Annotated in this window: 57 protein-coding genes; 39 read left to right on the top strand and 18 right to left on the bottom strand. The window is 72.2% G+C overall.

Going from position 1 to position 81,176, the window contains the following annotated elements; genetic code table 11:
• Positions 1-225 precede the first annotated feature (225 nt).
• The 14 genes from AB0B57_RS33550 (at position 226) to AB0B57_RS33485 (ending at position 21,326) form a co-directional block, all read left to right on the top strand.
• Positions 226-891 (top strand): GntR family transcriptional regulator, encoded by a 666-nt coding sequence (locus tag AB0B57_RS33550; RefSeq protein WP_357079282.1) that lies wholly within the window; start codon positions 226-228, stop codon positions 889-891.
• Between the two features lie 82 nt (positions 892-973).
• Positions 974-2,776 carry an allophanate hydrolase gene (gene atzF, locus AB0B57_RS33545; protein WP_357079279.1) on the top strand — a complete coding sequence of 601 codons (1,803 nt, stop codon included), beginning with the start codon at positions 974-976 and terminating at the stop codon, positions 2,774-2,776.
• Positions 2,777-2,813: 37 nt separating this feature from the next.
• Positions 2,814-3,503 (top strand): isochorismatase family cysteine hydrolase, encoded by a 690-nt coding sequence (locus AB0B57_RS33540; RefSeq protein WP_357079276.1) that lies wholly within the window; start codon positions 2,814-2,816, stop codon positions 3,501-3,503.
• A 9-nt stretch (positions 3,504-3,512) separates the two neighbouring features.
• Positions 3,513-4,205: a cysteine hydrolase gene (locus AB0B57_RS33535; protein ID WP_357079273.1), complete on the top strand. Its 693-nt coding sequence runs from the start codon at positions 3,513-3,515 to the stop codon at positions 4,203-4,205.
• Between the two features lie 12 nt (positions 4,206-4,217).
• A complete protein-coding gene (locus AB0B57_RS33530) occupies positions 4,218-5,846 on the top strand; it encodes a regulator (protein WP_357079270.1) in 1,629 nt (542 codons plus the stop codon).
• A gap of 82 nt (positions 5,847-5,928) precedes the next feature.
• Positions 5,929-6,306, top strand: coding sequence for an AtzH-like domain-containing protein (locus tag AB0B57_RS33525; protein WP_357079267.1), 378 nt, complete (start codon positions 5,929-5,931; stop codon positions 6,304-6,306).
• 20 nt (positions 6,307-6,326) lie between these two features.
• On the top strand, positions 6,327-6,752 hold the full coding sequence (locus AB0B57_RS33520; RefSeq protein WP_357079264.1) for a hypothetical protein: 426 nt from the start codon (positions 6,327-6,329) through the stop codon (positions 6,750-6,752).
• A gap of 409 nt (positions 6,753-7,161) precedes the next feature.
• Positions 7,162-10,167 carry an AAA family ATPase gene (locus AB0B57_RS33515; RefSeq protein ID WP_357079261.1) on the top strand — a complete coding sequence of 1,002 codons (3,006 nt, stop codon included), beginning with the start codon at positions 7,162-7,164 and terminating at the stop codon, positions 10,165-10,167.
• A gap of 151 nt (positions 10,168-10,318) precedes the next feature.
• Positions 10,319-11,344: a hypothetical protein gene (locus tag AB0B57_RS33510; protein ID WP_357079258.1), complete on the top strand. Its 1,026-nt coding sequence runs from the start codon at positions 10,319-10,321 to the stop codon at positions 11,342-11,344.
• A gap of 149 nt (positions 11,345-11,493) precedes the next feature.
• Positions 11,494-13,767: a TOMM precursor leader peptide-binding protein gene (locus AB0B57_RS33505; RefSeq protein ID WP_357079255.1), complete on the top strand. Its 2,274-nt coding sequence runs from the start codon at positions 11,494-11,496 to the stop codon at positions 13,765-13,767.
• Between the two features lie 52 nt (positions 13,768-13,819).
• Positions 13,820-15,283, top strand: coding sequence for a SagB family peptide dehydrogenase (locus AB0B57_RS33500; RefSeq protein ID WP_357079252.1), 1,464 nt, complete (start codon positions 13,820-13,822; stop codon positions 15,281-15,283).
• Positions 15,280-16,089, top strand: a complete 810-nt coding sequence (locus AB0B57_RS33495; protein WP_357079249.1) for a hypothetical protein — start codon at positions 15,280-15,282, stop codon at positions 16,087-16,089. Before AB0B57_RS33500 ends, AB0B57_RS33495 begins: the two co-directional genes overlap by 4 nt.
• Complete coding sequence (locus tag AB0B57_RS33490) at positions 16,086-18,269, top strand: NHLP family bacteriocin export ABC transporter peptidase/permease/ATPase subunit (protein WP_357079246.1); 2,184 nt, start codon at positions 16,086-16,088, stop codon at positions 18,267-18,269. The genes AB0B57_RS33495 and AB0B57_RS33490 overlap by 4 nt, the downstream gene beginning before the upstream one ends.
• Positions 18,270-18,293: 24 nt before the next feature.
• The gene (locus tag AB0B57_RS33485; protein WP_357079243.1) at positions 18,294-21,326 is read left to right on the top strand and encodes an ATP-binding cassette domain-containing protein; all 3,033 of its coding nucleotides are present in this window, start codon (positions 18,294-18,296) and stop codon (positions 21,324-21,326) included.
• Positions 21,327-21,329: 3 nt separating this feature from the next.
• Here AB0B57_RS33485 and AB0B57_RS33480 read toward each other — a convergent pair whose 3' ends face one another.
• Positions 21,330-22,109, bottom strand: coding sequence for a MerR family transcriptional regulator (locus AB0B57_RS33480; RefSeq protein ID WP_357079240.1), 780 nt, complete (start codon positions 22,107-22,109; stop codon positions 21,330-21,332).
• 325 nt (positions 22,110-22,434) lie between these two features.
• On the opposite strand from AB0B57_RS33480, the gene AB0B57_RS33475 reads away from it, so the two are divergent.
• From AB0B57_RS33475 to AB0B57_RS33455, 5 genes are all read left to right on the top strand, one after another.
• A complete protein-coding gene (locus AB0B57_RS33475; protein WP_357079237.1) occupies positions 22,435-22,797 on the top strand; it encodes a hypothetical protein in 363 nt (120 codons plus the stop codon).
• Between the two features lie 131 nt (positions 22,798-22,928).
• A complete protein-coding gene (locus tag AB0B57_RS33470) occupies positions 22,929-23,303 on the top strand; it encodes a class IIb bacteriocin, lactobin A/cerein 7B family (protein WP_357079234.1) in 375 nt (124 codons plus the stop codon).
• A gap of 27 nt (positions 23,304-23,330) precedes the next feature.
• Positions 23,331-24,497, top strand: coding sequence for a YcaO-like family protein (locus AB0B57_RS33465; RefSeq protein WP_357079231.1), 1,167 nt, complete (start codon positions 23,331-23,333; stop codon positions 24,495-24,497).
• The gene (locus AB0B57_RS33460) at positions 24,490-25,887 is read left to right on the top strand and encodes a TfuA-like protein (RefSeq protein ID WP_357079227.1); all 1,398 of its coding nucleotides are present in this window, start codon (positions 24,490-24,492) and stop codon (positions 25,885-25,887) included. Before AB0B57_RS33465 ends, AB0B57_RS33460 begins: the two co-directional genes overlap by 8 nt.
• A gap of 10 nt (positions 25,888-25,897) precedes the next feature.
• The gene (locus AB0B57_RS33455) at positions 25,898-28,021 is read left to right on the top strand and encodes a radical SAM protein (RefSeq protein ID WP_357079224.1); all 2,124 of its coding nucleotides are present in this window, start codon (positions 25,898-25,900) and stop codon (positions 28,019-28,021) included.
• Positions 28,022-28,134: 113 nt separating this feature from the next.
• On the opposite strand, the gene AB0B57_RS33450 is transcribed toward AB0B57_RS33455, so the two are convergent.
• Positions 28,135-29,280, bottom strand: a complete 1,146-nt coding sequence (locus AB0B57_RS33450) for a PEP/pyruvate-binding domain-containing protein (RefSeq protein WP_357079221.1) — start codon at positions 29,278-29,280, stop codon at positions 28,135-28,137.
• 100 nt (positions 29,281-29,380) lie between these two features.
• Between AB0B57_RS33450 and AB0B57_RS33445 the strand changes: the two genes are divergently transcribed.
• The gene (locus tag AB0B57_RS33445; protein ID WP_357079218.1) at positions 29,381-30,037 is read left to right on the top strand and encodes a transcriptional regulator; all 657 of its coding nucleotides are present in this window, start codon (positions 29,381-29,383) and stop codon (positions 30,035-30,037) included.
• Between the two features lie 9 nt (positions 30,038-30,046).
• On the top strand, positions 30,047-30,640 hold the full coding sequence (locus tag AB0B57_RS33440; protein ID WP_357079215.1) for a histidine phosphatase family protein: 594 nt from the start codon (positions 30,047-30,049) through the stop codon (positions 30,638-30,640).
• Positions 30,641-30,663: 23 nt separating this feature from the next.
• Here AB0B57_RS33440 and AB0B57_RS33435 read toward each other — a convergent pair whose 3' ends face one another.
• The 7 genes from AB0B57_RS33435 to AB0B57_RS33405 form a co-directional block, all read right to left on the bottom strand.
• Complete coding sequence (locus AB0B57_RS33435; RefSeq protein ID WP_357079212.1) at positions 30,664-31,275, bottom strand: DM13 domain-containing protein; 612 nt, start codon at positions 31,273-31,275, stop codon at positions 30,664-30,666.
• Positions 31,276-31,383: 108 nt separating this feature from the next.
• On the bottom strand, positions 31,384-32,226 hold the full coding sequence (locus AB0B57_RS33430) for an S-methyl-5'-thioadenosine phosphorylase (RefSeq protein WP_357079209.1): 843 nt from the start codon (positions 32,224-32,226) through the stop codon (positions 31,384-31,386).
• A gap of 34 nt (positions 32,227-32,260) precedes the next feature.
• Complete coding sequence (locus tag AB0B57_RS33425; RefSeq protein WP_357079206.1) at positions 32,261-32,674, bottom strand: hypothetical protein; 414 nt, start codon at positions 32,672-32,674, stop codon at positions 32,261-32,263.
• Positions 32,671-33,819, bottom strand: a complete 1,149-nt coding sequence (locus AB0B57_RS33420; RefSeq protein WP_357079203.1) for a molybdopterin-dependent oxidoreductase — start codon at positions 33,817-33,819, stop codon at positions 32,671-32,673. The genes AB0B57_RS33425 and AB0B57_RS33420 overlap by 4 nt, the downstream gene beginning before the upstream one ends.
• On the bottom strand, positions 33,816-34,529 hold the full coding sequence (locus AB0B57_RS33415; protein ID WP_357079200.1) for a class I SAM-dependent methyltransferase: 714 nt from the start codon (positions 34,527-34,529) through the stop codon (positions 33,816-33,818). Before AB0B57_RS33415 ends, AB0B57_RS33420 begins: the two co-directional genes overlap by 4 nt.
• On the bottom strand, positions 34,526-35,206 hold the full coding sequence (locus tag AB0B57_RS33410; RefSeq protein ID WP_357079196.1) for a DUF2064 domain-containing protein: 681 nt from the start codon (positions 35,204-35,206) through the stop codon (positions 34,526-34,528). The genes AB0B57_RS33415 and AB0B57_RS33410 overlap by 4 nt, the downstream gene beginning before the upstream one ends.
• Positions 35,203-35,880 (bottom strand): glycosyltransferase family 2 protein, encoded by a 678-nt coding sequence (locus tag AB0B57_RS33405; protein WP_357079193.1) that lies wholly within the window; start codon positions 35,878-35,880, stop codon positions 35,203-35,205. The genes AB0B57_RS33410 and AB0B57_RS33405 overlap by 4 nt, the downstream gene beginning before the upstream one ends.
• A gap of 156 nt (positions 35,881-36,036) precedes the next feature.
• Here AB0B57_RS33405 and AB0B57_RS33400 point away from each other — a divergent pair, with 156 nt between their 5' ends.
• The gene (locus AB0B57_RS33400; RefSeq protein ID WP_357079190.1) at positions 36,037-37,383 is read left to right on the top strand and encodes a hypothetical protein; all 1,347 of its coding nucleotides are present in this window, start codon (positions 36,037-36,039) and stop codon (positions 37,381-37,383) included.
• Here AB0B57_RS33400 and AB0B57_RS33395 read toward each other — a convergent pair.
• On the bottom strand, positions 37,355-38,431 hold the full coding sequence (locus tag AB0B57_RS33395) for an NAD-dependent epimerase/dehydratase family protein (protein WP_357079186.1): 1,077 nt from the start codon (positions 38,429-38,431) through the stop codon (positions 37,355-37,357). The two genes, AB0B57_RS33400 and AB0B57_RS33395, sit on opposite strands and share 29 nt — an antisense overlap.
• Before the next feature lie 149 nt (positions 38,432-38,580).
• Here AB0B57_RS33395 and AB0B57_RS33390 point away from each other — a divergent pair, with 149 nt between their 5' ends.
• The 3 genes from AB0B57_RS33390 (at position 38,581) to AB0B57_RS33380 (ending at position 41,289) form a co-directional block, all read left to right on the top strand.
• Complete coding sequence (locus tag AB0B57_RS33390) at positions 38,581-39,276, top strand: response regulator transcription factor (protein ID WP_357079182.1); 696 nt, start codon at positions 38,581-38,583, stop codon at positions 39,274-39,276.
• On the top strand, positions 39,269-40,285 hold the full coding sequence (locus AB0B57_RS33385) for an ATP-binding protein (protein WP_357079179.1): 1,017 nt from the start codon (positions 39,269-39,271) through the stop codon (positions 40,283-40,285). The genes AB0B57_RS33390 and AB0B57_RS33385 overlap by 8 nt, the downstream gene beginning before the upstream one ends.
• Positions 40,286-40,416: 131 nt before the next feature.
• Positions 40,417-41,289 carry a CPBP family intramembrane glutamic endopeptidase gene (locus AB0B57_RS33380; RefSeq protein WP_357079175.1) on the top strand — a complete coding sequence of 291 codons (873 nt, stop codon included), beginning with the start codon at positions 40,417-40,419 and terminating at the stop codon, positions 41,287-41,289.
• Between the two features lie 14 nt (positions 41,290-41,303).
• Here the strand turns inward: AB0B57_RS33380 and AB0B57_RS33375 are convergent, their stop codons facing one another.
• Complete coding sequence (locus tag AB0B57_RS33375) at positions 41,304-41,834, bottom strand: GNAT family N-acetyltransferase (protein ID WP_357079172.1); 531 nt, start codon at positions 41,832-41,834, stop codon at positions 41,304-41,306.
• Between the two features lie 313 nt (positions 41,835-42,147).
• Here AB0B57_RS33375 and AB0B57_RS33370 point away from each other — a divergent pair, with 313 nt between their 5' ends.
• The 4 genes from AB0B57_RS33370 to AB0B57_RS33355 all read left to right on the top strand — a co-directional run bounded on the left by AB0B57_RS33370 (position 42,148) and on the right by AB0B57_RS33355 (position 44,563).
• Positions 42,148-43,023: an endonuclease/exonuclease/phosphatase family protein gene (locus AB0B57_RS33370; RefSeq protein ID WP_357079168.1), complete on the top strand. Its 876-nt coding sequence runs from the start codon at positions 42,148-42,150 to the stop codon at positions 43,021-43,023.
• A gap of 94 nt (positions 43,024-43,117) precedes the next feature.
• Complete coding sequence (locus tag AB0B57_RS33365) at positions 43,118-43,513, top strand: hypothetical protein (RefSeq protein WP_357079165.1); 396 nt, start codon at positions 43,118-43,120, stop codon at positions 43,511-43,513.
• Positions 43,514-43,538: 25 nt separating this feature from the next.
• The gene (locus AB0B57_RS33360; protein ID WP_357079162.1) at positions 43,539-44,033 is read left to right on the top strand and encodes a LamG domain-containing protein; all 495 of its coding nucleotides are present in this window, start codon (positions 43,539-43,541) and stop codon (positions 44,031-44,033) included.
• 302 nt (positions 44,034-44,335) lie between these two features.
• Positions 44,336-44,563 carry a hypothetical protein gene (locus AB0B57_RS33355; protein ID WP_357079159.1) on the top strand — a complete coding sequence of 76 codons (228 nt, stop codon included), beginning with the start codon at positions 44,336-44,338 and terminating at the stop codon, positions 44,561-44,563.
• Between the two features lie 15 nt (positions 44,564-44,578).
• Here the strand turns inward: AB0B57_RS33355 and AB0B57_RS33350 are convergent, their stop codons facing one another.
• On the bottom strand, positions 44,579-45,703 hold the full coding sequence (locus tag AB0B57_RS33350) for a transporter substrate-binding domain-containing protein (RefSeq protein ID WP_357079156.1): 1,125 nt from the start codon (positions 45,701-45,703) through the stop codon (positions 44,579-44,581).
• An 876-nt stretch (positions 45,704-46,579) separates the two neighbouring features.
• Between AB0B57_RS33350 and AB0B57_RS33345 the strand changes: the two genes are divergently transcribed.
• Positions 46,580-46,792 (top strand): hypothetical protein, encoded by a 213-nt coding sequence (locus tag AB0B57_RS33345; RefSeq protein WP_357079152.1) that lies wholly within the window; start codon positions 46,580-46,582, stop codon positions 46,790-46,792.
• Positions 46,793-47,129: 337 nt separating this feature from the next.
• On the opposite strand, the gene AB0B57_RS33340 is transcribed toward AB0B57_RS33345, so the two are convergent.
• Positions 47,130-47,525, bottom strand: coding sequence for a DUF3224 domain-containing protein (locus tag AB0B57_RS33340; protein ID WP_357079149.1), 396 nt, complete (start codon positions 47,523-47,525; stop codon positions 47,130-47,132).
• Between the two features lie 324 nt (positions 47,526-47,849).
• On the opposite strand from AB0B57_RS33340, the gene AB0B57_RS33335 reads away from it, so the two are divergent.
• Complete coding sequence (locus AB0B57_RS33335) at positions 47,850-48,764, top strand: phosphotransferase (protein ID WP_357079145.1); 915 nt, start codon at positions 47,850-47,852, stop codon at positions 48,762-48,764.
• A 159-nt stretch (positions 48,765-48,923) separates the two neighbouring features.
• On the opposite strand, the gene AB0B57_RS33330 is transcribed toward AB0B57_RS33335, so the two are convergent.
• On the bottom strand, positions 48,924-49,574 hold the full coding sequence (locus tag AB0B57_RS33330) for a DUF998 domain-containing protein (RefSeq protein WP_357079142.1): 651 nt from the start codon (positions 49,572-49,574) through the stop codon (positions 48,924-48,926).
• Between the two features lie 174 nt (positions 49,575-49,748).
• Between AB0B57_RS33330 and AB0B57_RS33325 the strand changes: the two genes are divergently transcribed.
• Together AB0B57_RS33325 and AB0B57_RS33320 are read left to right on the top strand one after the other, a co-directional pair.
• Positions 49,749-50,063 carry a hypothetical protein gene (locus AB0B57_RS33325; RefSeq protein WP_357079139.1) on the top strand — a complete coding sequence of 105 codons (315 nt, stop codon included), beginning with the start codon at positions 49,749-49,751 and terminating at the stop codon, positions 50,061-50,063.
• Between the two features lie 236 nt (positions 50,064-50,299).
• Positions 50,300-50,917: a response regulator transcription factor gene (locus AB0B57_RS33320; protein WP_357079136.1), complete on the top strand. Its 618-nt coding sequence runs from the start codon at positions 50,300-50,302 to the stop codon at positions 50,915-50,917.
• A 63-nt stretch (positions 50,918-50,980) separates the two neighbouring features.
• Here the strand turns inward: AB0B57_RS33320 and AB0B57_RS33315 are convergent, their stop codons facing one another.
• Positions 50,981-51,463 carry a hypothetical protein gene (locus AB0B57_RS33315; RefSeq protein ID WP_357079132.1) on the bottom strand — a complete coding sequence of 161 codons (483 nt, stop codon included), beginning with the start codon at positions 51,461-51,463 and terminating at the stop codon, positions 50,981-50,983.
• Between the two features lie 257 nt (positions 51,464-51,720).
• Between AB0B57_RS33315 and AB0B57_RS33310 the strand changes: the two genes are divergently transcribed.
• From AB0B57_RS33310 to AB0B57_RS33300, 3 genes are read left to right on the top strand one after another with little or no spacing between them, the layout of a single operon-like run.
• The gene (locus AB0B57_RS33310) at positions 51,721-53,172 is read left to right on the top strand and encodes a family 43 glycosylhydrolase (protein ID WP_357079128.1); all 1,452 of its coding nucleotides are present in this window, start codon (positions 51,721-51,723) and stop codon (positions 53,170-53,172) included.
• A 36-nt stretch (positions 53,173-53,208) separates the two neighbouring features.
• On the top strand, positions 53,209-54,648 hold the full coding sequence (locus AB0B57_RS33305; RefSeq protein WP_357079125.1) for a glycoside hydrolase family 43 protein: 1,440 nt from the start codon (positions 53,209-53,211) through the stop codon (positions 54,646-54,648).
• Positions 54,649-54,699: 51 nt separating this feature from the next.
• On the top strand, positions 54,700-56,193 hold the full coding sequence (locus AB0B57_RS33300; protein ID WP_357079122.1) for an RICIN domain-containing protein: 1,494 nt from the start codon (positions 54,700-54,702) through the stop codon (positions 56,191-56,193).
• 123 nt (positions 56,194-56,316) lie between these two features.
• Here AB0B57_RS33300 and AB0B57_RS33295 read toward each other — a convergent pair whose 3' ends face one another.
• From AB0B57_RS33295 to AB0B57_RS33285, 3 genes are all read right to left on the bottom strand, one after another.
• Positions 56,317-58,272 (bottom strand): ABC transporter ATP-binding protein, encoded by a 1,956-nt coding sequence (locus AB0B57_RS33295; protein ID WP_357079119.1) that lies wholly within the window; start codon positions 58,270-58,272, stop codon positions 56,317-56,319.
• Positions 58,269-59,996 carry an ABC transporter ATP-binding protein gene (locus AB0B57_RS33290; RefSeq protein WP_357079116.1) on the bottom strand — a complete coding sequence of 576 codons (1,728 nt, stop codon included), beginning with the start codon at positions 59,994-59,996 and terminating at the stop codon, positions 58,269-58,271. Before AB0B57_RS33290 ends, AB0B57_RS33295 begins: the two co-directional genes overlap by 4 nt.
• Before the next feature lie 67 nt (positions 59,997-60,063).
• Positions 60,064-61,206: a glycosyltransferase family 4 protein gene (locus AB0B57_RS33285; protein WP_357079113.1), complete on the bottom strand. Its 1,143-nt coding sequence runs from the start codon at positions 61,204-61,206 to the stop codon at positions 60,064-60,066.
• Between the two features lie 622 nt (positions 61,207-61,828).
• On the opposite strand from AB0B57_RS33285, the gene AB0B57_RS33280 reads away from it, so the two are divergent.
• The 3 genes from AB0B57_RS33280 to AB0B57_RS33270 form a co-directional block, all read left to right on the top strand.
• On the top strand, positions 61,829-62,698 hold the full coding sequence (locus AB0B57_RS33280) for a helix-turn-helix domain-containing protein (RefSeq protein WP_357079110.1): 870 nt from the start codon (positions 61,829-61,831) through the stop codon (positions 62,696-62,698).
• 141 nt (positions 62,699-62,839) lie between these two features.
• Positions 62,840-68,356, top strand: a complete 5,517-nt coding sequence (locus AB0B57_RS33275; RefSeq protein WP_357079107.1) for a type I polyketide synthase — start codon at positions 62,840-62,842, stop codon at positions 68,354-68,356.
• Between the two features lie 76 nt (positions 68,357-68,432).
• Positions 68,433-81,176, top strand: a 12,744-nt coding sequence (locus AB0B57_RS33270; RefSeq protein ID WP_357079104.1) for an SDR family NAD(P)-dependent oxidoreductase, incomplete at its 3' end; no start/stop codon positions are given.

Genomic DNA, 81,176 nt, shown 5'->3' with positions numbered 1-81,176 from the left:
CGAACGTCACCACACCCGGCCTCGCCACCAGCACCTCCACCACAACCAAGATCAGTTGCACTGAAGCCTAGAAACCACCCGGCGTGTCGCGGCTACAACCTCATGATCAACGCCCGCACTGTGGCATTGCGACCTGAGGTTCCGCCGCGGGTCGCCCGCGTGGTTGGGCGGCCCGGGGCCGGAGCCGTGGTCGACGCGATGTCTGTCGGTGGCACACTCATCGGCGTGAACGACGTGGCCGCATCGTCGGTGGATGGTGAGCTGGAGAGTGTCAGTCTGGTGGACCTCGCCGTCTCTCGGCTGACCCGGGAAATCCTCAGCGGCAAGAGCGATCCGGGCGAACGCCTGGTGGAGGAGCAGTTGACCCGGCGGCTGGGGATCAGCCGGGCTCCGTTGCGGGAGGCCCTGCGGCTGCTGGCCCAGCAGGGTTTGGTCGAGCACGTGCCGCGGCGGGGGGTCCGGGTGGCCACCCTGTCGGACCGCGACGTGCGGGAGCTGTACGAGCTGCGGGACGTCCTGGAGCAGTTCTCGGTGCGCGCCGGGATCCCGGTCGGCCGGGACAGCGACCTGGCCGGGTTACGGGCGACCCTGGACCAGATGCGGGAGGCGACCCGGGCCGGCGACCGGATGGCGGTCGCCGAGTCGCACCGGGAGTTCCACGTCGCGCTGGTGGCGCTCGCCGGTAACCGGCAGCTCTCCGCCGTGTACGGGTCGATCCTGGTGAAGTTGCAGCTCTACATGGCGATCAACCTGCGCCGGGAGGCGGAGCTGGCGCAGCCGTTGGACGGGGTCCACCGGCATGAGCGGCTGTTCGAGGCGGTCGCCGGGGGAGACCCGGAGGAGGTGCTCACCGTCCTCGCCGGGCACGGCGCGCGCTCGTACCTGGGTTAAGGGGCGGGGCGGCCGGAGTGCCGTCATGTCGTCGTTACACAGCGCGCTGGTTCCCGTAACAGTTCAGTCGACAATCGACTGTATGCCAGAGCCAGTAGGGTCCATCTCGGAGCTTCGGTCGGCGTACCGCGACGGCAGCCTGACCCCGGCGGGCCAGGCCGAGCGTGTCCTGGACGGACTCGCCGGGCGGGACGGCGGGCCGGTCTGGATCAGCACCGTCCCGGCCGACCGCCTGCGCGCCCGTGCCGAGTCGCTGACCCGCCACGGTGATCCCGCGCTGCCGCTGTACGGGATCCCGTTCGCGGTCAAGGACAACATCGACGTGGCCGGCATGATCACCACCGCCGGCTGCCCCGACTTCGGGTACCGGGCCGCTGAGGACGCACCTGTGGTGCGCCGGCTGCTCGACGCCGGCGCGATGCTCGTCGGCAAGACCAACCTCGACCAGTTCGCCACCGGCCTGACCGGCGCGCGCTCGCCGTACGGCAGCTGCCCGAGCGTCTTCGGCGGCGGGCTGATCTCCGGCGGCTCCAGCTCCGGCTCGGCGGTCGCGGTCGCCGCCGGCCAGGTCAGCTTCGCCCTGGGTACGGACACCGCCGGCTCCGGCCGGGTGCCGGCGGCGCTGAACGGGATCGTCGGCCTCAAGCCCACCCGGGGTCTGCTCAGCGCGGCCGGCGTGGTCCCGGCCTGCCGCTCGCTGGACTGCGTGTCGGTCTTCGCCGCCGACGTCGCCGGTGCCGTCGAGGTGTTGCACGCGGCCCGTGGCGTCACGGCGGCCGACCCCTGGGGGCGTCCGCTGCCGACGGAGCGGGTGGTGGCCCGCATGCCGGGGACGCTACGCCTCGGGGTGCCCCGGGCAGAAGACCTCGAGTTCTTCGGCGACGCCGGGCAGGAGACCCGGTTCGTCGCGGGGGTGCAACGGCTGCGCACCTTCGTCGGCTCCACTCGGTCCGTGCCGCTCGGTGACTTCTTCGAGGCCGGCGACCTGCTGTACCAGGGGCCCTGGGTGGCCGAGCGGCTGGTCGCGCTGGACGGCTTCCTGCGGTCGCATCCCGACTCGCTCCTCGCGGTCACCCGGGCCGTGCTGGAGACCGGCCGGCGCTACGACGCGATCGACGCCTTCCGGGGCCAGCACCGCCTGCGCGAGCTGCGAGCACAGGTCGACGAGCTCTGGCAGGACATCGACGTGCTGGTCGTGCCCACCGTCGGCACCACGTTCACGCTCGACGAGATCGCCGAAAATCCGATCGGGCGCAACGCCATGCTCGGCCGTTACACCCAGTTCGCGAACCTGCTCGACCTGGCCGCCGTGACCGTGCCCAACGGGTTCACCAGCACCGGCCGCCCGGCGAGCCTGACCCTCCTCGGCCCGGCGTTCACCGACACCACACTGGCCCGACTGGCCGCCGCCCTCACCGACGGCGGCGCACCGACCCGAGTGGTCGAGGCCAGCCCACCACCGGCGCAGCGTCCGGCGGACCTGCTGATCGCCGTGGTGGGCCGACACCTGACGGGCGAGTCCCGCAACGGTGAGCTGGTCGGGCACGGTGCCGCCCTCGTCGACACCGCCCGCACCGCGCCGCTCTACCGGCTCTTCCGGATGGACACGCCCGACGGCGAGGGACTGCCCGGGCTGGTCCGGATGGCGCCGGACGGGCCGGCGGGCCATCCGATCGAGGTCGAGCTGTGGCGACTGCCCGGCTCCGCGGTCGGCGGGTTGCTGGCCGGGGTCCCGGCCCCCCTCTCGCTCGGCTGGATCCGGCTCGACGACGGGCGCGACGTGCTCGGTTTCCTCTGCGAGGCGTACGCCGCCGGCCCACCGGCCGAGGACATCAGCGCCACCGGTGGGTGGCGGGCCTACCGGCACGCCGCCGCGCGGCGCTGACGCGCCAGCACCAGCGATCACGACAGGAGGCGAGAGGATGGGCAGCATCGGGCCGGTACCGGCCAACCCCTACCCGTGGCCGTACGACGGCGCGGCGGACACCGCGCGCACCGCACTGCTCTGTATCGACTGGCAGACCGACTTCTGCGGGCCGGGCGGCTACGTCGACGCGATGGGTTACGACATCGGCCTCACCCGGGCCGGCCTGCCGGCCACCGCCCGGCTGCTGGAGCACGCCCGATCACTCGGCATGCTCGTCGTGCACACCCGGGAGGGGCACGACCCGCAACTGTCGGACCTGCCGGCGAACAAGCGGTGGCGCTCGGCGCGCATCGGCGCCGAGATCGGCACCGCCGGTCCGGCCGGCCGGATCCTGATCAGGGGCGAGCCGGGCTGGGAGATCGTGCCCGAGGTCGCCCCGGTGGCCGGCGAGGTGATCATCGACAAGCCGGGCAAGGGCGCGTTCTACGCCACCAACCTCGACCTGGTGCTGCGCACCCGGGGCATCACCCACCTGATCCTCACCGGCATCACCACCGACGTCTGCGTGCACACCACGATGCGCGAGGCGAACGACCGGGGGTACGAGTGCCTGATCCTCTCCGACTGCACCGGCGCCACCGACAAGGCCAACCACGACGCGGCACTGCACATGGTCACCATGCAGGGCGGCGTCTTCGGCTGCGTCACCACATCCGACGACGTCATCGCCGCCACGGCCCAGTGAGGTGCGCCCATGTTGACCATCCCCGCCGCACGGCCCGGCCCGTACACCTTCGACCTCTCGACCACGGCGCTGCTCGTCATCGACATGCAGCGCGACTTCCTGGAGCCCGGCGGGTTCGGCGCGAGCCTGGGCAACGACGTCGGTCAGCTGCGCCGCACCATCCCGCCGCTCGCGGCGCTGCTGGCCGACGCCCGCGCCGTCGGCCTGAGCATCGTGCACACCCGCGAGGGGCACCTGCCCGACCTGTCCGACTGCCCGCCGGCCAAACTCAGCCGCGGAGCGCCCAGCAGGCGGATCGGTGACCTCGGCCCCAAGGGCCGGATCCTCATCCGCGGCGAGTACGGCCACGACATCATCGACGAGCTGGCCCCGCTGCCCGACGAGCCGGTCATCGACAAGCCCGGCAAGGGTGCCTTCTACGCCACCGAACTGGACGGCCTGCTCGTCGAGCGGGGCGTCCGCAGTCTCCTGGTCACCGGGGTCACCACCGAGGTGTGCGTGCACACGACCGTCCGGGAGGCCAACGACCGCGGGTACGAGTGCCTCGTGCTCGCCGACTGCGTCGGGTCCTACTTCCCCGAGTTCCAGCGGGTCGGCCTCGACATGATCGCCGCCCAGGGCGGGATCTTCGGGTGGGTCGCCGACTCGGCGCAGCTCCGCGCCGTGCTGCCCACCACCACCGTGTTGCAACCCTCTTCCTGACCGGGAGCAGCCATGGTCTCGACCAAGCCCACCGTCGCCCCGCTCCCGTACTGGGTGCGCGGCGACACCAACGCGTTCTTCGGCTTCGGCGTCAACGTCCTGGTCAACGTGCTCACCCTGACCGGGCTCTGCCTCGCCGTGGTGAACCTTCCCGAGGGGGAGGTGTTCGGCACCATTCTGCCGGCGCTGGGTATCGCCCTGGTCGCCGGCAACATCTACTACACCTACCTGGCCCGTCGGCTGGCCCGCCGGGAGCACCGCACCGACGTGACGGCCCTGCCGTACGGGCCGAGCGTGCCGCACATGTTCATCGTCATCTTCGTCATCATGCTGCCGATCTACCTGCGTACCCAGGATCCCGTCCGGGCCTGGGAGGCCGGGCTGGCGTGGGCCTTCATCATCGGCGTGATCGTGCTGATCGGCGCGTTCGTCGGGCCGTACATCCGCCGGTACGCGCCCCGGGCCGCGCTGCTCGGCACCCTCGCGGGCATCTCCATCACGTTCATCTCGATGAACCCGGCCGGGCAGATGTGGCGGATGGCCTGGGTGGCCCTACCGGTCTTCGCGCTGCTGCTGATCGGTCTGCTCACCGACGTGAAACTGCCGTTCAACTTCCCGATCGGGCTCGCCGCACTGCTGCTCGGCACCGCGATCGGCTGGGCCGGCGGTGCGATGTCGGTGCCGGACGTCACGGCCGCCGCCCGGGACATCGCGATCGCCGTACCCTCGTTCAAGCTGGACCTGCTCGTCAGCGGGCTGACCGACATGGCCCCGCTGCTGGCGACGGCGATCCCGCTCGGTGTCTACAACTTCACCGAGGGCATGACCAACGTGGAGAGCGCCGCCACCGCGGGCGACAACTACAACCTGCGTAGCGTGCTGCTGGCCGACGGCGCGGGCGCGGTGATCGGGGCCGCGCTCGGCTCGCCCTTCCCGCCGGCCGTCTATGTCGGACACCCGGGTTGGAAGGCGGCCGGTGGCCGCAGCGGCTACTCGATGGCGACCGGTGTGGTGATCGCGGTGCTCTGCTTCCTCGGCATGTTCGGGCTGCTCGGCGCGATCTTCCCGACGGCGGCCATCGTGCCGATCCTGCTCTACATCGGGTTGCTGATCGGGGCGCAGGCGTTCCAGGCGACCCCCCGGGCGCACGCCGCCGCCGTGGTCGCCGCGCTGATCCCGAACATCGCGGCCTGGGCGACCGGGCAGATCGACAACGCGCTGGCGGCGGCCGGCACCACCGCCGCCGCGGTCGGCGACGACGCGCTCAACGGCGCGGGTGTGATCTACGACGGGCTGCTGGTGCTCGGTCAGGGTGCGATCCTCGCCGGCCTGGTGCTCGGCGCGGTGGTGGTCTTCATCATCGACAAACGGTTCGTCCGGGCCGCGATCTTCGCCGGCACCGGCGCGGTGCTGTCATTCGTCGGGCTGATCCACGGTGAGCGGATCGAGTGGAACGCCAACGGTCAAGTGGCACTCGGCTACCTCTTCGTCGCGGTGATCTGCGGAATCTTCGCGCTGGGTCGCCCCACACCCCGCGAGCCGGACCCGGAGGAGGCCGCACTGGACCGGGAGCACGGTTCGGCTGACGTCGGCACCGAGCGGGCCGACGGCGAGCGGCGGACGTCGGCGCTGAGCGGCTGAGCCGGCCGGCCCGGTCGGAGGTGTCACGGCCACCGACCGGGCCGGCCGGTTCCCGACCCACCGGATCGAAGGGACGTACCGCATGGAGATCGACCGGACGGACGTGGTCGCCGAGGTGACGGCGGCCTTCGCCGCCTACGAACGGGCGTTGGCCGACGGCGACGCCGAGGAGATCTGCGGATACTTCTGGGACTCCGACCAGACCGTGCGCTTCGGCCTCGCCGACCATCAGTACGGGTTGGACGAGCAGCGCAAGTGGCGGGCCGCACAGCCACCACTGCCGGCCGGTCGCCGGCTGGTCGACCCGGTGGTCACCACGTTCGGGCCGGACCTGGCGGTCGTGACGACCCGATTCGGGTACGCCGGCACCGCCGCCACCGGGCGGCAGACCCAGACCTGGGTACGCCTGCCCGTCGGTTGGCGGATCGTCACCGCCCACGTCTCCGTCTCGGCCGGCTAGGATTTCGTTACGCTTCGCCGATGGCCAGACTGCCAGCGACGTTCAGCGTTCCGGTCGTTCGTGCGGACTTCCGCGACGACGGCGGGTGGGAGCGGCTCAGAGCCGAGATCGTCAACCCCACGCCGGAGGGCTTCCTGGCCGATGTCGAGTTCGTCGAGGACCGTGAGCTGACCGGCCTCGACGACACGGCGATCGCGGCCGGCTACCCCCGCGCCTACCCGCAGGAGTACCGGCACCCGGTGGTCTTCGTCGTCGACGCCGTCACCGTCTCGCTGCCGGAGCATCCACTGCTCGTGGTCAATCTGAACGAAGGTGACGAGACGGGTCCGTTCCGGGCGCTGCCCCGGCAGGTCCAGGCGATCGAGAACAACCTGTCGATCGCGAACATGGACTTTGTCGAGTTCGCGCGGGCCGCCGATCCGGACGGTGTCTTTCGAGGCTTCTGAGCGCGGTGCCGGCACGGGGTGAGCGGCGCGGCGACGAGCGCGGCAGCCGACGCGCCACGGTCGCCGACGCCTGCGCGTCGAGCCCGGAGGTCGTCGCTGGTCTGCGGCAGCCGGTGCGCCTTCCCGCCAGTTGAGATAATCACCCAGGTTGTTTTGTATAGGCGCTGGTGACTGCGGCGATATCAGGTGAGCTGCCGTCTGGCAATCAGCCGGGTGTCCTGGCCCGAGCAGCGCAAGGGCGTTGTCCATGGTTCATGTCGACACCAAACACAAACCCAGTGGCGCGTTCCAAGTCGGCTGATGGTGTCTCGGAACGTTGGCTGCGGGGTGATTTAATGGGTTTCCGGGATATCGTTCCAGCCTTCGGGCGACCGGTCCCTTTCAACGAATTGTGGTGTGCTGCCGGGTAATGCTTGTGTGCCCATGCCGGTTGGTGGGCAAGAGCTGGTCACTTCTGCATATTCGACATTTGCCGGTGCTCCGGTATAGTGCGAGCAATCCCTTTGAGTGCGCCGGAAAGCGTCTGATCTGCGTGATGACAACTGGGCTGGAAAATGCGTCGAAAGACCCGTGCTTCGTTGGGCGGCGACCACAGTTGGCGCGTATCGAGAGAGCCCAGGCCACCGTGCTGAGCCGTGGCTGGCAAATGGTTTGCGAGGTGGTGGGGGAGCCGGGCATCGGCAAGACCCGGTTCGTCCACGAGGCCCTGGAACGCAGTGTCCCCACCGTCCCGTGGGCGATCGGGACCTGCTCGCCCGACGAGCGAGGCGTTCCCTTCCACGTGTTCCGACACGCCCTCACGGCGGGGCAGGCCCCCCGACGCGGGCTGCGTTCCGGACGGTCCACCGGGCAGACCTGGGCCGAGTCCGCCGCCGAGGTGCCACCCGCGCCGGCGCGGGCGTCGGACGCCCGACGGTTCCGGACCTACCAGTCGGCCCGCCGGCTGATCGGCCTGGCGGCCCGGGACGGTCTGGTGCTCGTCCTCGACGACCTGCACTGGGCGGACGCCTCCTCCGCCGGTCTGATCACCCACCTCCTGCGGTATCCGGTGCCGGCCCCGCTGCTGCTCGTGCTCGTCTACCGCCCCCGGCAGATGGCGACTCCGATGCCGTTCGGTCCACCGGATCCGGGCGAGGACGCCGATGCCGCGCCGACGTCACACGACCGGATCGAGCTCCGCCCGCTCGGCGTCGCCGAGGTCGCGCTGCTGCACCCCTACGTCGACCAGGTGGAACTACGCGCCCGCTACGACGTGAGCGGCGGAAACCCCGGTTACCTGGCGGCGCTGCCGGGCGATGCCACCTCCAACGGCGCCGAACCGATCCGTGCGGCACCGGGCGCCCGGCTGTCCGACGCGGCGGTGGCCGTGCTGCGACGTGAGTGGGCCGGCCTGCCCCCCGTCGAGCTGGCCTGCCTGCGCGCCGGGGCGATCGTCGATGCGCCCTTCGCCGCGGACCTGCTCGCCGAGGTCGCGCAGGTCCCGGTGGCCCTGGCGGTCGAGGCCGGCTGGCGGCTGGCCCGGCTCGACCTGATCCGCCGCGTCCCCGGCACCGGGCGGTTCGCCTTCCGGCACCCGGTGCTGCGCATGGCGGTCGCCCAGGACACCGACCCGGCGTGGCAGGTGGAGGCGTGTGCGCGGGCGCTGGGCGCGTTGGTCGAGCTGGGCGCGCCGCCCGCGGACCTGGCCCGCTACGCGGAGCGCCTGCTCGCCCTGCCGAACGGCCGCTGGGCCGACCGCTGCGTCAACGTGCTCTGCCGGGCCGCACAGGAGGTCCGACGCGAGACTCCGGACCTGGCCATCCGCTGGCTACGGCTGGCGTTGCGGGCGCTGCGGCCGACGGCCGGTCTGGCGCAGCGCCGCCAGGACGTGTCACTCGCGTTGGCCCAGATCACCGGGGAGGCGGGCGACCTGGCCGAGAGCCGGGCCCTGCTCCAGGAGATCGTGCCGCTGTTCCCCGCCGACGCCCAGGGCCGACGGGCGCAGGCGGTAGCCCTCTGGGCGCGGGTGGAACGCCTGCTCGGCAACTACGCCGAGGCGGCGGCCATCAGCCGGCGCGAGCTGGCCGACCTGCCAGCCGCAGCCGAACCCACCGGCGGCTACCGCCTCGCCACCGAGATCGGCGTCGCCGGCATCCTGGCCGGCCACCCGGTGGCCGGGCTGCCCGACGGGCTCCACGCAGATCTCGGCGGCTCCGGCGCGGATCGGGCCGGCCTGCTGGCCGTCCGCGGTCTGGCCGCCGCACACGAGGGCGCACTCGACGACGCCCGAGGCCTGCTCGATGCCGGTGCCCGGATCATCGACGCGCTGCCGGACACCGACGTGCGGGACCACCCCGACTGCCTCACCGCGCTCGGCCTGACCGAGTTGTACCTCGAACGGCAAGCCGACGCGGTGCGACACCTCGACCGAGGGGTCACGCTCGTCCGCGCCGCGCACCGCGACGACGGCCTGTGCCAGTTGCTGCTCGGTCGCAGCCAGGTGGCCTACCACGGCGGCCAACTGAACACCGCCATCGGACTGGCCACCGAGGCGGGCATCGTCGCCCGACGCATCGGCAGCCACCACCTGTTGAGCTTCGCCCTGGCGTTCGAGGCGGAGGCGACGGCGTGGCGTGGTGGCCCGCGCGACGACGACCGGGCGGTGGCGTTGGCCCGAAGTGCCGCCGGCATCGCCACCGATCTGACCACCTGGTGCGGTCGTACCGCCGCGACGGCGCTGGCCACCGCGTCGCTGCTGTCCGGTGACCCGGCGACCTGCGCCGAGTTGGTGCGCTCGGCCGGCGGCGACAGCCGGCTGAGCCGTCTGCAGACCACCCTGCGACCCCGGTGGTTCGAGCTGCTCTGTGCCGCCGCGCTCGCCGCGGGCGAGCTGACCGACGCCGAACGGCAGGCGCGGCTGGCGATGGCCGAGGCGGAGCAGGTCGGTCTCCCCGGGCAGCGGGGCTTCGCCGAGTCGGCGTACGGCGAGGTGTTGCTCGCCCGCGGCGAGGCCGCGGCGGCCCTGCCGCACCTGGAGACCGCGGCCGACCTGTTCCGTGCCGGCGGGATGGTGCTCCGGCGCAGCCTCGCGCTGGCCTCCCTGGCCCGGGCGGCAGAGGCCGCGGAGCAGACCGGCCCGGCGGCGCGGGCCCGCCGCCGGGCGCTGGAGCTGGCCGGGTGGTGCGGGACGGAACGGGTCGCCCTGCGACTGGCCCGCCCGGTCGGCCCGCGCGAGGTCGCCGCCCTGACCGACCGGGAGTGGCACATCGCCCGGCTGGCAGCCACCGGGGCCACCAGCCGACTGATCGGGCGGCAGCTGAACATCAGCCCCCGCACGGTGGAGGCGCACCTGACCCGCATCTACCGCAAGGCGGGCGTCGCCTCCCGATCGGCTCTGGTCGCCTGGGTCGCTCGGCTCGATGACACCGATCGGTGACCGCGACCCGGGCCGGATGACGTCGTTCGGTGCAACGTCGACGGGGCGGGCAGCACGAGGCCGCGCCGCCGCCGTCGTGGCCCGAGCGCCGCTCACATACTCGACTGCATCGGGCGCGACTCCCGTGCACCGGTGGTGGATGGAGGACGAGATGCTGGGCAGAAGATCCGTCAGGAGCCCGCGTACCCCCACCGCGCCGGTGCCGGCCACGCCGATCGGCGCCGCCGTGCTGGCGCTGCTCGTGCTGGCCGGCTGTGGTGGCGAGCCGGTGGACGCGGCGACCCCCGCACCCCAGGGTTCGGCCGCCTTCGGTCGGGACCGGGCCGCCCTGGTGCTCACCGCCTTCGACCAGGCCGACTCCGCCGCCTCGGTGGCCGGTGACGTCGAGGCGCTGCGGGCCCAGGAGGTCTCGCCCTCGCTGGACCTCAGCATCGCCGCGGTGCGCCGGGCCGCCTACAACCAGCGTCCACAACCGTCCTTCCAGCACATCAACCCGGCCTTCGCGGTGCCGCCCGGCGACCCGACCTGCTTCCTCGTCACGGCCACTCTCCGACTGAGCGGCTCGGAGCTGGCCCCCACCGACGTCAGCCAGTTCGTGCGCGGTGCCGACAACCAGTGGCAGCTCAGCCACAACGTGCAGGTCACCCAACCGTCGCTGGTGGTCGCCCGGAGCATCGACGGCCGCCCAGCCACGGCCGGCGGCACCGCCCTGGACGAGACCAGCCGCCGGGCCCTCGAAGCTGAGGTGTTCGCCCGCAGCATCGGGTCCACGACGGGCAACCGGGCCCTGGTCGCGTCGAGCCCGCTGCTCGACGGCCAGTTCGCCGGCGGTTGGGAGGTCTACGGGCAGCAGCTCGCCGGGGCCGGCGCGGCGGTGCGGCGGACGATGGACAAGGCGGAGTGGTCGGACTGCGCCGTCGCGGTGCCGACCGGCACGCTGACCTTCCTGACCATCCACGCCACCGACACGCTGCGCCCGGCGCCCGGCGGCCCGGCCACCGTCCAGATGGTGCCGCAGAGCCCCGACCTGATCGCCACCGGTCACCGCACCCCGATCCGGGGGAAGTCGATCCGGGTCACCCGGGTGGAGACCTTCGTGCTGCTCGTGCCGGCGCAGACCAGCGGCACGACGGTGCTGGGGCTCAACGACAGCGCGTTGACCGTCACCGCCGGCTGACCCGGCCGTCGAGCGTCCACCGTGCCGCCGACGGCAGAAACCGGTGGCATCACTCGGATCGGACGCCACCGACCGCGACGATGGCAGCAGCCGTGATCGCCGGCGGGGCCGGCGGTGCCGCGGTCCGGCCACCAGGCCCGGGAGGAACCATGTGGCGTCCGCGCTTCCGATCCGACTACGTGCCGGTGCGGCTGCCCGACGGCCCGCTCGTGGTGCTGGGGGAGACCCGCAGCCTCCTCATCGACGACCCGGTGACCGCGGACCTGGCCGGCCAGCTCGACGGCGCCGCGCCGCTGGCCGACGTGGTGGCCCGGCTGGCCACCCGCCACCCGGTCGCCGCCGTCGCCGCCGCCCTCGCCCGGCTGCGCGACCACGGCCTGCTGGTGTCCGGGCCGGCGCACACGTCGCCGGCCGAGGCCGCCGGCTGGGACGCCCGGGGTGTCCCGCCCGAGGCCGGACAGCGGTGGATGGCCGGCGGCCCGGTGACCATCGTGGACCTCGGGGCGCCCCGGGTGGCCGAGACCGCCGACGCGCTGCGCGCCCTCGGGCTCGCCGTGACGGTGGTCGGGCCGGACGCGACAGACCCCGACCCGAGCGCCCAGGTGCTGGTGCTGCCGTCGTCGATGCTCGACCCCCGGCTGGCCCTGATCAACGACCGCCACCTGGCCGCCGATCGCGCCTGGACCCTGGCCCGGCCACACGGCAACGTCGTCTTCCTCGGCCCGCACCTCGTGCCGGGCCGCACCGGCTGTTGGGCCTGCCTGCGGCAACGGTGGCAGGAGAACGAACAGGTGAACGCCTTCCTCGACGGGCAGGACCTGACGGATCCGCTACCGCAGCCCGGCCGCGCGGTCCTGCCCGGACTGGCCACCACGGCCGCCGGGCTGCTCGCCGCCGAACTCGCCGTGCTGGCCGTCCGGGGCACGTCACCCCGCCTCACCGGCCGGATGGTCGCCCTGGACACCCGGGACCTGAGCACGGAGAGCCACCAACTGGTACGCCAGCCGCAGTGCCCCGCCTGCGGCGACCCGGACCTCGTCGGTAAGGCCGAGCCCCGCATCGACCTGCCACCCAGCGGCACCCAGCCCAGTCGGGGTGGGGACTCCCGCACCCGGGAACCCGCCGAGGCGTATGCCGCGCTCGCGCACCACGTCAGCCGGTACCTGGGCGTGGTGAGCCGGCTGACACCGCTGGAGGCGACCGACAACGGCGTCACCCACACCTACTCGGCCGGGCACAACTTCGCCCAGCCCCGCCAACTCGCCGCGTTGCGCCGCAACCTGCGCGGGCAGAGCGGCGGCAAGGGCCGCACCGACCTGCAGGCCCGGATGAGCGCGGTCGGCGAGGCGGTGGAGCGCTACTGCGGCGTGTGGCGCGGCGACCGCCCCGTGCACCGGGCGACCTACCGGCAACTCGGTCCGGACCGCGCGGTCCACCTGCGGGAGTTGCTGCTGTTCTCGGAACGCCAGTACGCCGACCGGGATCGGCTCAACCGCGACCTGGGCCACCTGCACCGCGTTCCCCGCCCGCTGCCCGACGAGGTGGAGCTGGACTGGACCACCGGTTGGTCGCTGACCCGGCAGGCGCCGCGCGAGTTGCCCGCCGCGCACTGCTGGTACGGGCATCCGGAGCTGACCGGGCTGGGGGTGTGCTCGGCCGACTCGAACGGCTGCGCGGCCGGCGGCACCCGGTCCGAGGCGATCCTGCAGGGCTTCTGCGAACTCGTGGAGCGCGACAGCGTGGCCCTGTGGTGGTACCACCGTTCCCGGATGCCCGGGGTGGACCTCGCCTCGTTCGCCGACCCGTGGACCGCCGCCTGCGTCGACCACCACGCCACCGCCCTGGGCCGCGAGCTGTGGGCCCTCGACCTGACCGCCGACCTCGGCGTACCCACGTTCGCCGCGGTGTCCCGGCGGGTCGACGCGGGGCCGGAGGACGTCCTGGTCGGCTTCGGCGCGCACCTGGACGCGCGGGTCGCGCTGACCCGGGCGCTCACCGAGGTGAACCAGTTCCTGCCCGCCGTCGCCGGACCCACCTCCACCCGCAACCGGTACGGCGCCGACGATCCGGACACCGCGCGCTGGTTCACCACCGTGCGGGTGGCCGACCAGCCGTGGCTGGCCCCGGATCCCACCCGGCCGGCCAGCACCGCCGCGGACCATCCGGCGCTGACCACCGGCGATGTCGGCGACGACGTGCGCCGGTGCGTACGCCGGGCGGAGCGGGCCGGCCTGGAGGTCATCGTCGTCGACCAGTCCCGTCCGGACGTCGACCTGGCGGTGGTGAAGGTCGTCGTGCCGGGGCTGCGGCACTTCTGGCGCCGACTCGGGCCCGGCCGGCTGTGGGACGTGCCGGCCCGCCTCGGCCGGGGCCCGCTGGCCGCCGACGAGACGTCGGCCAATCCGCTGAACGTCTTCTTCTAGTGAGGGATACGCAGATGACAGGCATGGTGGATCCGGTCGGTCGGCGGTCGCCGTGAGCGGCACCGTCAGCGGTCCGCCGGTGCAGGAGTCGTACCGGCTGCGCCGGGACGCCGAACTGCGGCTCGGTGAGGACGGCTCGCTGACCCTGCGCCAGACCCGCTTCCAGCTCACCCTGGAGCAACCGGGCATGGGCCGGCGGGCGCTGCTGCTGCGGCTCGCCGCCGATTGGGTCAACGACGTCGAGGTCGGTCGGCTGATCAGCGGGCTGGAGGGGGAGAGCCGGGTACTGCCCGCGCAGTTGCTGCTGCGTCGGTTGCTCGCCCACTCCTGGCTGGAGCGCCGCCTGCAGGTCGACGACCGGCCGCTGCTCGACCTGGTGCCCACCGGCCTCGGTCGGGGCAGTCAGCCGGAGAGCCGCCCGCACACACCCGGGGTCCGCTACCGGCTCTCCCGCTTCGCCGCCCTCCAGCACGAACGGGGCATGCTGGTGGCCGCGTCACCGCTGAGCACCCTCGTTGTCGGCTGCGCCGACGCCGCCCTCGGCGCGGTGCTCGCCGCCGCCGCGCCGGGTGTCGGACCCGACGCGGTGGCCCGCACGCTCGGCGTGTCGGCGGCGGCTGCCGGCCGGGTGCTCGACGAGTTGGCCACCGCCCGGATCCTGGTCACCGACGCCGAGTTCGAGGCGGAGTGCGACGACGCGCCGCTGGCCTACTGGTCGCCGGAGGAGTTGCGGCTGCACCACCGCTCCCGGGCCGGTCGACACGCGCTGCCGGTGGGTGGCACCTACCGGATGCGCGAGCGCTTCGCGCCGCAACCGCTGCGCCGCCCGTACGACGGGGGTCGGGCTGTCGAGCTGCCGCTGCCGGACCTGGCGACGATCGCCAAGGCGGATCCCGCGTTCAGTCAGGTCGTCACGGACCGGCGCAGTGTGCGGGAACACGACGACGCCGCGCCGCTGCCCCTGGAACGGCTGGCCGAGTTCCTGCACCGGTCGCAGCACACCAGCGCCGTCGGCGAGGCCGGCGGGCAGGAGGTCGGCCAGCGGCCCTACCCGGGTGGCGGCGGGGTCTACGAGCTGGAGATCTATCCCCTGGTCGCGCGCTGCGCCGGGCTGGATCCCGGGCTTTATCACTACGACGCGGTCGGGCACCGGCTGGAGCCGGTCGCCGGCTGGGGCCCGGCCGCCGACCGGCTGCTGGCGTACGCCCGGGCGGCCGGCGCCCTGCCCCGGCCGCCGCAGACGGTCCTGGTGGTCACCGCCCGGGTGCAGCGGCTCATGTGGAAGTACGAAGGGATGAGCTACGCCATGATTCTCAAGGACGCGGGTGTGCTGACCCAGCAGATGTATCTCGTCGCCACCGCCATGGGGTTGGCGCCGTGCGCCCTCGGTGCCGGAGACTCCCAGGCCTTCGCCGAGTTGTCCGGGATCGACCCGCTTGTCGAGCCGAGCGTGGCCGACTTCCTGCTCGGCTCGCGCTGCGCCACCGGCCCGGCCGGGGCGGGGGGCCGGCCATGAAGTTCCGGCGGCAGGCCCTGCGCCAGTTGGAGGCGCCCGAGCAACTGGACCGGGCGGTCCGGCTGACCACGGTGCCGAACTGGCTGGCCACCACCGCGCTGGTCATCGTCGTGGTCGCCGCGGGTGTCTGGTCGGTGCGCACGGTGGTCCCCCGGACCGTGGAGGCGGCCGGGGTGCTGATCCACTCGAACGGGATCTCCGCCCTCGACGCGCTGGAGAGCGGTCAGGTCACCAAGGTGTGGGCGGCACCGCACCAGCGGGTGCCGAAGGGCACCCCCCTCTACAGTCTGCGCACGGCGGACGGCAGGGTGCGGGTGGAGACCGCGCCGGGTGACGCGTACGTGGTCGCCTGGCTGGTCTCCGAGGGCGAGATCGTCACCCCGGGCACGCACCTGGCCGACCTGGAACGGCTCGACACCGCCGGGGACGCGTTGCAGGCCGTCGTCTACGCCCCCGCCGTCGCCGCGCCGCTGCTGCAACCCGGCGTGTCCGTCGAGGTGGCCGCCGCGGCCGCGCCGCGCAACGTGTTCGGCACCCTGGCCGGCCAGGTGACCACGGTCGGCGCGTTCCCGGAGACCGAGGCGTCGCTGCGCGCCTTCCTGGGCACCGGGCCGGACGTCCGGCGGCTGCTCGCCCGGGGCAGCGTGGTGCGGGTGACAGTCGCCCTGGAGCCTGACCCGGTCGCACCGGGGGGCCTGCGCTGGACCAAGTCCCCGCCGCCGTTCCAGCTCAACTCGGCGAGCGAGGTCACCGCCTGGTTCACCGTGGACCGGGAACACCCGATCGACTGGTTGCTGCGCCGATGAGCGCGCCGACGACCGCCGTCAGCGGCGTGCCGGAGATCCCGCGGATCCGGCGTCGACGGGTCCGCACGCCCACCCTGATCCAGATGGAGGCGGTGGAGTGTGGTGCCGCCGCGCTGGGCATCCTGCTCGCGCACCACGGTCGGCACGTGCCCCTGGAGGAGTTGCGCCGGGTGTGCGGGGTGAGCCGGGACGGCTCCACCGCGGCCACCGTGCTCAAGGGCGCCCGCCGGTACGGGATGGTGGCCAAGGGTTTCCAGATGGACCTGGCCGACTTGGCCACCGTGGCGCTGCCGGCGGTGCTGTTCTGGCGCTTCGAGCACTTCGTGGTGCTGGAGGGGCTGGGCCGCAAGGTCTTCATCAACGATCCGGCCACCGGACCCCGCGCGGTGAGCTGGGAGGAGTTCGACGGCGCGTTCACCGGCGTCGCGCTCACCATGGAGCCCGGCCCGGAGTTCCGGCCCGGCGGCACCCGCTACCGGCTGGTGCGGGCGCTGGCCGAGCGGTGGCGCGGCCCGGGCTCGGCGATCGCGCAGATGCTGCTGCTCGGCCTCCTGATCGCCGTGGTCGGTCTGACCATCCCGGTGATGGCCAAGGTCTTCGTCGACCGGGTGCTGCTGCAGGAGGATCGGGCCGCGTTCGCCGGCCTGGTGGCGGCGGTGGCGGTGGCCACCGTGCTGACCTTCCTGGCCAGCCTGCTTCAGCAACGCCTGACCGTACGCGCGGAGACGGCGCTGGCCCTCGCCAGCGCCGCCCGGTTCTTCCGACATCTGCTGCGGCTGCCGCCGACCTTCTTCGACCAGCGGCAGGCCGCCGACCTCAGCCAGCGGGTCCGCGGCAACGAGGTGGTCGCCGAGGTGCTCACCCGCCGGACGGCCACCACGGTGGTGGACACCGGCCTGGTGCTGGCGTACGGGGCACTGCTCTGCCAGTACGACCTGCTGCTCGGACTGTGCGCGGTGGTGCTCGCCGGGCTGAACGTCAGCGTGCTCCGTTACGTCGCCTCGACCCGGTCGACAGCCGTCGCCGGCCTTCAGGCGGACCGCAGCAAGCTGGTGACCACCGTGTACACCACGGTCCAGATGATCGAGACGGTGAAGGCCGGCGGTGAGGAGGAACGCGCCGTGGCCCGGTTCGCGGCGCGCCACGCCACCGTCGCGACGCGACAGCAGCGGCTGGGGGTACCCACGGCGGTGCTCTCGGTCCTGCCGGCGCTGCTGGCCTCGGCGACCACCGCGGTGCTGCTGGGGTTGGGCAGCCGGCAGGTCGTGGCGGAGGCGATGAGCGTCGGCGTGCTGGTCGGCATGCAGAGCCTGGCCGCAGCCATGAACCGGCCGTTGGGCAATCTGACCGCGCTGGGCTCGCGGTTGCAGGACATGAGCGCCGACCTGAACCGGCTGCGGGACGTGGAGCGGTATCCGCTGCCGGTAGCCCCGGACCGACCCGCCCAGCCGATGACCCCGATGGAGGGGCACCTGCGCATCGAGGAGGTGACCTTCGGCTACAACCCGCTGGGCCGTCCACTGCTGGAGAACTTCAGCCTGGACCTGCCGCCGGGTGCCCGGGTGGCGCTCGTCGGGCGGTCGGGCAGCGGCAAGTCGACGGTGGGTCGGCTGGTCGCCGGGCTCTACCGTCCCTGGACCGGCCGGGTCACCGTGGACGGCGTCGAGCGGACGGCGGCCGACGACGGCCTGTGGGCGGCCACCGTCGCCATGGTGGACCAGGACCAACGGCTGTTCGAGGGGACGGTCCGCGACAACGTCACCATGTGGGACCTCACCGTCGCCGACGAGGACGTCGTCGGCGCGCTCACCGACGCGTGCCTCTACGACGAGGTGGCGGCGCGTCCGGGTGGCCTGGGCAGCCCGGTGCGGGAGAACGCCCGCAACTTCTCCGGCGGCCAGCGGCAGCGGTTGGAGATTGCCCGAGCGCTCGTGCGCAACCCCCGGGTGCTGGTGCTGGACGAGGCCACCAGTGCGCTGGACGCCGAGACCGAACGCCGGATCGACAGGCACCTGCGCCGGCGGGGGGCGACCTGCCTGATCGTGGCCCACCGGCTGTCCACGGTCCGCGACTGTGACCTGATCGTCGTGCTGGACGGCGGTCGGGAGGTCGAGCGGGGCACCCACGAGCAACTGGTCGCCCAGGACGGGGCGTACGCGCGCCTGGTCCGGGACCACTGACCACGACGATCCGAGGAGACGCTGATGAGTGGCGCGGTGCAGGACTTCCCGGCCGGCGGCCTGATCGGCTTCTGCGCGGACGGCGTACGCCAGGTCTGCCGCCTGGACGGCCCGGTGGCCGGCTGGCTGGTGACCGGGGGCGAGGCCGACCTGTTCGCGGTGCGTCGGGCCGGGATGAGCCCCTCGCGGCGGCACCATGTGGCCCGGCTGCCGGCCGGTGGCCTGGTGCCGACGTCCACCGCGATCGGTGCGTGGCAGTTGATCCTGGTGCCGCTGCCCGACACGGAGTTGCGCGGCCTGTCCCGGCGGCACCTGTCCCTGCTGGAGCGGCACGTCCGGCTCGGCCGCGTGCCGGACGAGGGGGCGACGCCGCGGGCCCGGACCGCCGCGACGGAGCTGGTCGCCGCGGTGGACCTGGTGCTTGTCACCATCGCCGACGCGCTGCGCCGCGGGCAGGCGCCCCGGGAGGCGTCCACCCTGCGTGGACGGGAGATCATCTCGTTGGCGCAGGGGAGTGCCCTCACCTCCACCGGCGGCGCCTGGTGGCTGCGCAGCGCCGGTGGGCAGTTGCGCCGCAACGACGGTGGCCCGGCGGAGATGTCCGGGGAGCGGGAGTTGCTGCTGGTCGCCGAGCGGGACTGGGTGGTGGCCGAGTCGCCGTGCGCGGTGGAGAGCCACGGCAGCTGGGACCTGCTGGTCAACGGGCAGCTCCGCTCGGCCGTCGACCAGCACGTGGCCCGGCTGTTGCGGATGGTGGAGACCCGGATCGAGGAGGCCGACGCGGCCCTGCTGAGCGCCGTGCGGCGTCGCCGGCAGACCGACGCGGCGGTGCTCGCCGCGGCGGCCCGCCGGTCGATTGGGGTGATTGGCGCCGGCGGTGCGGTGCCGGTTCCGGACACCGAGGCCGGCTTCGACAGGTACGGGCGGGCGGCCTCGGTGCTCCGGGTGGTCACCGAGGGGATGGGCAGCCCGATCAACGAGCCAGCCGACCGCAGTCGCGCGCCGCTGGACGACCGGGCGGCGGTGCACGCGGTGACCCGGGCGTCCAGCCTGTTCCTGCGCGAGGTGCGGCTGCCGGAGCGCTGGTGGCGGCGGGACCTGGGGCCGCTGGTGGGGTGGCGGGGCGGTGCCGATCCGGAGCACGCGGTCGCGGTGCCGCTGGTGTTCCGCCGTGGCCGGTACCACCACGTCGACCCGGACACCCGCGCCCACGCTGCGATCGACGCGACGGTGGCCGCGACGTTCGCCGCCGAGGCGACCGAGGTGCAGGCGCCGCTACCGCCGACCGCGCGGATGCGCCACCTGCTGCGGGCCGGGCTGGTCGGTGCGTCCCGCGACGTGCGGGGTCTGCTGTTCGCCGCCACCTGCGTGGCACTGCTGGGCCTGGGTGTGCCGCTGGCCACCGGCGAGGTGCTCGGCCAGTTGGCCCGGCAGGGCGAGGTGAACGGCCTGATCGGCTTCGTCGCGCTGATGCTCAGCGCGGCGGTGGTCGCGGGGCTGGTCGGCGTGGTGCAAAATCTGCGTCTGCTGCGCCTGGACGGCCGGTTGCAGTCCGGCGCGCAGTTGGCGATCTGGGACCGGCTCATGCGGCTGCCGGCCCGGTTCTTCACCGGTCGCAGCAGCGGTGAGATCGCCAACTCGATGTTGGGGATCTCGTTCGTCGGTGAGGCACTGAGCGCGTTGCTGCCGCAGTTGGTCTCGGCGGCCGCGACCGTCGCGGTGACCCTCGGCATGCTCCTGGTCGTCGAGCCCGTGCTCGGGCTGTGGGGGGCGGGGATCGTCGCGGTCACCATGCTGACCTTCGGCGCGTTCGCCGTCCTGATCGTCCGTCAGCAACGGTCCGCGCTGCCCGCCGAGCACCGGGCGGCGGCGATGACCAACCAGTTGCTCGGTGGCATCGTGAAGATCAAACTGGCCGCCGCCGAGACCCGGGCGCACGCGCGCTGGTCGGAGGTGGCCGCGACGGCCCGCGCGTCGCTGCAACGGGTCCGGCAGAGCCAGGCGGGCCTGGTCGCCTTCGGCACGGTGCTGCCGATCGCGGGTCAGCTCGTCCTGTTCGCCGTGCTGATGGGGCCGCTCGCCGGTCGGGTCGCGCCGGCCGACTTCTTCATCCTCAACGTCGGCTTCGCGATGCTGCTCGGCGCGCTGCTGGTGCTGGTGTCGGCCGGGGTGGAGGTGATCGCGGCGGTGCCCCGGCTGGGCAGCCTGCGGGAGATCCTGCGCGCCGAACCCGAGGCGCGGCCGGACCGGGTGGACCCGGGTGAGTTGCGCGGCGAGGTCGCGCTGCACCGGCTCACCTTCGCCTACCAGCCGGACGAGCCACCGGTGCTCGTCGACATCGACCTGCACGTCCGCCCGGGTGAGTTCGTCGCCATCGTCGGTCCGAGTGGCTGCGGAAAATCCACACTGCTGCGGCTGCTGCTCGGCTTCGAACGCCAACAGCAGGGCGCGGTGCTCTACGACGGTCAGGACCTCTCCGAACTCGACGTCCACGCGGTCCGCCGGCAGTGCGGGGTGGTCCTGCAGGATGGCCAGCTCTTCGCCGGCTCGGTACGCGACAACATCTGTGGCGCCGGCAGCTTCGGACTGGACCAGGTCTGGGAGGCGGCGCGGATGGCCGGCCTCGCCGACGACCTGGAGGCACTGCCGATGGGGATGAGCACGATGGTGCCGTTCGGCGGCGGCACGCTCTCCGTCGGGCAGCGGCAGCGGGTGCTGATCGCCCGCGCGTTGGCGCCCCTGCCCCGGATCATCTACCTCGACGAGGCGACGAGCGCGCTGGACAACCGGACCCAGGAGGTGGTCAGCCGCAGCACCGCGGCCCTGGCCGCCACCCGGGTGGTCATCGCCCACCGGTTGTCCACGGTGCGTACGGCGGACACCATCGTGGTCCTCGACGCGGGGCGGATCGTCCAGCGGGGGACCTTCGACGAGTTGATGGGTGACTCGGACGGGCTGTTCCACCGGCTGGCGCGACGGCAGCTGCTGACCGAACCGGAGCGGCCCGACGCCGTGGTGCCGAGCCGGCACGCGGACGGGCAGCCCGCGACGAGCTGACGGTCAGCCGTTGTCGATGACCGTGCTGTCCTCCAGGCACACGTCCGTGTCGAGGTGGTTCTCCAGCAACTCGGCGACGTGCGCCTCCGACTGGTTCTCCACGGCGAGCCGGAACGCCTCGGTGAGGACGTTGACCACGCCCTGGGTCAGCAGCAGGGTCTCCCGGTCGAGTTCGGCCCAGGACGACCGGGCGTCGCTGCGGACCAGCTCCGGAGCGAGGGTCAGCAGGCGGGCGGTGACGGCGGCGACCAACTCGTCGGCCACCGGTCGCAGGCTGTCCAGCACCTCGCTGAGGGTCTGCAGTGCCGGCACCGTGCCCACGCGTACCCGATGCAGGTCCAGGGCGGCGCGCAGCGGTCGTGGTCGGACGGTGCGGACGGTGCCGTCGGTGGTCCGGCCGATCACGCCGTGCCGGGTCAGCGCGTGGGCCAGCGCGGGACGGTCGGCGGTCAGGCGTTGCAACATCGCGGTCAGCCCGTCGGGCGCCTCGTCACTGGCCCGGACCCCCAGCATCGCCTCGATGGACACCAGGTTGAAGCCCTGCCGCTGGAGGGCGAGGATCGCGTCCAGTCGGCGGACGTGAGAGTCGTCGTAGAGGGCCGTCCGGCCGCGCCGCACCGGCGGGGGCAGCAGCCGCCGGGCCTGGTGGGCCCGGATGTTGCGGGGCGACATCCCCACCTTGCGGGCGAGTTCCTCCACGCTGTACCCGGCCGGGCCGCCGGGCGTCGTCGTCACCTGGTCGATGGTCACGATGGCCTCCGGCAGCACTCGGTGACGGAACACGGCACCCCGTCGAACCGCTGTCACTCCGAGGCGGTCCGCCGATCGCAGCGTAGGTGCGAAAGCCGCGCGGGTGACAGGCGAGGAATTACTACTTGTCCACAGTGGTCACAATCATTAGAATCGCTCGCCGCCGCCTGTCGCCGATTCCCAATTACCCGGCTTTCGCCGCAGCGCGACCTTTTCGCGGCCACATTCGATGAAATTCCCACTCTTTGCGCGGACCGGATCCGCCGGTGGCCCACGATGAAGCGAAATCGGCGGCCGGGGAACCTCGCGCGCTGCCTGTCGCCGCCGCCGGCGGTCGACCGTCGAAGGGAGCAAGGGTGTGACACCTGTCGATCGAGCGGTCTTCGTGGCCGCGTACAGCCGGCTGGTCGCCGACGTCTGGGCCGACCCGGTCAAGGAGCAGGCGCTCGACCGGGACCCGCGGGGGTTCCTCGCCGGCTACGGCTTGCATCTGTCCGAGGACGTGCAGGTCCGGGTGGTCCGCGATGTCGCCGACGCCGATCCGGACCTGGAGGCGCAGGTCGAGTCGTGGCAGTCGGCGGGGACCACCGGCACGTTCGTGCTGTTCGTGCCGTCGTTGCAGCCGGTGGCCCAGGCGGAGCTGGCCGAGGACGAGCTGGACAGCGTCGTCGCCGGCCTGGACCCCAGCTGTGCCTGCTGCTGCCCGTGCTGCTGCACCTGACACCGATGTCTGCCGCCCACCGGTCGGCGCGGCAGATTCTGATGGCAGTCATTGATTGTCGAACCTCGATCTTCGTAACGTTCTCGCCACAGCGATAAACGCCTCAGTGATCCCGAGGAAAGGACCGAACGATGAGCAACGACGACCAGGAATATGGCGCGAGGTTCGTGACCAAGTACTCGGAACTGGTCACCGCGGTGTGGCGCAGCGACGACGAACTGCAGCGCCTCCTCGCCGACCCGACCGGCTACGCGACGGCCGCCGGCCTGCCGGTCGCCGCCGGTTCCCGGGTCGAGGTCGACCGCGCCCAGCCCGCCACGCTCTACACCAAGGACCAGATCGTCGCCGACTGGGCCGGCACGCCCGGCCTGCACGTGCTGCACGTGCCCGAGGTGCCGCTGGTCGACCTCAACGAGCTGACCGAGGCCGAGTTGGAGACGGTCGCCGGCGGTGTGGCCCCGATCGCCGACAACAACGTCAACATCATCGCCGTCCTCATCCTCTGAGTTCCTGACCCCCCGCCGGGAGCCTCAATGACTGACACGACCGAAAGCATCGCGTTCCGATCCGGCACCTACCGGACGGCCACCGTGGAGCAGACCTGGGCACGGATCGGTGGCATGCTCGACCGCTTCCGGATCACCCGGGTCGCCGACATCACCCGGCTCGACGAGATCGGCCTACCGGTGCACGTCGCCTACCGGCCGGTCGGAGCCACCATGGCGGTGAGCGTCGGCACCGGCGCCACGGCGACGCAGGCCCGGGTCAGCGCGGTCATGGAGAGCATTGAGTCCTGGCATGCCGAGAACCTCCGGCCGGGGACCGTCGTCCGGTCCCCGGCCGAGGCGCTCGACCTGCCGTACGACGTGCGGTGGCTGCACCTGGCGGAACGGTCACCCCTGACCCCCGCCGTCGAACTCGACTGGGTCGCCGGCCGTGGCCTGGTGACCGGTGCGCGGTGCCTGGTGCCCCGCGCCACCATCGAACTCGACTTCACCATCCGGCGCGGCTGGGACCGCGCCCTGTTCACCCCCAGCAGCAACGGGCTGGCCACCGGGAACACCTTCGCCGAGGCCAGCCTGCACGCCCTGCTGGAGGTCGTCGAACGCGACTGCATCGCCCCGTACTGCACCTCGCCGTTGGCCGAGCGCACCTACGCCGACCCGGGCACCGCCACCAACGCGATGACCCGCACCGTGCACGAGGCGCTGCTGCGGGCCGGTTGCTGGGTGGAGGTCTGCGACATCACCAACGCCGTCGGCGTGCCGTGCTACGCCGCCTCGATCTGGTCCGAGGACCTGCCGGTCACCTTCGGCGGCTTCGGCTGCCACGTGGACCCGGAGATCGCCGTCGGTCGGGCCATGTCGGAGGCGGCCCAGTCGCGGTTGGTCATGGTCTCCGGAGCCCGGGACGACATCGACGCCACCGCCTACCACGACGTCGGCGCGCCGCCGGTGCCGCCACCCACCGTCGACCGGCCCGTCCGGCCGATCCGTCGGGACTCGCCACCCGTGGGCGACGTGACCCAGGTGCTGCGCGAGCTGGCGTCGCGGGTGCAGCGGGTCACCGGCGTCGAACCGTTCAGCGTCGACCTGACGCACGACGACATCGGTATTCCGGTGAGCAAGGTGTTCGCCCCCGGCCTGCGGATGTTCGACGAGCGGGCCCTGAGTATCCGACCGGGAGTGCCCCGTGACTGACGTCGTCTTCATCGGTCCGAGCCTGCCGACCGACGAGGTCGGTCGGCTGCTGCCCGACGCGGTGGTGCTGCCACCCGTCGCGCACGGCGACCTGCTCCGCCTGGACGTCGGCCCCGGCGACCGGGTCCTCGTCATCGACGGGTTCTTCCTGCAACACCCGCCGGTGCGCCACCGGGAGATCCTCGACCTGCTCGACCGTGGCGTGACAGTGGCCGGCGCCGCCAGCATGGGCGCGCTGCGCGCCGCCGAGCTGTGGCCGTTCGGGATGCGTGGCGTGGGTGAGGTGTTCCAGCTCTACCGCGACGGGGTCGTCACGGGCGACGACGAGGTGGCGGTGGTGCACGGGCCCGCCGAGGAGGGCCACCGCGCGATGAGCGTCCCGCTGGTGAACATCCGGATCGAGCTGCGTCGCGCCGTCGCGGCCGGCGTGCTCAGCGACGCCGAGGCGGTCCGGTTGCTGGACATCGGCCGGGACCTGCCCTTCCGGCGGCGGTCGTACCGGGCACTGGAGCGCAGCGCGCCACCCGAGGCGGCGGCGGTGCTGGACCGGTTCCTGGCGTGGCGCCGGCGGGACCCCGGCGACGCCAAGGGCGCCGACGCGCGGCTGCTGCTGTCGATGGCGGCGGACAACGCGCCCGAGCTGTGCCCAGCACACACCGACGACCAGCCGATCGACAACCTGCACACCCGCTTCCTCGACAGCTGGCGGTCGCGGTTCGCCGGAGGATCGGTCGGCGGGCAGTGGGTCAGCGACCGGGAGGCCGCCGCGGTGCTGATGCTGTTGCACCCCGAGTCGCCCGCCTGGCACCGGCGGGGGGTGCTGGCCGGGCTCGCCGAGGTCGACATCGCCGACCCCATGGTCGAGGACCACGCCCGCGAGGTGGCCCGCCGGCGAGGGCTCTGCGCCGCGCCGCCGACCGGGTGGGACTGGCTGACCGACTCCGAACGGGGTCTCGACGCGCACGAGGCGGTGCTGCGGGTGCTGGTGCGGGCGTTCGGCACCACGCCGTACCGCAGCCTGGCGCTGTGGATGGTCGCGGCGCCGCTGCGTACCCCCGCGCTGCTCGCCGCGGCGCGACAGGTCGCGGCCACCGCGGCGTCGCTGAACGACACGCTCGTGCCCCGTGCGACGGGGCTCCGCCGCCCGGGTGGTCGGCTGCACTTCCGCACCGAGGTCGTCGACACGTACTTCGCGAGGTTGTGGGGCTGTGCCGTCGACGAGCTGGAGGCGGCGGCGTGGGACCGGGGCTTCGTCGACCTGGCGGCGTTCCGTTACGCGGCCGAACCGCTCGTCGCGTACGTCAAGGCGTTCGGTGCCCCGCGACTGCCGGCGGTGGCCACCCGGGCGCAGGAGGACACCCTGGCCGGTTCCGCGGCCCGGATCGGTTGAGGAGGCGTCGATGAGCGGCACGGTGAAGGCGGCACTGATCTACCCCCCGCTGACCGATCCCACCTCGGGATACCACTCCCTGAACTACCTCGACTCGTACGCCCGGGCACAGGGGCACCGACCGGCGGAGATCATCGACGCCAACATCGAGGCGTTCCACCACTCGTACACCCCGTCGGCGTACGAGTGGCTGCGGCGGGAGTTGTCCCGGCTGTCGACCGACGACCTCAGCGGCCCGGACGCGCTGATGGCCCGGGCGAACCAGCTCGGCCTGCCCGACCCCGATCCGGAGCGGCTGCGCCGGTCGATCGGGGTGTTGCAGGACCCGACCCTGTTCTACGACTACCGGCACTACCAGGATGCCGTCGACGGCGTGATCTCCTGGATGGACGCGCTCGGCGCGGTCGGGTTCCCCGGGCAGTTCCACGCCGGCTTCCGGCTGCACCCCCCGCCGATGATCTCGATCGGCTCGGTGGCCGCGCTGACCGACGAGGCGCTGCTCGCCCGGCTCAACCGGCCCTTCCAGCCGTACTACGAGGACGTGCTGATCCCTCGGCTGGCCGCCGGGGGAAACCAGGTGATCGGGATCAGCGTCACCTACCAGTGGCAGTTGCCGTTCGCACTCTGGATCGCCCGACTCGTGCGGCGGGCCTGCCCGGACGTCTTCCTCATCGCGGGTGGCACCGAGATCTCCGACGTCTGGAAGTGCGCCAGCAAACCCGAGTACGTCTTCCAGGTGCTCGCCGACTTCGACGCCATCGTGGTCGGGGAGGGGGAGAGCGCGTACACGGAGATCCTGGACGCGGTGCAGACCGGCACCCTGCCGGCCGGGCACCCCAACGTCCGGCTGCACCCGAAGTACGGTCGTCAGCGGCAGCTGCCCCTGCGCTACGAACGCCTGGCGCAGATACCGGTGCCGGACTTCTCCGGCCTGCCGTGGGACCTCTATCTCAGCCCGGAACGGTTCGTCTACTACTCGCCGACCCGAGGCTGCTACTGGAACAAGTGCACGTTCTGCGACTATGGCCTGAACACCGACGGCCCCACCAGCCCGTGGCGGCAGGACACGGTGGACACCATGATCGCGGACGTCACCGAGCTGTCGAAGTTCGCCAAGTTCATCTACTTCTCGGTCGACGTGCTCGCTCCCGCGACGATCCTGCGCTTCGCCGAACGGGTCGTCGAGCGCGGTCTGGACTTCCGCTGGGGTGCCGAGATCCGGCTGGAGAAGTACTGGTCGGACGAGCGCTGCGAGCTGCTGCGGCGCAGTGGCTGTGTGGCCATCTCGGTCGGTTTCGAGTCCGGTAACCAGCGGGTCCTCGACCTGATCGACAAGGGCACGAAGCCGGAGCAGGCGCGGCGCACCATGATGGCGATGACCAAGGCCAACATCGGCGTGCAGATGATGGGCTTCACCGGGTTCCCCACCGAGACCCGCGAGGAGGCGCTGGACAGCGTCAACTTCCTGCGGGACAACCCGGACCTGTGGACCCTCGGCGGGCTCGGCGACTTCATGCTGACCCCGGGCGCCATCGTGGCCAAGGAGCCGGACCGGTTCGGCATCACCAACGTACGGCCGGTGGAGGGCTCGGACATCGTCCGGATGCTCAAATTCGACGAGCCGGTCACCGAGGCGGCGCAGGCCGAGATCGCGCAGGCCAAGGCCGGCCTCAACCCCGGGCACTACCACCGGCCGTGGCTGGGTGCCACCGACACCCCGCACACGTTCTTCTACCACGACCGCTACGGCACGGCGGTGCGTGGCGTCCTCGCCCACGACCGGGTCCGCCACGATACCGACGACCAGACCGAGTTCCTCGCCAACGGCTCGTTCGTGGACCGCGACGACGAGCAGGTCTGGGAGGCGTACCGGCGGATCCGCTCCGACGAGCAGGACGGCGTCCCCGGCGACCTGCCGGCGGACCGGCACCTGTTCCGCCGCGTCGACGGTCAGGTGTTCGCCCTCAACCGCAGCAGCCGGCTGTTCCTGGATCTCTTCCACGCGCCGCTCACCCTCGCCGAGGCGCAGCGCCGGCTCTGGATCGTCGAACCGACGGTCGCCGACCGGGTCTGGCGGACCTTCATCGGGCAGCGGCTGATCCGCCGGCATCGGCTCCCGGCCCCGGCCGAGTAGCCACGCCCACACCGCCGGCCGCCGCGGCCTGCCCGGCGCGGCCGGCGGTGACAGCGGCCCGCCCGGCACGGCGGCGGTGCCAGCGGCCCGCCCGGCGTCGGTCGTCCCCCAGGTCAGGAATCCAGGAGGACGACCCGGCCGGTGCTTCCGTCCACCCGCACCGGCGCGCCGTCGGGCAGGGCCGTCATCGCGTCCGGGACCGCCAGGACGGCCGGGAGGCCCAGCTCGCGGGCGACGATCGCGGCGTGCGACAGGAGCCCGCCGGTCTCGGTGACGACCGCCGCGACCACGCCGAACAGTGGGGTCCAGGCCGGATCCGTGGTGCGGCACACGAGGACGTCACCGGGCCGCACCCGGGCGAAGTCGTCGGGGCCGCGCACCACCCGCGCCGGCCCGGTGGCGAGACCAGGGCTTCCGGGCGTACCGGTGCGGGCCGCGTTCTCGTCGCCGTCGGCCGCGCTCTCGTCGCCGCCGGGCGCGGCGGGGAGGGCGCTGGTCACCGGGCGCGACTGGAGGATCCAGATCCGGGAGTCGGCGATCGCCCACTCGACATCCTGCGGGCCGCCCAGCAGGTCGGCTGCCTGCCGACCGAGCTGAGCGAGTCGGGTGACCTCGTCGTCGGTGAGGCAGAGGCGATCCCGGTCGGCCTGGTCCACCTCGCGGGTGACAGTGCGGTCGATCCGGGTCTCCTTCGTACCGAGCGACCGGCGGGTGATGTCGCCACCGGAGACCGTCCAGGAGTCCGGGGTGACGTGCCCGCCGACGACGCTCTCACCCAACCCCCAGGACGCCTCGATCCGGATGTCGTCGCCGGTGAACAGCACCCCGGCGACGTCCGCGTCCACCAGGCGTTGCACCAGCACCGCGACCGCCGGCGACCGCGTGTCGCCCTGCCGACGCCGATATTCCACGGCCCGCTCGGACCACACCGACGACCAGCACCCGCGGACGGCGTCCGCCACCTGATCGATGCCCCGCACGCCCAGGAAGGTGTCGTGCTGCCCCGCCGCGGTGGCGCGGGCGGTGTCCTCGCTGGTCGCCGACGATCGCACGGCGAGGTAGCCGTTGCCCAGCCGCGGCAGCGCCCGCGCGATCTCGTCGATCAGCTCGGTGGACAGGCCCTCGTCCGCCCGCGCGTGAGCGGCGGTCGGCACCACGAAACCAGGCGGGACCGGCAGGCCCGCTCGCAGCAGCCGGGCGAGCGTGGCGGCCTTGCCGCCGCACGTCGCGGGGTCGGCGTCGGTCAGGTCGATCAGCAACGGGCCTCCTCCAGCTCCCGGGAGCCTATCCGGACCGGAAGGCGAGATTTTCCACGCGTACCGGGCCTGCGCCGCGTTGACGCCCGGTGGGGGAGTCGGAATGCTGATCACCATGACGCATGCCTCAGCACCGGACCTGTCGGTTCTGCACGCCGTGCGGGTCGCCGGGGTGGCCGACGACGCGGCCGTCTCCGACCGCGCCGGCGTCGACCTCGAGACGGCCGCCGAGCTGCTGTTGGACTTCGAGGCGTACGGGTGGGTGACACACGTCGAGTTCGCCGGCACCAGCGGATGGACGCTCACCGATCGCGGCCGTGTACAGGATTCCCGCAAGCTCGGCGAGGAGCTCGACCAGACCGGGGCGCGGGCCACCGTTGAGCAGGCCCACAAGCAGTTCGAGATCCTCAACGGGCGGCTGGTCCGGGCCTGCACCGACTGGCAGTTGCGGCCCGCCGAGGGTGACCGGTTGACGTCCAACGACCACAGCGACCCGCAGTGGGACGGCCGGGTGCTGGACGAGCTCACCACGATCGGCGCGGCACTGACCGGGCTGACCGGCGTTCTCGCCGGCGCGCTGGCCCGCTTCGACGGCTACGCCGACCGGTTCGACGCGGCGCTGACACGTGCCCGCGCCGGGGATGGGCGGTGGGTGACCGGGGTTGGTGTCGCGTCGTGCCACGCCGTGTGGATGGAGCTGCACGAGGACCTGTTGTCGACGCTCGGGATCGCCCGCGGTGCCGCACCGGAAAGCCGGTAGGTTCGCATCGTGGCCACCCGACACCTCTACCTGGCGCGACACGGCGCGGCGGACGCCTTCGGCGAGCTCACCGACGCGGGATACCGGCAGGCCGACCTGCTCGGCCGGCGGCTCGCCGGCCTGCCGATCGACGCGGTGTGGCACTCGATGCTGCCGCGTGCCGCCGCGAGCGCCCGCGAGATCGCCAAGCACCTGCCGGACGTGCCGGTCGCCGAGGCGGCCGAGCTCATCGACCACGTGCCGTACGTGCCGACGCCGGACGAGATGCCCCGCTCCTGGGCCGGCTTCTTCGACGGTTACGACGAGGCCGAGGCGGCGGCCGGCAGACGCACCGCGGATGCGCTGGTGACGCGGTTCACCACGGCACCGGAGCGCGACTCGCACGAGGTGCTTGTCACGCACGCGTACCCGATCGCGTGGCTGGTGCGGCACGCGCTGGCGGCCCCGCCCACCAGGTGGCTCGGCCTGGACAGCGCGAACACAGGTCTCACCGTGCTCGAATACCGGGCCGGCCTGTCGCCCACGCTCGTCATGTTCAACGACCAGAGCCACCTGTCGGGTGACCTGCGCTGGACGGGGTTCCGCGGGGCCACCCGGCCGTAAGGGCCCCGCCGAGCGCCGCCAGGTCAGGTGGTCTTGAGGTCGGCCGCGCCGAAGGAGACCGAGAACCGCTTGCACCAGATGGAGACGCTCTGGAAGTCACCGGGGTCCACCGAGGCCGGTAGGTCGTACACCTGGTTGCCCTTGTTGCCCTTGAGTCGTGCCAGCTCGACCCACTCGCCGTCGTCGAACACGCGCCAGCCGGCCGTGCCCCGGATGACCGGTTGGTCGGTCAGCCACACCCGCAGATCCGGCCCGTTCGACGTCTTCAGGTCGCGAAGGACGAGCTGGTGGCGCCCGTTGGCGAGCCGGTGGATCTCGGCACTGCCGGTCGTCTGGTGCTCGTGGGTGACGAACGTCCCGGCGGCCAGGATCTCGTTAGCCGCCGGTGTGGCCTTCGACGAAGGGGCCGGGGTCGCGGGGGCCAGGGTCGGGACGGTCGGGGTCGTGGGGGCCGGGGTCGCGAAGGTCGGCGCGGGGACGGCCGCCGTCGTCCCCGCGCCGGGGATCGCCTCGTCGACGTAGGTGTCGGTGAACAGCTTCCACGGCTGAAACCAGAAGAGGGCCAGGGCCGTCACGACGACGGCGCAGACGAGGGCGGCCCAGGCCACCGGCGACCGGAAGATCGATTTTCCCACCCCCGCAGAGTACGGCTGCGGCAGCCGTCGAACCGGTCGCGAACCCTTTCGGAACCCTTACGACGGCCGCCATCGGCGCGGCCCGGTCGACCCCCCCCGCCCCGGACGTCAGGGGAGCGTGATGCCGGTGTCCGTGCCGAACAGCGCCTCGCCGCACGGGCAGCCCGCCTGGTCCGGTGGCAACGCCCGGACCGCGTCGCCGAGCAGCAGACGCAGGCGGTCGATGCTTCGCGCGAAGACCGTGAACACCTCCTGCTGGGTCACGCCGTGCCCGACCTCGACGCCCGAGTCGAGGTCGGTCACCAGCGACAGGGCGGTGTAGCACAGCGCCAGCTCGCGGGCCAGCACCGCCTCGGGGTGGCCGGTCATGCCGACGACCGACCAGCCCGCCTGGCCGTACCACCGTGATTCGGCACGGGTGGAGAATCGGGGGCCCTCGATGACGACCATGGTTCCGCCGTCGACCGGTCGCCAGTCGGCAGCGCGGGCGGCGTCGAGGACCGTGGCCCGCCCGACCGGACAGTAGGGGTCGGCGAACGGCACGTGGACCACCCCGGGGAGTTGCCCGTCCGTGCGTCGCCGTCCGTCGTAGTAGGTCTGCTCGCGGCCGTTGGTCCGGTCGACAAGTTGGTCCGGTACGACGAGGGTGCCGGGGCCCAGATCCGGTCGCAGACCGCCCACCGCGCCCGGTGCGAGCACCTGACGGACGCCCGCCGCCCGCAGCGCCCACAGGTTGGCCCGGTAGTTGATGCGGTGCGGGGGGAAGGTGTGTCGACGTCCGTGCCGGGGCAGGAACACCACCGGTCGCCCGGCGACGTTCCCGACGGACAGCGAGTCGCTCGGCGGCCCGTACGGTGTGTCGACCGCGACCTCGGTGACGTCGTCGAGGAACTCGTAGAACCCGGACCCGCCGATCACGCCGATCGGTGGGCGGGCGTTGCCTTCTGACATGTGTGCGTTCTCCTCGGGAACGGGTGCTGTCGACTCAGGAACGGTTCGCGCCGCGCCGGCCGACGACTGTGGCGACGACAAGCACGAGCACGATGACGGCCCAGACGGCGGCCAGCCCGACCGTGAGCCCCAGGGGGTAGTCGCGGTCCGGTAGGCCGGGGTTCGGCGGCGCCGAGGGCGGTCGCCACAGCAGTGGCACCGCGATCAGCAGCAGCGTGGCGCTGGCCAGCAGGCCGGCGGTGATCCAGGCCAGGCGTCGCCGGTCGGGCACCAGTCGGCCCAGCGCCAGCCCGACCAGCCCGACGAGTGGCGCCACCAGGAGGTCGTGCAGCAGCGGGCCGCCGACAAGCCAGGGCAGGGCGGTGTCGAGCTGGGGGAGGAGCAGCCAACCGCCGTACGCCGCCACGGCGGCACCGAGCACGAACAGGAGCAGCCGGACGATTCTCACCCCAGCACCTCAAGCCGGGCGACCCACTTGGTCTGCAGGACGCCCGGCCGGCTCGGGGCGATGAGGCGGCAGGGGTAACCGTGGTCCGGGGACAGCTCCTCGCCGTTGATCCGCAGTGCCAGCAGGGTCAACGGGTCGCGGGCGTGGGCGGCCGGGAGTGTGCTCGCCGCGTACAGGCCGTCGGTCTCCAGGGAGGTGACGCGGACCGGCCGGCCGGTGGGCGCACCGGCGTGGCGCAGCAACTGGACGACTGGCACGCCGGTCCAGTGGGCGGCGAAGCTCCAGCCCTCGACGCAGGCGATCGGTAGTTCCGCCGTACGCTGCGGCAGAGCCACCAGGTCGGCCAGCGACAGGGCGTACCGCCCGCCCGGCCAGACGATCTCCAGCCGCCAGTCGGGTGGGACGGTGATGTGCGCGGCGGCGGCCGTCCGGTTGATCGGCACGCCCTGCGGGCCGGACGCGGACCGCCACGCCAGCGGGGACACCCGACGCAGCCACGGCACGGTGACCCCGGCGGTGGCCAGCACGGCGACGCCGGCGACACCCGCCGAGGTACGCAGGAACGCGCGCCGCCCGGAGGAGTCCCGGTCGTCCCGCCCACCGGGGCCGGGCCGCAGCGGTGTGCCCAGCGCCGCGCGGGCGACCGGGAGCTTCACCGCGACGTGCAGCAGCAACGCGCCAAGCACCAGCCAGGCGACCGCGTAGTGCGCCGCCGGGAAGAAGAACCCCCACGGGTACGACTGGGCGACGTTGAACAGGCCGGTGACCAGCTCGAAGAACGCGGCGCAGACCAGCACCAGGATGGAGATCCGTTCGAGGGCGTGGACGGACAGCCGGATCGGCCGGCGCAGGGGCGGACGGACGAACAGCCGGGGGTAGACGCTCCACAGTTTGGCCAGCAGCAACGGGATCGCCGCGACGCCGGAGAGCACGTGGACGCCCTGGGTGACCCGGTAGAGGTCGACCGGTCGGGTCGGCCAGGTGAACCAGCCCGGCGGGTGCTGGATGTAGTGGCTGAGCAGACCGGTGACGAAACACAACCCGAACGCCACCCCGAGCCAGAGGCCGAGCCGGGCGGCGACGAGCGGCGAGTGCGTCGGCGCGGTGAAGTCCTCGGGCGCGGGGACGCGGGGCCGGCGGATCACGCGCGCACCAGCTCGGCGAACCAGCGTGGACCGAACCGCAACGTGGTGGCGACACGCAGGCCGGCAGCGGCGGCGGTGGCGGTCACCGCCTCGGCCCCGACCCGCGCCCAGCGAAACGCCGGTCCCTGCCGTTCCCCCGCGCCGGACGCCCCGGACAGGACGTACGCCTGCCCCTGCCAGAGCCCGGCGCCCGGAGGTTCCACCTCGACCACCAGGGTCCCGTCGGCCGCGATCAGGGCGCCGCACCGGCGCAGCAGCCGGACCGGGTCGCCGCCGATGCCGATGTTGCCGTCGACGAGCAGGGCGTGTGCCCACCGTCCCTCGCCGGGCAGTGGTTCGAAGACGTCGCGGCGCAGGGCGACCACACCCCGGCCCTGGGTCAGGCGTACCGCCTCGGCGGAGATGTCCACCCCCAACGCGACGAGGCCACGCTGGGCGAGTGCCATGGTCATGCGGCCGGGGCCGCAACCGAGGTCGATCGTGGGCCCGTCGCAGCGGGCGGCGACGGACTCGATCGCCGGCTCGGGCGGGCCGTGCCAGCGCCGTACCGGCAACAGGTCACGTCGCCCGTCGCCGTGCACCAGCCAGTGGTCGGGTTGGGCCGGCGGCAGTGGTGCCACAGGTGTGCCGCGGGCATCCTGGTCGGCCGGCCACCCGTCGAGTCCGCCCAGCGCCACGGCGAAACCGTCGAGACTTATCGTCGAGGTCACCGGGGGCGTCCGCTCACCAGTTGGTCACCCACCGACGCGACGGCAGCCGCGAACCGGGTGCCGGGCAGGTCGGCCGCGACCGCTGTCGCGGTGGTCCAGTCGTCGACGTCCTGTTGCACCGGCAGGGTCGCCGGCCGGATGCCGCGCCCGTGCAGAGCGGCGAGGGTACGGCGACCGGTGTCGTCCGTCGACATGGGCACGTCGCGCAACACGTCGGCGTACGCCGGGTCGCGTAACCCTAGTGCCCACCAGCCGCCGTCGAGCGCCGGCCCGAACACCGACCCGTGTGCGGCGAGCAACTCCAGGGCGGTGGTGAGCAGAGCCGGCCGGAGCTGCGGCGTGTCCATGCCGATCTGCAGCACCGGCCGGCCGGGGAAGGCCGCGCCGGTGTCGGCGTGCGCGTTGGCGAGGCGGTCGGCGAACGTGTCGCCGCGCTGGGCGAGCAGGTGCCACCCCGCCAGCGCGGCGGTCAGTTCGGCGGCGTACTCGGCGTCGGCGAACCGGCCGGTGTGGGCCAGCACGGGAATCGTCGACGCGGTGGCGCGTACCGTCGCGAGGGTGTCCAACAGCGCCGCCGCCGCGATCCGGGCCGCCTGGCGGGGGCTGGCCGGAGGGCAGAGGCGCGTCTTGGCCAGCCCCGCGACAGGTGCCTTCGCGACCAGGAGCAGGACGTTCACCGGCCACCGCCGACACCGGCGCGCAGCACTCCGGCGAAGTCCCGGGTCGCCCGCACCGTGCCCCGGACCGACCCGGAGACCTTCGACCTGGTGCCGGCGGCCCGGGGCGCGTACGCGACGTCCAGCTCGGTGATCCGCCAGCCCGCCTGGGCCGCGCGGAGCAGCAACTCCAGGGGGTAGCCGAACGCGCGGTCCTGGACGCCGAGGCCCAGGAGTGCCGCGTGCCGGGCCACCCGGATCGGGCTGATGTCGTACACCGGCACCCCACGACGCCGCAGCAGCGCGGCGACGAGCGCGTTCCCGGCCCGGGCATGCCACGGCCAGGCCTCCGCCGACACCGGTCGACGCCGTCCGACGGCGAGATCCGCCCCGCCGTCGAGCAGCGCACCGACGAGCCTGGGCAACTCGGCCGGATCGAACGAGCCGTCCGCGTCGAGGACGCAGACCAGCTCCGCGTCCGCCGCCAGCAGGCCGGTGTGTACGGCCGCGCCGTACCCGCGCCTCGGCTCGTGCACGACCCGGGCCCCGTACTCGGCCGCGACGGCCGGCGAACCGTCGGTGGAGCCGTTGTCGACCACGATGGCGCGGTAGCCGGGCGGCAGCCCGCTCAGTACGGCAGGCAGTGCGGCCGCCTCGTCCAGACACGGCAACACCACGTCGATCGTTGTGTGCATACCGGCGACGCTAGGCCCGCCACCGGGCATCCGGACCGCTGTTCCTCCTTACGAATCGCTTACGCGGCAAGGGATCTTACGAGACCCTGACGTCCCAGCGGGTGGCTGTCGGATCCCTGGTCGGAGGTCGTATCGTCGGCCGTCACCATGACCATGATGACCCGGCCGGGACGACCCCGGTCCGCCGATCTGATCGTCCTCGGTGCCGAGGTGGCCCTGCTCGCCGTCGCCGTCGTCGTCGGCGCGTTGCTCAACCATCGGGGCGTGCGGCTCTACGCGGACGCCGCCCCGATCTACGCCTCCTGGCAGCCCCATGTGGGCCCCGGCACTCCCGCCGCGCTTCTCGTCGCGGCGGTGTTCGTGTGGCGGGGCATGCGCTGGGCGACCGACCCGCGCTGGCCGCGGCTGCTTGTCGTCGGTTACCTCGCCGCGGTGCTCTGGACGCTGTCGCTGGCGCTGGTGGACGGCTGGTCCGCCGGGTTGACCGAGCGGCTCACCGTGCAGGCCGAGTACCTGTACGAGGTGCCGGGGGTGACCGATGTCGGTGCCATGCTGTCCGGCTTCGCCGACCGGATCGTCGACTTCCAGCCCGGGTCGTGGTCCACCCACACCGCCGGTCATCCACCGGGAGCGTTGCTGCTCTTCGTCTGGCTGGAACGGATCGGCCTGGGCGGCGGCACCGCCGCCGGGCTCGCCTGTGTGCTGCTCGGCGCCACGGTCTCGGTGTCGGTCCCGGTGACGTTGCGGGCGCTGGGCGCCGAGAACGCGGCTCGGGCGGTGTGGCCGTTCCTGGTCCTCTTCCCGGGGGCGGTCTGGGTGGGTGCGTCCGCGGACGGCATCTTCGCCGCGGTGGTCGCCGCCGGGCTGGCGCTGCTGGCGGTCGGTGGCCGACCCCGGGCCGTGCTCGGCGGGCTGCTGCTCGGCTTCGCGCTCTACCTGTCGTACGGGTTCGTCCTGGTCGGGATGCTCGCGTTGACAGTGGTGCTGCTGCGGGCGCGCGACCGCCTCGGCGTGCTCGTGGCCGCGGCGACGGCGGTCGCGGCGGTCGTCGCCGCGTTCACCCTCTGCGGTTTCTGGTGGCTGGACGGCTACCACCTGGTGTCCCGTCGGTACTACCAGGGCTGGGCGGCGGACCGCCCGTACGGGTACTGGATCTGGGCGAACCTCGCCGCCCTGCTCCTCTCGGCCGGGCCGGTGGTCGGGCCGGCGCTGCGACGGGCGGTGGCCGCCGTGGCGATCCGCGCACCGCACCCGACGGCCCTGCGACAGCGGCTCGTCAGCGCCGGGCCCACCGTGTGGTTGCCCCTCGCGGCGGCGGCGGCCGTGCTCGCGGCGGACCTGTCCGGGCTCAGCAAGGCCGAGGTGGAGCGGATCTGGCTACCGTTCACCGTCTGGCTGCTGGTCGCGACCGCGCACCTGCCCACCGGTCACCGACGGTGGTGGTTGGCCGCCCAGGCCGCCACGGCGCTCGCCGTCAACCACCTACTGTGGACGGTGTCGTGAGCGCTGCCGGCTCCCGCATCACCGCGGTGGTGAAGTCGGCGATGCCAGCGGCGAAGCCGACCCGGGCGGTGAAACCGAGCAGCCGGGTGGCGCGGGCCGGGTCGGCCACGACATGCCGTACGTCCGCCGCCCGCCCGCCCCCGACGGTGACCGGCCTGGGCCCGCCCATCGCCGAAGCCAGCTCGTGGGCCAGCTCGCCGACGGTGTGCGGTTCGCCCGAGCAGACGTTGACCGGGACCACGGGGTCCGGTGCCGGTGTCGTCAGGGCGAGCAGGTTGGCCGCGGCGACGTCTGTCACGTGGACGAAGTCGCGCCGTTGCCGGCCGTCCTCCAGGACCCGGGGCGGTTGTCCGGCGGCCAGGGCCGACCGGAAGATCGACGCCACCCCGGCGTACGGGGTGTCGCGGGGCATCCGTGGTCCGTAGACATTGTGGTACCGCAGTGCCCAGACCGACCCGCCGGTCTGCCGGGCCCAGGCCCCGGCGAGGTGTTCCTGGGCCAGCTTGGTGGCGGCGTACGTGCTGTGCGGCTCCAGCGGCGCGTCCTCGGGCACGAGACCGGGGGAGAGCGTCTTGTCGCAGCGGGGGCAGGTCGGCTCGTACCGGCCCTCGGCCAGGTCGGCGGCGCGGCGGCCGGCAGGCCGGACGACTCCGTGTGCGGGGCAGTGGTAGCGGCCCTCGCCGTAGACCACCATCGAGCTGGCCAGCACGAGGCGGCGTACCCCGGTGGCGTGCATCGCCGCGAGCAGGGTGGCCGTGCCGAGGTCGTTGTGCGCGGCGTACCGGGGGGCATCGGCCGGGTCGACGCCGTGGCCGACCATGGCCGCCTGGTGGCAGACCGCGTCGACCCCGGCCAGCAGCCGGGTCAGCAGTTCGCCGTCGCGGACGTCGCCGACCACCAGATCGTGCCGCGCCCAGGGCGGCGGCGTCGGGCCGTGCGCCTCCGGCACGAGCGCGTCGACGGCCACCACCTCGTGCCCGTCGGCGCTGAGCAGGTCGGCGACGTGGGAGCCGATGAACCCGGCAGCACCGGTGACAAGTATCCGCATTCCGGTCACCGTAGGACCCCGGGTACGCCGACACCGCGTGCTGCGCGCAGCCGTAAGAACCTCGTTAGGTCTCGCCGGTGCGCTCGGTGCCCGGTGCCTGGCTACGCTGGGCGGATGGACAGGTCGACGGGCCGGGGCGGGGGGCGTTCGTGACACAGCGGGTGCTGGTGGTCGACGACGACCAGACCGTCAGTGACGTCATCTGCCGATACCTCGAACACGACGGCTTCCAGGTGAGCCACGCCGGCGACGGGGCGATGGCGCTGGCGGCGGTGGCGCGGCAGGCGCCGGATCTGGTCGTGCTCGACCTGATGCTGCCCAAGATCAACGGCCTCCAGGTCTGCCGGGAGCTGCGGGCCCGGCCGGACGGCGTACCGATCATCATGCTCACCGCGCGCGGTGACGAGTCCGACCGGATCCTCGGGTTGCAACTCGGCGCGGACGACTACCTGACCAAGCCCTTCTCCCCCCGGGAACTGGTGCTGCGGGTCCGTTCGGTGCTCCGGCGCGCCGGCGGTGGGCCGCCCCCCGAGCGACCGGAGGCGCTCACCGACGGCAGCCTGGTGGTGCACACGACCTCCCGCACCGCCCGCCTCGCCGGCACCGACCTGGCGCTGACGCTGCGCGAGTTCGACCTGCTCGTCCACCTCATGCGGCATCCGTCCCGGGTGTTCAGCCGGGCCGAACTCCTCGAACAGGTCTGGGGCTGGAACTTCGGGGACCACTCGACAGTGACCGTGCACGTCCGCCGGCTGCGCGAGAAGATCGAGGCGAACCCGGCCGATCCGCGGCGGATCGTGACCGTCTGGGGCGTCGGCTACCGGTACGAGCCCGCCGATGCGTGACCTGCTGCTGATCTTCGCGATCGCCCTCGGCGCGGCCGTGGGCATCGGGCTCGCCGGCGCGGTGCTGCTCCGCGTGCTGCGGCGCAGCTCGATCACCGTGCACGTCAGTGTGCTGCTCACCACGACTGTGGTCGCCGTCGTCGTCGGGGTGATGGCGGTCGCGGAGGCGATGTTCCTCTCCGCCCACGACCTCGAAGTGGTCCTGATCACCGTCGCGGCGGCGGCGGTGGTCAGCCTCGCCGTCGGTGGGCACTTCGGCCGTCGACTGGCCCGCGCCGCGGTCTGGCGCGACCAGGCCCGGGAGCGGGAACGGCGACTGGAGAAGGGCCGGCGCGACCTGGTCGCCTGGGTCTCCCACGACCTGCGTACCCCGCTCGCCGGGCTGCGGGCCATGGCGGAGGCGCTGGAGGACCGGGTGGTCCGTGACCCGGACACCGTCGACGAGTACCACCGGCGCATCCGGCTGGAGACCGACCGGATGACCCGACTCGTCGACGACCTGTTCGAGCTGTCCCGGATCAACGCGGGAGCGCTGCGGTTGTCGTTGCGGGCGGTGTCGCTCGGCGAGGTGGTCTCGGACGCGCTGGCCAGCACCACCCCACTGGCCGACGCCCGGCGGATCAAGTTGATCGCCAGCGAGTCGGGGTGGCCGACCGTTGCCGCGAGCGAGCCGGAGCTGGCCCGGGTCGTGGCCAACCTGCTGCTCAACGCCGTGCGCTACACCCCGGAGGACGGCACCGTCCGCATCGAGGCCGGCCACGAGGAGGACCACGCCTGGCTGTCGGTCGCCGACACCTGTGGCGGCATCCCCCCGGCCGACCTGCCCCGGCTGTTCGACATCGCGTTCCGTGGCGAACCGGCCCGCACGCCCCGCGCCGGCGACGGCGGGGCGTCCGGGGGGCTCGGCCTGGCCATCGTCCACGGCCTGGTGGAGGCGCACGGGGGTCGGGTCGAGGTGCGCAACACCCCGGAAGGCTGCCAGTTCCTGGTCCGGTTGGCCACCGCCTGAGGAATCGAACGTTCGGGGTGGCGGGGTAGGCGGGTTAACCCTACCGGACGCTCACCGACCAGCCGGATCGTTAGGGACTGAGGATCCTCGTAGCGTCGTGATCATCAATGCGACGACGAGATGAGCACACCATGGCCAAGTTGCGCCAACGGCAGCGTGGGCATCGCCGTCCGGTCACCAGGGCCGCGGTGGCGGACGAATTCGCGCTGACGCGCCATCTGCCCGCCGAACGCGGCTTGGTCCGCCTGCGGCTGCTGGAGTTTTGGGCTGTGTGTCTGTTGCTGACCTGGATCCCGTTTGCACTGCTGGGAGTGCTGGGTGTGAGCATCGACGAGGGCCTCGGATTGCTGGTGTTCGCGCTCGCGGCGAGTGGCCCGTCCCTGGCGGCGCTGATCCTGTGGTTGCGGCGCCGCGGGGAGAGGCGTCCGGGCCCCCGCACGCGATGGTCGCTTGGCACGTCAGTGGTGGCGGTACTGCTGGGCGGGGTCGCCCCGGTGGGTGCGGCGGTCCTGATGAACCTGAACGACCCGTCGGCGATCCCGCAGCACGCGGGTTCGGTAGTCGCCGGTGTGGGCGGACCGCTCATCGCGTTGGCCTACACGCTGCTCGCAGGGCCAGTGGCGGAGGAGTTCGGCTGGCGGGGGTACGTACAGCCACGCCTGAGGCAGTCCTACAGCCGGATGGCGACCACCCTGGTGCTGGGAGCCGCGTGGGGCCTGTGGCACGTGCCGCTGTTCTTCCTGCCTGGCACCGGGCAGCACGACGAAGGCTTGTTCACCCAGCAGGGGGTGGTGTTCTTCCTGGCGCTCTTTCCATTCACCTACCTCATGCTCTTCGTCACCGAACGCCTGCGCGGTGGTGTCCCAGCGGCGATCCTGATGCACGCGGCCTGGAACCTCGCCGACGAGACGATGCCACACCTGGGCAACGGCGGCCCGTGGCTGAAGCTTGTTCTCCTGTCGGCTACGGCGGCAGTGGTGGGCCTGCTGTGGTCGCACAACTGACGGAGAGGCGCGGCTCAGCCGACCCGCTGGGCCAGTACCTGCCCCGGCCAGGATCCAGCCAGGAAGGTTTCGGTGGGAGTGAACCCGTGGCGTTCGTAGTACGCCACCAACTCGCCACCGCCGCCCGCCCAGCAGTCGACGCGTAGCAACCGCACGCCGGCCCGCCGGGTTTCCTGCACGGCGTGGGCCAGCAGGGCCGACCCGAGATTCCGGCCGGCGAATCGTCGGTCGGTGACCAGGAGGCGGACGTAGCGCTCGGGTTCGTCCGCAGGCGCGATCGGTGCCCGCGGATCGGGCCCGGAGTCCAACACCAGGGCTGCGGCCGGCGTCCCGTCCACCTCCGCGATGTACGGGAGGTTCTCGGTCAGGTACCGGTCGACCAGTTCGGCCCCTCCGGGCTTCGCGGAGAACGGGGTCGTGCCCCACTGCTCGGTGTTCCCGCGATCATTCATCCAGGCCACCGCGGCGTCGAGCATGTCCAGTATCGCGGGGGCGTCGGGCGGGCCACCGCGTCTGATTCGTACGCCGCGGGTGGTGTCGTCCATGGCGGAATGATAATTCGTGCCTGGTCGAGCACGGCCGGTCGTCATCCGACCTGACCCCCGCCCGCAGGCCCAGAATCTCTTCGACGGCGCCCGCCTGCTCTCCGGCTGCCAGGCGTTCTCGAGCTCAAGCGCGCCCGGTCCGACGGCCTCACCTTCGCGTAGCAGCACCACCGCCACTGGGAGAGCCGGTTACGCCCGCACCGGTCGACCCAGGTCTGTCCATGCTTCGTCACCGGATGTTCGGCCTCGCGTCGACTCGAATCGATAGGGTGCGTTGGCCGCCACCGACGGCGGTTCGGGTGGAGGGGCGTCGATGCGCAGGACAACGGAGTGGCGGGCCCGTGCCCTGGGCGCTCTCGCGGGCGCGGTCGCGCTGGTGGCGGCCCTGCTGCCGCCGGCCCCGGCGGCTGCCGCGAGTGCGGGCTTCAGGGCAGCGACGCTGAACATCTACTACGGGCTGAGCCAGGCCGACTTCGTGCACGACCTGAACCTGATCGTGTCCAGGGCGGATCTCGTCGGTCTCAACGAGGTCGGTGCCCGCAAGGCGTTCCTGGAGAGCTGGGCCGCCGACAACGGCTGGTGGTTGTACGCGCCGGGCGGGACCAACCAGGCCGGCGAAGCGTTGATCGCCAGGAAGAGCATGTTCGACGTGGTCGACAAGGGGTCGATTTTCGTCTGCGACACCAACGGTCCGGGCGAGGTGCCGCCCGCGCGGTACAACAACTGGGTCAAGTACCGGCACAAGGCCAGCGGCCGCATCGTGACCCACATCAACGCCCATGCGGTGGCCAGCATCGAAAACGCGGGCCGGCCCGAGGACCTGCCGCGCACCAGGTGCGCCGAGGCGCAGTTCCAGGGACTCAAGGACCTGGCGGTGGACAAGCAGGACGAGGGCCAGGTCATCGTGAGCGGTGACCTCAACGTCGACTTCAGCGCCGACCGGAGCTACGGGTACGCGAAGTTCCCGTGGCAGGTCTTCGAGGCCAACGCCCTGCCGAATCTGCGCTCCAACTACAACCTCTACGGCGAGAAGGGCACCGGAACGCACGGCAACCGGCACATCGACTACGTCTACTTCTGGAAGCGGCTGCCCGATCACCAGGTCATGTGGATGACCGATTACGACATCGTCGGGGGCACCAGGTCCGATCACAACGGTGTCGTCGCGACGCTCTCCATCCAGAACTGACGCGCCCGCCTCCGGCCGGCCACGAGTTTCTGGAGCGGTTTGTGCGGCCGGGGGCAGACGCCACACGCGTGTCACGGCAGACGACAATGCGAGCGTGACCGACACCGCGCCGTCTTGGCTGCCTACCGTGATCGACCTCATCGACGGGCACCTGTACCGGGTGCTGAAAGGCGCAGAGGATCCGGTGATGGTGATCGAGGAGCTGAAGGGTGCATTGGTCGAGCTGCACCCCGAGGTGTTCGTGCGGGGTGTCGACAAGCTGTACCCCATCTACGCCGACCTGTCGGACATTGTCGACGGCTTCCCGTTCGACTACGGCGACGGTGCCGAGATGATCGCCCAACGGGAGATCCGCGACGTTGCCTGGGACTGGTTGAGCATGGCGCGTAACGCCGATGGGTTGAACATCTACATCGACCGCTGGACCGCGAGAATGGCAGCCTTGCCGACCATCGAGGAAGGGCGGCCGTTCCGCGGTATCGCGGGCTAGCACGCTACTGCTCACGGGTACGGAGGTGGTCGACGTACGCGGCGGCATGACCCTGTGGACCGACCGGTCGTACACGGTAACGGCCTGGGTGCGCCTGACGGACGCCAACCGTGACGGCCGCCCGGACGGCCCCGGCGACCAGGTGATCGCCAGCCAGGACGGTCGGGAGCAGGCGACCTTCTACCTCCAGTACGAGACGGACAGCGGCCGGTGGGCTTACAAGGTTCCGACGAGCGACTCGGGGGCCACGAACTGGCCGACCGTGGAGTCGATGTCCCCGGCGGCGGTCAACCGCTGGACCCACGTAGCCGCGGTCGGGAACGCCGGATGGGGGCACTTCCAGCTGTACGTGGACGGCGTACTACAGGGAACCGGCGCGGCAACCACCTCACCCCCGTCGACCGGAGGGTTCCACCTGGGAGTGTCGATGCGCGGAGGTTGGCTGGTCGGCGCGCTAGACGACGTGCGGGTCCGCCAGCGGGCCCTTCAGCCCGCCGAGATCGCCGAGTTGTCGAGCTGAACAGACTCGAGGCCGAACCCGTCGACGAGTGGGATCGTGAGTGGACATCAGGTCCTGGACGACTTCGCGTCAAGGATCGCAACGACGTGGTCCGCCAAGTCCCGGCGAAGCACCGAGACCTGGGTATACGACCTCGCAGCGGGTCCGGCGAGTGGGCGGACCACCGGACCGTCTGCCATCAGTCGGCCCGCGAGCCGGTACCCGTGGGCACCCTCTCGTGATGTGGGCTGACGATCGCCGGCTCGAGTTGTTCTGGAAAGACCACCGCGATTCGGGCCTGCGCGGAGATCGAGGGACTCGTCGTGCGCGAATTCGACGAAATCGGTTTCCCTGCCGGCGCGGGCACGGCGTGGCGCCAGCGCAGCATGGAGGAGTGGATCCAGCGCGTGCAGCGCTACCAGGCCGACGGCCTCGACGTGCTGCTGACCGGGCTGTCACCGCTGGGTGAGGTGCCGGCGAGCCCTTCGGCCACCGAGCTCGACGGGATCGCGGCGTGCTTGCTGGACGTCGGTTCGCCACGGCAGGCGTAAGGCACCGGAGCTGTGCTAACGGTCCAGCCACGGCCCTGTCGGTTGGCAGGGTTCGACGGCTTGCGGTGGTGGCGACTCGGACAGGCCGAGGGCTCCGAGGGTGGTGTCGAAGTTGGTCTGCCAGCCGTACTCCAGGAAGTCGGTGATCACCTTGCTGAGTTCGCCGCACAGCCGTGGCATGTTGTTCGGGATGCCGATGGCGTACTTCTCCGATCCGTTACTCAGCCGGATCGGTGGACTCACGCCAACCGCTCGTGCGTATCCGGCGAGGACCGAACGGTCGCCCGACACGGCATCGACCTCCCCGCTCTTGTATCTGTTGATGCACTCGGCGATGGAATCGGCCGGTACCGGATTCCAGTTGATCTGATCCAGTCTCTTGAAGGTGGTCGAGCCCTTGATGGCACACACCTTGCCACGTGGGATCGCCGCTATGGTCTTGGCATCGCTCCGGCTGAGAAAGCCCTGGGTGTCGACGAAGTAGGGCCCGGCGAAGTCGATCACCTCGGCTCGTTCCGGGGTTATCGAGAAGTTGGAGATCACGAGTTTGACGGGTTTCTGGAGCGGGCTCTGGTCAGTGGCGCGCCACTTCCCGTGTAGCGCGTTGATCCGGTTGTCCAGGGTGCCCAGGTCCACCCACTTCAGGTGTGCGTTCTCGAAGTGCGACTGGATCTCGTTGGCCAGGGCGACATCGAACCCGGTCCCGCCGTCCTTGTCGGTATGCCAGCCCTCGTACTCGAAAGCGTTGTAACCGATCCGGACCTCGCCCGACATGTAGTCGAACGGGTCGGGCTCCCGCTGGAACCACCAAAACGCGGCACTGAGGACGAGGGTGCCTGCGGTGAAGTAGACAGCGCCCTTCATCCTCCACGACCTGCCGCCCGGCTTGCGGAGGGCGGGAGTCTTGAATACGCCCCGGTCGACTAGGATCGTCACCACGATCGCCGCGATGTTGATGGGCACGCTGATGATGGCCGCAGCGTTCGCACCCCACGCTTCCTTCTGGAACAGCAACACGCAAATTCCGACCGAGGCCAAGGCGACGGGCAGCAGCCAGAAAAGTTGCCTGCTGATCGAATGTCGCACGGGGACGGGGACGGGTTCGGTCGAGGTACTGTTCGCTGTTGTCGCTTGGGTCATGATGATCATCCTTGTGCCGCTGGTGCACTGCCTGGTCGGTGGCGCGATAATGTGCCGGTTGCCCCACGCGCCGACCTCATGACGAACGAAATTCGTGTTTGCGTTTTTTGGAACGTGTCGGTCATCGAACAATGCCGGGTACGGCGAGTAGATTTTCGCATGACCGGAGCTTGATGAACGAGGCCAGTCGTCCCCGCAATAAGTCCGATAGGCGACTGATCTCGATCGAATGTGTTCTGACTGCCCGAGAGGAGTCCGTCGGTCGTGGTCTCCTTAGTTCCCTCGCCACACGGGCCGTCGCAAGATGTTCACACCGCGTCTGACTGCCCTTCGTTCTGGGTGAGTGTTTGAGTGGGCTGTCGGTCGGGCTACTTGAAGGTGCGTCGTTGTTGTCGCCGGGCCGGATCCCGTCGGTGAGTCGGCGGACATCTGGTTGACCGCGGCCCATTGAAGCGAAGCTTCACTGGCGCAACGCGGATCGCGGCAGATCAGCGCGCCGGTGAAGCAATTCCCGCTGATGCTTCGGCGACGTTGAATAATCCGAGGGTGGATGTTGCCGATCTGCTCGCTCGGGCTGCGGCCATGGTCCCGGCTGATGTCGCCAACGGGGCCGGCGTGACGGTGACCGGCGCAGCTGATGTGGCTCGCCGAAACCGCCGCACGGTGCCATTGGGGTAGGTGGGAAAACATCCACGGCATCATCCGCGCCGAGTTACGGCTCCTGTCGCCGTCCGAAGGTGGCCGGCGCATGCCGATCCCGGGCAAGGGCATCCTCCGACCGCTGTGGGACCTCGGCCGGCTTACGGCTGTGGGGGATCCCGATCTGCTCGTGGCACGCATCTGGGTGGAGTCCCAGGCTCGACGTAGTTTCGACCCATGCTGGAGGCGTGGGGACTGACCCTGACCACGGACATAGCGCGGCAAGTCAGGCAGTGGCGGGCTGAAGGCTACACATGGCGCGCCATCGCTGCCTCCGCCGACGACGCATGGGGCACCGACTCCCGCGGCAATCAACTGTTCGGCGAGGACCTGTGCCTGGAGAGCGCGCAGTTGCTCGGCGAGAATCCGAACGCCGATCCCTGGAACTGACCCGGGGTTGACGAGTACCCACCGGCCGACGCTGCCACGTGTAACCGCCCATCACGGAGTTCCCCGATGCCCAGAGATCCTGCCCCCGTTAGTTGGTCCGCTGGACGGATGGCGGCGGGTGTGCTTCGAGCGTGTCCGGGGCCGGCGCTCGTGCGCGGCGCAACACGCCCTGGACGACGAACCCGACCTTCTCGTACATCCGCTGGGCCCGACGCCCAGTGCACAGTGTTGGATTCCACGCGAGCATCCTTGCTCTGTGGGGTGCGAGTGCTGGGCAAGTCTCGCCGCCACTGCCCGGTGGGTCGGTTGAGTCGCTGGTCGCGCAGGTCGGCACGCGTCAGGCCAGGGTGTACTCCAAGACGTAGGAGTGGCCGCCGTCGTCGGACTGGATGATCTCGAATGCTCCCGCGATCCCGGTGAGGTCACCGGAGCCCGTTCCCGGGACGACGCGGATCGCGAGTTGCTCACCGTGGCTGCCGGGTGCGCTGTGTTGCAGGACGAACGAACCCTTGCGGCCGTCAAGTTCGCCCGTGAATCGCTCCACGGCGACGTAGGCAGCGGGACTGCCCTCGTTGTCGGCCACCGACAGCATGGTCACCGTACTGGTGCCGGCCAGGCCGCCCTGGAAGGTCTTGGTGACCCGCGCCCGGCCAAGCGCGGCCCCCGGGCCTTCGTCGAGCACCTCTGGCTCGAATGATGTGACATCAAATGTTCCGCCAGCCTTCGAGCTCATGTCGCACCTTCTCATCTTGGTGGCATTTGTCGCGCAGCAGCCTTGCAGACGGCACTGACATTCCCGGACGGTGACCCTCGGAGGCCCTGCTCACTGCTCCGGCGGAGGGCCGACAGAGCGTCGATAGTCGTGTCTCACCCCGAGGGTGACCATGCCCGGCGGGTTGGCCAGCGTCCAGCTGAGAGCGGTACATAGGATGCGCTGATGAACCCGCCTGATGATCTGATAGGGCGGCAGTCGGAGGCCGAGCTGCTGACTCACAACTCACTCAACGGGGCGACCGGTGGCATCTGGCGGGTGAACCGCGATGGCCGCAATACGATCTTGAAGATCGCGGCCCCGCCGGGCCGGAACGGGGTGCCCGCGCACTGGGCGGCGAGCGCCGACCAGGGCCACTGGAACTACTGGCAGCGAGAAGCCCTGGCCTACCGCGACGGGCTGGCGGAGACTGCCTATTCGGCGGCGGGCATCCGCGCTCCGGCCCTGTTGGAGTGGACGGACCGGCCCGACGGGTCGGTCGCGCTGTGGCTGGAGCACGTCGACGGCGTGCCCGGCACCGCGGCAACGCCCGCGACGCTTGGCGACTTCGCCGAGCGGCTCGGCGCTGGGCACGCGTTTTGGCTGGGCCGGCGCCCCACCGAGCCATGGTTGTCCCGCGACTGGCTGCGCGACTACACCACGACCCGCCCCGTCACCGAACCGATCCCCTGGGACCATCCCACCGCGGCCTCCGCCTGGCCGCACGACCTCCGGACCAGCCTTCGAGAGCTTTGGCTACGCCGGTACGACGTGCTGCGTGCCACGGATGAGCTGCCCCGCACCCTCTGCCACCACGACGTCTGGCCGACGAACCTGATCGTCGACGACTCGGGGCCGGTGCTGCTGGACTGGAGCTTCGTCGGCCCAGGTCCACTCGGCGAGGACGCCGCCAACCTCATCCTCGACACGTTCTTCGACGGCCTGGTCGACCTGGTCCTGATCGACGAGGTCGTCGAACTGGTCACCACCGGCTACCGTCGCGGCCTCGCTGGCGCGGTGGACGCCGCCACCGTCCGCCGCGCCATCCAACTCACCGGCGCCGCGAAGTACTTCTGGTTAGCGCCCCTGATGCTCAACCGCCTCATAACCACGCCCACGGATGCCCGCCAGACCTACGACCTCCGTAACACGGTCACCATGTTCACCGGTCGCCGCCGCCCGCTGGAGTTGGTCGCCGCCTGGTTCCAGAAAACCCGCTGACCCATCACCAGACCGCCGTGCGCGTGCGGACCACGCCCGGCGACGAGGGCGAGGAAACGGACGACTGACCGCGGCACGCAAGGAGATCGCGGCGCTCCGGGCCGCCGACGGGACGATGCCCGACTCGCCACCGCCGGAGGTCACGAACCCTCGGGGGTGTCATCGACGCCGCCAGTAGCCGAGGCGATTTGCTGCCGCACGTGGGTGGGTGGGCGTCGCGCGACGGAGGTGCAGGGTGAAGGCGGTGATCCAGGTCCAGCCGAGTCCGATGGTGATGCGCTGGTACAGGCCCCGGTATTCGGCGATGGCCAGGCCCTGGATGAGGAGAAGCATTGTCACGCCGGTGATCGCGCTTGTTGTCGCCCAGACCCAGGACCGACGTCGGGCAGCGTGACATGCCCAGGTGAAGGTCAGCAGCGGCAGGGACAGGAACACCACGCTGCCGGCGGCGTTGTGCGCGGTGCCGTGCCAGGTGCGCTGGGCCTGCCCGGCGACGTCGGTGACGAACAGCCCGGAGGCGATGAGGGCAGCACCGAACAGGCCGGTGAGGGCAGCCGCGATCCAGGCGGCCGGCCCGGGGTGCAGGGCGCGGCGTACACCGAGGGCACAGAGCACGAACAGGGCGCCGCAGACGAGAAAGTTGGTGATCTGGATCCATCCGGTCGACCCGAGGGCCAGCTCGCTGGCGGCTTGGCGGATCGGGCGGTATCCGGGCCGTAGCGCGCCGCCGACGAGGACCACGATGACGAACAGAGGCCCGGCAGCGGTACCGCAGGCGAGGAGCCGGCGGGTGGTGACGCTTTCCTTCATGACTCCATTGGGCGTGCGGGACCGGAATCGTGGTAGCGGCGGCCGTCGGTCCCCATGGCGACGATTGTGGCGGTTCCGAACCTACTTTCGTCGGTACGGGCCGGACGGGGCGCCCGGTCCCGGCCTACCGTTGGCGCCGTGGTGGGGGCCAGGTTGAGGTGGACGCAGTCCGTCGTGCGGCGGGATGACTCACCGAGGCGGCGGTCAGTCGACGCCGTGGTGGTGGCGGTCGCGTTGCTCGCCGGTCTGCTGTTGCTGGCCGGGCCGACCGTTGACCCGCGGGGCGGCAGTGGCCTCACACCTGTGGTCTTCGCGGCCGGGGCGGGCGCGCTGTGGTGGCGCCGGAGCGCACCGGTCACGGTGGCCTGGAGTGCTGTCGCTGGCAGCGCCGTCCTGGTCGCCGTCGAGACTCTCGGCCCGGACAGCTCGATCCGGCCGGGCGAGAACACGATCATGTTCCTCATACCGGCGGCCCCGTTCGCGGCTTAGGTGGGGGTGCGGTACGAGGGCGGAGGGGTGCGAGTTCTTGTCCGCAACGGAGTGGTTCGGTCGGCGGCGGACGCGCGCTTGGCCGCTTCCGGGTCGGGGACCGGGCTGCACGGGTTGCGGCGTCGGGTCGAGTTGCTCGGCGGCACGCTCACGGCCGGGCCCGAGCCGGGCGGTGGTTTCACGCTGCGGGCGCGGCTGCCCGGCGTACAACAGCGGGGGTCGTCATGATCCGGATCGTGGTGGCTGACGACGATCCCTTGGTCGGTGCGCACCTGCGCACAATCCTGGGGAGCGCCGGCGACATCGAGGTTGTCGACACCGTGGCGGACGGGGCCGCGGCGGTCGAGGCCGCCATCCGGCACCGTCCGGACCTGGTCCTGATGGACCTGCGCATGCCGGGTGTCAACGGACTTGTCGCCACCGAGCAGATCGCCGCTCTGCACCCGGCCCCGGTCGTGGTGGTACTGACAACGTTCACGGCCGATCGGTATCTGGCTGCCGCGCTACGTGCCGGAGCCAGCGGTTACGTGCTAAAGACCACGCCGCCGCGCGAGTTCGCCAACCTCGTCCGCACCGCCGCCGCCGGCCACCTGATCCTGCCGCCCGGTGCGACCCGGCTTCTGCTGCCCGCGGACCCGTCGGTCACCCTGCCGAACGGTCTGTCCGAACGGGACCGGCAGATCCTGACCGGCCTGGGACAGGGTCTGACCAACGCGCAGTTGGCGGCCCAACTGCACCTCGCCGAGGCTACCGTCAAAGGCTACGTTTCAAGGGTCCTGACCCGACTCGGCTGCACCAACCGGACCGAGGCGGCCCTCCTCGCCCAGCGCGCCGGGCTCGTCAGGTACGGGTAGTCCGAGCCGAGCAGGCCCCAGAGAGGCCCGACGCCCCCGGCAGGCCCGGCGGCACAGGGAGGGTCAGGTCTGCCGCCACACCCGGAACGTCTGGTCGAGTCGCCACGTGCCGTCGGGCTGTCGTGCCTCGTTGCGCCAGCGGAACTCGTCTGCCTCGATGTCGGAGAAGGTCCAGCGCAGATCGCCGCCGTCGAGCACGATCTGCTCGCCGACGCGGGAGGCCAGGAAGGTGTGTGTCCGACGCCGTCCCGGTCCCACCCAGGTGGAGCGCCAGACCCCGGCACCGGCGGTGGGATCGGGGAATCGCACGCTGACGCCGTGTTCGACGCCGGGCAGGATCCAGACATCGGTGGTGGCCCGGCCGCCCAGCGCGTACCCGAAATGCCACTCGCCTCGCCGCACGGTGGGGGACCCGTCGGGGTCGTACTCGGTGCAGTCCAGGGCCCAGGAGCCCGAGAACTGCCCAAACAGGCTGAGGTCGACGCCGTCGGCCGGCTCGTCCGCGAGGAAGGCGGCACCGATGGCACCGGATGACGTGCGCACCATGCCAGAACGATAGCGCCGGCCGTGGCGGCGCGATCAAGACGAACGAGCTTCGTCGATCCTTGACACTCGCTGATGCGATCGCTAACACTGGTCCGCAACGCGACCTTAACGAGCAGAACACATTGTGCCTGTAACGGGCGGCGCACCAGAGCTGTCCCGTGTGGCGGGTTGCCCGCCGCCGAAACCGCGAAGCCCTCCAGGCCGCGCCCGAGTTGATCTTGTTAACGCTAACAACGTTTGTCGTTCCGGAAGGGGTCGTGACCGTGGTTCCGTGGCGAACGACAGCGGCATCGACCACCGGGTCCAGCGGGTACTCCCGGATCCGGATCCTGGTGCTCTCCGCCGTGGCCGCCGCCGCGTTCGTGGTGGTCGCCGACGGGCCGGCGCAGGCCGCCACGCTGCCGACCGGCGCGGTTTCGCTGGAGGCGGTCAACCAGGCCGGACGATTCGTACGGCACGTCAACTATCTCGGTCAGCTCGACCCGGTGACCTCCGGCAGCGCCAACCAGACCAAGCTCGACGCCACCTTCACCGTGGTCAACGGCCTGGCATCGCCCGCCTGCTACTCGTTCCAGACCAAGACCGGCCTGTTCCTGCGGCACCGCGACTACCGGCTCCGGGTCGACCCCAACACCGGTGACGCGGGGTTCCGCGCCGACGCCACCTTCTGCGCGGTGGACGGCTCGGTCTCCGGCTCGGTGGCGCTCACCTCGTACAACTACCCGGACCGGCGGATCCGCCACCGCGACTACGCGCTCTGGATCGACACCTACCAGGACACGGCCGCGTTCCGGGCGGACAGCTCCTTCCGCCTCGCCGCGCCGTGGGCGCCCAGGACCACCAAGGGGCCGGTGCTCCCGGGCCTCTTCGCCGACCCGCACCTCGCCGTCTTCAACGGCCGCTACTACCTGTACCCGACCACCGACGGCTACGCGGGCTGGGCGGGCACCTACTACAAGGCGTTCTCCTCCACCGACCTGGTCAACTGGACCGACCACGGCGTGATCCTCGACCACGGCCCGGACGTGTCCTGGGCGGACAACTCGGCCTGGGCGCCGGCGGTGGCCACCGCCAACGGCCGCTACTACCTGTACTTCAGCGGCGGCGCCGCCAGCGGCAACACCGCCAAACAGCTCGGCGTGGCCGTGGCCGACAGCCCCACCGGGCCGTTCCGCGACGCGCTGGGCCGGCCGCTCGTCCGCGGCGACCAGTTCTCCGGTGGGCAGGCCATCGACCCGATGGTGTTCACCGACGACGACGGGCAGTCCTACCTGTACTGGGGTCAGGGCGTCGCGCGGGCGGTACGGCTGAACGCGGACCTGACCTCCTTCGACGCGGCACAGGTACGGGTCGTCACGCCGTCCGGCTACAACGAGGCCCCGTTCGTGTTCCGGCGCAACGGCCTCTACTACTTCATGTGGTCGGAGAACGACACACGGAGCGAGGACTACCGGGTCGCGTACGCCACCGGCTCGTCGCCCCTCGGGCCGTGGACCAGGCGCGGCGTGGTGCTACAGAAGCGCCTCGACGTCGGCGTCAAGGGCACCGGCCACCACTCCGTGGTCCGGGCACCCGGCAGCGACACCTGGTACATCGCCTACCACCGGTTCGCCGTGCCGGCCGGCAACGGCACCAACCGGGAGACCGCCACCGACCGGATGGAGTTCAACGCAGACGGCACCATCCGCCCCGTCGTACCGACCCTCTAGCTGACCCGGATGCCCCTCCGCGAAGGAGAAAGACACATGTCGAGAGTCCTCGCGCGGCTCGGCGCGGTCGCGGTGGCCGCGTGCCTGCTGTTCACCACCTGGTCGGCGGCGACACCGAAGGAGGCGTCCGCGCTCGATCCGACAGTCGGTTACCTGATGGCGCACTTCACCGGTGAGTCGTCGACCGCCCAGCAGATCTACCTCGCCCACAGCACCGACGGCCTGCGCTGGACGGACCTCAACAACGGCGGGCTCGTCCTGCGTTCCACGGTCGGCACCCGTGGCGTTCGCGATCCCGCCCTGGTCCGCTCGCCGGCCGGCGACAGGTACTGGATCATCGCCACCGACCTGTGCATCGGCTGTGGTCAGGACTGGTCGACCGCGATCAACAACGGCAGCCGCAACCTCGTCGTGTGGGAGTCCACCGACCTGGTCAACTGGTCCGCGCCGTGGCTGCTGAACGTGGCCGGCGCGATCCCGGACGGACGCAACGCCTGGGCGCCGGAGGCGATCTGGAACCCGGAAACCGGCGACTACGTCCTCTACTGGGCGACGAACGTCCCGCTCAACGGGGCGACCAAGCACCGCATCTACGCCGCGCGCACGACGAACTTCCGCAGCATCACCACACCGCAGCCCTACATCAACCGACCCGGTAACCAGGAGATCATCGACACCCAGATCGTCGAGGTGCCGTCCGGCGTCGGCGCCTACCGGTACGTGCGGGCCTCCCGGGACGGCCAGATCGCCATCGAGGGCAGCAACTCCATCCTCGGCACCTGGACGAGCCTCGGGAACCTGTCCGGCATCGGGTTGACCGGTGCCCAGGTCGAGGGCCCGATGTGGCTGAAGTACAACAACCGCAACGAGTGGGTGCTCTACCTCGACCAGTACGCCAGCGGGCGCGGCTACCTGCCGGTGCTGACCACCAACCCGTCCAGCGCGAGCAGTTACCGGCTGCCGGCGTCCGGCTCGTACGCCATGGGTGGCACCAAGAAGCGGCACGGAACGATCCTCAACCTGACCGCCGCCGAACAGGACCGGGTGCTCGCCCGCTGGCCCGTCACCGCCGTCAACCGGATCCAGTCGTACAACTTCCAGGACCGGTACGTGCGGCACTACGACTACGACGTCCGCATCGACCCGAACGTCAGCCCGGCCCAGGACGGTCAGTGGCGGATCGTGCCCGGCCTGGTCGGCTCCGGCACGGTCTCCATCCAGTCGGTCAACTACCCGGGCTACTACCTGCGCCACTACGGGTTCGACTTCCGGCTGGAAGCCAACGACGGCACCGCCACCTTCGCCGCCGACGCCACCTTCCGACAGGTCGCCGGCCTCGCCAACTCCTCGTGGACGTCGTTCCAGTCCTACAGCCACCCGGACCGCTACATCCGGCACTACAGCTACCTGCTCCGGCTCGACCAGATCCCCGACGCGCAGAGCCGTGCCGACGCGACCTTCCGCGTGACCGGCTAACCCCTCAAGATGTCGAGCCCGGAGAGGCACGATCTAGTGATTGGACAACGCATGGAACGGATCAGCCGGTCGTTGCGCCGGACGTTGATCGCCCTGGTAGCCGCCGTGACGGCGATGGTCGGCGGCGTGGTCGTCGTCGCGTCGTCGCCCGCCGCCGCCGCCACCAACCAGTTCCGAGGCATGAACTGGGCCATGTTGGGTGACAACTTCAAGACCAGCCCGCTCGTCGTGCAGGGTCTGAGCATGTCCGACAGCAACGCGACGGTGCGGGCCAAGGCCAATGCCATCTACGACGACATGGCATCCACCATGGGCGTCAACACCGTCCGGCTGCCCATCAACACGCACACGGTGGGTACTGCCTGGTGGGAGGCCTACCGAGGCGCGATCGACGCCGCCACCGCCCGCGGCTTCAAGGTAATCCTCGCCTACTGGGAGGACGCCGCCGCCTCCGGCGGCAGAATCACGAATCTCGCCGCGTGGAACACGATGTGGTCCACGGTGACCAACACGTACGGCTCGAACACCAACGTCTACTTCGAGCCGATGAACGAGCCGCACGGTTACAGCTCGACGGAGTGGCGCAACGTCGCCGCGAACTGGCTCAGCTACCACACCTCGGCGGTGCCCGGCCGGGTGCTGATCGGGGGCACCGGCTTCAGCCAGGACCTGCGTGACATCTGTAACGACAGCCGCTTCAACTCGACGCTGCTGTCCTTCCACTACTACACCTTCTTCTACGGCGCGATGACCTACGACGGCTTCCGCAGCCACATCCGGGAACGCCTCGGAAACTGCGCCTCGCGCGCGGTCGCCACCGAGTTCGGTGGTCCCATGAACGACGGTCGCAACTACGCCGACGCGGGCAGCACCGACAACTTCGTGCGCTACATCCGCGCCATGGCCCAGGTCATGCGGGACAACCAGATGGGCGGCACCTACTGGCCGGCCCTCGGCGGCAAGACCGGCACCATCGGCTACGACTGGTACTCGATGTTCGCCCTCACCGGCAGCGGCACCGACCTCAACCTGACCGTCCGCAACACCTCCGGCGCGGACCGGATCCGGTACGCGTGGGGCGACACCATCGGCGGCGGCGACCCGACGACGCCGCCGCCGTCGACGGGAACGTTCTACCGGCTCGACGTGCGGCACAGCGGCAAGGCCATGAACGTCCAGTCACCGAACACCGACAACGGCGCGCGTGTCGCCCAGTCCACCTACGGCGGCAACGCCTGGCAGCAGTGGCAGTTCCAGGACGCCGGCAGCGGCTACTGGCGCATCGTCAGCCGGCACAGCGGAAAGTGCCTCGACGTGGTGAGCGCGTCGACCGCCGACGGTGCCGAACTCGTCCAGTACACCTGCGGCAGCGGCACCAACCAGCAGTTCCAGATGGTCACCAACGGCAACTACTTCCAGCTCCGGGCCCGACACAGCAACAAGTGCGTGGACGTACCGGCCGCGTCGACCGCGGACGGCGTGGTCCTCAAGCAGTACACCTGCAACACCGGCACCAACCAACAGTGGTCCCGCACGGCGGTCTGACCGTCGTCGCGACCTGAGCACGGTACGGCCCGCACCCCCCGAGCACCGGGAGGTGCGGGCCGTACCCGCTTTTCCTTTACGGGAGCGTGGAGCCGGCCCGGCGCGGGCCCCTCGGCGCACCGGTCAGTGCGCCCCGCTGACCTGCGCCTCGTCGCTGACCGCGCCGGCGAACTGGGCGTGGTAGAGACGGCAGTACGCGCCGTCGGCGGCGAGCAGCTCGGGCTCCGTGCCCTGTTCGACGAGGCGCCCGTCCTCCAGCACGAGGATCAGGTCGGCGTTGCGGATCGTCGACAGCCGGTGCGCGATGACGAAGGTCGTCCGTTCCGCCCGCAGCGCCGCCATCGCGCGTTGGACCAGCACCTCGGTCCGCGAGTCGAGCGAGGTGGTCGCCTCGTCCAGGATCAGCAGCGGCGGGTTGGCGAGGAACGCCCGCGCGATCGTCACCAACTGCTTCTCGCCCGTGCTGATGTTGCCGCCGATCTCGTCGATGACGGTGTCGTACCCGTCGGGGAGGCTGCGGACGAAACGGTCGACGTAGGTCGCCCGCGCCGCGGCGACGATCTGCTCATCGGTCGCGCCCAACCGGCCGTAGGCGATGTTTTCCCGGATCGTGCCACCGAACAACCAGGCGTCCTGCAGGACCATGCCGATCCGGCCACGCAGGTCGGCCCGGGGCAGCTCGGCGATGTCCACACCGTCGAGGGTGATCCGCCCGCCGTCCAGCTCGTAGAACCGCATGATGAGGTTGACCAGGGTGGTCTTCCCGGCACCGGTGGGGCCGACGATCGCCACGGTCTGGCCCGGTTCGACGGTGAGGGACAGATCCTTCATCAGCGGCGCGCCCGGGGCGTACCCGAAGGAGATCTTCTCGAAGATCACCCGGCCGGAACCCGGCGGGGCCGGTCGGACGGCCGCCGCGGTCACCGCCGGTTCCGGGCTCTCCTCCTCGGCATCGAGGAGGTCGAACACCCGCTCGGCGCAGGCCACGCCGGACTGCACCAGGGTCGCCGTGGACGCGACCTGGGCGAGCGGCTGGCTGAACTGCTGGGAATAGTGGATGAACGCCTGCACGTCACCGAGCGAGATGGCGCCGTTCGCCACCCTGATCGCGCCGACCACCGCGATGCCGACGTAGCTCAGGTTTCCGATGAGGACCATCAGGGGCAGGATGATCCCGGACATGAACTGGGCGCGGAAGCCCGCCTCGTACAGCTCGTCGTTCGTCGCGGTGAGCGACGCCAACACCTCGCGCCGGCGGCCGAACACCCGGATCAGCTCGTGCCCGCTGAACGCCTCCTCGACCTTGGCGGTCAGCGCGCCGGTGCTCGCCCACTGAGCGGTGAAGTGCCGCCGCGACCGCTTCGCGATCTGGCCGGTGACCACCGCCGACAGCGGCAGCGCGACGAGCGCGATGACGGCCAGCAGCGGGGACACCACGATCATCATGACGAGTACGCCGATGACCGTGAGCAGTGAGGTCAGCAGTTGGCTCAGTGTCTGCTGCAGGCTCTGCGCGATGTTCTCCACGTCGTTGGTGACCCGGCTGAGCAGCTCACCCCGAGGTTGCCGGTCGAAGTACGACAGCGGCAACCGGTTGAGTTTCGCCTCGACCTCGGTGCGGAGCTGTCGTACCGCCCGCTGCACGACGCCGGCGAGCAGGTGCCCCTGCAACCAGCCGAGCACGCTGGCGCCCACGAACAGGCCCAGGGCCAGCAGCAGCACCTGACCGAGCCGGGTGAAGTCGACGCCGACGCCGGGCACCGGGTGGATGCGCTGCAGCATGTCGGCCAGGGTGTCGTCGCCGGCTGCCCGCGCCTCGGCGATGTTCTGGTCGAGGCTCGTCCCGGCGTCGAGACGCTGCCCCACGACACCGGTGAAGATGAGGTCGGTGGCGTGCCCGAGGACCAGCGGGCCGAGCACGTAGAGCACCACGCTGACCACGGCCAGCCCGAGCAGTGACAGCAGGCGCAGGCGATCGCCGGCCAACCGCCGGATGAGCCGGGCGGCGGACGGCCCGAACGCCCTCGGCTTGGCCGCTGGCGCGGCCGCAACCTCAGCCGCGCCCTGCACGCTGCTCACACGATCGCCATCGGCTGCGACCTGACGATCTCGGTGTAGGTGGGGCAGGTTTCCAGCAGGTCGGCGTGCGTCCCCACGCCCACGGCCCGACCACCGTCGAGGACGACGATCTGGTCCGCGTCCACGATCGTGGAGACGCGTTGTGCCACGACGATGACAGTCATCCGCGCGGTGACGGCGCGCAGGGCCGTGCGGAGCCGGCTCTCCGTGCCCAGGTCGAGCGCGGAGAACGGATCGTCCAGCAGCAGCACGTCAGGCCGCTTGACCAACGCCCGCGCGATGGACAGTCGTTGCCGCTGCCCACCGGACACGTTGGTGCCACCCTGCGCGATCGGCGCGTCGAGGCCCGCGGGCATCCGCGCCACGAAGTCCCGCGCCTGCGCGACGTCCAGGGCAGCCCACAACTCCTCGTCGGTGGCCGCCGGGTCACCGTAGCGGAGGTTGCTGGCGACGGTGCCGGAGAACAGGTAGGGCTTCTGCGGCACCAGCGCGACCCGGGACCACATCTCCTCCAGGTTCAACTCGCGCACGTCGATCCCGCCGATCCGCACCGCGCCGGCGGTCGCGTCGAGCAACCTCGCCACCAGCGACAGCATCGTCGTCTTACCGGCACCGATGCTGCCGACCAGGGCGGTGGTCTGCCCCGCCGAGGCCCGGAAGCTCACGTCGTTGAGCACCGGCTCGGCGGCGCCCGGGTGCCGGAACTGGACCGCGTCCACCGTCAGGTCCGCGTACGCGAGCGGCGGCGTGACCGGGTGGGCGGCGGGAACGACCGAGGAGTGGGTGTCCAACACGTCCCAGACCCGCCCGGCGCCCACCGTGGCCCGGGGCACCATCATCAGGATGAAGGTCGCCATCAGCACCGACATGAGGATCAACATCAGGTAGCTCAGCAGAGCGGCGAGCGAACCGATCCCCACCAGGCCCGCGTCGGCCCGTCGGCCCCCGAACCACAGCACGGCCACGCTCGACAGGTTGAGCACAAGCGTCACCGTCGGCAGGACCAGGGCGAGCAGCCGGCCGGCCCGGATGGCGGTGGCGGTGAGGTCGGCGTTGGCGCGCTCGAACCGGGCCTTCTCGTGCGCCTCCCGTACGAACGCCCGGACCACGCGTACGCCGGCGATCTGCTCGCGCAACATCGCGTTGATGGTGTCGATCCTGATCTGCATCGACCGGTACTGCGGGACCAGCCGCCGTGCCATCAGGCCGATGGCCACGGCCAGCACCGGCACGATCAGGACCATGAGCCAGGACAGGCCCGGGTCTTCCCGGATCGCCATGACCAGGCCACCGACACACATGATGGGAGCGGTGACCAGCATGGTGAGCGACAGCATGAGCAGCAGTTGCAGATGTTGGACGTCGTTCGTGCACCGGACGGTCAACGACGACGGGCCGAAGCGGGCTATCTCACGGCTGGAGAACTCGGCGACCTGCTCGAAGATGTCCCGGCGCAGGTCGCGCCCGACGCCCATCGCCGTTCGGGCGCTCAGGTAGGCGACCGCGATCAGGCAACCGACCTGGACCGCCGCCACGGCCAGCATGCGGAGCCCGGTCAGCAGGATGTACCCGGTGTCGCCGGTCGCGATGCCCCGGTCGACGATGTCGGCATAGAGGCTGGGCAGGAAGAGCGTCGCCAGCGTGCCGACCAGCTGCCACAGCGCCACGTAGGCGAGCTGCCGCCGGTAAGGGCGCAGGCACCTACGCAGCAACCGGATCAGCACAAGGCGAGGCTATCGGCGGGCGGCCCGCGCCAGAATGCGGTTTCGCAGGCAGAAACTGTCTGACCGATCAGTTTGCGGCGTGCCCGTCGCGCAGGAGGTCCGCGAGGCGGGCCGCCTGGTGGTCCCAGTGCCATTCGGCCTCCACCCAGCGGCGGCCGGCGTCACCGAGGCGCTTCGCGAGCGCGCTGTCGCGCAGGATCGTGACCAGGCGCTCGGCGACCGCTGCCGGGTCGCGGCCGTCCACCACGTACCCGGTCTCACCCTCGCGTACCGCGTCCGGCGCGCCGCCCGAGTTGCCGGCCACCACGGGCAGACCCGTCGCGGACGCCTCGAGGTAGACGATCCCGAGACCCTCGATGTCCTGCCCGGCGCGCCGGGTCCGGCACGGCATCGCGAACACGTCTCCGGCGGCGTAGTGCGCCGGCAGCTCCTCCGACGCGACCGCACCGGTGAACACGACCGCGTCGCCCAGACCCGCGTCGTGCGCCCGCTTCTCCAGACGTACGCGGTCCGGGCCGTCGCCGACGATCAGGAGGCTGACGTCGGGCACGGCGCGGCGTACCAGCGGCAGCGCCCGCAGCAGCACGTCCTGGCCCTTGCGCGGGACCAGCCGGGACACGCACACCACCACCGGACGCCCGGTCAGCCCGTGCCGCTCGCGCACCGAGGAGCCGTCCACACCTGGGTGGTACAACTCGGTGTCGACGCCCGGCGCGAGCTGGTCCAGGTTGGACAGCACCCGGGCCAGCCGGCGCCGCGTGTACTCACCGAGGTAGGTCACGACGTCGACCTCCCGGCCCAGGCGGCGCAGCACCGAACGTGCTCCGGGCAGGGCGGCCCAGGCGGTGTCGTGCCCGTGCGTCTGGCCGAGGAACCGGCCGACACCGGCCTGCTTGCGGAGGTCGGCAGCCAACAAGCCGAGCGGCGCCGCGGTGCCGAACCAGACCCGTTCACACTCGTTGGACCGGGCGATGTCCACCGCACGCCGGAGCACGCCGGGCACGGGCAGCAGCAGGCGCGTGTCCTCACGGATCACCTCGAACGGCTGCTGCGCGTCGAAGGCCTCGGCACCCGGCGCGGTGACGGTGTAGACGACGACGGAGTCCGCCGGCTGGCGGATCGCGAGGTTGTGCACGAACGACTGGATGCCGCCGATGCGGGGTGGGAAATCGGTCGTGATGAGTAGGGTGCGCGAAGTCACGAGCGGCATGCTAGCCAAGAACGCCACCGACGCGGAGCCCGCGATCGCCGTCGGCGACGGGCCCAACGCATCCACGTCCATCGAAGCCGCAGCGGTGACCTGCACCGCCACGGCTTCGCGCCCGGGGCAGCATCCCGACCGTCCGACGGTGTCAGCCAGGGTGTCGCGTGCGATGGTCTCGTCGCGCTGCCGACCGGTCTCCGGCGGTGTGGCGGGGCGTCCTGGACCAAAGGGATGCAACGGGGTACAGGCCGTGTAAAGCTGACAAGGGGTGGAATTTCCCGTAAGACCCGTATTGCGTTCGGCGGGCGCGCGTGTCGATGAACATTCCAACTCTTCCGGTCGACCGGTTGCCACGCCTTCATCCCTTCGGGTATAAAGATCACTATGCATGCCGCGATACACGGGGAGCGCGCTGGAGTGCAGGTCGACACTTTGCCCTCGATCTATGCAAAAAATAGAGGGCAGACCATCTATTGATGGTCGTCTCACATCACCGGTAGGCGGGAAAGGTCCCCACCGGGGAACGGTGCGCCAGAAAATCGGTGCCCCTCTCGTTCTGCGTGTGCTCGACAACTAAACCAGCGCGTTTACCTCAGGGTCATTCATCGCGGCCTACGGGGGAGGTAAAGTGAAATCACTGGATGTTCTAGACGAGGCCGCCGGGTCCGAATTTGCACTGTTACTGCGTGAGCTGAGAACGCAGGCCTGCCTGACGCAGGAAGAACTAGCGGAAAAATCCGGGCTGAGCATCCGGGCGATTTCTGATCTGGAGCGCGGGCGGACGAGCACACCGCATCGCCGCTCCGTGGCGCTCCTGGCCGAGGCGCTTCGAGTGGAGGGCGACTCCCTGGAGAGCTTCCGCCGGACCGCCCGCCGTAGGCCGGGCACACACCTTTACTCGATGGCGGTTGGCCACCGACCCTCGACCACGACTCCTGTTTCCGCTGCTCAGCAGCATGGCGGGCTGTCCGCGCTGATCGAGTGGATGCGGCAGGTGCTGATCGAGGAACCGGGCGGGCAGCATCAGGCAGAGGCGGCGGGCAGCGCCGAGATGCGACTTGTGGAACTCGTCGGTGTGCCTGGACCAGCCAAGACAGCGGTGGTCGTCCAGGCCGCAGCACGTTTCCAGCGACATTTCCCCGACGGTCAATTCTATGTCAGCGCCGAGGCGGGCCAGCCCGGCGCTGATGTTTTGACGACCCGTCTCTCCTGGCTTTTAGGAATCGATCCCTGCGACGGCGCCACACCTGAGGAAAAGGCTCGCCGGGTGCGCAGTGCGCTGCGTTCCAGGAGGGCATTGGTCGTCCTGGAAAACGTCACCGACGCGACTCACATCCGACCGCTGCTGCCCCGTGGCGGTTCGTGCGCGATTATTGTCACAGCGCCTCGAAGGCTCGCCGCATTCGAGGGCGTCTGGACCATCGACGTGCCTGCTGCCACGCCTGCCCAGGTTGTGCACGGCGCGCCACGTCCGGTGGCCAATCCGGTCCGCAATTAGCACCGACCGGGGTCTTGGATTGCGATTTCTGCAGGCGAAACCGCCGCCGAAATCGCCTGGACCCTGCCGCTGTCGGTGCAGATGATTCCGGTTGATCCAGCAGACCGATCGCCGGCCGGCACATCATGGGGGGACGGCGCGTTGACGGACGACCAGAAGTATCTCGGCTACCTCCGGCGGGCCACCGCCGAGATCCAGGACCTGCGGCGGCGACTGCGGGAGGTGGAGAGCCGCGGTCAGGAGCCCGTCGCGATCGTCGGGATGGCCTGCCGGTACCCGGGCGGTATCGACTCGTCCGAGGCGCTGTGGCGGCTGGTCGTCGAGGGCCGCGACGCGGTGACCGAGTTCCCCCGCGACCGCGGCTGGGACGTGTCCGGCCTCTACGACCCCGACCCGGAGGCCGCCGGCAAGAGCTACGTCCGGCACGGTGGCTTCCTGCCGGACGCCGCCCTGTTCGATCCCGACCACTTCGGCATCAGTCCGCGCGAGGCGGCGTCCATGGACCCGCAGCACCGCCTGCTGCTGGAGTGCTCCGCCGAGGCGATCGAGCGGGCCGGCCTGGCCCCCGAGACCCTGCGCGGCAGCCGGACCGGCGTGTTCAGCGGGGTCATGCCGAACTCGTCGTCCGGGCAGATGGGCAGCCTCGCCTCCGGCCGGGTGGCGTACGCCTTCGGGCTGGAGGGGCCGGCCGTCACCGTCGACACCGCCTGCTCCTCCTCCCTGGTCGCCCTCCACCTGGCGTGTCAGGCGCTCGCCACCGAGGAGTGCACCCTGGCCCTGGCCGGAGGCGCGACGGTGATGACCACCCCGGACCTGTTCGTCGACTTCAGCCGACAGCGTGGGTTGTCCGTCGACGGCCGGTGCCGGTCCTTCGCCCGGTCGGCCGACGGGACCGGTTTCGCGGAGGGCGTCGGCATCCTGCTGCTGGAGCGACTCTCCGACGCCGTCCGATCCGGGCACCCCGTGCTGGCACTGGTGCGGGGCACGGCGGTCAACCAGGACGGCAGGTCGAACGGGCTGACCGCGCCCAACGGGCCGGCCCAGCGCCGGGTGATCCGCCAGGCGCTGGCGAAGGCACGGGTGCCCGCCGCCGAGGTCGACGTGGTCGAGGCGCACGGCACCGGGACCACGCTCGGCGACCCGATCGAGGCGCAGGCACTCATCGCCACCTACGGCCAGGACCGCCCGGCGGACCGGCCCCTGCTGCTCGGCTCGATCAAGTCGAACATCGGCCACACCCAGGCAGCCGCCGGCGTGGCCGGGGTGATCAAGATGGTTGAGGCGATGCGGCGTGGCGTGGTGCCCCCCACCCTGCACGTGGACGAGCCGTCACCCCAGGTCGACTGGAGCGAGGGCGCGGTCGAGCTGGTGACCGGGCCGGTGTCCTGGCCGGCGGTGGACCGTCCCCGGCGCGCCGCCGTGTCGTCGTTCGGGCTCAGCGGCACCAACGCCCATGTCGTCCTCGAACAGGCACCCGAGCCGGCCGACGCGCCGACGCCGGCGCTCGCCGGCCCACTGCCGTGGCTGCTGTCCGCGCGCGGCGAGCGGGCACTGCGGGATCAGGCGACGCGGCTGCGGGCGTACGTCGAGGAACGCCCCGATCTCGACGCGGCCGAGGTGGCGGTGGCGCTGACCCGACGCCCGGCCATGGCCCACCGGGCGGCCGTGCTCGCGGCCGACCGCGCCGACCTGCTCCGCTGCCTGGACGCTCTCGCCGCCGGTGCGCCCGAGCCCCAGGTGGTGCGGGCCGAGGCGGCCACCGGCCAGTTGGCGGTCGTGTTCACCGGCCAGGGCTCGCAGCGGGCCCAGATGGGACGCGAGCTGCACGACGCGTTCCCGACGTTCGCGGCCGCCTTCGACCGGGTCTGCGCCGAGCTGGACCAGCACCTCGAACGGCCACTCCGGACGGTGATCTTCGCCCGGCCGGACACCGCGGAGGCGCAGCTGCTCGACCGTACCGACTACACCCAGGTCGCCACGTTCGCCCTGGAGGTGGCGCTGTACCGACTGCTGGAGAGCTGGGGCGTACGGCCGTCGCACCTGATCGGCCACTCCGTCGGTGAGCTGGCCGCCGCGCACGTGGCCGGGGTGTTCGACCTGGCCGACGCCGCCCGGATCGTGGCCCACCGCGGCCGACTGATGCGCGCGTTGCCCGATGGCGGCGCGATGATCGCCGTCGCCACCACCGAGCAGTGGATGCGCGAGCGGATCGCCGAGTTCGACGCCGACGTCAGCGTCGCGGCGGTGAACGGTCCCTCCGCGATCGTCATCTCCGGCGACGAGGCCGTGGTCCGCAAGCTCGCGGCCGGGTGCCGCGCGGAGGGCCTGCGTACCCGGCCGCTGCGGGTGTCGCACGCCTTCCACTCGTCCCGCATGCAACCCATGCTGGCCGACTTCGCCAAGGTGCTCGCCACGGCGACGTTCGCCCCGCCGCAGATCCCCGTGGTGTCGAACGTGACCGGCGCACTGCTCACCGACGAGCAGGCGTGCTCGGTCGACTACTGGGTCTCGCACGTACGGGAGACGGTCCGCTTCGCCGACGGCGTCCGGTGGCTGCGTGCCGTGGGCGTGACCCGCTTCGTCGAGGTGGGCCCGGACGCGGCGCTGACCGCCGCCGCCCAGGACACCCTCGCCGACCTACCCGGCAGCGGGGACGAGGTGTTCGCCGCCACGCTCCGACGCAGCCGTCCGGAGATCACGACGAGCACCGAGGCGATGGCGCGGTTGCACACCGCCGGCGAGCCGGTCGACTGGTCCGCCGTCTACGGGCAGCGCCCCTCCCGGGTGGTGGACCTGCCCACCTACGCCTTCCAACGGCAGCGCTACTGGGTCAACCAGATCGTCACGTCCGCCGACGTGGGCGGGGCCGGCCTGCGCCCGTTCGACCACCCGGTGCTGGGTGCGGTGGCCGACGTGCCGGGCGGCGAGGTGGTGCTGACCGGGCGGCTCTCCCTGGACACCGATCCCTGGCTGGCCGAGCACGCGATCTGGAACACTCCGCTGCTGCCCGGCACGGCCTTCGTCGAGCTGGCCGCTGCCGCGGGCGACCTGGTCGACCGGCCCGGCGTTCGTGAGCTGGTGCTGCACGCGCCCCTGGCCATCAGCGACCGCTCCGCCGTGCACCTGCGGGTCGTGGTCGACGCGCCGGACGAGCACGGCGACCGCGCCATCGGGATGTACTCCCGGCCGGAGGGCGGCGATCTCGACGAGCCGTGGCACCGACACGCCAGTGGGGTGCTCACCGCCGACCCGGCGGAGACGACGCCCCGGGTGCCGGCCGAGTGGCCGCCCGCCCGGGCCGTCCCGGTGGACATCTCCGACACCTACCAGCGTCTGGCCTCGCACGGGCACGACTACGGCGAGACCTTCCGCGGCCTGCGGGCGGTGTGGCGCCGCGGCGACGAGGTCTTCGCCGAGGTGGACCTCCCCGCCGCCGGGCACGCCGACGCGGAACGCTTTCTGCTGCACCCCGCGCTGCTCGACGCGGCGGTGCAGGCCCTGGCCGCCGCCGGCTTCGGCGAGGACGGCGAGATGACGCAGGCCCGGCTGCCCTTCAGCTGGCGGGACGTGACACTGCACGCCACCGGCGCGCGCACCCTGCGGGTCGCGGTGGTGCCGGTCAGCGACGACGAGGTCACCCTCGCCGCGGCGGACCCGGCCGGCGCGGCGGTGATCAGCGTCGCGGGGCTCGGCCTGCGGACCGTCGCGGCCGACCAGCTCATCGCCAGCGACATGTCCGACGCCGGCCTGTTCCACGTCGACTGGGTGCCGGTCGAGGAGCCACCGCGCGACCGCTCCGGCTGGCTGGCCAGCGGCTGGACCGTGGTCGGCCCGGACGACGTCCGGCTCTCCGCGGCGCTGCGCCCCTCCTGGGGCGACGGGCACTGGCACGCCGACCCGGATTCGCTCACGGCGGCCCTCGACGCGGGCACTCCGGCGCCCGCCGTCGGTGTGCTGTACTGCCCCGCGCCGGCCCCCGGCGACGTGCCGGCGGGCGTCCTCGACGCCACCACCCGGACGCTCGCCGTCGTACGTGCCTGGCTCGCCGACGCCCGGTTGGCCTCCTCCCGGCTGGTCGTCGTGACCCGCGACGCGGCACCCGCCGCCGGCCGCGGCGGCGGCCTGGCGGGGGCGGCGGTCTGGGGACTGCTGCGCACCGCGCAGACCGAAAACCCCGGCCGATTCCTCGTGGTCGACGTGGACGACGCCGAGGCATCCGTGCGGGTGCTGCCGGCGGTCGTCGGCCTGACCGAGCCGCAGATCGCGGTCCGCGACGGCGAACTGCTGGCCCCCCGGCTCGCCCGCCGTGCGGTGTCGCCGCCGGACGTCGTGCCGTTCGGGCCGCACGGCACCGTGCTGGTCACCGGCGGCACCGGTGCGCTCGGCCGCGAGGTGGCCCGGCACCTCGTGACGACCCACGGGGTCCGGAATCTCCTCCTGCTCAGCCGCACCGGCCGCGCCGACGCCGAGCTGGACGCCGAGCTGGCCGCACTGGGGGCGTGGGTCACCACCGTCGCGTGCGACGCCGCCGACCGCGAGGCGTTGGCCCGGGTGCTCGCGCAGGTGCCGGCCGAGCAGCCGCTGACCGGAGTCGTGCACGCGGCCGGCGTGGTCGACGACGGAGTCCTCGAATCGATGACCCCGCAACGGCTGGCCGCCGTGTTCCGACCCAAGGTCGACGCCGCCTGGCATCTGCACGAGCTGACTCGCGACACGGGCCTGACCGCCTTCGTGCTCTTCTCGTCCCTCTCCGGCACCCTCGGCGGGGCGGGCCAGGCGAACTACGCGGCGGCCAACGCCTTCCTCGACGCCCTGGCCGCGCACCGGACGGCCGCGGGTCTGCCCGCGGTCTCGGTGGCCTGGGGCAGCTGGGCAGGTGCCGGCATGGCCGGGCAGACCGCCGACCTGGACCGGATCGCCCGGACCGGACTGGCGCCCCTGCTCCCGCAGGACGCGCTGGCGCTGCTCGACCAGGCCTCCGGAGCGGACGCCGCCATGGTGGTCGCCGCGCGGCTGGACGTCCGGGTGATGCGGCAGGCCTTCGGCACGTACGACCAGGTGCCGCCGCTGCTGCGCGACCTGGTTCGGCTGCCCCGACCCCGGTCCAGTGTGGCCGGTGGACAGACCGAGGCGCTGCGGGGTCGGCTGGTCGAGCTGCCCGCAGCCGGTCGGTCCCGCGAACTCCTGCACCTGGTGTGTGAGCAGGTGGCCGCCGTACTGGAACACGCGACACCCGCCGCGGTGGACACCGGCCAGGGCTTCCTCGACATGGGCTTCGACTCGCTGATGGCCGTCGAGCTGCGCAAGCGCCTCGACGCCGTCACCGGGCTGCGGCTGCCCTCGACGGTGAGCTTCGACTACCCGACTCCGCAGGCGCTCGCTGAGCACCTGCTCTCGCGGTTACTGCCCGACGACTCGCAGGCCACGCCCGTCGTGACCGACGACGCGGACATCCAGCGACGTGTCGCCTCGATCCCGGCGGCCCGGCTGCGCGCCGCCGGCCTCCTTGACCAGGTGCTCGCTCTCGCCGCCATCGATACCGGCACCACCGAGACCGGCACCGAGGCCAGCGCCGCCGCGGCACCGGAGGAGAGCGCGATCCGGGGCATGGACGCCCAGGATCTGATCCGCCTCGCGCTCAGCCGCGCCGACGCCTGAGCCACCTGACCGACCGAGAACCACCTTTCCGGACCGCCGTCACGGGGGACCGGGCACCGAAGGGGCCGATGACATCGTGCGGAGCGACGCCGACTCACTGCTGTGGGGACTGTCCGGAGCCAGCGCCGGTTTGCTGCGTGCGCAGGCCGGACTGCTGCTCGACGAGCTGGACCGCCGGCCCGACTGGCGGCCGGCCGACGTCGGCTGGTCGTTGTCCCGGCAGAGCAGGACCGACGGCTGGCGCGCCGCGGTCACGGCGGAGGACGCCGACGGGTTCCGCCGCGCGCTGAGCGCCCTCGCCGAGGGGCGTGGCGCGGCCGGGCTGACCGAGGGCGCACCGCTTCCCGGCGGGGTGGTGTTCGTCTTCCCCGGCCAGGGTTCGCAGTGGCCGGCGATGGCCGCCGAGCTGATGGCCACCGCCGGAGTGTTCGAGGCCCGGATGCGGGAGTGCGCCGACGCCTTCGCCCCGTTCCTCGACTGGTCCCTGCTGGACGTCGTGCACGGGGTGCCCGACGCGCCACCGTTGGAGCGGACCGACGTCGTCCAGCCGGTGCTCTTCTCGGTGATGGTGTCGCTCACCGCCCTCTGGCGGTCCTACGGCGTCGAGCCGTCGGCCGTACTCGGCCACAGCCTCGGCGAGGTCGTCGGCGCGGTCGTCGCGGACGCCCTGTCCCTCGCCGACGGCGCCCGCATCACGGCGCTGTGGAGCCAGCTGCAGGCCACCCTGGCCGGTGACGGGGCGATGGTCGCCGTGTCGCTGCCACTCGACGAGGCACGCCGACGGCTCGCCGCGTACGAGGGTCGGCTGGACGTGGCGGCGGTGAACGGGCCCGGCGCGTTGATCGTCTCCGGTGACGCCGACGCCGCCGCGGCGCTCCTCGACGAGCTGGGCGCCGAGGGGGTGAAGGCGCGGGCGATCGGAGTCGATCTGGCCGCCCACTCCGCGCACATCGACCGCATCGTGCCCCGACTGCGGGAGGTGCTGGCCCCGCTGCGCCCGCGTCCGCCGCGGATCCCCTTCTACTCCTCCGTCTACGGGCACGTCCTCCCCGACGACGTGCCGCTGGACGCCGAGTACTGGTGCCGCAACCTGCGCAGCACCATCGAGTTCGAGCAGGCCACCCGCACCGCGCTGGCCGACGGCGCGGGCGTGCTGCTGGAGGTCAGCCCGCACCCCGTCCTGACCGGCGCCCTCCAGGGCACCGTCGAGGCGGCCGGCGCACGGGCGAACGTCCGCGCCACCGTCCGGCGGGGACAGGCCGACCTCGGCAAGGTCGTTCGTACCCTGGGCGAGCTGTACGTCGACGGCGTCGCCCCGGACTGGGCCGCCGTCTTCGCCGGCCACGACCCGACGACGGTGACGCTGCCGGCACCACCCGACGGCGCCCAGGCCCGGCCGGAGTCCCCACTGCGCGCCCGGTTGGTCGTCCTGAGTGTGCCGGAGCAGCGGGCCCTGCTCGTCGAGCTGGTGTGCCAGGAGGTCGCCGCGCTGCTCGACACGACCGAGCCGGTCGCGTCGCACCTGGCGTTCCGGGAGCTGGGGTTCGACTCGGTCACGGCGCTGGAGATCCGGGCCCGGATCGGCGCGGCGGTGGGCACCACCCTGCCGGCGACGATCGTCTTCGATCACCCCACCCCGGCCGAGCTGGCCGAGCAGCTTCGGGTGACGCTGACCGGCGCCGCCGCCGACGCGTCGGCCGACGACGGTGACCTGCCGGTCGCGGCCGACGCGGACGACCCCGTGGTGATCGTCGGTGTCGGCTGCCGCTACCCCGGAGGCGTGACCGGCCCGGGGGAGCTGTGGCGGTTGCTCGCCGCCGGTGGCGACGCGGTCTCCGCGTTCCCCGACAACCGGGGGTACGACTTCGCCGCGTCGTACGACGGTGACTCCCGTCCCGCCGGCACGTTCTACCAGCGCGAAGCCGGCTTCCTGCACGACGCGGACCTGTTCGACCCGGACTTCTTCGGAATCAGCCCGCGTGAGGCCGCGGCGATGGACCCGCAGCAGCGGTTGCTGTTGGAGACCTCGTGGGAGGCGTTCGAGCGGGCCGGCATCGCCCCGGGCACGCTGCGGGGCAGCCGCACGGGCGTCTTCATCGGTGCGATGACGATGGACTACGGACCCCGGATGGACGAGGGTTCCGACGTCGAGGGCTACGTCTTCACCGGCAACACGGGCAGCGTGATGTCCGGCCGGTTGGCGTACCTGTACGGGTTCGAGGGGCCGGCGGTGACCGTGGACACCGCCTGCTCGTCGTCGCTGGTGGCCCTGCACCTGGCCGCCCAGTCCGTCCGGCGGGGCGAGTCTGCCCTCGCGGTGGCCGCGGGCGTGACGGTGATGTCCGGTACCGGAATGTTCGTGGAGTTCTCCCGCCAGGGTGGGCTCGCCCCGGACGGCCGGAGCAAGGCGTTCTCCGACAGCGCCGACGGCTTCGGGCTGGCCGAGGGCGTGGGCGTGCTGCTGGTGGAACGCCTCTCGGCGGCCCGCCGGCACGGGCACCGGGTGCTCGCCGTCGTACGGGGCACGGCGGTCAACCAGGACGGCGCGTCCAACGGCATGACCGCACCGAGCGGCCCGGCGCAGCAGCGGGTGATTCGGGCGGCGCTGGCGGACGCCGGTTTGTCGCCGTCGGACGTGGACGCGGTGGAGGCGCACGGTACGGGCACCCGGTTGGGTGACCCGATCGAGGCGCAGGCGTTGCTGGCGACGTACGGGCAGGACCGGGAGCGGCCGTTGCTGCTCGGGTCGTTGAAGTCGAACATCGGCCACGCCCAGGCCGCCGCCGGTGTCGGTGGCGTGATCAAGATGATCGAGGCGATGCGGCACGGTGTCCTGCCCCGCACGCTGCACGTCACCCAGCCGACACGTCACGTGGACTGGTCGGCGGGGGCGGTGTCGCTGCTCACCGAGCAGACGCCGTGGCCCGAGGTGGGCCGGCCGCGGCGCGCCGGTGTCTCCTCGTTCGGGGTCAGCGGCACCAACGCGCACGTGGTGCTGGAGCAGGCCCCGGAGACCGACCCGGTGCCCGTGCCGGCCGCCACCGTGGTCGGACCCGTACCGGTGCTGCTGTCGGCGCGTGACGCCGCGGCGCTGCGCGGGCAGGCCGGGCGGCTGCACGCGTACCTCACCGCAACGCCCGCCGTGGCGCTGCCCGACGTGGCGGCCACCCTGGCCGGACGGACCCTGATGGAGCACCGGGCCGTCGTGCTCGGCGCCGGTCGCGACGAGCTGCTCGGCGGCCTCGCCGCACTGGCCGGGCAGACCGACGCGCCCGGCGTGGTGACCGGCGTGGCCCGGCCGGCCGGCGCGGTCTTCGTCTTCCCCGGGCAGGGTTCGCAGTGGACCGGCATGGCGCTGGAGCTGATGGAGAGCGCTCCCGTCTTCGCCGCCCGGATGCACGAGTGCGCGACCGCCCTCGCCACGTACGCCGACTGGGACCTGCTGGACGTGCTCGGCGACGAGGACGCGCTGCGCCGCGTCGACATCGTCCAGCCCACCCTGTTCGCGGTGATGGTGTCGCTGGCGGAGCTGTGGCGGGCGCACGGCGTCGAACCGGCCGCGGTCGTCGGCCACTCCCAGGGTGAGATCGCGGCGGCCTGCGTCGCGGGGGCGCTCTCCCTGGACGAGGCGGCGCGCGTGGTGGTGCTGCGCAGCCGCCTGATCCGTGAGGTGCTGGCCGGTCTCGGCGGGATGGTGTCGGTGCCGCTGCCGGCGGCCGAGGTCCGGGCGGCCCTGGAGCACTGGGACGGGCGGCTGTCGGTGGCGGCCGTCAACGGCCCGTCGGCGACAGTGGTGTCGGGTGCGCCCGAGGCGCTGGACGAGGTGCTCACCCGGTGGGACCGGGCCAAGCGGATCCCGGTCGACTACGCCTCCCACTCGGCCCAGGTGGAGGCGATACGCGACGAGTTGCTGGCCGCGCTTGTCGGCCTCGACCCACAGCCGGTACGGGTGCCGCTCCGTTCCACGGTGACCGGCGAGTTCGTCGACGGCCCGGAGTTGGACGCGGCGTACTGGTACGAGAACCTGCGCCGGACGGTCCGTTTCGACGAGGTCGCACGGGCGCTCGACGGGCACGTCTTCGTCGAGTGCAGCCCGCACCCGGTGCTGGTGCACGGGCTGGACGGGCCGGCGCTCGGCTCGCTGCGCCGGGGCGAGGGCGGCGTGGCCCGGTTCCGCCAGTCGCTCGCCGAGGCGCACGTCGCGGGCGTCCCGGTGGACTGGCACACCGTGGTCCAGGGCGGTCCGGCGGACCTGCCCACGTACGCGTTCCACCACCGCCGGTACTGGCTCGGCTCGGCCGCCCCCGCCGCGACCGACGCGACCGACCTCGGGCTGTTCGCCGCCGAGCATCCGTTGCTCGGCGCCGCCGTGGCGCTGCCCGAGTCCGGCGGCTACCTCTTCACCTCGCGGATCTCCCAGGTCACCCACCCGTGGTTGGCCGACCACGCCGTCCACGACGTGGTCCTGCTGCCCGGCACCGCGTTCCTGGAACTGGCCCTGCGCGCCGGTGAGCGCGTCGGCAGCACGTCGGTCGAGGAACTCCTGCTGGAGGCGCCCTTCGTGCTCCCCGGCGACGGTGCCGGGGTGCGGTTGCAGGTGACGGTCGGCGCGGCCGACGCCGCCGGTCACCGCCGGCTCACCGTGCACTCGCTGGAGGAGCAGGCGGCCGAGGACGCCGACTGGACGCTGCACGCCACGGCCGTGCTGGCCGTCGGGCGACCGGAGGCCGTCGCGCGGATGCCGTGGCCGCCGGCCGGTGACGAGCTGGACCTCAGCACCGCCTACGAGACGCTGCGCGACAAGGGTTACCAGTACGGACCGGTGTTCCAGGGCCTGCGCCGGGCCTGGCGGCACGGCGACGAGATCCACGCCGAGGTGCGCCTGCCCGAGATGGTCACCGCCGACGGCTTCGGCATCCATCCCGCCCTGCTCGACGCGGCACTGCACCCCGCCGTGCTCGATGCCTCCGGCCTCCCCTTCAGCTGGCACGACGTCACGCTGCACTCCGCCGGTGCGACGACGCTGCGGGTCCGGCTCGCGCCGACAGCGGCCGGGCTCTCCGTGCACGTCGCCGCCGAGGACGGCAGCCCGGTGCTCACCGCCGCCGCGATGGTGCTGCGGCCGGTGCCGGAGCAGCTGGTCCAGCGACGCGCCGGGGTGCTCCTGGAGCTGGCGCCGGTCGCCGTGCCGCGCGCCGCCGAGGCGGTGCCGGTGCCGGTGACGCCCGTCGACGACGTTTCCGAGCTGGCCGGTCTGCCCTCGTCCGCCGGTGCCGTGCTGCTGCGCCCGGCCCCGGTCGAGCGGGTGCTGGAGGTCGTCCAGGCGTGGATCGGCGAGGAACGGCCGACCGGGGCACGACTGCTGGTGGTCACCCGGGACGCCGGGAGCAACCTCGACCAGGCGGCCGTACGCGGCCTGGTGCGTTCGGCGATCTCGGAGCACCCCGACCGGATCGTCCTGGTCGACGCGGACGACCCGGAGACCGTCCCGGCGTACGTCGCGGAGATCCTGGCGGGCGGGGAACCCGAGGTGTGGCTGCGGGCGGGCGCGCTGACCGCCCCCCGCCTGCGTGCTGTCACCGGCCCGGTCGGTGACGCGCCCTGGCGTGCGGACGACTGTGTCCTGATCACCGGCGGCACCGGCACGATCGGGGCGGCGGTGGCCCGTCACCTGTCGCGGACGCACGGCGTACGCGGCTTCGTGCTGCTGTCGCGGCAGGGGCCGGCGGCTGCCGGCGCGGCGGAGCTCTGCGCCGAGCTGGGCTCCGACGCCGTCGCGGTGGCCTGTGACGTCACCGACCCCGACGCCCTCGCCGCGGTGCTGGCCGCGCACCCGGTCACCGCCGTGGTGCATGCCGCCGCGGTCCTCGACGACGCGGTGGTGGAGTCTCTGACCCCGCAGCGGCTGGCCGTCGTGCACGGGCCGAAGGTCGCCGCCGCCGTCTACCTGCACGAGCTGACCCGCGACCGTGACCTCACCGCGTTCGTGCTGTTCTCCTCGATCGCCGGGGTGCTGGGCACCGCGGGCCAGGGCAACTACGCGGCGGCGAACGCGGCAGTCGACGCGCTCGCCGCGACCCGGCGAGCCGCGGGGCTGCCGGCCACCTCCGTCGCCTGGGGACTGTGGGCCGAGACCAGCACCATGACCGGCGAGCTGACCGCCACGGACCGGGCCCGGCTGGCCCGCTCCGGCATCGTCGGGATGCCCACCTCGGACGCTCTCGCGCTCTTCGACGCCGCCGTCGCCGGGGGCCCGGTCACCGCGACCGCCGTACGGCTGGACCACGCCACGCTGCGCGCGCAGGCCGCCGCCGGCACCCTTCCGGCGGCGCTGCGCGGTCTGGTCCGGGTGCCCGTGCGGCGCACCGCCGTCGCCGAGGCCACGGCCGGCCGGCCGGACCTGGCCACGCTGCCGGCCCAGGAGCGCCTCGACACGGTGCTGCACCTGGTACGCGGCCAGGTCGCCGCCGTGCTCGGACACGGCTCCGGCGGCTCGGTCGACGCCGATCGGGCGTTCAAGGAGATGGGGTTCGACTCGCTCACCGCCGTCGAGTTCCGCAACCGGATGAACACCCTGTTCGAGACGCGGCTGCCCGCGACGCTGGTCTTCGACCACCCGACGCCCCGGGCGGTGGCCGACTTCCTGGTCGCCGAGTTGTCCGGCGCGCAGCCGGACGCGGCGGCGCCGGTGCCGACCCGCGACCGCGCCGACGAGCCCATCGCCGTGGTCGGGATGAGCTGCCGCTACCCGGGAGGGGTCCGCTCGCCGGAGGACCTGTGGCGGCTTGTCGAGTCGGGCGCGGACGCGGTCGGCGACTTCCCCACCGACCGGGGCTGGGATCTGGCCAACCTGTTCGACGCCGACCCGGAGCGCTCGGGCCGCAGCTACGTCCGGCAGGGTGGCTTCCTGCTCGACGCGGGTGAGTTCGACCCGGTCTTCTTCGGGATCTCCCCGCGGGAGGCCACCGCCATGGACCCGCAGCAGCGGCTGCTGCTGGAGACCTCCTGGGAGGCGTTCGAGCGGGCCGGGATCGACGCGGACACCGTCCGGGGCAGCCAGATCGGCGTGTTCGCCGGGGTGATGAACGGCGGATACGGCGCACAGCAGATGGCCGCGCCGGACGGGTCCGGCGAGTTCGAGGGGTACCTGGCCAGCGGCACCGCCGCCAGCGTCGCCTCCGGTCGCGTCGCCTACACCCTGGGCCTGGAGGGCCCCGCCCTGACCGTCGACACCGCCTGTTCGTCCTCGCTGGTGGCGATGCACCTGGCCGTGCAGGCGCTGCGGCGCGGCGAGTGCACGATGGCGCTGGCCGGCGGCGTCACGGTGATGTCCTCCCCGTCGCTGTTCGTCGAGTTCAGCCGGCAGCGCGGGCTGTCGTCCGACGGTCGGTGCCGGTCGTTCGCCGGCGCCGCCGACGGCACCGGCTGGGCCGAGGGCGCCGGCGTGCTGCTGCTGGAACGGCTCTCCGACGCCCGGCGCAACGGCCACCGCGTCCTCGCCCTGGTCCGCGGCACCGCCGTCAACCAGGACGGTGCGTCGAACGGACTCACCTCCCCGAACGGGCCGGCGCAGCAGCGGGTGATCCGGGCGGCGCTGGCCGATGCGGGTTTGTCGCCGTCGGATGTGGACGCGGTGGAGGCGCACGGTACGGGCACCCGGTTGGGTGACCCGATCGAGGCGCAGGCGTTGCTGGCGACGTACGGGCAGGACCGGGAGCGGCCGTTGCTGCTCGGCTCGTTGAAGTCGAACATCGGCCACGCCCAGGCCGCCGCCGGTGTCGGTGGCGTGATCAAGATGATCGAGGCGATGCGGCACGGCGCCCTGCCGCGCACCCTGCACGTCGACGAGCCGACGCCACGGGTGGACTGGTCCGCCGGTGCCGTCTCCCTGCTCACCGAGCACACCGACTGGCCGGACGTCGACCGGCCCCGCCGGGCCGCCGTGTCCTCCTTCGGCGTCAGCGGTACCAACGCCCACGTGGTGATCGAGCAGGCCGAGCCGGAGCCGGAGATCGTCCCCGACGCCGACGGGGACACGCCACCGGTCGTGCCGTGGGTGCTCTCCGCGCACACCGCCCCGGCGCTGACCGCGCAGGTGGACCAGCTCGTCCGGTTCGTCGCGGCGGACCCCGCCCTGGACCCGATCGACGTCGGATACTCCCTGGTCACCAGCCGGGCACGGATGCCACACCGCGCGGTGGTGCTCGGCACCGGCCGGGCCACCCTCCTCGCCGGCACCGATGTCGTCCGCGGCGACGGCGGCACGCAGCGACGGGTGGCGTTCGTCTTCCCCGGTCAGGGCTCCCAGTGGGTCGGGATGGCCCGCGAGCTCGTCGACACCGCACCGGTCTTCGCCGCCCGGATGGCCGAGTGCGCCGACGCCCTCGGCGAGCACGTCGACTGGGACCTGTTCGAGGTGCTCGACGACGCGCAGGCACTGGAACGGGTCGACGTCGTCCAGCCCGTCCTCTTCGCCGCGATGGTGTCCCTGGCCGCCCTCTGGCGGTCGTACGGGGTCGAGCCCGCCGCGGTGGTCGGGCACTCACAGGGCGAGATCGCCGCGGCCTGCGTGGCGGGGGCGCTCAGCCTGGCCGACGCCGCCCGCGTGGTGGCCCTGCGCAGTCAGGCGATCCGGCGTTCGCTCGCCGGCCACGGCGGCATGGTCTCCGTGGCGCTGCCCGTGGACACGGTCCGCGAGTTGATCGCGCCGTACGCCGGGCGCGTCGACGTCGCCGCCGTCAACGGCCCCACCGCCACCGTCATCTCCGGAGACGCGGACGCGCTGCGCGAGTTCGTGGCCGGCAACGAGGGGCGGGTCATCCCCGTCGACTACGCATCCCACTCGGCGCACGTCACGGCCATCGAGGACGAACTACTCCACCTCCTCGCCCCGATCACCCCGCAGCCGTCGACCATCCCGTTCCACTCGGCGGTCACCGGCGCCCGGCTGGACACCACCACCCTCGACGCCGGCTACTGGTACCGCAACCTGCGGCAACCGGTCCGCTTCGACCTCGCCACCCGCAGCCTGCTCGACCAGGGCATCACCGCCTTCATCGAGACCAGCACCCACCCCGTGCTCGCCGCCGCGGTCGCCGGAACCGCCGAGGCCGCCGAGCACGACGTGATCGTGCTCGGCTCACTGCGCCGGGACGAGGGCGGACCGCTGCGCTTCCTGCGCTCGGTCGCCGAGGCGTACACCCAGGGTGTGCCGGTGCGGTGGACCGCCGCGTTCCCCGCGCGCGCCCGCCGGGTCGACCTGCCCACGTACGCGTTCCAACGCACCCACCTCTGGCTCGAAGCCCCCGAGCCGCCCGCCGGGCGGTCCGGGCCGGACGCCTGGCGCTACCGGATCGACTGGCGGCCCGTCCCCGCCGCCGCGTCGCCGACGCTCACCGGGACCTGGCTGATCGTCCACGCCGACGAAACCGCCGCGGCGCCGGCCACCGCCGCGCTCACCGCGCTCGGCGCGTCACCCGTCGCGGTGACCGTCGACTCCCTCGCGGAGACCGTCGCCGCGACCCCGGACCTCGCCGGGGTGCTGTCCCTGCTCGCCCTCACGGACCCGGACCCGGTCGCCGCGACGCTCGCCCTGATCCAGGCCGACCTCCCGGCGCCGCTGTGGGTGGCGACGTGCGAGGCGGTGCACTGCGCCGAACCGGTGGCCGACCAGGCGGCCGTGTGGGGCCTCGGCCGTGCCGCCGCCCTGGAGGCGCCGACCCGCTGGGGCGGTCTGATCGACCTGCCCACGGAAGCCGACGAGGAGTCGTACCGGCAGCTCGCCGGGGTGCTCGCCGCGGGCAGCGCGGAGGACCAGGTGGCGCTGCGCGACCAGCAGGTGCTCGGCCGGCGGCTCGTGCACGCCCCGCCCACCGGTCGGGGCGAGGCGACCTGGCGGCCCACCGGCACCGTCCTGATCACCGGCGGCACCGGGGCGATCGGCGCCCACGTGGCCCGCCGTCTCGCGGCCCGTGGCGCGGAGCACCTGCTGCTGACCGGCCGACGCGGCCCGGACGCGCCCGGCGCCGAAGCGCTGGCCGAGGAGCTGAGGGCCCTCGGCGCCCGGGTGACGATCGCGGCCTGCGACGTCGCGGACGCCGACGCCCTGGCCGCCCTGGTCTCCTCCGCCGAGGCGGACGACCCGATCCGCGCCGTGGTGCACGCGGCCGGCGTCCCGCACTGGGGCGACCTGCGGGATCTCACCCCGGCCGAGGTGGCCGAGGCGGTGGCCGGCAAGGCCGTCGGCGCGGCCAACCTGGACGCCGTCTTCGACCGCGATCTGGACGCGTTCGTGCTGATGTCGTCCAACGCGGGCGTCTGGGGAGGCAGCGGCCAGGGCGCGTACGCCGCCGGCAACGCCATGCTCGACGCACTCGCCGTGCGCCGTCGTGCCCGTGGCCGGCACGCCCTCTCGGTGGCCTGGGGCTCCTGGTCCGGTGACGGGATGGCGGCGGGCGACACCGGCTCCCGGTTCGCCCGCCTGGGGTTGCGGCTGATGCGCCCCGAGGACGCGCTCACCGCGTTGGAGCGGGCCCTCACCGACGACGAGACCTTCGTCGCCGTGGCGGACGTCGACTGGGAGCGGTTCGCCGCCACCTTCACCGTGGCGCGGCCCAGTGCGCTGATCTCGGAGCTGCCCGAGGTGCGCCGAGCGCTGGCCGCGACGCCGGCCGCCCCGACCGGGCTCGCCGCCGTGGCCGAAGCCGACCGGGGCAGGACGATCCGCGAGGTGGTGCGCACGGCGGTCGCCGGGGTCCTCGGGCACGACGACGCCACCGACATCGCCGGGCGGACGTTCAAGGAGATGGGCTTCGACTCGCTGACCGCTGTCGACATCCGTACCCGGCTCTCGGCCGCGACCGGACGCAAACTGCCGAGCAGCCTGATCTTCGACCACCCCACGCCGGAAGCGCTCACCGCGCACCTGCTGCACCTCGTCTACGGCACCTCGGCCCGCGCCGAGGCGGTGCCCGTAACCCGTACCCGGCCGGTCGACGAGCCCATCGCGATCGTCGGGATGAGCTGCCGCTACCCGGGCGGTGTCCGGTCGCCGGAGGACCTGTGGCGGCTGGTGGAGCAGGAGGTCGACGCGGTCGTCGACTTCCCGGTCGACCGCGGCTGGGACGTCGAGGCGCTGTACCACCCGGACCCGGAGCACGCCGGCACCACCTACACCCGCCACGGCGGCTTCCTCGCCAACGTGGCCGACTTCGACGCCGCGTTCTTCCGGATCTCGCCACGCGAGGCGCTGGCCATGGACCCGCAGCAGCGGCTGGTGTTGGAGACCTCGTGGGAGGCGTTCGAGCGGGCCGGGCTGGACCCGGTCCGGCTGCGGGGCACCGACACCGGCGTGTTCATCGGATCCAGCAGTCAGGACTACGGTCCCCGACTGCACGAGGTGCCCGCCGGGCTGGAGGGCCACTTCCTCACCGGCAGCCTCGACGCGGTGATCTCCGGGCGGGTGGCGTACGAGCTGGGGCTGGAGGGGCCCGCGCTGACCGTCGACACGGCGTGCTCGTCGTCGCTGGTGGCGCTGCACCTGGCGGTGCAGGCGCTGCACCGGGGCGAGTGCTCGCTGGCGCTTGCCGGCGGCGTGGCGGTGCTCTCCACGCCGGGCGTCTTCCTGGAGTTCAGCCGCCAGCGGGGGCTCTCCGCCGACGGGCGTTGCCGGTCGTTCGCCGCCTCCGCCGCCGGCACCGGCTGGGCCGAGGGTGCGGGCATGCTCGTCCTCGAGCGGTTGTCGGACGCGCGGCGTAACGGGCATCAGGTTCTGGCGGTGGTGCGGGGTTCGGCGGTGAATCAGGATGGTGCGTCGAACGGGTTGACGGCGCCGAATGGTCCGGCGCAGCAGCGGGTGATTCGGGCCGCGTTGGCGGACGCGGGTCTGTCGGCGGCGGATGTGGATGCGGTGGAGGCGCACGGTACGGGGACCCGGTTGGGTGATCCGATCGAGGCGCAGGCGTTGTTGGCGACGTACGGGCAGGACCGGGAGCGGCCGTTGCTGCTCGGGTCGTTGAAGTCGAACATCGGCCACGCCCAGGCCGCGTCCGGTGTGGGTGGTGTGATCAAGATGGTGCAGGCGATGCGCCACGGCGTGCTGCCGCGCACCCTGCACGTCGACGAGCCCACGCCACACGTGGACTGGTCTGCCGGCGCTGTCGACCTGCTCACCGAGCGTACGGAGTGGCCGGCGGGCGAGGGCCCGCGCCGGTCGGGCGTGTCCGCCTTCGGCGTCAGCGGCACCAACGCCCACGTGATCCTCGAACACGTCCCGGTCGACGTACCGGCCGTACCCGTCGGCGACGACCCAGAACCCGAGCTGGTGCCGGTGCCGATCTCCGCGCGCGGCGAGGAGGCGCTGCGCGCCCAGGCCGCGCAGCTGCGCGACTTCGTCACCGCCAACCCCGCTGTGTCGCTGTCGTCCCTGGCCCTCTCCCTCGGTCTCGGCCGTTCCAGCCTGGAGCATCGTGCGGTGGTGTTGGCGGGTGGTCGTGGGGGTTTGTTGCGGGGTTTGGGTGTGGTGGCGTCGGGTGGTTCGGGGTCGGGTGTGGTGTCGGGTGTGGCGGGTGTGGGGTCGCGGTGGGCGATGGTGTTTACGGGTCAGGGTTCGCAGCGGGTGGGGATGGGTTTGGAGTTGGTGGGTGCGTTTCCGGTTTTTGCGCGGGTGTTTGGTGAGGTGGTGGCGGCGTTTGATGGGTTGTTGCCGGGGTCGTTGGGTGCGGTGATTGCGGGTGATGTGGAGGGGTTGGATCGGACGGGGTTTACGCAGCCGGCGTTGTTTGCGGTTGAGGTGGCGTTGTTTCGGTTGTTGGAGTCGTGG

This window comes from Micromonospora sp. NPDC049101, from assembly GCF_040648675.1.
Classification (GTDB): Bacteria; Actinomycetota; Actinomycetes; order Mycobacteriales; family Micromonosporaceae; genus Micromonospora.
The sequence above is the reverse complement of the archived record's forward strand: the minus strand, read 5'-3'. Positions and strand labels throughout refer to the sequence as shown.

What these genes read in the sequence shown, in the direction of transcription:
- AB0B57_RS33375 (WP_357079172.1), bottom strand. Translation starts at nt 41,834, where the DNA reads ATGGACGACACCACCCGCGGCGTACGAATCAGACGCGGTGGCCCGCCC.
- AB0B57_RS33530 (WP_357079270.1), top strand. Translation starts at nt 4,218, where the DNA reads ATGGTCTCGACCAAGCCCACCGTCGCCCCGCTCCCGTACTGGGTGCGC.
- AB0B57_RS33510 (WP_357079258.1), top strand. Translation starts at nt 10,319, where the DNA reads ATGCTGGGCAGAAGATCCGTCAGGAGCCCGCGTACCCCCACCGCGCCG.
- AB0B57_RS33490 (WP_357079246.1), top strand. Translation starts at nt 16,086, where the DNA reads ATGAGCGCGCCGACGACCGCCGTCAGCGGCGTGCCGGAGATCCCGCGG.
- AB0B57_RS33330 (WP_357079142.1), bottom strand. Translation starts at nt 49,574, where the DNA reads ATGAAGGAAAGCGTCACCACCCGCCGGCTCCTCGCCTGCGGTACCGCT.
- AB0B57_RS33465 (WP_357079231.1), top strand. Translation starts at nt 23,331, where the DNA reads ATGACTGACACGACCGAAAGCATCGCGTTCCGATCCGGCACCTACCGG.
- AB0B57_RS33535 (WP_357079273.1), top strand. Translation starts at nt 3,513, where the DNA reads ATGTTGACCATCCCCGCCGCACGGCCCGGCCCGTACACCTTCGACCTC.
- AB0B57_RS33305 (WP_357079125.1), top strand. Translation starts at nt 53,209, where the DNA reads ATGTCGAGAGTCCTCGCGCGGCTCGGCGCGGTCGCGGTGGCCGCGTGC.
- AB0B57_RS33485 (WP_357079243.1), top strand. Translation starts at nt 18,294, where the DNA reads ATGAGTGGCGCGGTGCAGGACTTCCCGGCCGGCGGCCTGATCGGCTTC.
- AB0B57_RS33315 (WP_357079132.1), bottom strand. Translation starts at nt 51,463, where the DNA reads ATGGTGCGCACGTCATCCGGTGCCATCGGTGCCGCCTTCCTCGCGGAC.
- AB0B57_RS33520 (WP_357079264.1), top strand. Translation starts at nt 6,327, where the DNA reads ATGGCCAGACTGCCAGCGACGTTCAGCGTTCCGGTCGTTCGTGCGGAC.
- AB0B57_RS33495 (WP_357079249.1), top strand. Translation starts at nt 15,280, where the DNA reads ATGAAGTTCCGGCGGCAGGCCCTGCGCCAGTTGGAGGCGCCCGAGCAA.
- AB0B57_RS33385 (WP_357079179.1), top strand. Translation starts at nt 39,269, where the DNA reads ATGCGTGACCTGCTGCTGATCTTCGCGATCGCCCTCGGCGCGGCCGTG.
- AB0B57_RS33380 (WP_357079175.1), top strand. Translation starts at nt 40,417, where the DNA reads ATGGCCAAGTTGCGCCAACGGCAGCGTGGGCATCGCCGTCCGGTCACC.
- AB0B57_RS33300 (WP_357079122.1), top strand. Translation starts at nt 54,700, where the DNA reads ATGGAACGGATCAGCCGGTCGTTGCGCCGGACGTTGATCGCCCTGGTA.
- AB0B57_RS33430 (WP_357079209.1), bottom strand. Translation starts at nt 32,226, where the DNA reads ATGTCAGAAGGCAACGCCCGCCCACCGATCGGCGTGATCGGCGGGTCC.
- atzF (WP_357079279.1), top strand. Translation starts at nt 974, where the DNA reads ATGCCAGAGCCAGTAGGGTCCATCTCGGAGCTTCGGTCGGCGTACCGC.
- AB0B57_RS33525 (WP_357079267.1), top strand. Translation starts at nt 5,929, where the DNA reads ATGGAGATCGACCGGACGGACGTGGTCGCCGAGGTGACGGCGGCCTTC.
- AB0B57_RS33345 (WP_357079152.1), top strand. Translation starts at nt 46,580, where the DNA reads ATGCTGGAGGCGTGGGGACTGACCCTGACCACGGACATAGCGCGGCAA.
- AB0B57_RS33285 (WP_357079113.1), bottom strand. Translation starts at nt 61,206, where the DNA reads ATGCCGCTCGTGACTTCGCGCACCCTACTCATCACGACCGATTTCCCA.
- AB0B57_RS33445 (WP_357079218.1), top strand. Translation starts at nt 29,381, where the DNA reads ATGCTGATCACCATGACGCATGCCTCAGCACCGGACCTGTCGGTTCTG.
- AB0B57_RS33395 (WP_357079186.1), bottom strand. Translation starts at nt 38,431, where the DNA reads ATGCGGATACTTGTCACCGGTGCTGCCGGGTTCATCGGCTCCCACGTC.
- AB0B57_RS33470 (WP_357079234.1), top strand. Translation starts at nt 22,929, where the DNA reads ATGAGCAACGACGACCAGGAATATGGCGCGAGGTTCGTGACCAAGTAC.
- AB0B57_RS33455 (WP_357079224.1), top strand. Translation starts at nt 25,898, where the DNA reads ATGAGCGGCACGGTGAAGGCGGCACTGATCTACCCCCCGCTGACCGAT.
- AB0B57_RS33370 (WP_357079168.1), top strand. Translation starts at nt 42,148, where the DNA reads ATGCGCAGGACAACGGAGTGGCGGGCCCGTGCCCTGGGCGCTCTCGCG.
- AB0B57_RS33515 (WP_357079261.1), top strand. Translation starts at nt 7,162, where the DNA reads ATGCTTGTGTGCCCATGCCGGTTGGTGGGCAAGAGCTGGTCACTTCTG.
- AB0B57_RS33350 (WP_357079156.1), bottom strand. Translation starts at nt 45,703, where the DNA reads ATGACCCAAGCGACAACAGCGAACAGTACCTCGACCGAACCCGTCCCC.
- AB0B57_RS33400 (WP_357079190.1), top strand. Translation starts at nt 36,037, where the DNA reads ATGACCCGGCCGGGACGACCCCGGTCCGCCGATCTGATCGTCCTCGGT.
- AB0B57_RS33340 (WP_357079149.1), bottom strand. Translation starts at nt 47,525, where the DNA reads ATGAGCTCGAAGGCTGGCGGAACATTTGATGTCACATCATTCGAGCCA.
- AB0B57_RS33540 (WP_357079276.1), top strand. Translation starts at nt 2,814, where the DNA reads ATGGGCAGCATCGGGCCGGTACCGGCCAACCCCTACCCGTGGCCGTAC.
- AB0B57_RS33405 (WP_357079193.1), bottom strand. Translation starts at nt 35,880, where the DNA reads ATGCACACAACGATCGACGTGGTGTTGCCGTGTCTGGACGAGGCGGCC.
- AB0B57_RS33505 (WP_357079255.1), top strand. Translation starts at nt 11,494, where the DNA reads ATGTGGCGTCCGCGCTTCCGATCCGACTACGTGCCGGTGCGGCTGCCC.